Annotated in this window: 111 protein-coding genes, 2 tRNA genes and 1 pseudogene; 47 read left to right on the top strand and 67 right to left on the bottom strand. The window is 67.8% G+C overall.

Annotation, left to right across the window (positions count from 1 at the left end; genetic code table 11):
• Positions 1-168 precede the first annotated feature (168 nt).
• On the bottom strand, positions 169-582 hold the full coding sequence (locus EPN51_RS09550; protein ID WP_293041061.1) for a VOC family protein: 414 nt from the start codon (positions 580-582) through the stop codon (positions 169-171).
• Between the two features lie 112 nt (positions 583-694).
• On the opposite strand from EPN51_RS09550, the gene EPN51_RS09545 reads away from it, so the two are divergent.
• From EPN51_RS09545 to EPN51_RS09525, 5 genes and pseudogenes are all read left to right on the top strand, one after another.
• Positions 695-1660: an alpha/beta hydrolase gene (locus EPN51_RS09545; protein WP_293041058.1), complete on the top strand. Its 966-nt coding sequence runs from the start codon at positions 695-697 to the stop codon at positions 1658-1660.
• On the top strand, positions 1657-2844 hold the full coding sequence (locus EPN51_RS09540) for an LLM class flavin-dependent oxidoreductase (RefSeq protein ID WP_293041055.1): 1188 nt from the start codon (positions 1657-1659) through the stop codon (positions 2842-2844). The genes EPN51_RS09545 and EPN51_RS09540 overlap by 4 nt, the downstream gene beginning before the upstream one ends.
• Positions 2844-3857 carry a zinc-binding dehydrogenase gene (locus tag EPN51_RS09535; protein ID WP_293041052.1) on the top strand — a complete coding sequence of 338 codons (1014 nt, stop codon included), beginning with the start codon at positions 2844-2846 and terminating at the stop codon, positions 3855-3857. Before EPN51_RS09540 ends, EPN51_RS09535 begins: the two co-directional genes overlap by 1 nt.
• 40 nt (positions 3858-3897) lie before the next feature.
• Positions 3898-5480 (top strand): annotated as a pseudogene (locus EPN51_RS09530) (DUF222 domain-containing protein).
• Between the two features lie 227 nt (positions 5481-5707).
• Complete coding sequence (locus EPN51_RS09525) at positions 5708-6445, top strand: SIMPL domain-containing protein (RefSeq protein WP_293041049.1); 738 nt, start codon at positions 5708-5710, stop codon at positions 6443-6445.
• A gap of 22 nt (positions 6446-6467) precedes the next feature.
• Here the strand turns inward: EPN51_RS09525 and hpt are convergent, their stop codons facing one another.
• From hpt to dacB, 4 genes are read right to left on the bottom strand one after another with little or no spacing between them, the layout of a single operon-like run.
• Positions 6468-7079, bottom strand: a complete 612-nt coding sequence (gene hpt / locus EPN51_RS09520; protein WP_293041046.1) for a hypoxanthine phosphoribosyltransferase — start codon at positions 7077-7079, stop codon at positions 6468-6470.
• Between the two features lie 50 nt (positions 7080-7129).
• Positions 7130-8104, bottom strand: coding sequence for a tRNA lysidine(34) synthetase TilS (gene tilS / locus EPN51_RS09515; RefSeq protein WP_293041043.1), 975 nt, complete (start codon positions 8102-8104; stop codon positions 7130-7132).
• Positions 8083-9144, bottom strand: coding sequence for a zinc-dependent metalloprotease (locus EPN51_RS09510; protein ID WP_293041040.1), 1062 nt, complete (start codon positions 9142-9144; stop codon positions 8083-8085). The genes tilS and EPN51_RS09510 overlap by 22 nt, the downstream gene beginning before the upstream one ends.
• Entirely contained in the window at positions 9141-10526 is a 1386-nt protein-coding gene (dacB, locus tag EPN51_RS09505) for a D-alanyl-D-alanine carboxypeptidase/D-alanyl-D-alanine-endopeptidase (protein ID WP_293041037.1), read from the bottom strand. The genes EPN51_RS09510 and dacB overlap by 4 nt, the downstream gene beginning before the upstream one ends.
• Positions 10527-10699: 173 nt before the next feature.
• Between dacB and EPN51_RS09500 the strand changes: the two genes are divergently transcribed.
• Complete coding sequence (locus tag EPN51_RS09500; protein WP_293041034.1) at positions 10700-11188, top strand: inorganic diphosphatase; 489 nt, start codon at positions 10700-10702, stop codon at positions 11186-11188.
• Between the two features lie 51 nt (positions 11189-11239).
• Here the strand turns inward: EPN51_RS09500 and EPN51_RS09495 are convergent, their stop codons facing one another.
• Positions 11240-12310 carry a DUF475 domain-containing protein gene (locus tag EPN51_RS09495; protein WP_293041031.1) on the bottom strand — a complete coding sequence of 357 codons (1071 nt, stop codon included), beginning with the start codon at positions 12308-12310 and terminating at the stop codon, positions 11240-11242.
• A gap of 124 nt (positions 12311-12434) precedes the next feature.
• Between EPN51_RS09495 and EPN51_RS09490 the strand changes: the two genes are divergently transcribed.
• The 3 genes from EPN51_RS09490 to EPN51_RS09480 are packed head-to-tail and all read left to right on the top strand — an operon-like array spanning position 12435 to position 14792.
• A complete protein-coding gene (locus tag EPN51_RS09490) occupies positions 12435-13697 on the top strand; it encodes a hypothetical protein (RefSeq protein WP_293041028.1) in 1263 nt (420 codons plus the stop codon).
• Between the two features lie 35 nt (positions 13698-13732).
• Positions 13733-14434 carry a glycosyltransferase family 2 protein gene (locus tag EPN51_RS09485; RefSeq protein WP_293041025.1) on the top strand — a complete coding sequence of 234 codons (702 nt, stop codon included), beginning with the start codon at positions 13733-13735 and terminating at the stop codon, positions 14432-14434.
• 22 nt (positions 14435-14456) lie between these two features.
• Positions 14457-14792: a DUF2304 domain-containing protein gene (locus EPN51_RS09480; protein WP_293041022.1), complete on the top strand. Its 336-nt coding sequence runs from the start codon at positions 14457-14459 to the stop codon at positions 14790-14792.
• Between the two features lie 24 nt (positions 14793-14816).
• Here EPN51_RS09480 and EPN51_RS09475 read toward each other — a convergent pair whose 3' ends face one another.
• On the bottom strand, positions 14817-15755 hold the full coding sequence (locus EPN51_RS09475) for an NAD-dependent epimerase/dehydratase family protein (protein ID WP_293041019.1): 939 nt from the start codon (positions 15753-15755) through the stop codon (positions 14817-14819).
• Here EPN51_RS09475 and EPN51_RS09470 point away from each other — a divergent pair.
• Entirely contained in the window at positions 15721-17538 is a 1818-nt protein-coding gene (locus EPN51_RS09470; RefSeq protein WP_293041016.1) for a hypothetical protein, read from the top strand. The two genes, EPN51_RS09475 and EPN51_RS09470, sit on opposite strands and share 35 nt — an antisense overlap.
• Positions 17539-17564: 26 nt before the next feature.
• Here EPN51_RS09470 and EPN51_RS09465 read toward each other — a convergent pair.
• Both EPN51_RS09465 and EPN51_RS09460 read right to left on the bottom strand, forming a co-directional pair.
• Positions 17565-17640 (bottom strand) — tRNA-Thr (locus tag EPN51_RS09465).
• A 54-nt stretch (positions 17641-17694) separates the two neighbouring features.
• Positions 17695-18936 (bottom strand): DNA polymerase III subunit delta', encoded by a 1242-nt coding sequence (locus EPN51_RS09460; protein WP_293041014.1) that lies wholly within the window; start codon positions 18934-18936, stop codon positions 17695-17697.
• Between the two features lie 143 nt (positions 18937-19079).
• On the opposite strand from EPN51_RS09460, the gene EPN51_RS09455 reads away from it, so the two are divergent.
• Complete coding sequence (locus EPN51_RS09455; protein ID WP_293041011.1) at positions 19080-20684, top strand: adenylate/guanylate cyclase domain-containing protein; 1605 nt, start codon at positions 19080-19082, stop codon at positions 20682-20684.
• On the opposite strand, the gene topA is transcribed toward EPN51_RS09455, so the two are convergent.
• The 3 genes from topA to cspA all read right to left on the bottom strand — a co-directional run bounded on the left by topA (position 20681) and on the right by cspA (position 24670).
• A complete protein-coding gene (gene topA, locus EPN51_RS09450) occupies positions 20681-23506 on the bottom strand; it encodes a type I DNA topoisomerase (RefSeq protein ID WP_293041008.1) in 2826 nt (941 codons plus the stop codon). The genes EPN51_RS09455 and topA overlap by 4 nt on opposite strands.
• A 203-nt stretch (positions 23507-23709) precedes the next feature.
• Entirely contained in the window at positions 23710-24300 is a 591-nt protein-coding gene (locus tag EPN51_RS09445) for a hypothetical protein (protein WP_293041005.1), read from the bottom strand.
• Positions 24301-24466: 166 nt separating this feature from the next.
• Complete coding sequence (gene cspA / locus EPN51_RS09440) at positions 24467-24670, bottom strand: cold shock protein CspA (RefSeq protein WP_007772268.1); 204 nt, start codon at positions 24668-24670, stop codon at positions 24467-24469.
• A 271-nt stretch (positions 24671-24941) separates the two neighbouring features.
• Here cspA and EPN51_RS09435 point away from each other — a divergent pair, with 271 nt between their 5' ends.
• Entirely contained in the window at positions 24942-27263 is a 2322-nt protein-coding gene (locus EPN51_RS09435; RefSeq protein WP_293041097.1) for a DEAD/DEAH box helicase, read from the top strand.
• A gap of 81 nt (positions 27264-27344) precedes the next feature.
• Positions 27345-28370 (top strand): PAS domain-containing protein, encoded by a 1026-nt coding sequence (locus tag EPN51_RS09430; RefSeq protein WP_293040887.1) that lies wholly within the window; start codon positions 27345-27347, stop codon positions 28368-28370.
• Here the strand turns inward: EPN51_RS09430 and EPN51_RS09425 are convergent.
• The 7 genes from EPN51_RS09425 to ssd all read right to left on the bottom strand — a co-directional run bounded on the left by EPN51_RS09425 (position 28367) and on the right by ssd (position 33019).
• Positions 28367-28669: an Rv3654c family TadE-like protein gene (locus EPN51_RS09425; protein ID WP_366509413.1), complete on the bottom strand. Its 303-nt coding sequence runs from the start codon at positions 28667-28669 to the stop codon at positions 28367-28369. The genes EPN51_RS09430 and EPN51_RS09425 overlap by 4 nt on opposite strands.
• Positions 28670-28703: 34 nt before the next feature.
• The gene (locus tag EPN51_RS09420) at positions 28704-28991 is read right to left on the bottom strand and encodes a TadE family type IV pilus minor pilin (RefSeq protein ID WP_293041091.1); all 288 of its coding nucleotides are present in this window, start codon (positions 28989-28991) and stop codon (positions 28704-28706) included.
• A 35-nt stretch (positions 28992-29026) separates the two neighbouring features.
• Positions 29027-29227, bottom strand: coding sequence for a DUF4244 domain-containing protein (locus tag EPN51_RS09415; RefSeq protein WP_293040885.1), 201 nt, complete (start codon positions 29225-29227; stop codon positions 29027-29029).
• Between the two features lie 18 nt (positions 29228-29245).
• Positions 29246-29845, bottom strand: a complete 600-nt coding sequence (locus EPN51_RS09410; RefSeq protein ID WP_293041088.1) for a type II secretion system F family protein — start codon at positions 29843-29845, stop codon at positions 29246-29248.
• Positions 29846-29994: 149 nt separating this feature from the next.
• Positions 29995-30798, bottom strand: coding sequence for a type II secretion system F family protein (locus EPN51_RS09405; protein ID WP_293040882.1), 804 nt, complete (start codon positions 30796-30798; stop codon positions 29995-29997).
• Positions 30795-31958 (bottom strand): TadA family conjugal transfer-associated ATPase, encoded by a 1164-nt coding sequence (locus tag EPN51_RS09400; protein ID WP_293040879.1) that lies wholly within the window; start codon positions 31956-31958, stop codon positions 30795-30797. Before EPN51_RS09400 ends, EPN51_RS09405 begins: the two co-directional genes overlap by 4 nt.
• The gene (gene ssd, locus EPN51_RS09395) at positions 31955-33019 is read right to left on the bottom strand and encodes a septum site-determining protein Ssd (RefSeq protein ID WP_293041085.1); all 1065 of its coding nucleotides are present in this window, start codon (positions 33017-33019) and stop codon (positions 31955-31957) included. The genes EPN51_RS09400 and ssd overlap by 4 nt, the downstream gene beginning before the upstream one ends.
• A gap of 511 nt (positions 33020-33530) precedes the next feature.
• Between ssd and EPN51_RS09390 the strand changes: the two genes are divergently transcribed.
• Complete coding sequence (locus tag EPN51_RS09390) at positions 33531-34388, top strand: HAD-IB family hydrolase (RefSeq protein WP_293040876.1); 858 nt, start codon at positions 33531-33533, stop codon at positions 34386-34388.
• A gap of 468 nt (positions 34389-34856) precedes the next feature.
• Here EPN51_RS09390 and EPN51_RS09385 read toward each other — a convergent pair whose 3' ends face one another.
• From EPN51_RS09385 to EPN51_RS09360, 6 genes are all read right to left on the bottom strand, one after another.
• Positions 34857-35615: an oxidoreductase gene (locus tag EPN51_RS09385; RefSeq protein WP_293040873.1), complete on the bottom strand. Its 759-nt coding sequence runs from the start codon at positions 35613-35615 to the stop codon at positions 34857-34859.
• A complete protein-coding gene (locus EPN51_RS09380; protein ID WP_293040870.1) occupies positions 35605-37269 on the bottom strand; it encodes an ABC transporter ATP-binding protein in 1665 nt (554 codons plus the stop codon). Before EPN51_RS09380 ends, EPN51_RS09385 begins: the two co-directional genes overlap by 11 nt.
• On the bottom strand, positions 37266-38141 hold the full coding sequence (locus tag EPN51_RS09375; RefSeq protein WP_293040867.1) for an ABC transporter permease: 876 nt from the start codon (positions 38139-38141) through the stop codon (positions 37266-37268). The genes EPN51_RS09380 and EPN51_RS09375 overlap by 4 nt, the downstream gene beginning before the upstream one ends.
• Positions 38134-39060, bottom strand: coding sequence for an ABC transporter permease (locus EPN51_RS09370; RefSeq protein ID WP_293040864.1), 927 nt, complete (start codon positions 39058-39060; stop codon positions 38134-38136). Before EPN51_RS09370 ends, EPN51_RS09375 begins: the two co-directional genes overlap by 8 nt.
• Before the next feature lies 1 nt (position 39061).
• Entirely contained in the window at positions 39062-40690 is a 1629-nt protein-coding gene (locus EPN51_RS09365; RefSeq protein ID WP_293040861.1) for an ABC transporter substrate-binding protein, read from the bottom strand.
• Positions 40691-40802: 112 nt separating this feature from the next.
• Positions 40803-41345, bottom strand: coding sequence for a DUF4232 domain-containing protein (locus EPN51_RS09360; RefSeq protein ID WP_293041082.1), 543 nt, complete (start codon positions 41343-41345; stop codon positions 40803-40805).
• A 156-nt stretch (positions 41346-41501) separates the two neighbouring features.
• Here EPN51_RS09360 and acs point away from each other — a divergent pair, with 156 nt between their 5' ends.
• The gene (gene acs / locus EPN51_RS09355; protein ID WP_293041079.1) at positions 41502-43454 is read left to right on the top strand and encodes an acetate--CoA ligase; all 1953 of its coding nucleotides are present in this window, start codon (positions 41502-41504) and stop codon (positions 43452-43454) included.
• 10 nt (positions 43455-43464) lie between these two features.
• On the opposite strand, the gene EPN51_RS09350 is transcribed toward acs, so the two are convergent.
• Positions 43465-44163 (bottom strand): serine protease, encoded by a 699-nt coding sequence (locus EPN51_RS09350; protein ID WP_293040858.1) that lies wholly within the window; start codon positions 44161-44163, stop codon positions 43465-43467.
• A gap of 239 nt (positions 44164-44402) precedes the next feature.
• Here EPN51_RS09350 and EPN51_RS09345 point away from each other — a divergent pair, with 239 nt between their 5' ends.
• Positions 44403-44954, top strand: a complete 552-nt coding sequence (locus tag EPN51_RS09345; protein ID WP_293040855.1) for a phage holin family protein — start codon at positions 44403-44405, stop codon at positions 44952-44954.
• Positions 44955-45926, top strand: a complete 972-nt coding sequence (locus EPN51_RS09340; RefSeq protein ID WP_293040852.1) for an alpha/beta hydrolase — start codon at positions 44955-44957, stop codon at positions 45924-45926.
• Here EPN51_RS09340 and marP read toward each other — a convergent pair.
• From marP to nth, 4 genes are read right to left on the bottom strand one after another with little or no spacing between them, the layout of a single operon-like run.
• The gene (gene marP / locus EPN51_RS09335) at positions 45919-47112 is read right to left on the bottom strand and encodes an acid resistance serine protease MarP (protein WP_293040849.1); all 1194 of its coding nucleotides are present in this window, start codon (positions 47110-47112) and stop codon (positions 45919-45921) included. The genes EPN51_RS09340 and marP overlap by 8 nt on opposite strands.
• A gap of 11 nt (positions 47113-47123) precedes the next feature.
• On the bottom strand, positions 47124-47930 hold the full coding sequence (locus tag EPN51_RS09330) for a CoA pyrophosphatase (RefSeq protein ID WP_293040846.1): 807 nt from the start codon (positions 47928-47930) through the stop codon (positions 47124-47126).
• Between the two features lie 29 nt (positions 47931-47959).
• The gene (locus EPN51_RS09325; protein ID WP_293040843.1) at positions 47960-48628 is read right to left on the bottom strand and encodes a TlpA disulfide reductase family protein; all 669 of its coding nucleotides are present in this window, start codon (positions 48626-48628) and stop codon (positions 47960-47962) included.
• 33 nt (positions 48629-48661) lie between these two features.
• Complete coding sequence (nth, locus tag EPN51_RS09320) at positions 48662-49342, bottom strand: endonuclease III (RefSeq protein WP_293041077.1); 681 nt, start codon at positions 49340-49342, stop codon at positions 48662-48664.
• 173 nt (positions 49343-49515) lie between these two features.
• On the opposite strand from nth, the gene EPN51_RS09315 reads away from it, so the two are divergent.
• Both EPN51_RS09315 and crp read left to right on the top strand, forming a co-directional pair.
• Positions 49516-49911 carry a hypothetical protein gene (locus EPN51_RS09315; RefSeq protein ID WP_293040819.1) on the top strand — a complete coding sequence of 132 codons (396 nt, stop codon included), beginning with the start codon at positions 49516-49518 and terminating at the stop codon, positions 49909-49911.
• Positions 49912-50015: 104 nt separating this feature from the next.
• The gene (gene crp, locus EPN51_RS09310; RefSeq protein ID WP_007772229.1) at positions 50016-50690 is read left to right on the top strand and encodes a cAMP-activated global transcriptional regulator CRP; all 675 of its coding nucleotides are present in this window, start codon (positions 50016-50018) and stop codon (positions 50688-50690) included.
• A 111-nt stretch (positions 50691-50801) separates the two neighbouring features.
• On the opposite strand, the gene EPN51_RS09305 is transcribed toward crp, so the two are convergent.
• The 3 genes from EPN51_RS09305 to EPN51_RS09295 are packed head-to-tail and all read right to left on the bottom strand — an operon-like array spanning position 50802 to position 52239.
• Entirely contained in the window at positions 50802-51590 is a 789-nt protein-coding gene (locus EPN51_RS09305) for an MBL fold metallo-hydrolase (RefSeq protein ID WP_293040758.1), read from the bottom strand.
• 5 nt (positions 51591-51595) lie between these two features.
• Positions 51596-52063 (bottom strand): RidA family protein, encoded by a 468-nt coding sequence (locus tag EPN51_RS09300; RefSeq protein WP_293040755.1) that lies wholly within the window; start codon positions 52061-52063, stop codon positions 51596-51598.
• Between the two features lie 14 nt (positions 52064-52077).
• On the bottom strand, positions 52078-52239 hold the full coding sequence (locus EPN51_RS09295) for a DUF4177 domain-containing protein (protein WP_293040752.1): 162 nt from the start codon (positions 52237-52239) through the stop codon (positions 52078-52080).
• A 63-nt stretch (positions 52240-52302) separates the two neighbouring features.
• Here EPN51_RS09295 and EPN51_RS09290 point away from each other — a divergent pair, with 63 nt between their 5' ends.
• Positions 52303-53322 carry an ArsA family ATPase gene (locus tag EPN51_RS09290; protein WP_293040749.1) on the top strand — a complete coding sequence of 340 codons (1020 nt, stop codon included), beginning with the start codon at positions 52303-52305 and terminating at the stop codon, positions 53320-53322.
• On the top strand, positions 53319-54449 hold the full coding sequence (locus EPN51_RS09285) for an ArsA family ATPase (protein WP_293040746.1): 1131 nt from the start codon (positions 53319-53321) through the stop codon (positions 54447-54449). The genes EPN51_RS09290 and EPN51_RS09285 overlap by 4 nt, the downstream gene beginning before the upstream one ends.
• A gap of 45 nt (positions 54450-54494) precedes the next feature.
• Here the strand turns inward: EPN51_RS09285 and EPN51_RS09280 are convergent, their stop codons facing one another.
• Positions 54495-54845: a WhiB family transcriptional regulator gene (locus EPN51_RS09280; protein WP_293040743.1), complete on the bottom strand. Its 351-nt coding sequence runs from the start codon at positions 54843-54845 to the stop codon at positions 54495-54497.
• A gap of 348 nt (positions 54846-55193) precedes the next feature.
• Between EPN51_RS09280 and ponA2 the strand changes: the two genes are divergently transcribed.
• From ponA2 to EPN51_RS09260, 4 genes are all read left to right on the top strand, one after another.
• Positions 55194-57623 carry a transglycosylase/D,D-transpeptidase PonA2 gene (gene ponA2 / locus EPN51_RS09275; protein ID WP_293040740.1) on the top strand — a complete coding sequence of 810 codons (2430 nt, stop codon included), beginning with the start codon at positions 55194-55196 and terminating at the stop codon, positions 57621-57623.
• A 232-nt stretch (positions 57624-57855) separates the two neighbouring features.
• Positions 57856-58875, top strand: a complete 1020-nt coding sequence (locus EPN51_RS09270) for a metallophosphoesterase (protein ID WP_293040737.1) — start codon at positions 57856-57858, stop codon at positions 58873-58875.
• The gene (locus tag EPN51_RS09265) at positions 58872-59993 is read left to right on the top strand and encodes a PLP-dependent cysteine synthase family protein (RefSeq protein ID WP_293040735.1); all 1122 of its coding nucleotides are present in this window, start codon (positions 58872-58874) and stop codon (positions 59991-59993) included. Before EPN51_RS09270 ends, EPN51_RS09265 begins: the two co-directional genes overlap by 4 nt.
• 58 nt (positions 59994-60051) lie before the next feature.
• Positions 60052-60125, top strand: a tRNA-Pro gene (locus EPN51_RS09260).
• 17 nt (positions 60126-60142) lie between these two features.
• Here the strand turns inward: EPN51_RS09260 and EPN51_RS09255 are convergent.
• The 5 genes from EPN51_RS09255 to EPN51_RS09235 all read right to left on the bottom strand — a co-directional run bounded on the left by EPN51_RS09255 (position 60143) and on the right by EPN51_RS09235 (position 64384).
• The gene (locus EPN51_RS09255; protein WP_293040732.1) at positions 60143-61159 is read right to left on the bottom strand and encodes a hypothetical protein; all 1017 of its coding nucleotides are present in this window, start codon (positions 61157-61159) and stop codon (positions 60143-60145) included.
• A gap of 13 nt (positions 61160-61172) precedes the next feature.
• Entirely contained in the window at positions 61173-62492 is a 1320-nt protein-coding gene (locus tag EPN51_RS09250) for a peroxidase (RefSeq protein WP_293040730.1), read from the bottom strand.
• Positions 62493-62511: 19 nt separating this feature from the next.
• The gene (locus tag EPN51_RS09245) at positions 62512-63072 is read right to left on the bottom strand and encodes a hypothetical protein (RefSeq protein ID WP_293040727.1); all 561 of its coding nucleotides are present in this window, start codon (positions 63070-63072) and stop codon (positions 62512-62514) included.
• A 227-nt stretch (positions 63073-63299) separates the two neighbouring features.
• Positions 63300-63947: a restriction endonuclease gene (locus EPN51_RS09240; RefSeq protein WP_293040724.1), complete on the bottom strand. Its 648-nt coding sequence runs from the start codon at positions 63945-63947 to the stop codon at positions 63300-63302.
• Positions 63948-64081: 134 nt separating this feature from the next.
• Positions 64082-64384: a DUF4193 domain-containing protein gene (locus EPN51_RS09235; protein ID WP_293040721.1), complete on the bottom strand. Its 303-nt coding sequence runs from the start codon at positions 64382-64384 to the stop codon at positions 64082-64084.
• A gap of 404 nt (positions 64385-64788) precedes the next feature.
• Between EPN51_RS09235 and EPN51_RS09230 the strand changes: the two genes are divergently transcribed.
• The gene (locus EPN51_RS09230) at positions 64789-65475 is read left to right on the top strand and encodes an HAD family hydrolase (RefSeq protein ID WP_293041075.1); all 687 of its coding nucleotides are present in this window, start codon (positions 64789-64791) and stop codon (positions 65473-65475) included.
• Positions 65476-65488: 13 nt separating this feature from the next.
• Here the strand turns inward: EPN51_RS09230 and EPN51_RS09225 are convergent, their stop codons facing one another.
• Both EPN51_RS09225 and EPN51_RS09220 read right to left on the bottom strand, forming a co-directional pair.
• Positions 65489-65989, bottom strand: coding sequence for a DUF6328 family protein (locus EPN51_RS09225; RefSeq protein ID WP_293040718.1), 501 nt, complete (start codon positions 65987-65989; stop codon positions 65489-65491).
• A 37-nt stretch (positions 65990-66026) separates the two neighbouring features.
• Positions 66027-66395: an STAS domain-containing protein gene (locus EPN51_RS09220; RefSeq protein ID WP_293040715.1), complete on the bottom strand. Its 369-nt coding sequence runs from the start codon at positions 66393-66395 to the stop codon at positions 66027-66029.
• 169 nt (positions 66396-66564) lie between these two features.
• Here EPN51_RS09220 and EPN51_RS09215 point away from each other — a divergent pair, with 169 nt between their 5' ends.
• The 6 genes from EPN51_RS09215 (at position 66565) to EPN51_RS09190 (ending at position 72203) form a co-directional block, all read left to right on the top strand.
• Positions 66565-67467, top strand: a complete 903-nt coding sequence (locus EPN51_RS09215; protein WP_293040712.1) for an STAS domain-containing protein — start codon at positions 66565-66567, stop codon at positions 67465-67467.
• A 22-nt stretch (positions 67468-67489) separates the two neighbouring features.
• Positions 67490-67879: an STAS domain-containing protein gene (locus tag EPN51_RS09210; protein ID WP_293040709.1), complete on the top strand. Its 390-nt coding sequence runs from the start codon at positions 67490-67492 to the stop codon at positions 67877-67879.
• Entirely contained in the window at positions 67869-68279 is a 411-nt protein-coding gene (locus tag EPN51_RS09205; protein ID WP_293041072.1) for an anti-sigma regulatory factor, read from the top strand. Before EPN51_RS09210 ends, EPN51_RS09205 begins: the two co-directional genes overlap by 11 nt.
• A complete protein-coding gene (locus tag EPN51_RS09200; RefSeq protein WP_293040706.1) occupies positions 68272-68898 on the top strand; it encodes a SpoIIE family protein phosphatase in 627 nt (208 codons plus the stop codon). Before EPN51_RS09205 ends, EPN51_RS09200 begins: the two co-directional genes overlap by 8 nt.
• Positions 68895-71123, top strand: coding sequence for a SpoIIE family protein phosphatase (locus tag EPN51_RS09195; RefSeq protein ID WP_293040703.1), 2229 nt, complete (start codon positions 68895-68897; stop codon positions 71121-71123). Before EPN51_RS09200 ends, EPN51_RS09195 begins: the two co-directional genes overlap by 4 nt.
• A 78-nt stretch (positions 71124-71201) precedes the next feature.
• The gene (locus tag EPN51_RS09190; RefSeq protein ID WP_293040700.1) at positions 71202-72203 is read left to right on the top strand and encodes an iron-containing redox enzyme family protein; all 1002 of its coding nucleotides are present in this window, start codon (positions 71202-71204) and stop codon (positions 72201-72203) included.
• On the opposite strand, the gene EPN51_RS09185 is transcribed toward EPN51_RS09190, so the two are convergent.
• From EPN51_RS09185 to EPN51_RS09165, 5 genes are all read right to left on the bottom strand, one after another.
• On the bottom strand, positions 72151-72399 hold the full coding sequence (locus EPN51_RS09185; protein WP_293040697.1) for a CDGSH iron-sulfur domain-containing protein: 249 nt from the start codon (positions 72397-72399) through the stop codon (positions 72151-72153). The two genes, EPN51_RS09190 and EPN51_RS09185, sit on opposite strands and share 53 nt — an antisense overlap.
• Positions 72396-73085 carry a HemK2/MTQ2 family protein methyltransferase gene (locus EPN51_RS09180; RefSeq protein WP_293040694.1) on the bottom strand — a complete coding sequence of 230 codons (690 nt, stop codon included), beginning with the start codon at positions 73083-73085 and terminating at the stop codon, positions 72396-72398. The genes EPN51_RS09185 and EPN51_RS09180 overlap by 4 nt, the downstream gene beginning before the upstream one ends.
• Before the next feature lie 108 nt (positions 73086-73193).
• Positions 73194-73748 carry a type 1 glutamine amidotransferase domain-containing protein gene (locus tag EPN51_RS09175; protein ID WP_293040692.1) on the bottom strand — a complete coding sequence of 185 codons (555 nt, stop codon included), beginning with the start codon at positions 73746-73748 and terminating at the stop codon, positions 73194-73196.
• A gap of 184 nt (positions 73749-73932) precedes the next feature.
• A complete protein-coding gene (locus EPN51_RS09170; RefSeq protein ID WP_293040689.1) occupies positions 73933-74919 on the bottom strand; it encodes an LLM class F420-dependent oxidoreductase in 987 nt (328 codons plus the stop codon).
• A gap of 76 nt (positions 74920-74995) precedes the next feature.
• Positions 74996-75460: a GatB/YqeY domain-containing protein gene (locus EPN51_RS09165; RefSeq protein ID WP_293040686.1), complete on the bottom strand. Its 465-nt coding sequence runs from the start codon at positions 75458-75460 to the stop codon at positions 74996-74998.
• Here EPN51_RS09165 and EPN51_RS09160 point away from each other — a divergent pair.
• The 5 genes from EPN51_RS09160 to EPN51_RS09140 are packed head-to-tail and all read left to right on the top strand — an operon-like array spanning position 75459 to position 80918.
• The gene (locus EPN51_RS09160; RefSeq protein WP_293040683.1) at positions 75459-76787 is read left to right on the top strand and encodes a hypothetical protein; all 1329 of its coding nucleotides are present in this window, start codon (positions 75459-75461) and stop codon (positions 76785-76787) included. The genes EPN51_RS09165 and EPN51_RS09160 overlap by 2 nt on opposite strands.
• 24 nt (positions 76788-76811) lie before the next feature.
• Complete coding sequence (locus EPN51_RS09155; RefSeq protein ID WP_293040680.1) at positions 76812-77465, top strand: DUF4129 domain-containing protein; 654 nt, start codon at positions 76812-76814, stop codon at positions 77463-77465.
• Positions 77465-78604, top strand: coding sequence for a DUF4350 domain-containing protein (locus EPN51_RS09150; RefSeq protein WP_293040677.1), 1140 nt, complete (start codon positions 77465-77467; stop codon positions 78602-78604). The genes EPN51_RS09155 and EPN51_RS09150 overlap by 1 nt, the downstream gene beginning before the upstream one ends.
• A complete protein-coding gene (locus EPN51_RS09145) occupies positions 78601-79596 on the top strand; it encodes a MoxR family ATPase (RefSeq protein ID WP_293040674.1) in 996 nt (331 codons plus the stop codon). The genes EPN51_RS09150 and EPN51_RS09145 overlap by 4 nt, the downstream gene beginning before the upstream one ends.
• On the top strand, positions 79596-80918 hold the full coding sequence (locus tag EPN51_RS09140) for a DUF58 domain-containing protein (RefSeq protein ID WP_293040671.1): 1323 nt from the start codon (positions 79596-79598) through the stop codon (positions 80916-80918). Before EPN51_RS09145 ends, EPN51_RS09140 begins: the two co-directional genes overlap by 1 nt.
• A gap of 72 nt (positions 80919-80990) precedes the next feature.
• Here EPN51_RS09140 and EPN51_RS09135 read toward each other — a convergent pair whose 3' ends face one another.
• On the bottom strand, positions 80991-81983 hold the full coding sequence (locus EPN51_RS09135) for a stage II sporulation protein M (protein ID WP_293040668.1): 993 nt from the start codon (positions 81981-81983) through the stop codon (positions 80991-80993).
• Between the two features lie 46 nt (positions 81984-82029).
• Here EPN51_RS09135 and EPN51_RS09130 point away from each other — a divergent pair, with 46 nt between their 5' ends.
• Positions 82030-82905, top strand: a complete 876-nt coding sequence (locus EPN51_RS09130) for an RDD family protein (RefSeq protein WP_293040665.1) — start codon at positions 82030-82032, stop codon at positions 82903-82905.
• 9 nt (positions 82906-82914) lie between these two features.
• On the opposite strand, the gene EPN51_RS09125 is transcribed toward EPN51_RS09130, so the two are convergent.
• Complete coding sequence (locus EPN51_RS09125; RefSeq protein ID WP_293040662.1) at positions 82915-83295, bottom strand: hypothetical protein; 381 nt, start codon at positions 83293-83295, stop codon at positions 82915-82917.
• A 198-nt stretch (positions 83296-83493) separates the two neighbouring features.
• On the opposite strand from EPN51_RS09125, the gene EPN51_RS09120 reads away from it, so the two are divergent.
• Positions 83494-84234 carry a PadR family transcriptional regulator gene (locus EPN51_RS09120; protein ID WP_293040659.1) on the top strand — a complete coding sequence of 247 codons (741 nt, stop codon included), beginning with the start codon at positions 83494-83496 and terminating at the stop codon, positions 84232-84234.
• A gap of 24 nt (positions 84235-84258) precedes the next feature.
• On the opposite strand, the gene glpK is transcribed toward EPN51_RS09120, so the two are convergent.
• Positions 84259-85725 (bottom strand): glycerol kinase GlpK, encoded by a 1467-nt coding sequence (gene glpK / locus EPN51_RS09115; protein ID WP_293041069.1) that lies wholly within the window; start codon positions 85723-85725, stop codon positions 84259-84261.
• Positions 85726-85929: 204 nt separating this feature from the next.
• On the opposite strand from glpK, the gene EPN51_RS09110 reads away from it, so the two are divergent.
• The gene (locus tag EPN51_RS09110; protein WP_293040656.1) at positions 85930-87417 is read left to right on the top strand and encodes a glutamate--cysteine ligase; all 1488 of its coding nucleotides are present in this window, start codon (positions 85930-85932) and stop codon (positions 87415-87417) included.
• Positions 87418-87437: 20 nt separating this feature from the next.
• A complete protein-coding gene (locus EPN51_RS09105) occupies positions 87438-88106 on the top strand; it encodes a class I SAM-dependent methyltransferase (RefSeq protein ID WP_293040653.1) in 669 nt (222 codons plus the stop codon).
• On the opposite strand, the gene egtE is transcribed toward EPN51_RS09105, so the two are convergent.
• From egtE to EPN51_RS09050, 11 genes are all read right to left on the bottom strand, one after another.
• Positions 88103-89263, bottom strand: a complete 1161-nt coding sequence (gene egtE, locus EPN51_RS09100; protein ID WP_293040650.1) for an ergothioneine biosynthesis PLP-dependent enzyme EgtE — start codon at positions 89261-89263, stop codon at positions 88103-88105. The genes EPN51_RS09105 and egtE overlap by 4 nt on opposite strands.
• A complete protein-coding gene (egtD, locus tag EPN51_RS09095) occupies positions 89260-90225 on the bottom strand; it encodes an L-histidine N(alpha)-methyltransferase (protein WP_293040647.1) in 966 nt (321 codons plus the stop codon). The genes egtE and egtD overlap by 4 nt, the downstream gene beginning before the upstream one ends.
• Positions 90225-90935, bottom strand: coding sequence for an ergothioneine biosynthesis protein EgtC (egtC, locus tag EPN51_RS09090; RefSeq protein ID WP_293040644.1), 711 nt, complete (start codon positions 90933-90935; stop codon positions 90225-90227). The genes egtD and egtC overlap by 1 nt, the downstream gene beginning before the upstream one ends.
• Complete coding sequence (gene egtB, locus EPN51_RS09085; protein ID WP_293041066.1) at positions 90935-92227, bottom strand: ergothioneine biosynthesis protein EgtB; 1293 nt, start codon at positions 92225-92227, stop codon at positions 90935-90937. The genes egtC and egtB overlap by 1 nt, the downstream gene beginning before the upstream one ends.
• A gap of 68 nt (positions 92228-92295) precedes the next feature.
• Positions 92296-93606, bottom strand: a complete 1311-nt coding sequence (gene egtA, locus EPN51_RS09080) for an ergothioneine biosynthesis glutamate--cysteine ligase EgtA (protein ID WP_293040641.1) — start codon at positions 93604-93606, stop codon at positions 92296-92298.
• A 181-nt stretch (positions 93607-93787) separates the two neighbouring features.
• The gene (locus EPN51_RS09075) at positions 93788-94450 is read right to left on the bottom strand and encodes a sensor domain-containing protein (protein WP_293040638.1); all 663 of its coding nucleotides are present in this window, start codon (positions 94448-94450) and stop codon (positions 93788-93790) included.
• A gap of 31 nt (positions 94451-94481) precedes the next feature.
• The gene (locus EPN51_RS09070) at positions 94482-95012 is read right to left on the bottom strand and encodes a hypothetical protein (protein ID WP_293040635.1); all 531 of its coding nucleotides are present in this window, start codon (positions 95010-95012) and stop codon (positions 94482-94484) included.
• A gap of 142 nt (positions 95013-95154) precedes the next feature.
• Positions 95155-95598 carry a hypothetical protein gene (locus tag EPN51_RS09065; protein ID WP_293040633.1) on the bottom strand — a complete coding sequence of 148 codons (444 nt, stop codon included), beginning with the start codon at positions 95596-95598 and terminating at the stop codon, positions 95155-95157.
• Positions 95599-95792: 194 nt separating this feature from the next.
• Positions 95793-96959, bottom strand: a complete 1167-nt coding sequence (locus tag EPN51_RS09060; RefSeq protein WP_293040630.1) for a DUF4185 domain-containing protein — start codon at positions 96957-96959, stop codon at positions 95793-95795.
• Between the two features lie 7 nt (positions 96960-96966).
• Positions 96967-98013, bottom strand: a complete 1047-nt coding sequence (locus EPN51_RS09055) for an aspartate-semialdehyde dehydrogenase (RefSeq protein WP_293040628.1) — start codon at positions 98011-98013, stop codon at positions 96967-96969.
• Complete coding sequence (locus EPN51_RS09050; protein ID WP_293040625.1) at positions 98014-99279, bottom strand: aspartate kinase; 1266 nt, start codon at positions 99277-99279, stop codon at positions 98014-98016.
• A gap of 288 nt (positions 99280-99567) precedes the next feature.
• Here EPN51_RS09050 and leuA point away from each other — a divergent pair, with 288 nt between their 5' ends.
• Positions 99568-101373: a 2-isopropylmalate synthase gene (gene leuA, locus EPN51_RS09045; RefSeq protein WP_293041064.1), complete on the top strand. Its 1806-nt coding sequence runs from the start codon at positions 99568-99570 to the stop codon at positions 101371-101373.
• Here the strand turns inward: leuA and EPN51_RS09040 are convergent, their stop codons facing one another.
• Positions 101374-102366, bottom strand: coding sequence for a DEDDh family exonuclease (locus EPN51_RS09040; RefSeq protein WP_293040622.1), 993 nt, complete (start codon positions 102364-102366; stop codon positions 101374-101376).
• Between the two features lie 159 nt (positions 102367-102525).
• Between EPN51_RS09040 and EPN51_RS09035 the strand changes: the two genes are divergently transcribed.
• Genes EPN51_RS09035 through EPN51_RS09025 form a run of 3 tightly spaced genes read left to right on the top strand, consistent with a single transcriptional unit; the run spans position 102526 to position 105140 of the window.
• On the top strand, positions 102526-103755 hold the full coding sequence (locus EPN51_RS09035; RefSeq protein ID WP_293040620.1) for a Mur ligase family protein: 1230 nt from the start codon (positions 102526-102528) through the stop codon (positions 103753-103755).
• Positions 103748-104467 (top strand): type 1 glutamine amidotransferase, encoded by a 720-nt coding sequence (locus EPN51_RS09030; RefSeq protein ID WP_293040617.1) that lies wholly within the window; start codon positions 103748-103750, stop codon positions 104465-104467. Before EPN51_RS09035 ends, EPN51_RS09030 begins: the two co-directional genes overlap by 8 nt.
• 58 nt (positions 104468-104525) lie before the next feature.
• Entirely contained in the window at positions 104526-105140 is a 615-nt protein-coding gene (locus EPN51_RS09025) for a hypothetical protein (RefSeq protein ID WP_293040615.1), read from the top strand.
• Between the two features lie 8 nt (positions 105141-105148).
• Here EPN51_RS09025 and recR read toward each other — a convergent pair whose 3' ends face one another.
• Both recR and EPN51_RS09015 read right to left on the bottom strand, forming a co-directional pair.
• Positions 105149-105760 (bottom strand): recombination mediator RecR, encoded by a 612-nt coding sequence (gene recR / locus EPN51_RS09020; protein WP_293040612.1) that lies wholly within the window; start codon positions 105758-105760, stop codon positions 105149-105151.
• A 14-nt stretch (positions 105761-105774) separates the two neighbouring features.
• Positions 105775-106119, bottom strand: a complete 345-nt coding sequence (locus EPN51_RS09015) for a YbaB/EbfC family nucleoid-associated protein (RefSeq protein ID WP_293040610.1) — start codon at positions 106117-106119, stop codon at positions 105775-105777.
• Positions 106120-106217: 98 nt separating this feature from the next.
• On the opposite strand from EPN51_RS09015, the gene EPN51_RS09010 reads away from it, so the two are divergent.
• Entirely contained in the window at positions 106218-106979 is a 762-nt protein-coding gene (locus tag EPN51_RS09010) for an Rv3717 family N-acetylmuramoyl-L-alanine amidase (RefSeq protein WP_293040607.1), read from the top strand.
• 37 nt (positions 106980-107016) lie between these two features.
• Here EPN51_RS09010 and EPN51_RS09005 read toward each other — a convergent pair whose 3' ends face one another.
• The 4 genes from EPN51_RS09005 to EPN51_RS08990 all read right to left on the bottom strand — a co-directional run bounded on the left by EPN51_RS09005 (position 107017) and on the right by EPN51_RS08990 (position 111877).
• Positions 107017-108267 (bottom strand): cytochrome P450, encoded by a 1251-nt coding sequence (locus EPN51_RS09005; RefSeq protein WP_293040605.1) that lies wholly within the window; start codon positions 108265-108267, stop codon positions 107017-107019.
• Positions 108268-108563: 296 nt separating this feature from the next.
• Positions 108564-108749: a hypothetical protein gene (locus EPN51_RS09000; protein ID WP_293040602.1), complete on the bottom strand. Its 186-nt coding sequence runs from the start codon at positions 108747-108749 to the stop codon at positions 108564-108566.
• A gap of 588 nt (positions 108750-109337) precedes the next feature.
• On the bottom strand, positions 109338-110969 hold the full coding sequence (locus EPN51_RS08995; protein WP_293040600.1) for an ABC transporter: 1632 nt from the start codon (positions 110967-110969) through the stop codon (positions 109338-109340).
• Positions 110966-111877, bottom strand: coding sequence for an ABC transporter ATP-binding protein (locus tag EPN51_RS08990; protein WP_293040597.1), 912 nt, complete (start codon positions 111875-111877; stop codon positions 110966-110968). Before EPN51_RS08990 ends, EPN51_RS08995 begins: the two co-directional genes overlap by 4 nt.
• Before the next feature lie 799 nt (positions 111878-112676).
• Here EPN51_RS08990 and EPN51_RS08985 point away from each other — a divergent pair.
• The coding region (locus EPN51_RS08985; RefSeq protein WP_293040595.1) for a condensation domain-containing protein at positions 112677-114169 on the top strand (1493 nt) is incomplete at its 3' end.

Here is a 114169-nt window from a genome sequence, read left to right as displayed (position 1 = left end):
CCACCATCGAGCCCTGTGGTGATCGCCAGCTCCGGCAGAGCCGGGGCGCAGCGGGTCACCACCATCGAGCCCTGTGGTGATCGCCAGCTCCGGCAGAGCCGGGGCGCAGCGGGTCACCACGTCCTGCCCAGTTAACGACCGGCGGTTCCCGACTCGGCACCCTGCGGCCTAGTCGTAGTAGCGCGCCTCGACCACGTTGCCGTCGGGATCGGCGAAATAGAATCCCTGCGGCGCCCAACCCCGCGCGCCGAAGCTCCGGTTCAATCGCGCGCTGGTATCCACGCCTTCGGCTTGCAGGCGCCGGTCCAGCGCGTCGTACTCGGCCTTGGACAGTGCGAGGCAGACATGGTTGACCCGGTGGCCGGCGCTGCCTTCGACCCGGGTCAAGGTTTCGGTACCCGAAACGTTTTCCGATGGCACCAAATCGATGATCGAGTCCGCACAGATCCGCACGCTCGGGAAAGGCGCGTCGCCGGCCTCGAATTCGGCAAACCGGACCGGCTCCAGCCCGACCACGCGCGTGTAGAAATCCATCGAGAGCCGCGAATTGTTCGTCCAGAGCACGACATGGTCCAACCGCATGAACTCGAGTATTCCGGGGTTCGGGCCTTTTGGTGCCCAAGCGGATGCTATTCGTACAAGCCGTCGGGCCCAGGCCCTTCTCAGTCCGCAACCGTTGTGCTTTGGTGAGACGGTGCCCCCAACCCAACGGTTAGTAGATACCAACGGTGTGCGGCTACGGGTTAGCGAAGCGGGCGATCGCGGCGCACCCGTCGTGATCTTGGCCCACGGCTTTCCCGAACTGGCCTACTCCTGGCGCCACCAGATAGACGTCCTCGCCGAAGCCGGCTATCACGTGCTGGCGCCCGATCAGCGCGGCTACGGCGGTTCGGATCGTCCGGATGCCGTCGAGGCGTACGACATTCACCAGTTGACGGCCGACCTGGTCGGTCTGCTCGACGACGTCGGTGCCGAGCGGGCCGTGTGGATCGGGCACGACTGGGGCGCCGCCGTGGTGTGGAATGCTCCGCTGCTGCACCCGGACCGGGTCGCGGCCGTCGCCGCGCTCAGCGTGCCGGTGACGCCCCGCCCACACCTGGCACCCACCCAGGCGTGGCGCAAGATGTTCGGCGAGAATTTTTTCTACATCCTGTACTTCCAGGAGCCCGGCGTCGCCGACGCCGAATTGAATGCCGATCCCGCACAGGTGATGCGACGCATGATGGGCGGTTTACGGACATCCGGCGACAAGACCGCGGACCTGCGGATGGTGGCCCCGGGACCGGAGGGTTTCCTCGAACGCCTTCCCGAACCCGACGGGCTGCCGGAGTGGATAAGCCAGGACGAGCTCGACCACTACATCGCCGAGTTCTCGCGGACCGGCTTCACCGGCGGCCTGAACTGGTATCGCAACTTCGACCGCAACTGGGAGACCACCCCCGAACTCGACGGCGCCAAGATCCCGGTGCCGTGTCTGTTCATCGGCGGGACGGCCGATCCCGTCCTGTCTTTCACCCGCGCCGACCGCGCTTCAGAGGCGATCTCCGGACCGTACCGGCAGGTGATGATCGACGGCGCCGGGCATTGGCTGCAGCAGGAGCGCCCCGGCGAGGTGAATGCGGCCCTACTGGAATTCGTCAACGGATTGGAGCTTCGATGAGCGTGCCCCTGCGTTTCGGTGTCTTTATCACACCGTTTCACCCTGTCGGTCAATCACCGACGGTGGCACTGGAATACGACATGGAACGCGTCGTGGCACTGGATCGGCTCGGGTTCGACGAAGCGTGGTTCGGCGAGCACCACTCCGGCGGCTACGAGCTGATCGCCTGCCCGGAGGTTTTCATCGCCGCGGCGGCCGAGCGGACCAAACACATCCGGCTGGGCACGGGAGTGGTGTCACTGCCCTATCACCATCCGCTGATGGTGGCCGATCGATGGGTACTGCTGGATCACCTGACCCGCGGCCGGGTCATGTTCGGCGCCGGGCCCGGCGCACTGCCCTCTGATGCCTACATGATGGGCATCGACCCCGTCGAGCAGCGACGGATGATGCAGGAATCCCTCGATGCCATCCTGGCGCTGTTCCGCGCCGCACCCACCGAACGAATCGACCGTCACTCCGATTGGTTCACGCTGCGCGACGCGCAATTGCATATCCGGCCCTACACTTGGCCTTACCCCGAAATCTCCACCGCGGCAATGATTTCACCGTCGGGTCCGCGGTTGGCCGGTGCGCTTGGCACCTCACTGCTATCGCTGTCGATGTCGGTGCCCGGCGGCTACGCGGCGCTGGAGACCACCTGGGACGTGGTCCGCGAACAGGCCGCCAAAGCCGGCCGCGACGAGCCGGACCGCGGCGACTGGCGCGTCCTGAGCATCATGCACATCGCCGACAGCCGTGAGCAGGCCATCGACGATTGCACCTACGGGCTACAGGATTTCGCGAATTACTTCGGCGCCGCCGGGTTCGTCCCGCTGGCCAACACCGTTGAAGGCACCCAGACGCCGCACGAGTTCGTCGCGGACTATGCGGCCAAGGGGAATTGCTGCATCGGCACGCCCGAGGACGCCATCGCCCATATCGAAGACTTGCTCGACCGCTCCGGTGGCTTCGGAACCCTGCTGATGCTCGGCCATGACTGGGCCTCCCCGGAGGCGACGTATCACTGCTATGACCTGATGGCGCGCAAGGTGATTCCGCACTTCAAGCGGCAACTCGAAGCGTCTCGCGCATCCCACGACTGGGCCAGAGGCAAGCGTGACCAATTGATCGGCCGGGCGGGCGAGGCCGTGGTCAAAGCCATCACCGAGCACGTGGATGAACAGAAAGATGCGGTGCACTGATGCGCGCCTCGGTGTTGCGAGACGGTCGCATGGTCTACCGAGACGACGTGCCCGACCCGATACCCGAAGCCGGCCAGGTGCTTGTCGGCGTGCGGGCGTGCGGGATTTGCGGCTCCGATTTGCATTTCGCCGCCCACGGCGCCCAGGTGCTCGAGATGAGCGATCGGGCGGCGGGTGGCACGGGGGGCATGCACATCGACCTGAACCACGACGTCTTCATGGGTCACGAATTCAGCGCCGAGGTACTCGAAGCCGGTCCCGACACCGAGACCCATCCACCGGGCACCCTGGTCACCTCGCTGCCGGTGCTGCTGTCCACCAAGGGCGTCGAGCCGATCGTATACAGCAACAGCACAATTGGCGGCTACTCCGAACGGATGCTGCTGTCGGCGGCGCTGTTGCTGCCCATCCCCAACGGCCTGGACTTCAAACACGCCGCCCTGACCGAACCCATGGCGGTGGGATTGCACGCCGTCAACAAGTCCAACATCTTCCCCGGCGAGACGGCCCTGGTGCTGGGCTGTGGCCCGATCGGGATCGCCATCATCGCCGCCCTTCGGTCGAAGGGGGTCGAAACCATTGTGGCATCGGACTTTTCACCCAAGCGGCGCGAGCTGGCCACCGCGATGGGAGCCCACCAGACGTTGGATCCGGCGCAAGGGTCGCCCTTCGACAGCGTCAAGCCCGCCGTGGTGTTCGAGGCCGTCGGCGTGCCCGGCATCATCGACGACGTGCTGCTTCGGGCGCGCCCCGGCACCCGCCTGGTGGTCGCGGGGGTGTGCATGCAACCCGACACCGTGCACCCCTTTTTCGCGATCGCCAAAGAGATCAACGTGCAATTCGTGCTCGCCTACACCCCCGAGGAGTTCGGCGACTCGTTGCGCGCGCTGGCGGAGGGCGACATCGGCGTCAGCCCGCTGATCACCGGCGAGGTGGGCCTGGATGCCGTCGGCGCGGCGTTCGACGACCTCGCCGACCCGGAGCGGCACTGCAAGGTTCTCGTCACGCCCTGAAAAAGTTGTCGTGTCGTAGGGCTCAGCTATGATCGAACATATGTTCGAGACGCTGTCGGATCCCACCGCCCTGGTGGGGGTGATCGAGTCCACGCATCGGGAGGAATCGGTGCTGGTGGCTCGCCGCCTGGCGGCGGTAGCGGCCTTGCTCCGGCATCGTGTGGCCACCGCGCAGCGGCGCGACCAGGAGTACGCGGCGATCGACGGCTTCGAGCAGACCGCCGCCGAGGTCGCCGCCGCGATGAATCTGTCCCCGATGGGCGCGAGCTTTTGGTGTCGCATGCGGAAGCGCTCGATACCCGGCTGCCCAGGATTGCGGCCCTGCTGGCCGAGGGGAGAACGGACTGGCGCACCGTGCGCCTGATCATCACCCGCACCGACCCGGTCACCAATGCGGAGCTGATCGCCAAGATCGACCAGTCGCTCGCCGCGCGCATCGGTAACTGGCACGGCTGGTCGAGGCAGCGGATCGTCAATGCGGTCGATGCCTCCGTACGGGCCAGCGACCCCGACGCCGCCCGCGAACGCCGGCTTGAGGCCGAAAACGAACGCCACATCGCGATCACCGCCTCAGACAACGGGATGGCCGAGATCAATGGCTCGGTCGCCGCGACGGCCGCGACCGCCTTCGACCGCCGACTCTCCCAGCTCGCCAAGCAGGTGTGCCCCGCCGACCCGCGGACGATGGACCAGCGCCGCGCCGACGCGTTGGCCGCGCTGGCGGAGAACCGCGGTTTGGCGTGCGCCTGTGGGCAACCCGAATGCCCCGCCCGAACGGGCGACCACAACCCCGATCGTGATCGAGCCGGGGCGCAGGTGATCATCAACGTGGTGGCCGGCGAGCAAAGCGTCTATGCCGATGGCGCTGGACCGGGCTATCTGGAGGGCTACGGCGTCATCGACGCCGAACAGGTGCGCCAATTGGCCGCCGCCGCATCGTTACTCGTCGCCAATCCGGTGACGAGTCCGGTCGAGGCGCTGCGCTACCAACCGTCGGCGGCGCTGGAGCGGGCCGTCCGGTGCCGCGATCTCACCTGCCGCTTCCCCGGGTGCAGCCGGCCGGCGGTGGTCTGCGATCTCGACCACACCGTTCCGTTCAACCACCAGGATCCGGCGGCCGGTGGACGGACCATAGCGGAGAATCTCAAATACCTGTGCCGCCAACATCATCGGCTGAAGACATTCGGCGGATGGCACGATGAACAATTGGCTGACGGCACCGTGATCTGGACTTCGCCGACCGGCAGGACGTATCGAACCTCCCCCGCGGGCGCCGATCTGTTTCCCCAGCCGTGCGGTCCGGCGTGCGAGGCGCCGGTGCCCAAACGACGAAGCCGATCGCAACAACGTAGCGCACGAATCACACAGGCGCGCAAACACAATCGCGAGCTACGGCCGATCAACGAAGCCCGGCGCCAGCTGGAACAGGACCGCAAAGACGAGATTGCGGCACGCAAATTCCGAAACCACACGCGCGACATGCTTTTCCTGTTCAAGGGAACACCGAGCACCAGCCCGTACTGCACCTGGGTGAACGATCCCCGGGAACCGGAGGAATTGCCGCCGGATTGGGTGCCCGACGTACCGGCCCTGCAGCCCTTGCCCGACGATCCACCCTTTTGACGCGCCCCCGAGCCGGCTCGATCTTCGCATCACCCTCCCGCCGGGGGTTGATGACCACCGTGCTCGTCATCATGGTGCCTGGTGTCAAACAGTCTGTTACACAGCAGCATTCGCATTGCCAACAGGGCCAACGCCGGCGTCACCGCCCCACAGCGTCGATCCCGCCGCGGCGCACCGGCACAGAAATCCACAACACAGACGGTGTCTCAGCGGTTAGGGTGCCACCCATGCCGGTCGCAACGAACGCCTCAAGCTTTGTCCGCCGATCTACTGCGGTGGCCGCGGCGGGCCTCACCATCGCCACGGCGTCGGCGTGCGACGAGCACAGTCCGTCGCAGCCCGGGGCAAACCCCCGGCAGGTAACGGTTTTGGGTACCGGTCAGGTTCAGGGCGTCCCGGACACCCTGACCGCCGACGTCGGTATCGAATTCACGGCACCCGACGTCACCGCCGCGATGAACCAGACCAACGACCGTCAACAGGCGGTCATCAATGCGCTGGTGGGCGCCGGCATCGACCACAAGGACATCAGCACCACCGAGGTCACCGTGGCGCCGCAATACAACAACCCCGAGCCCAACGGCACGGCCGCCATCACCGGGTACCGCGCCACCAACGCCGTCGCCGTCAAGATCCACCCGCCCGATGCCGCGTCGCGGCTGCTGGCCCTCATCGTCGGCACGGGCGGAGACGCCACCCGGATCAAGTCGGTCCGCTATTCCATCGCCGACGATTCGCAGCTGGTCAAGGATGCCCGGTCGCGGGCGTTCAACGACGCCAAGAGCCGCGCCGAGCAGTACGCCCAGTTGTCCGGGCTCCGGCTGGGCAGGGTGTTGTCCATCTCGGAGGCCACCGGCAACGCGCCACCGGTCGGGGCGCCGCGGGCCATGCCTTCCATGGTCCCGCTGGAACCCGGCCAGCAGACCGTGAACTTCTCGGTCACCGCGGTGTGGGAGCTGGACTGAGCCCGACGAATCGGGGCCCGAACTATTGCTGGTAGACCCGGGGGTCCAGGGTGCCGATGTAGGACAGGTCGCGGTAGCGCTCGTCGTAATCGAGGCCGTAACCCACGACGAAGTCATTGGGAATGTCGAAGCCCACGTAGGCGATGTCGACGTGGGCACCCTTCGCGTCGGGCTTGCGCAACAGCGTGCACACCCGCAGCGACCGCGGATGCCGCGTGGTGAGGTTGCGCAGCAGCCAGGACAGCGTCAGACCCGAGTCGACGACGTCCTCGACGATCAGCACATCGCGGCCCTGGATATCGCGGTCCAGGTCCTTGAGGATCCGCACCACACCTGACGAGGACGTCGACGACCCGTACGAGCTGACGGCCATGAATTCGAATTGGGTTGGCACCGGGATCGCACGGGCCAGGTCGGTGACAAAGATCACAGCGCCCTTCAGCACGGTGATCAGCAGCAGGTCCTGGCCGGTCTCGGCGGCGGCGGCGCGGTAGCTCTCCCCGACTTCCCGGCCGAGTTCGGCGATTCGCGCCTGAATTTGCTCCGCCGTCAGCAGGACAGACTTGATATCCCCGGGGTAGAGCTCCGCGGGCTGAGCGGGGGTGATCGCCGAGGAGATCTGGGCCACGACCACAGAGTGCCACGCCGGCGGGCGAATAACCAACGGCGGCCCGGGTATTGCGTCTAAAGGACCGGCTTTCCGACCGGTTCGCGCCACAGCGTCAAAACGCCGTCGCGACGACCCGCGAATAACCGCTCATCAGGCTGGGCCGAGCCCACCGCCACCCCGCCCTGGCCACGCCAGGCGGTGACAAGGGTGTCCACGCCCCGAATCTGCTTGTCGGTCAGCCCCGTTGCGCCGCCCGCCAGCAGCCAGGCCCGGATCACGCGGCGCCGAACGGGGGCGTCCAGCGTCGCCAGCGCCGGGGCCCGCAGCCCCGACCCCGCCTTGGCCTCGGGCAACGCCCGTGCGGCCAGCGTGTCGATCAACTCGGAGTCCTCCCGTAACGCGGTCGCGGTGCGGGCCAGCGCCTCGGCGACGCCCCCGCCGAGCACGTCCTCCAGCAACGGCAACACCTCGGTACGCAGCCGGGTCCGGGTGAAGCGGCGGTCGCTGTTGTGCGGATCCTGCCACGCCGTCAGTCCCAGCTCCCGGCATGCGTCGTGCGTCACGGCGCGCCTCACCTGCAACAACGGCCGGCACCAGGGCGGATCGTAGGGCCGCATCCCGGCAATCGAGCGCACGCCGGAACCCCGGCCCAGCCCCAACAGCACCGTCTCTGCCTGGTCGTCGAGCGTGTGGCCCAACAGCACCGGGCCGTCGTGGTAGGCGGCCAGCGCGGCGTAGCGGGCAGTGCGCGCCGCCGCTTCGGGACCGCCTTCCGTGCCCACCTGCACCCGAACCACTTGCGCCCCTACACATCCCAGCGCGACGGCGCGCGCCCGGGCGGTTTCGGCGACGTCGGCCGAGTCGGGTTGCAGGCCGTGGTCCACCACCACCGCCGTCGTCGGCCGCAGCTGGGCCGCCACCGCCGTGAGCGCCAACGAATCCGGGCCACCGGAGAGCGCCACGCACCATTGGTCGACGGCGGTCAGATGCGCCTTGATGAACGCCTCGACCGCCGCGCGCAGCCGGCCTACAGCACCCTGTCGATCCATCGCTGGGGTTCTTCGATTTCGATGGGTAGCGGAAGGGTTTCGGGGCCCGCCCAGATGGTGTTGAATCGCGCCATTCCCACCTGGCCCACCACGTGGTCGACGAACGCCTTGCCGCGGGTGTACTGGCTGAGCTTGGCGTCGAGTCCCAGCAGTGCGCGCAGCAAGCGCTGCAGGGGCGGTTGCTTGCGGTGGCGGCGCTCGTCGAAGCGGCGGCGGATGGTGGCCACCGACGGCACCACCATCGGGCCGACGGCATCCATGACGTGGTCGGCGTGGCCCTCCAGCAGCGTGCCCAGCACGAGCAACTGATCCAGGGCCCGCCGCTGGGGCTCGGACTGCACCGCACGCACCAGACCGAGAATCCCCGCCGAGTTGGCGTCGGCTTCCGACGCCGGATTGCCGCGATTGCGCGCGTAGTCGGCGAGCCGGCCCACCATCTCCCCCAGGTCGTCGCCGGTATCGCGGGTGAGCAGGCCCAGCGCCTGCGACATGTAATCGGGCAGCCACGGGTTGGCGGTGAACTGAACCCGGTGGGTGACCTCGTGCACGCAGACCCACAGCCGGAAATCGGACGGCTCGATCCGAAGCTGCCGCTCGACGGCGATGACGTTCGGATACACCAGCAGCAGGCAGCCGGTCCGGGCCCCCTGGTCGGTGGCGAACGGGTCGTATTGGCCGAGAATCCCCGAGGAGACATACGCCAGCACGGCGCCGGTCTGCGCGCCGGTGACCCGGCCCGTGACAAATCCGCGCGGCTTCTCGGCGCCGTTCATCATCACCCGCATCGACTCGGTCGCGGCGGCGATCCACTCCGGGCGGTCGACGATGCGGGCGGCGGGCACGGCGCCATTGGTGACCAGGCCGGTGACGTCACGGACCAGGGGTTCGGCCTTGGCTGCCGCGCCCACGAGTTCGTCGATCACCTGGCGCCGGGTGTAGTCGCTGGACGGCGGGCCCGGCCGGGCAAGCCGCCGGCCGACCGTGGCCGCGAATTGCCAGTCGACCGCGGTGCCCAGAGTCAGCTCCGGCGCCGGCGTCATGAGCACCCGCAGAACCAGAGCCGGGTCGCCAGCGCGTCCATCGCGTTGCGGCCGTTCGGGCCCGCGTCGTTGGAGACGAACGCGAAGGTGAGCACCCGGCCGCTGCGGTCGGTGAGCACCCCGGCCAGTGCGTTGATGTTGGTCAGTGAGCCGGTCTTGGCCCGCAACCAGCCGGCGGGGCCCTGGCTGGTCGAGGCGTCGATGAACCGGTCGCCCAGCGTCCCGCTACCGGCGGCGATCGGAAGCAGATCCAGCAGCGCCCGCAGCGAGGGCTGGTCCGGCCCGGCGGCGGCCTGCAGCACCCCGTCGAGCGTCTTGGCCGTCAGCCGGTCGTCGATCGAAAGCCCACTGGAATCCAGCAGCGCTGCGCCCGCGGTGTCGACGTGTGCGGTGCTCAACCGGTTGGTCACCGCGTCGGCCGCGCCGGCGAAGCTGCGCGGCCGGTTGATCGCGGCCGCCACCTCGCGGGCGATGCATTCGGCCAGCACGTTGTCGGAGTGGTCCATCATCTCGGACAGGCGCTGGACCAACGGCGCTGACTGCACGACGGCCAGCTGGCGCGCTCCGGACGGCGCCGCCGTGATCGTCACGGCGGCGGGATCCAGGCCCAGCGCCTTGGCCAGTTCGCGGCCGGCATCCAGCGCCGGCGTCCGGGACCGTCTGGAGTTGACCGTGGTGGGCTGGATGCGTCCGGCGTCGATCATCACCGACTCGATCGGCGCGATGTCGCCATTGTCGACGTCGGCGGGATCCCAGCCCTGCGCCATCGTCGGCCCGCTGAACGCCGAGGTGTCCACCTGCACCGCGGTCGGGGTCACCCCGCTGCGCCGGATCTGTTCGACGAGGTCGCTGATGCGGGCCGCGCCCCGGTACCAGGTGTCCTGCCCGGGCGGCACCGCGGACAGCACCGGATCGCCGGCGCCCACCAGCACGACGGGACCCTGGGCGTTCTGGCTGCCGGCCACCACCCGTGTGCTGATCCGGGCCTGCCGGTCCAACGTCAGCAGGGCGGCGGCCGCGGTCAACACCTTGTTGGTCGACGCCGGCACCAACGGCATGGCGTCCGCCACCTGCCACAGCTCTTTTCCGGTGATGGCATCGGTGATCCGGCCACCCAACCGGCCCAGGTTGGGGTCACCTACCACCGGCGCCAGCGCGGCGCTCACGCCGGGTCCGCTGGGTAACTCGGCGGTGTCGCTCACCGGGACCATGCCGGGCTTGACCGTGGGCGCGTGCGGAGGCGGGATCGGGGCGCGCGCACTACCCGCGCCGTGCCCGGTCGTGGTGAAAAACGTTGCCGCCACCACCACGGCAGCGACGAACGCCAGCACGCCCAACCCGATGAACACTGGGATGGATTTTTGCCAGCGAGTACGGGCCATCACTCTCCTGACTGTCTCCAACCATTCTGCCGAATCGGCGGCGACGGACTCGACTAGGGTGTAGCAGAGCAAAATTGGCCTGCCCAAAGCAGACACCTTCCCCAAGCAGACACCGTCCCCAACAGATGCCTTCCTGAACAGACGCCTTCCCAAACAGACAAGGAGCCGACGCGGTGGAATTCGACGTAACCATCGAGATCCTGAAGGGCCAGCGGAACAAATACGAGGTCGATCACGAGACCGGACGCTTACGTCTGGACCGCTACCTGTACACCGCGATGGGCTACCCGACCGACTACGGCTTCATCGAGGACACCCTCGGCGAGGACGGCGACCCGCTGGACGCGATGGTGCTGTTGCCGCAATCGGTGTTTCCCGGGGTGATCGTCGAGGCCCGTCCGGTGGGCATGTTCCGGATGACCGACGAAAAAGGCGGCGACGACAAGGTTTTGTGCGTGCCGGCCGGCGACCACCGCTGGGATCACATCCAGGACATCGGCGACGTGCAGGAATTCGAGCTGGACGTGATCAAGCACTTCTTCGTCCACTACAAGGACCTGGAGCCGGGCAAATTCGTCAAGGCGGCGGACTGGGTGGGCCGCGCGGAAGCCGAGGCCGAGATTCAGCGCTCGGTGGAGCGGTTCAAGGCCGAGGGGCACTAGCCCGATGGTGGCGACCCGCTGCGCCCGGCTACGCCGCCCTTGCGATCACCACTAGCCCGAGCGGGTGTTGCGCCGGTTGCGCAGCAGGCTCCAGCCCAGCGCCGCCCCGATGAAGATCATCCCCACCGAGGCGGTGAGCGCCTCGGGGACCTGCAACCGCGGGTCGATGGATCCCAGCATGATCACGGCCAGCGCACCGATCGCCCAGTGCGCGCCGTGCTCCAGGTACACGTACCGGTCCAGGGTTTCCTGCTCGACCAGATAGATGGTGATCGACCGGACGAACATCGAGCCCACCAGGCCCAGCCCCAGCGCGATGATGATCGGGTCCGACGTGATCGCGAAGGCCCCGGTGACCCCGTCGAACGAGAACGCGGCATCGAGAACCTCGAGATAAAGGAACAGGGTGAAACCGGCCCTGCCGACCGCCTCACCGGCCGTCATGTCCTCGACGCCGGCCGGCCGAAACGCGCGGCTCAAACCGTTGACCACCAGGTACGTCACCATGCCCAGCATTCCGGCGGTCAGCACGGTGGCGCGCTCGTCGACCGAATGCGTCAAGCGCGAGCCGACCAGCACCAGCGCGCCGCCGGCCACCACCACCGGCACCTGACCAAGCCGCCCGATGCGGGCGAAGGGGACCTCAATCCACTCGAGCCACTTGATATCTCGGTCGTGGAAGATGAAATCCAGGAACAGCATCAGCAGAAACATCCCGCCGAACGCCGCAATCTGCGGATGGGCGGAGGCGATCATTTTCTCGTAACTCGGCGAGCCGTCCGGAAACTCCAGCGCGCCGTGCGGCGGCGGATGCAGCGCCAGTTCCATCGCGTGAACGGGCCCTATCCCCGCGGTCACCCACACGATGAGCAACGGGAACAACAGGCGCATCCCGAACACCGCGATGACGATCCCGACGGTCAAAAACATCTGCCGCCAAAAGGGGCTCATCCGCTTCAGGATCGTGGCGTTGATGATGGCGTTGTCGAACGACAGCGACACCTCGAGGACGGCCAACACCAGCAGCAGAAAAAGGCCCTCGAGCCCGCCGTGCGCATACCCCAGCGCAAGGGCCGCCACCGAGAGCAACAGGGAGATGCCGAAGACGCGGTAGGCGGCCATGGGTCCTTTCCGACAGCCGCTCACATTAGCGAACCTGATCGCGACGCCGGGCGAGCGGTACGGACACTTACTATTTTCAAGTTGTGGCGATACATCGGCGCGGTCCGCTGAAAGCGCTGCCCCGATGACCGAAATCAGTGCCTCACAGGGGCCGGTGGCGCGCGGCAGCATGGCCCGGGTCGGCACCGCCACCGCCGTCACCGCAGTGTGTGGCTACGGGGTGATCTATCTGGCGGCCCGCGACCTGGCGCCGAGTGGCTTCTCGGTGTTCGGGGTGTTCTGGGGCGCCTTCGGACTGGTCAGCGGGGCCGCATTCGGCCTGCTCCAAGAAACCACCCGCGAGGTCCGCGCTTGCTCCGTTGGGGGGCCCTACCTCGACGTCGCCCCGGCCAAGCGCACCCACCCGCTGCGGGTCGCCATTCTGATCGGCGTGACCGCGGCCGTCGTGATCGCCGCGACCGCACCGTTGTGGAGCGCACGGGTATTCGTCGAGGCGCGCTGGCTGTCGGTGGCACTGCTCAGCGTGGGGCTGGCCGGCTTCTGTGTGCACACCACCCTGCTGGGCATGCTCGCCGGCATCAACCAGTGGACTCAATACGGGGCGCTGATGGTGACCGACGCGGTCATCCGGGTCACGATCGCCGCGGCCACCGTGGTGCTCGGCTGGCATCTGACCGGCTTCCTATGGGCGACGGTCGGGGGCGCGGTCGCCTGGCTGATCTTGCTGTTCGCCTCGCCCGCCACCCGGGCCGCCGCCCGCCTGCTCACCCCGGGCGGCACCGCGACCTTCCTGCGGGGCGCCGCGCATTCGATCACCGCGGCCGGCGCCAGCGCCATCCTGGTGATGGGTTTTCCGGTGCTGCTGAAGCTGACCAGCGCCGAGCTCGGCGCCGAGGGCGGGGTGATCATCCTGGCCGTCACGTTGACCCGTGCGCCACTGCTGGTGCCGCTGACGGCCATGCAGGGCAACCTGATCGCGCATTTCGTCGACGAACGTAGCGACCGGGTTCGTGCGCTGATCGCCCCGGCCGGGATCGTCGCGGCGATCGGTGCGGTCGGGGTGCTGGCCGCGGGCGCGGTGGGCCCCTGGCTGTTGCGGGTCGCCTTCGGGCCGCAGTACCACGCCAGCAGCGCCCTGCTGGCGTGGCTGACCGGGGCCGCGATCGCGATCGCCATGCTGACGCTGACCGGCGCCGCCACGGTGGCCGCCGCGCTGCACCGTGCCTACTCGCTGGGTTGGGTGGGCGCCACGGTCGCGTCGGGTTTGCTGCTGTTGCTGCCGCTGTCCCTGCAGACCCGAACCGTGGTCGGCTTGTTGTGCGGACCGCTGGTGGGAATCGGTGTCCATCTGGTGGCGCTGTCGCGTGCCGGACGCGCAACGCGCTGATCTGGCCTGCACCAGCGTGTACCTTGTGGGCTTAGATGGGTACGGAAACGCAATATTCGGGCGTCTGGGTCGTCATTCCCGCCTTCAACGAAGCAGCTGTCATCGCCGAGGTGATAGCCGATGTGCGCTCGGTATTCGACCACGTCGTCTGCGTGGACGACGGCAGCGCCGACGGCACCGGTGAGATCGCCCGGCGGGCTGGAGCCCACCTGGTTCGGCATCCCATCAACCTCGGGCAGGGCGCGGCCATCCAGACCGGCGTCGAGTACGCCCGCAAGCAGCCCGGGGCCGAAATCTTCGCCACGTTCGACGCCGACGGCCAGCATCGTGTCAAAGACCTGGCCGCGATGGTCGACAGGCTGCTCGCCGGGGACGTCGACGTGGTCATCGGGACCCGGTTCGGCGCCCAGCGGGTCGCCCGGCCTCCGCTGGTGAAACGGATCGTGCTGCAGACCGCCGCGCGGTTGAGCCGGCGCGGTCGCCGGCTCGGCCTGACCGACACCAACAATGGGCTGCGGGTGTTCAACAAGAAGGTCGCCGACGGGCTGGACATCACGATGAGCGGCATGAGCCACGCCAACGAGTTCGTCATGTTGATCGACGAAAACCATTGGCGCGTCGCCGAGGAACCGGTCGAGGTGCTCTACACCGAATACTCGAGATCGAAGGGGCAGCCCTTGCTCAACGGCGTCAACATCATTTTCGACGGGTTCCTGCGCGGTCGGGTTCCAAAATGAGCCGAGATGAAAGGGCCGGACGATGAACTGGATCCAGGTGCTGCTGATCGGATCGATCATCGCGTTGCTGGTCTATCTGCTGCGGTCGCGCCGCAACGCGCGGTCGCGGGCCTGGGTCAAGGTCGGCTATGTGGTGTTCGTGCTGGCCGGCGTCTACGCCGTACTGCGCCCCGACGACACCACCGTCGTGGCGCAGTGGTTCGGGGTACGCCGCGGCACCGACCTGATGCTCTACGCACTGGTCATGGCGTTCTGTTTCACCACGCTCAGTACGTACATGCGGTTCAAGGACTTAGAGCTGCGCTACGCGCGCCTGGCACGGGCGGTCGCGATGGATTCCGCGCAGGCGCCCGAGTAGCGTCCGCTCACGCGCCGAACGGCATCAGCTCAGATGCCGGAAGTAGTCCACCGTGCGGCGCACACCATCGACCAGCTCGACCTTCGGGCGCCAGCCCAAAACCTTTGCGGCTGAACCGATGTCGAGGCAGGACCGCTTGAGGTCACCGAGACGCGGTGGCGCAAACTCCGGGTCGTCGGGCCCCCCGACGGCGGCCGCCACCGCCGAATGCAGTTGCCGGTCCGAGGTTTCGACCCCGGTGCCGATGTTGAAGCGCTGCCCGCCGCCGGCATCCCCGGACGCCTTGACGAACGCGTCCACCACGTCGTCGACGAAAACGTAGTCGCGGGTGTTGCTGCCGTCGCCGAAAACCTTGGTGGGCTTACCCGATAGCAGCGCCTGGGCGAAGATCGCCACCACACCGGCTTCACCGTGCGGATCCTGACGGGGCCCGTAGACGTTGGCCGGCGCAATGTGCGAGCAGTCCAGGCCGTACAGGTGGCGGAAGGTGTTCAGGTAGATCTCGCCGGCCACCTTCCCGGCGGCATAGGGCGAAGCAGGATCGGTGGGGGCGTCCTCACTGGTCGGGTACCGCGGCGGGATGCCGTAAATGGATCCGCCCGAGGAGGTGTGCACGACCTTGCGCACCCCCGCCCTGCGCGAGGCTTCCGCCAGGCGCACCGTGCCGATGACGTTGACCGAGGCGTCGAACTGCGGGTCGGCCACCGAATGCCGCACGTCGATCTGGGCGGCGAGGTGAAACACCACCTCCGGACGATGCTCGTCGAGGATGGCCTCCAGATCGGCGGTCACGATGTCGGCCTCGACGAAGACATGCGCCGGGTTACCCGCCAGGTGCTCGAGGTTGCTCGCGCGGCCGGACGCGAAGTTGTCCAGCCCCACCACCGCATGGCCGTCGGCCAACAGACGGTCGACTAGCGTCGAGCCGATGAATCCGGCCGCCCCGGTAACCAGTGCACGCACCGGCCCACCATACATAGCGTCCGTGGCCGCCGCGCTCATCGCGGTACAGCTGGCGGTGCGCGCGGCGCTGGCGTTCGGTGGCTACTTCTATTGGGACGACCTGATTCTGATCGGCAAGGCCGGCACGCACAATCTGCTGGCGCCGTCGTATCTGTTCCACGATCACGACGGGCACGTCATGCCGGGGGCATTCCTGCTGGCGGGCACCATCATCCGGCTGGCGCCGCTGGATTGGACCTGGCCGGCGATCAGCCTGGTAGTGCTGCAACTGCTGGCGTCGTTGGCGTTGTTGCGCGCGCTGTACGTCATCCTCGGCTGGCGACCGGTGCTGCTGATCCCGCTCACGTTCGCGTTGTTCACCCCGCTGGCCGTGCCCGGATTCGCCTGGTGGGCGGCGGCGCTCAACTCGCTGCCGATGCTGGCGGCGCTGGCGTGGGTGTGCGCCGACGCCATTCTGCTGGTGCGCACGGGCAATCGGCGCTACGCGGTGACCGGGGTGCTGGTCTACTTCGGTGGGCTGCTGTTCTTCGAGAAGGCCGCGGTGATCCCGTTCGTCGCGTTCGCGGTGGCAGCGCTGCTGTGCCACGCGCGCGGTGACGGGAGCCTGCGGTCGGCGCTGGCGACGGTGTGGCGGGCCGGGGCGCGGTTGTGGATCGCGGCGCTGGCGCTCACCGCCGCCTGGGTGGCGCTCTATCTGGCCGTGGTCAATCAGCAGCGGTGGAGTTCCGACCTGTCGATGACGGGGCGTCTGCTGGTGCGATCGATCACGCACGGCATCGTGCCGGGGCTGGCCGGCGGGCCGTGGCACTGGGACCGCTGGGCGCCGGCCTCACCGTGGGCGATACCCCCGCCGTCGGTGCTGGCGCTGGGCGCTCTGGCGCTGGCCGGCGCGCTGGCGGTGTCGCTGGTTCGCAAGGAACGCATCGGGCCGATCTGGCTGACCGCCGCCGGCTACGCCGTGGCCTGCCAGGTGCCGATCTATCTGATGCGCTCGTCGAAGCAGACCGCGCTGGAACTCGCGCAGACGCTGCGCTATTTCCCGGATCTCGTCGTCGTGCTGACGCTGCTGGCCGCGGTGGCGCTGAGCGCCCCGAACCGGCAAACCGCGCCGCGCTGGCTCGGCCCTTCGCCGAAACGCACCGCGGCGACCGTCGGTTTGGCGGTGTTGTTCGTCGCCAGCAGCCTGTACTCGACGGCGACGTTTTTGACCAGCTGGCGCGACAACCCGGCCCAGCCCTATCTGCGAAACGCCCGGGCCTCTCTGGCCGCGGCCCATGCGGCCTCGGATGCACCGCTGCTGGATCAGGAGGCCGATCCGCTGGTGCTGCAACGGGTGGCCGCGCCGGAGAACCTGGCCAGCCACATGTTCGCACTGCTGCGGGATAGACCCGAATTCGCGCCCGCGACAACGCAATTGCGCATGCTGGACAGCTCCGGCCAGTTAGTCAAGGCGCGGGTGACCTGGGTTCGTACCATCGCGCCGGGACCGACGCCGCGGTGCGGCTATTTCGCGCAACCGGACAAACCGGCGCGCCTGGTCCTCGACGGGCCCCTGCTGCCCGCCGACTGGACCGTCGAACTGAACTACCTGGCCAACAGCGACGGATCGATGACGTTGTCGATGACGCAGGGGCCCGAGGTCAAAGTGCCGGTGCATCCGGGACTCAACCGGGTGTTCGCGCGCCTGCCCGGCGCCGGGGACGCGATCACCGTGCGGGCCAACACCGCCGCGCTGGCGTTGTGCATCGCGTCGGGTCCGGTGGGGTTTCTGGCCCCGGCCTGAGCCGGAAGATGTGCTGACCAAAAATATGGAGCCGCCTGGGGGAATCGAACCCCCGACCTATTCATTACGAGTGAATCGCTCTACCGACTGAGCTAAGGCGGCATACCCTCGCGCCGGGCGGCACGAGTCTACGGCAGGCGGGCGGGCACCACGAAATCAGTCGCGCGGTTCCTGGACGCGCAGTTCCTGACCGATCGTGGCGACCATGGCGTCGACGGCGAACTTGGGCTTGACGTTGATCGCCAGCGCCTCTCGGCACTCGAGGACCGCCTCGATACAGCGCAGCAGCCGATCGGGCGGCGCATGGGCGGCCAGCGCGGCGACCCGGTCGGCCATATCCGGATGGTTGGCCCGCACCGCCCCGGGTGACCCGCCCGAGGCGGAGGCCATGAGCGCATCCCGGAAATAGGTCGCCAAGTCGATCAGCGCCCGGTCCAGCGCATCACGCGAGGCCCGGGTCTGACGCGACTTCTGCCGCCGCTCAAGGTCTTTGATCGCCCCGGCCGCGCCGCGCATCGCTCCCGCGGTGCCCTTGCCGGTGCCGCCGGCGCCGAGGGCCGTGCGCAGCTCCTCGGTCTCGGCCACGGCGCGGTCCGCGGTCAGCACCACGGCCTCGGCTTCGGCGGCGGCCACCAACTCTTCGGCGGCGGCGTAGGCCCGCGCCGGGGTCGCGGCGTCGCGCACCAGCGTGAGCGACCGCTCCCGGCGAGCCCGGGCCTCCGGGTCGGTGGCCAGCCGGCGCGCCCGGCCCACGTGGCCACCGCTGACCGACGCCGCCCAGGCCGCGGTTTCGGGAGTCAAGCCGTCGCTGTCGACCAGAACGCGCGCGATCGCCTCGGTCGGCGGGGTCACCAGCGCGACGTGCCGGCACCGGGACCGCAACGTGATGGCGATGTCCTCGGGGTCCACCGACGGCGCGCACAGCAGGAACACCGTCGACGGCGGCGGTTCCTCGACGACCTTCAGCAGCGCGTTGGCGGCCCCTTCGGTCAGCCGGTCGGCGTCTTCGATCACCACGATCTGCCGGTGGCCGGTGGCCGGGCGCCGCGATGCGATCTGCACGATCGCGCGCATCTCGTCCACGCCGATGGACAGGCCTTCCGGAATCACCCGGCGCACGTCGGCGTGGGTGCCGGCCATGGTCGTCGTGCACGCGTGGCAGCGCCCGCATCCCGGGCCCCCGCCGTCAACGGCAGAGGTGCATTGCAGCGCGGCCGCGAAGCACAGCGCCGCCACCGAACGCCCCGAACCCGGCGGACCGGTGATCAGCCAGGCGTGTGTCATAGTCCCGGCGCCCGCATCGCTGTGGGCTGGGTCACCACGGGAGGCCATCGCGGCGGCAAGCAGCTCCGCCGTCACCGTGTCTTGGCCCACCAGCCGCGCGAACACCCCGGACATCATCGGTAACAGTAGACAGCGGGGCCGACAGATACCGATCGGCTACCGTACCGGGACCATTCCGTGATCTTCGCGGTCGTCAGCGCCGCCCGAGATCGGTATTAAGTTTCCGGGAGGTCACCGCCGCCCGATACGGTGGGTTGGTGACAACGGCGACGGCACTACCGGGGCGGATCAGCGCATTCGTCCGCTGGGTGGTGCGTACGCCGTGGCCGCTGTTCACGCTGAGCATGGTGCAGGCCGACATCATCGGCGCGCTGTTCGTGCTCGGCTTCCTGCGTTACGCCCTGCCGCCCGAGGACCGCATCCAACTACAGGACCTGCCGGTGCTGAACCTGGCGATTTTCGCCAGCGCCCTGGTCGTGCTCTTCCTGGCCGCCTCGGCGGTGAGCCTGAAGCTGCTGGTGCCGGTCTTCCGGTGGCAGCGCCGCGACAATCTGCTGGCCGAGACCGACCCGGCCGCCACCGAACTGGCCCGCAGCCGCGCGCTGCGGATGCCGTTCTACCGCACGCTGATCAGCATGGTGATCTGGTGCATCGGGGGCGTGGTGTTCATCATCGCCAGCTGGTCGGTGGCCCGGTTCGCCGCGCCCGTGGTGGCCGTCGCCACCGGCCTGGGCGCGGCGGCCACCGCGATCATCGGCTACCTGCAGTCCGAGCGGGTGCTGCGGCCGGTGGCCGTCGCCGCCCTGCGCAGCGGGGTACCCGAGAACGTCAAGGCGCCGGGCGTCATCCTGCGGCAGATCCTGACCTGGATGCTGTCCACCGCCGTGCCGGTGCTGGCGATCGTGCTGGCGGTGGTGGCCGACAAAACCTCCCTGCTGCACGCCACGCCGGAGAAGCTGTTCACCCCGATCCTGTTGCTGGCGGTGGCGGCACTGGGCATCGGCCTGGTGAGCACGCTGCTGGTGGCGATGTCGATCGCCGACCCGCTGCGCCAGCTGCGCTGGGCGCTCTCTGAGGTGCAGCGCGGAAACTACAACGCGCACATGCAGATCTACGACGCCAGCGAGCTGGGCCTGCTGCAGGCCGGGTTCAACGACATGGTGCGTGACCTGTCCGAGCGGCAGCGGCTGCGTGACCTGTTCGGTCGCTACGTCGGGGAAGACGTGGCCCGCCGGGCGTTGGAGCGCGGCACCGAGCTGGGCGGCCAGGAGCGCGACGTCGCGGTGCTGTTCGTGGACCTGGTCGGCTCCACCCAGCTGGCCTCGACCCGGCCGCCCGCCGAGGTGGTCCACCTGCTCAACGAGTTCTTCCGGGTGGTGGTGGAAACCGTTGGCCGCCATGGTGGTTTCGTCAACAAATTCCAGGGTGACGCCGCGCTGGCCATCTTCGGCGCGCCGATCGAACACCCCGACTCACCCGGCGGTGCGCTGGCCGCCGCGCGGGAATTGCACGACGAGTTGCTCCCGGTGATCGGTTCGGCGGAGTTCGGCATCGGGGTGTCGTCCGGTCGGGCCATCGCGGGCCACATCGGCGCGCAGGCCCGCTTCGAGTACACGGTGATCGGCGACCCGGTCAACGAGGCCGCCCGGCTGACCGAGCTGGCCAAACTCGAGCCCGGCCACGTGCTCGCGTCGGCGATCGCGGTCAGCGGCGCGCTGGACGCCGAAGCACTGTGCTGGGATGTCGGCGAGGTGGTCGAGCTGCGCGGCCGCAGGGCGCCGACCCAGCTGGCCCGGCCGGTGACGCTGGCCGCCCCGGAAGACGTTGAATCCCAAGAGGTTTCCAGCGAGGTACGCAGCTAGCTGCGTTTGGCGGTCCTTTTTGCCGCCGACTTCTTGGCCGGGGCCTTGCGGGCGGCCTTCTTGGCGGGACGCTTCGCCGGACCGCGAGCCCGGCGGTCGGCCAGCAGTTCGGCGGCACGCTCGTCGGTGATCGATAGCACGTCGTCGCCCTTGCGCAGGCTCGCGTTCGTCTCGCCGTCGGTGACGTACGGACCGAAGCGGCCGTCCTTGATCACCATCGGCTTGCCCGTCGCCGGATCGGCGCCCAGCTCACGCAGCGGCGGCGCGGCAGCGCCTTGACGGCCGCGGCGTTTGGGCTCGGCGTAGACCTTCAACGCCTCCTCGAGGGTGATGTCGAACATCTGCTCCTCGGTCGCCAGCGAGCGAGAATCGGTGCCGCGCTTCAGGTATGGGCCGTAGCGGCCGTTCTGCGCGGTGATCTCCTCGCCGGAGCCGGGGTCGACACCGACCACCCGGGGCAGGGAGAGCAGCCGCAGCGCATCCTCGAGTGTGACTGTCTGCAAGTCCATGGTGCGCAACAGCGAACCGGTGCGGGGCTTGGGACCGGTGGGCTTCTTGCCCTTCTTCGCCGGGGCGGCGCTGCCGCCGTCGTCCCCGGGCGGCGGCTCCGGCAGGACCTCGGAAACGTATGGCCCGTACCGGCCGTCCTTGGCGACGATCTCGTGGCCCGTTGCCGGGTCCACCCCCAGCGTGCGTCCCTCTTGCGGCGTAGCGAACAGCTGCTCGGCCAGCTCCAGGGTCAGCTCGTCGGGGGTCAGCGAGTCGTTGAGGTTGGCCCGTTGCGGCGTGCGCTCGCCGTCGTCGCCGGTCACCATGCGCTCCAGGTACGGCCCGTTCTTGCCCACCCGGACGTAGACGGGACGCCCCTGCTCGTCGTCAAAGAGCCTGATGGAGTTGACTTCTCGAGCGTCAATGCCTTCCAGGTTGACGCCGACGAGCTTCTTCAGGCCACCGGAGCGGGCCACCGAGTCGGCCACCCCGTGCTCGCCGCCGAAGTAGAAGTTGTTGAGCCAGTCGGTGCGCCGCTCCTGACCCGAGGCGATCGCATCGAGCTCGTCTTCCATCGCGGCGGTGAAGTCGTAGTCGACGAGCCGGCCGAAATGCTGTTCCAGCAAACCGGTTACGGCGAACGCGACCCAGGAGGGCACCAGGGCGCTGCCCTTCTTGTGCACGTAGCCACGGTCCTGGATGGTCTTGATGATCGACGAATACGTCGACGGGCGGCCGATGCCCAGCTCCTCGAGCGCCTTGACCAACGACGCCTCGGTGTAGCGCGCCGGCGGGTTGGTGGCGTGGCCGTCGGGCCTGAGTTCGATGGCGTCCAGCCGCTGGCCCTGGGTCAGCTGCGGCAGCCGGCTCTCGGCGTCGTCGGCCTCGCCGCCGGCCAACTCGTCCACCGTCTCCACGTAGGCCTTCAGGAAGCCCGCGAACGTGATGGTGCGGCCGCTGGCCGAGAACAGCACTTGCCGTTCTCCGGCCGGCCCGCCGGCCGTGCCGCCGATCCGCAGGCTCAGCGTGGTGCCGCGCGCGTCGGCCATCTGCGAGGCCACCGTGCGCTGCCAGATCAGCTCATAGAGCCGGAATTCGTCGCCGTCGAGCTCGCGGCGCACCGCGTCCGGCGTGGCGAACGTCTCGCCGGCGGGCCGGATCGCCTCGTGCGCCTCCTGGGCGTTCTTCACCTTGCGGGTGTACTGACGCGGGGACGGCGAGACGTACTCCTCGCCGTAGAGCTGACGCGCCTGGGTGCGCGCGGCGCTGATCGCCGACTGCGACAGCGTGGTCGAGTCGGTGCGCATATAGGTGATGTAGCCGTTTTCGTAGAGCCGCTGGGCGATGCTCATGGTGCGCTCCGACGAGAACCGCAACTTGCGGCCGGCTTCCTGCTGCAGCGTCGACGTCATGAACGGCGCGTACGGCCGCCGCGTGTACGGCTTTTCCTCCACCGACGCGACGGACAGGTGGGCGCCGCGCAGCCCGGCGGCCAACTGCGTCGCGCTTGCTTCGTCGAGGATGGTGACCTCGTCGGCCTTGCGCAGCTGCCCCAGCGAGTCGAAATCGCGGCCCGCGGCCACCCGCAGGCCGTCGACGTTGGTCAAGCGGGCGGTGAAGGTGGGCGGCGACGCCTGCGGGTCCGACACGCTGGCGTCCAGCTGCGCCACGATGTCCCAGTAGGACGCGCTACGGAACGCCATACGGTCGCGTTCGCGCTGCACGATGATCCGGGTGGCCACCGACTGGACCCGGCCCGCCGACAGCTTGGGCGCGACCTTCTTCCACAGCACCGGGCTGACCTCGTACCCGTACAGGCGGTCCAGGATGCGGCGGGTCTCCTGCGCGTCGACCAGATCGATGTCGAGGTCGCGCGGATTTTCGGCCGCCTCCAGGATCGCCGGCTCGGTGATCTCGTGGAACACCATCCGCTTGACCGGAATGTTGGGCTTGAGCGTTTCCAGCAGGTGCCAGGCGATGGCTTCACCCTCGCGGTCACCATCCGTGGCCAGATAGAGCTCGTCGACGTCTTTGAGCAGGCCCTTGAGCTCGCTGACGGTGCTCTTCTTCTCCGGGCTGATGATGTAGAGCGGTTCGAAGTCCGCGTCGACGTTGACACCGAGCCGGGCCCACGGCTCGGACTTGAATTTCGCCGGCACGTCGGCCGCCGCCCGGGGCAGGTCGCGGATATGGCCGCGCGACGACTCGACGATGTAGCTGGAGCCCAGGTAGCCGGCCAGTTTGCGCGCCTTGGTAGGCGACTCGACAATCACGAGTCGCCGGCGGCTACCGTGGCCGCCGCCGGCGCTGTCCTTCAGTTTCGGGTCAGCCAACTGCCCTTACGCTCCATCCCTGATTGGTCCCCCCTGCGAGACCACCTGCAGGAAGAATGACAGGTCGACTTCGAAAATTCCGGTGAAATTCAGGTACGCGACTGTTCCTTCGCCCTGCGGCACCTGACAATTTCGCACCCTCGGGCGGGCCTACGCAAACCGACGCTCGAGAACGCGGGGCAAATTCGTCCGTTGCCCCCCGGCTAAACCCGCGGCCACCGGGACAGCGCCTCGGCGCTGTCGGGCGCCTCTCCCACGTTCTCTACCAGGCGCGATAGCCTCCGGCGGCCGCTGATCCGAAGCGCCGGCCGACCGCCGCGGGTGCCGATCAAGGTCGGGGCGATCCCGACGCGCATCAAAGCCGACGCCAGCGGCGAGTGAGTGTCCGGCGCGTGCGGGTCCAGCGCCAGCAGGTAATGCTCGCCCTCCGGGTTGCCGGCCGCCAGCGTCCACGCCCGCAGCTCGCGCGGCCCGGGCAGCCAGCGCGGTGGCACGGTCTTGACCGCGCCGCGGGTCCATTCGGCCGCCAGCGTGCTCAGCGAGGCATCCACCGCGGTCCGCACCAGCGGGGTGTCTTCGTCGGTCCGGCTGATCTCAGCCACCAGCCCCGCCTCGCGCATCATGTCCGCCAGCGCGGCGGCCCGCCATACGTGGTCGACGACCACCGACAGACGGGCGCCGTGGGCCTCCGGACCGCCAACGGTGACGATCTGCCCCGACGCCGCCAGCACCCCGGAAAGATCGGGGACCGCGGGCGGCACCGACTCCGCTGTAAAGAAGGAAAGCTGGCTCACGTCATCCGACAGTAGGCCCTCCCGCCCATCCACGCCTTGAGGCAACCGGCGCGGCGGCGGCGTGCACCCGGGTGGCGCAATGAAAGCCGATAAAAAGAGGAAACCCCCCGGCTGGGCCCGCTGGGCGGGACGGCACGGGGGGTATCCGTTTCAGGTCTGCTCTTCTCTACAGGGAGCGGACTCCGGTGGCCTGGGGGCCCTTAGGGCTGTGGCCGATTTCGAACTCGACCTTCTGGTTTTCTTCGAGGGTGCGGAAGCCCGAACCCTGGATCTCCGTGTAGTGGACAAACACATCCGCGGAACCGTCTTCCGGGGCAATGAACCCGAAGCCCTTCTCCGCGTTGAACCACTTCACAGTTCCCTGTGGCATTTCTCGATCTTTCCTTTTCTTCTGGGTGCGGGGCATCGCCTTTCGATGCCCCGGGCCTGGTACGACCGCCATACCTCGCTGAGTCGCCGGAACTTCACCCGACCGATTAACCTCGCAGGAACCGCGGCCGCAACGTCGATCCTGCGAAAGTTTGACACGAACACAGAAGCTGCGACCGCAAATAGTCAACCATGTTCATCGCGTCGGCGACAGACTTGTGTGTTTGCCCGATTCGAAGAGCGATTCGATGAGCGATGCCGAGCGGGGTGAGATGGCGAGTTTCGGCAGTGAGCTGCTCGCCGCCGCGCTCGCCGGAACCGCGACGGACGAGCACCCGCTCCGCCACGTCGCCGAGCTGCCGCCGCGTAGCGGCCGGCCGCACGATTGGCCGGCGTGGGCCGAACCCGACGTGGTCAAGGCGTTCGCCGACCGGGGGATCGACTCACCGTGGTCGCATCAGTTCGCGGCCGCGGACTTGGCCCACGCGGGCCGTCACGTGGTGGTGAGCACCGGCACCGCGTCGGGCAAGTCACTGGCCTATCAACTTCCCGTCCTCAACGCGTTGGCGACCGATCCGCGCGCCCGGGTGCTTTACCTGTCGCCGACCAAGGCCCTGGGCCACGACCAGTTGCGTGCCGCGCACGCACTGACCGCGGCGATTCCGCGGCTGCATGACATCGCACCCACCGCCTACGACGGCGACAGCCCCGCCGAAGTGCGCCGATTCGCCCGCGAACGCTCCCGCTGGTTGTTCTCCAACCCCGACATGATCCATTTGTCGATACTGCGCAACCATGCCCGCTGGGCCGTCCTGTTGCGTGGTCTTCGATTCGTGGTCGTCGACGAATGTCATTACTACCGTGGGGTGTTCGGCTCCAATGTGGCGATGGTGCTGCGGCGCTTGCTGCGGTTGTGCGCCCGCTATTCGAGTTCGCCGACGGTGATCTTCGCCAGCGCGACAACCGATTCCCCGGGTGCGACGGCCGCCGAGCTCATCGGGCTTCCGGTTCAGGAAGTCACCAAAGACGGTTCACCCCAAGGGGCGCGGACCGTGGCCTTGTGGGAGCCCGCGCTACGGGCCGACCTGCTCGGCGAGAACGGCGCACCGGTGCGCCGTTCGGCGGGTGCGGAGGCGGCGCGCGTCATGGCCGACCTGATCGCCGAGGGAGCCCAGACCCTGACCTTCGTACGGTCGCGCCGCGCAGCGGAATTGACCGCACTGGGCGCACAGGCAAGGTTGGACGACATCGCTCCGGAGCTTTCCCGAACGGTGGCCTCGTATCGGGCCGGCTATCTCGCCGAGGACCGCACCGCGCTGGAGCGCGCCCTGGCCGAGGGCCGGCTGCGAGGCCTGGCCACCACCAATGCGCTCGAGTTGGGGGTGGACATCGCCGGGCTGGACGCGGTGGTGCTCGCCGGCTTTCCCGGCACCGTCGCCTCGTTCTGGCAGCAGGCCGGCCGGTCCGGGCGGCGCGGCCAGGGGGCGCTGGTGGTGCTGATCGCCCGTGACGACCCGCTGGATACGTATCTGGTGCACAACCCCGCCGCGCTGCTGGACAAGCCGGTCGAGCGGGTCGTCATCGACCCGGGCAACCCCTACATTCTGGGCCCGCAACTGCTCTGCGCGGCAACCGAACTGCCGCTGGACGAGGCCGAGGTGCGCGAACTCGACGCCACCGAAGTGGCGGACGGCCTGGTCGATGACGGGTTGCTGCGGCGGCGAAGTGGAAAGTACTTCCCGGTGCCGGGCCTCGAACCGCATGCCGCGGTGGACATCCGGGGCTCGGCGGGCGGCCAGATCGTCATCGTCCAGGGCGATACCGGGCGGCTGCTGGGCAGCGTCGGCGTGGGCCAGGCGCCGGTTTCGGTGCACCCCGGAGCGGTGTATCTGCATCAGGGCGACAGCTACGTGGTGGACTCCCTGGACACCGAGGAGGGCATCGCCTTCGTCCACGCCGAGGATCCCGGTTATGCGACATTCGCACGTGAAATCACCGACATCGCGCTCACCGGCACCGGTGAGCGCTTGGCCTTCGGGCCGGTCACGCTGGGCCTGGTCCCCGTCCGGGTCACGCACCGGGTGGTGGGATATCTGCGCCGCCGGCTCTCCGGGGAGGTGATCGACTTCATCGAATTGGACATGGGAGAGCACACGCTGTCCACCACCGCGGTGATGTACACCGTCACCGAGGATGCGTTGCTGCACAAGGGGATTGACGGACCACGGATTCCCGGGTCCTTGCATGCAGCCGAGCATGCGGCGATCGGGCTGCTGCCGTTGGTCGCCAGCTGCGACCGCGGGGACATCGGCGGCTTGTCCACCGCGGTGGGTCCCGGTCCCGAAGGGCTGCCCAGTGTTTTCGTCTACGACGGATATCCGGGTGGCGCGGGATTCGCCGAACGGGGGTTTCGCCAGGCCCGCACCTGGCTCGCCGCGACGGCCGCCGCCATCGAGGCATGCGAATGCCCCCGGGGATGCCCGTCCTGCGTGCAGTCGCCCAAGTGCGGCAACGGCAACGACCCGCTCGACAAGGCGGGCGCGGTGCTGGTGCTGCGACTCGTGCTCGCAGAGCTGGCGCGAGAATCACGCTGAGCAAACCGGTGCGGGCCGGCGAAGCCGCCCGTCGGTTCACCCGCTCCCGCAGCCGGATCCCGTCGCCGTAAAATCAGCCGCATGGCCCACGACTGGTTGCTCGTGGAGACGCTCGGAGGTGATCCCACCGTTGTGGCGCAGGGGCGCCAACTCAAAAATCTCGTCCCGATCACCACCTTCCTGCGCCGCAGCCCCTATCTCGCGGCGGTTCGAACGGCGATCGCCGAGTCGGTGCAGACCGGCCAGGCCCTGACCAGCATCACGCCCAAGCGTGATCGCATCATTCGCACCGAACCGGTGGTGATGTCCGACGGTTTCATCCACGGCGTGCATGTCTGGACCGGACCCTCCGACGTCGACCCGCCCGAGCGCCCGATTCCGGGGCCACTGAAGTGGGACCTGACCCTGGGCGTGGCCACCGACACCCGCGAATCGCTGATCAACAGCGGCAAGAACCCCGAGGTGGAAGTCACCTTCGGCAGGGCCTTCGCCGAGGATCTTCCATCCCGTGAACTCAACCCGAACGAAGCCAAAGTGCTCGCCATGGCGGTCAAGGCCAAGCCGGACCAAACATTGTGCAGCACTTGGGATCTCACCGACTGGCGCGGAAAGTCCATCCGAATAGGTTTCGTCGCACGCACGATTCTGGAGCCGGGGCCCGACGGTCGGGAGCACCTGGTGGCGCGGGCGATCAATTGGCAGTCCGAGCTGAAGGGCCCGGCGGTGTCGACCGATGATCTGGCGCAACGGATCCTCAGCGGGCTCGCCCAGGCCGGGGTGCACCGCGCGCTGATCGACCTCAACAACTGGACCCTGCTGAAATGGCTCGACGAGCCCTGCACCTTTTACGACTGGCGCAGCAGTGAGACGGGAAAGCCGCGGGTCCATCCAGATGACAAGGACGTGATGTCCACCATGACACGGGAATTCGATGGGGGCGCCACCAGTCGGGTGCTGCGCATGCCCGGACACGACGGGGATTGGGTGCCGGTCCACATCACCGTGAACCGGCTGGAACTCGAGCCGGACACGTACGCCGGGCTGGTCTCCCTGCGACTGCCCACCGATGACGAACTGGTCGCCGCGGGACTGCCGCAAGCGCCTTAGTTGCCCGCTCCGACCGCCGGTCCCGCCCGCGCGGAGGCCCGCGCCGTGCCGGCGACGACGACCGCCACCCCCGCCGTGACGACGACATCGAGACCGTCGACCACACAGCGGATGTCGTTGACCCGCATCTCGCGGGCAAGGGCCGCAGCCCTATTGCAGGCCGCGTCGGAACCGGACGCCAGCCGGGCCGCCGCGGCCAAGGCGGCCAGGTCGGCCACCGCCTGTGCGCGGTGACGCGCCACCACCGCCGAGCCCAGGTAGGCAGCGAGACCGGTCGCCCAGAGCAGCACCACGACCATCCAGGCCGCGACCAGTGTGGCCGAGCCTCGATCATCATGACGGCTCGGCCGCAGCGACCGCTTTCGCGACAATATCCATGGCGGGCAATAACTTCGAATGCGCGACAACGGTGGCCACCAGGAATTCACCGTCGCGGTGCAGGTCGACTCGCGCACCCGCGGGCGCGAGTCGGACGGCGGCGGCCACGCCGGAGCGTTCGTCGCCGCGGGCAGCCAGCCTAGCGGCCTCGCGGGCGGCGTCGATGCAGCGCACCTGCATCGAAACCGCGCTGACACCGGCCAGGCACAGCACGAGCACCACCACGAGCGAGGCGATGCCCAGTGCCGCCTCAACGGTGCTCGCACCGGCACTGCCGGCTACACCTTGGTGTTGAGCGCACGGCCGATGATGTTGGTCAGTGCCGACACGATGGAATCGCCGGTGACCACGGCGTACAGCACCGCGCCGAAGGCCGCCGCCGCGATGGTGCCGATGGCGTACTCGACCGTCGACATGCCCGACTCGTCGAGGGCCAACACGGCCACTCGTGCGGCGAATTCGCGAAACATGTTGATCATCAAGGACTTCCTTTCGTTTCACAGCAGGCCCGACTGCAGCACATCACCGGCCAAACCGGCCACCACTGGGACGATGCCCAGGCACACGAACGCCGGCAAGAAGCACAGGCCCAGCGGCCCGGCGATCAGAACCCCCGCCCGCTCGGCGGCGGCGGTGGCCGTGTGCGCGGCGTCGTGGCGAGACTGGTCGGCCAACTCGGCGACGCCACCGGCGAGCGCCGCGCCCGAGGACGCCGAACGCCGGGCCAACCGCAGCAGCGCATCGATCGGCGCGTCGGCCGGGTTTGCGGGTGGGTCCGACGGAATCGCCCATGCGACAGCGGGGTCGGCGCCGAGCGCCAGCAGGTCGGCGGCCCGGCGCAGGACGCGGGCCAGGTGCGGCGGCGCGGACGGGGCGGCGGCGGCCGCCGCGGTCGACACCGCCATGCCCGCCCCCAGGCACACGGCCAGCACGTCGAGACACGACGCGACCGCCAGCGGATCCGGGCCATCCGTTCGCCCCGACGCCGGCCCCCGCGGCCGACCACCGCGCACCGACATCCCGGCACGTCTTCGCGGCAGCGACGGACCGGGACCGATCCACAGTGCCAAGGCCAGCAGCACCGCCACGACCGTCATGCGCCGCTCCTCCTCATCGCCACGCTCTGCATCGTCACCGGCGCGCATCATGCGCCGCTCCTCCTCATCGCCACGCTCTGCATCGTCACCGGCGCGCATCATGCGCCGCTCCTCCCCATCGCCACGCTCTGCATCGTCACCGGCGCGATTCACGACGCCACCCGATCGACGATGCGGTCCGACCACAACAGACCGCCGCACGCCAACGTTGCGCCGACGAGCAAGAGCACCCCGCCCGCCTGCCCGCCCAGCAAGAAGGCCAGCGGCCGGGCTCCGATCAGCTGGCCCAGCAGGATGCCGAGCATCGGCAAAGCGGAAAGTATCGTCGCGGTTGCGCGCGCACCGGCCAGGCTCGATGAGATGCGCGCCGAGAACCGTTGCCGCTCAGCGATATCGCGCTGGGCGGCGCGCATCAGGGTGGCTATCCCCAACCCATTGTCACTGGCCAACCGCCAGCACAGCGCAAGCCGCTGCCAATGCGCGGGTAGCGCCGAGGAGCGGGACGCGGCGGCCAGTCCGGCCGCGACATCGGCGCCCAACCGGGCCCGCGCCGCCACCGCCCGCAGCGACCCCGCGGCCGCGCCGTCGGTCTCGTCGGCGGCGACGCCGAATGCGCGCACCGGATGGGAACCGGCCCGCAGTTCACCGACGAGCACATCGAGCGCGGTTTCCAGCGCGCGGCCCTCTTGGGCGGCGCGCCGGATGCGGCGCCGACGGCGATAACGCAGACTCACGGTCGCGCCCACGACCACGATGCACAGAATGGTTGTCAGCGGCAGCAAGACCACGGCGGCGCAGCCGAGACCCGCAGCGATACATCCCGCCCCACGAAGCCCGTTCGCCGGGAGCCGCCGTCTTGGTGACACCACCGGACCGAGTCGGCGCCGGGGCGAGGGCAGACCGACGACAAGCGCGAGCGACAACAGCAGCGCGCCGACCAACGGGCCGTTCACGCCGGCATCCGGCTTTGCAGGACGCGCTGCAGTTGCGGGGCGTCGCCGGTCATCCCCCGATCCGCATGCCACACCGTGACCGCCCGGACCTGTCCTCGAACCGGTTGCAGCACGGCGATCTCACTGAGCCGCCGCCGACCGGTGCGGTCGCGCTCGACGTGCAGCAGCACCTGCACGGCCGCGGCGAGTTGGCTGTGCAGCGCGGCACGACCGAGACCGCCGAGTGCACCCAGTGCCTCGAGACGGGCGGGAACCTCGCCGGGGTTGTTGGCGTGCACGGTACCCGCACCCCCGTCGTGCCCGGTGTTCAGCGCGGCGAGCAGGTCCACCACTTCGGCGCCCCTGACCTCGCCCACGACGATGCGGTCAGGCCGCATCCGCAACGCCTGCCGGACCAGTTGGCGCACCGGGACTTCACCGACGCCCTCGATGTTGGCGCACCGGGCGACGAGCTTCACCAGATGCGGGTGCCGAGGCGCCAATTCAGCGGCATCCTCGACGCAGACGATCCGTTCGGCGGGCGGTACGGCGCCCAGCATCGCTGCGAGCAAAGTCGTCTTGCCCGCGCCGGTTCCACCGCTGACCAGGAACGCCAGCCGGGCGGCGATGATGTCGGCGACCAGGGCGGCGGCCGCCGGCCCGATCGCACCCGCGGCTATCAGGGCCGCCAGATCCTGGCTGGCCGGCCGCAGCACCCGCAGCGACAGGCAGGTGCCCGCGGCGGCCACCGGTGGCAGCACCGCGTGCAGCCGCACCGCAAACCCCCCGGCGCCGATTCCGGTCAGCTCGCCGTCTACCCAGGGTTGCGCGTCGTCCAGGCGCCGGCCGGCGGCCAGCGCCAGCCGCTGCGCCAACCGCCGCACCGCTGGCTCGTCGGGAAAGCGAATCTCTGTGCGCCGTAGTCCGTTGCCGTCGTCGACCCACACCGTGTCGGGTGCCGTGACCAAGACGTCGCTCGTGCCGGCCGCGCAGAGCAGCGGTTCGAGGATGCCGGCACCGGTGAGTTCGGTCTGCAGCACGCGGAGATTGGCCAGCACCTCGGTGTCACCGAGCATCCCGCCGGACTCGGCCCGGATCGCGGCGGCCACCACGGAAGCCCCCAGCGGTCCGGCTTCGCCGGCCAGACGCTCGCGGACGCGCTCGATCAGCGAACCGCTCATGCGGCCCGCCCGTTCCGCCCCGGCCGGGACCGTGCGCCGGTGGGCGGCAGCACACCCAGCACCTCGCGGGCCGCCACCGCGAGCGGGGACCGCCGCCCCAACCGCAGGCCGCCGCGTTCGACCTGCTCGCCGAGCCGCGGCTGCGCTTTGATCGCCGCCAGCAGTGGCAAACCGGCAATCTCGGCGATCTCTGCCGACCGCAATCCGCCCGGCGACGGACCCCGCACCACCAGCCCCACGTTGGGATTGATGGCGGCCAAGACCGGCGCCATCGCCCCGGTCGCCGCGCACGCGCGCACATCACAGCGGCTGACGACGACGACAAGGTCGGCGGCGTTCAGGGCGGCCTGGGTGGCATCGGTGAAACGACGGGGCAGGTCGCAGATCACGCTGACCGCCCCCCGGCGGCCGGCGTCGACGATGGCGTGCACCGGCCCGGCACCCACCTCGTAACCGCGGCGGGTTCCGGACAGGACGCTGATTCCGCGGTGTCGTGGCAGCGCATCGCGCACCGCCGACCAGGTGAGCCGTCCACCCTGCAGCGCAAGGTCCGGCCAGCGCAGCCCCGGGGTGTTTTCACCACCGAGCAACAACTCGATACCGCCGCCCCACGGGTCGAGGTCCACCAGCAGCGCATCGGTGGCGGCCCGCGCCAGGGCGACCGCGAGCAAAGAGGCGCCGGCGCCGCCGCAGCCTCCGATGACGGCGAGGGCGTGCCCGCGCGACCCGTCGTCGCGCGACGACTCGGCGGCTTCGGCGAGTTCACCGACCAGGTCGGCCGCTTGCCCCGGCAACCGCAGCACATGTTCGGCGCCGACGCTGATGGCAGCCGCCCACGTCGTCGTCTCGGGCTCGGCCACCGTCAGCACTGTCACGTGATCGCGGCGCGGCAGCGCCCACCGTTCGCACCGCGCCGCCGCCGACGCATCCAGTACGACGGCTGCGGCCGCCGCCCAGGTCTTGCGGCTCACCGGCGAGCCGTCGCCGGCATGCACCACTCGAACACCGGCCGCGGCCGCCACCCGGTCCAACTCGGCGCGCAGCTCGGTCTCCGCCAGAATGGCCAACACACCCGCGGAACCCACCGCACGATTGGGGGCGTCGGCTGCAGAGGTGCCAGTCATCAGCTCACTGTGCGGGGCCGCAACCTTGGCACACCAGTCCCAAACGCGGAATTGGGGATAGAGACGCGAGTGTGCACAAACCGCGCGCGGCGGCGTTGCGCCAGCGACGACGGACGAAGTCCCCGCAACGCATCGAGAGCCGGTCCGAGCGCCCGAAAGCGCGAAGAACCGACTCGAAAAGACCCCAGAAAAGGGACGACCCCCGCCAGGGGGGGAGGAGGCGAGGGTCGTCGTGTATCAGCCCCGGGGGGTCGGGCTGATACACCCTCGGCTCAGGCCGAGTAATGCTTACTATACACATGACAGTCCGCAATAACGCAATAGATCATTTACTGAAAAATGACCTTGAGCCGCGAAAACGCTGCTCGATTGACCCGCGGTACTCCCTGAGCGGCCATTTCCGGCGCGGGACCGCGGCCCGACGACACCGCCGACCTATGCTGGGTCCGTGACCGTCTTCGACCCGGCCGCGGAGCAGTCAGCCGCGGGGCAATCAGCGGCAAGCACCGCTTCCCATGCCCGCACGGCGGCCTTCTTCGATCTGGACAAGACGGTCATCGCCAAGTCCAGCACACTGGCGTTCAGCAAACCGTTTTTCGCTCAGGGCCTGCTCAATCGCCGCGCCGTGCTCAAGTCCAGCTACGCCCAGTTCATCTATTTGCTCTCCGGTGCCGATCATGACCAGATGGATCGGATGCGTGCCCACATGACCAACATGTGCACCGGCTGGGACGTGGAACAGGTCAAGTCGATCGTCAACGAGACACTCCACGACATCGTGACCCCGCTGGTGTTCGCCGAAGCCGCCGATCTGATCGCGGCCCACAAATTGTGCGGGCGTGACGTCGTGGTCGTGTCGGCCTCCGGCGAGGAAATCGTCGCGCCCATCGCCCGGGCCCTGGGCGCCACCCACGCGATGGCGACCCGCATGGTCGTCGAGGACGGCCGGTACACCGGCGAGATCGCGTTCTACTGCTACGGCGAGGGCAAGGTCCAAGCGATCCGCGAGCTGGCCGCTCGCGAGGGCTATCCGCTGGAACACTGCTACGCCTACTCCGACTCGATCACCGACCTGCCGATGCTCGAGTCGGTCGGCCACCCCAGCGTGGTCAATCCCGACCGCGGGTTGCGTAGGGAAGCCCTCGAACGCGGCTGGCCCCTGATGTCGTTCTCCCGCCCGGTGTCCTTGCGGGACCGCATCCCCGCGCCGTCCGGCGCTGCCATCGCCACGACCGCCGCGGTGAGCATCAGCGCGCTGGCCGCCGGCGCGGTCACCTACTCGTTGCTGCGCCGCTACGCCTTCTAGGCCAGATGGCGACGACCAGGTCATAGCCGCCGACAGCAAACGCATTAGGCGCGGGATCCAAGACGGCTTGGCAAAATTGGGCCTTGCTGTGCTAAGGGTCTAGTAGTACAAAGGAACCACGGAAGCCCGGTGAGGCCTAGGTCGATCCGGAAGAGAAGGTTCGATCTCCTGATCCGGGCGCCCAGCACGGTGCTCGGCACCCACGCGGAGTCATAGCCGCGAAAATGGCAGAAGTGTTGCGAGCCTGCGTAATTGCGAAGTGCGGAAGTGTCGACGGCCCTTTGGGTGGGGCTGCAACCAGAAGCGTCGCAAGATCGCCGAGGCCAACCCACGCAGCCCCGAAATGCACGCTTGGTAACCGAGTCCCGTGCTAGCGGGCGGCGGACCGAACATTCGGAACGTCGCCCGCTCTACACTTTTCCGGCCGATTTCCGGTGTCGATTCCCGGTCTTTCGACCACTGCTTCAGCTACCGATTCGACATCGAGTCGGCGATCGCCAACGCCTCTTTCGCGCCGGCCTGCATCGCTCCGCAACACAGCACCAGCCAGGCCCGCACACCCTCTTGGGTGCCGTCGGCGAAGCCCTGTGCCGCGTCGCGATACGCCGCGGGTTGACGCATCCAACTGACCTCGGGCACACCCAGCCCGTGCGGGTCCAGCCCGCCGGCGATGGTCACCAACCTCGACACCGCGCGCGCGACCACGCCGTCCGAGCTGCCGAACGGCTTGAGCGTCAACAACTCGCCGTGCAGGACCGCCGCGATCACCGGGGTGGGCGCCTGGGTGCGGCCGTTCACCAACTCCGCCAACAACTCCAGCCTGGGCCCCACGCCGGCATCGGCGCGCGGGCGACCCAGATGCTCGTCGTCGACCTGGCCAGCCGCGGCCAGCATGTGCAGACGGGCCAGCGCCTGCAGGGGCGCTCGCCGCCAGATGCCGACGATGGGGCCTTCGCCACCTTCGAGCGCCTGGGCCACCCGCAGTGCCCCCGCGAACACCGGATCGCTGATCGTGCCGGCGTCCGCGAGGTCCTCCAGTCGGACGGGACCGCCGTCGAGGACGGACGACGCGCGGGCCGCGCGCAGCGACGCCTCGGTGGCGGTCACGGGCCAGCCGCGCAAGTTGGCCCGGTGGCGGTGGGCGCGACCCAGCGCGTCGCGGGCGCTTTCGCTCGCCTCCGCGACGCCGGGCAGTTCTGTCAGGGGGGCAAGGGGGTCAGCCGTCACAGCTTGACAATCTATCTCCGTCGGATTCCGGCGCGTGCGGGATGGCGTCCAACAGCTGCCGGGTGTAGTCGTGCTCGGGATGAATGAACAGCTCCTCGGTGGGCGCGTGCTCCACCACGCGGCCCGCGCGCATGACCAAGACGTCGTCGGCGATCTGCCGGATCACCGCGAGGTCGTGGCTGATGAACAGGTACGCCAGGCCCAGTTCGGCCTGCAGATCGGCCAGCAGTTCCAGTATCTGCGCCTGAACCAGGACGTCGAGTGCCGACACCGCCTCGTCGCAGACCAGCACCTCGGGCCGCAACGCCAGCGCCCGGGCGATCGCCACCCGCTGTCGCTGCCCACCCGACAGTTCGCGGGGCAACCGGTCCAACACCGACGAGGGCAGCGCCACCTGGTCGACGAGGTCGTGCACCGCTTGTGCGCGCTGCCGGCGGTCACCGGCCCGGTGGATCCGCAACGGTTCCTCGATGGCACGGAACACCGAGTACATGGGGTCCAGGCTGCTGTACGGATTTTGAAACACGGGCTGCACCCGGCGACGGAAAGCCAGCTGCGTGGCCCGGGGCATCGCGTCGTCGATCCGGGTGCCGTCGAAAACCACGGTGCCCGAAGTGGGTGGTAAGAGACCGAGCACCATCCGCGCCAGGGTCGACTTCCCCGATCCCGACTCCCCGGCGATCGCCAGCGTGCGCGCGCGGCTCAGGCGAAAGGACACCGCGTCGACGGCGCGAAATTCGCCGCGCCGCCATGGCGCCCCATGGGACTCCCGGTAGACCTTGGTCAGTTCGGCGGCGACGAGAATCTCGGCGGAGCCCTCGGTCTGTTCGGCTCGCCCCCCGATCCGCGGGCGGGTCCGCGCGGCGCCCCGGACCGTCACCGCCGGCGCCGCGGCCACCAGCCGCCGGGTGTACTCGTGTTGCGGGCTTCGCAAGATCGAACGTGCCGCACCGGATTCCACGACGACCCCGCGATGGACGACGACGACCGACTCGGCCCGCTCGGCGGCCAGCGCCAGATCGTGGGTGATCAGCAGCAGCGCGGTGCCGAGGTCGGTAGTGAGCCGCTGCAGATGGTCGAGCACGTGGCGCTGCACAGTGACGTCCAGCGCGGACGTCGGCTCGTCGGCGATCAACAGCCGCGGCCGGCCCGCCAGCCCGATCGCGATCAGCGCACGTTGGCACATGCCGCCGGACAGCTGATGGGGGTAGCGGCGCGCTTGTTTCGCCGGGTCCGGCATCCCCGCCGCGGCGAGCAGCTCCACGGCACGCTGTCGGGTGCGGCGGTCGGAGGTGTTGGCCCGCAACGCTTCCCGGATCTGAAAGCCGACTTTCCACACTGGGTTCAGGTTGGTCATCGGGTCCTGCGGAATGTAGCCGATCTCGCGGCCGCGGATCGAGCGCATCGCTCGGTGGCCGGCGGCCGAGATGTCGACACCGTCGAACACGACGCGGCCGCCGGTAATTCGTCCGCCGGGGGGAAGAAGCCCGAGGATCGCGGCGGCGGTGGTGGATTTCCCCGATCCCGATTCGCCCACGACCGCGACGGTCTGCCCGGGCAGCACGGACAGGTCCAAACCACAAACCGCGGCCTGATCGCCGAAAGCGACCTCGAGGCCGTCCACCGACAGCAGTGGCGAGGCGGTTGCGCTCATGCCCGCCACGCCCTCGACGCCGGATCCAGGGCATCGCGGAGCGCGTCACCCATCATCATGAAGGCCAGCACGGTGATCGCCAGGGCGCCGGCCGGATAGAACAGAATGGGTGAGCCCGCCCGCAGCCGGGTCTGGGCGAGGTTGATATCGCCACCCCACGACACTACCGACGTCGGCAATCCGACACCGAGGTAGGACAGCGTCGCCTCGGTGACGATGAAAAGGCCGAGGGCAATGGTGGCCACCGCGATGACCGGGCCCAGGGCGTTGGGTAGCGCGTGCCGGAGCAGGATTTGAAACCTGCTCATCCCCAACGCTTTAGCGGCGAGCACGTAGTCACTGGCGCGCACCGCGAGCACGGCACCACGCGCGATCCTGGCCACCTGCGGCCAGCCGAACAACGCGAGGATCGCGATCACCGTCCAGACCGTGCGATGGCGCATGACCTGCATCAAGACGATGGCGGCAAGCAGCAACGGCAGCCCGAAGAACACGTCGGTGACACGGGAGACCACCGTGTCGATCCAGCCGCCGTAGAAGCCGGCCAACGCGCCCAACGCACCGCCGACGACGAACACGATCACGGCGGCTCCCAGGCCCACCGTGACCGACGCCCGCGCGCCGTACACCGTGCGGGCGTACACGTCGTGGCCCTGCAGGTCGGTGCCAAACCAGTGCGCGCGCGACGCGGGCAGCAGGCTCTGGCTGGGATCGGCGTAGGCCGGGTCCACCCCGGTGAACAGCCCCGGAAACATCGCGACGGCCACGACGAACGTGATCAACACCGCCGCACCGATGAACTTCGGGCGGCGATGCAACCGCCGCCACGTGTCGCGCCAGAATCCGCCCCGCGCGAAGATCCGGTCACCCATAGCGGATCCGGGGGTCCAGCGCGGCGTACAGCAGGTCCACCAGCAGATTGGTGAGCAGGTAGATCAGCACCAGCACGGTCACGATCGAGACCACGGTGGGCGCCTCTTGCCGGGTGACAGCTTGATAGAGCACGCCGCCGATACCGTGAATGTTGAAGATGCCTTCGGTCACGATGGCCCCGCCCATCAGCGCCCCCAGATCCGCTCCCAGAAACGTCACCACCGGGATCAGCGAGTTACGCAGGATGTGCACCGTCACCACGCGGGGCCGTGACAATCCTTTGGCGGTGGCGGTGCGCACATAGTCGGCGTGTGCGTTGGCGGCCACCGCGGATCGGGTCAACCGCACCACATAGGCGAATGACACCGAGCCCAGCACGATTCCGGGTAACAGCAGGCGCGCGAAGGTGGCTCGTTGCCCCACCGTCACCGGGGCGATGCCCAGCCGGACACCGAACACGAACTGCGCCAGGAAGCCCAGCACGAAGATGGGGATCGCGATGATGACCAGGCCGGTGATCAGCACCGTGGAATCGAAAAGGCCACCCGCACGCAGGCCCGCGATCACCCCGAATCCGATTCCCAGCACCGCCTCGACGGCCAGGGCGATCAACGACAGCCGCAGGGTGACCGGAAACGCATGTGCGAGAACGTCACTGACCGGCAGCCCGGAATAGGCGCGGCCCAGATCACCGTGCAGAACTCCGCCGAGGTAACGCAGGTACTGCACGATGAACGGATCGTCGAGGTGGTAGCGGGTGCGCAGCTGCGCGGCGACGGCCGGCGTCAGCGGGCGGTCGCCGGCGATCGCGGCCAACGGGTCGCCGGGCAACAGGAACACCATGCCGTAGATCAGCAACGTGGCGCCGACGAATACGGGCACCATGACGGCGATCCGGCGCGCGATATACCAACCCATGTCAAGCCTTGACGATGTTCTCGTAGTCGGGCAGCCCGTTCCAGGTGACCGTGACATTGCTGACCTCGGGCGACCATCCGACCACGCTGATGTAGTTCCACAGCGGAACAACGGGCATGTCGTGGAAGAGGATTCGTTGGGCGTCGTTGGCCAGCACGGTGGCCTGCGCCAAGTCGGGTGCGGCTTCGGCGGTCGCCAGTGCGGCGTCGAACTGCCGGCTGGAGTAGCCGACGTCGTTGGATCCCGCGCCGGTGGCGAACAGCGGGGCGAGAAATTCGATCATGGACGGGTAGTCGCCTTGCCATCCGGCGCGAAACGCGGTGGCGATGCTGCGGCTGGTGATCTGGGTGCGAAAGCCCGCGAAGGTGGGCTGCGGCGCGCCGACGGCGTCGATGCCCAGCACGTTCTTGATGCTGTTGGCCACGGCGTCCACCCAGTCCTGGTGTCCCGCATCGGCGTTGTAGGCGATCGCGTAGCGCCCGCTCCACGCCGAGATCGCATCGGCCTGCGCCCAGAGTTGCCGCGCCTGGTCGGGATTGAAGTCCAACGCGTCGCTGCCGGCGATGTTCGGGTCGAACCCCGGCAGCGATGAGGCGGTGAAATCGCGTGCGGGACTGCGGGTGTCGACGAAGATCTGTCGGGAGATCTGCGGCCGGTTGATGGCCGCCGACAGTGCCAGGCGGCGCAGCCGGCCTTCCTCGCCGCCGAAATGCGGCAGCCGCAGCGGGGTGTCGAGGCTTTGGTTGATCGCGGCCGCTCCGCTGGTGACCTTGTCGCCGAGGTCGCGCTTGTAGATCGGCAGGGCGCTGGGCGGGATGGTGTCCAGCACGTCGAGGTTGCCCGAGAGCAGGTCGGCGTAGGCGGTGTCCAGGTTGGCGTAGAACTCGAATCTCAACCCCTTGTTGTGTGGCCTGCGGTTGCCGCGGTAACCGGGGTTGGGCCGCAAGTCGATTCGGACGTTGTGCTCCCACGCCGGCCCGTCCGGTCCCTCGGCGAGTTGGTACGGGCCGTTGCCGATCGGGTGTTGGCCGAACGCGCTCATGTCGCGAAAGGCGGCCTCCGGCAACGGATAGAAGGCGCTGTGGCCCAACCGCAACCTGAAGTCGATGGTCGGTGCCTTCAACCGAACGGTGAATTCGTCGTCGTTGACCACCCGCAGCCCCGACATGGTGGTTGCCGTCGGCTTGCCGTCGCGGGTAAGGCCGGCGACCGCGTCGAATCCCGCTATCGGGCTGAAGAAGCTTTGCTGCAGTTGGGCATTGGTGCTCAAGGCCCCGTAGTTCCAGGCGTCGACGAACGAATGGGCCGTCACCGGGGACCCGTCGGTGAACGTCCAGCCGGGTTTGAGGATGACCCGATAGTTGACATTGTCGCCTGTGTCGATCGACCGGGCGACCTCGGGCGACGGATGGCCGGCGGCGTCGTAGGACATCAGCCCGGCGAAGAGCCGGTCGAGGATCCGGCCGCCCTGACTGTCGTTGGTGCCGGTCGGGATCAGCGGGTTCGGTGGTTCCCCGCCGTTGACCACCACCAGATCCGGGCTGAGGACACCGCCGCCACAACCCACCAGCGAAGCGATCGTGAGCATTGCGACGGCAAGCGGGGCCAGTATGGCCAACGGGGTCCGCATCCGGCGCATGACACCCGACCCTAGGGCCTGAAGTCGCGTCGGGAGCGCTCGCGCGGCCGTCGACGGGCTCCCCCGCCTCTACTGCTTGGGGAACGTCGACTCCTGACGTTTCTCAAACGGCGGTGACCGGGTGCACCTGCAACTCGCAGGCCTCAATGGTGGCCGACACCATCACCACGTTGGTGGTGTCGGGCGGATTGACGAGCAAGTCCGTATAGGTGGGGCACGGCCGACCTTCGGCGTCGACGGCGATGCCCTCCACGATCGCCTGGCCCTGGGTCGAGATGGACAGGATGACGGCGGGCGGGACGTTGACGCCGTCCGGTAGCCCACCCATGTATCCGCGCGGGGTGGGCCGCGCATGGATGAGGGCGCCGCCGGCGCCCGAGTCGACCCCGGCGTATCCGGCGAGTGTGCAGGGCTCCGCGCCGCCGGCGAGGGTGAAGATCAGGGTCACCGCGCGGTGCCCCACCGCGGCCTCGGTGCGTGAGGCGGTCACGGCGATCTGGTCCGACCAGCACGGTGTCGGCGCGTCGAGGGTGTCGGCCGGCATGGCCGACGCGGGCCACCCCAGCACTGTGGCGGCGGCGTAACTCGTTGCGGCCGCGGCAAAGCTGGGGACCAGTCGGTGGATGCTCCGCCCATGACCCGGCACATCGGTCATTATCCGCCATGAGGGCACGCTTGACCCCGGATTCGAGCGCACGGCTACCGCTCGCACAGCTACGGCGCACACGGTTAGGCTCACAGTCGGCCAATGAGCGCGACGACGGCCACCGATCGGCGCAGTCTCGACACAGGAGAGAAGCCAGTGACCGCCACCAACTCTGCGGGCCCCTCGTCGTACCCCCCGTCGGCGCAATTCGCCGAGCAGGCCAACGCGGGCGAGGAGCTGTACCGCGAAGCCGAGCAGGACCGGCTGGCCTTTTGGGCCAAGCAGGCCAATCGGCTGTCCTGGGCGAAGCCGTTCACCGAGGTGCTGGACTGGTCCGGCGCACCGTTCGCCAAGTGGTTCGCCGACGGCAAGCTCAACGTCGCTTACAACTGCGTGGACCGCCATGTGGAGGCCGGCCACGGGGATCGGGTCGCCATCCACTGGGAGGGCGAACCCGTCGGCGATCACCGCAGCCTGACCTATTCCGATCTGCAAGCGCAAGTGTGCAGGGCCGCCAACGCGCTGACCGGGCTCGGTCTGGTGGCCGGTGACCGGGTCGCGATCTACCTGCCGCTGATCCCCGAGGCGGTGATCGCGATGTTGGCCTGCGCGCGGCTCGGCATCATGCACAGCGTCGTATTCGCCGGCTTCACCGCCAAAGCGCTGCAAGCCCGCATCGCCGACGCGGACGCCAAGCTGTTGATCACCAGCGACGGGCAGTACCGCCGCGGCAAGCCCGCACCCCTCAAAGAAGCCGCCGACGAGGCGGTCTCGGACCCGAACAGCCCCATCGAGCACGTTCTGGTGGTGCGGCGCACCGGAATTGACGTTGCCTGGAATGACGACCGCGATCAGTGGTGGCACGACGTCGTCGACGCAGCCTCCCCCGAACACACCCCGCAGCCGTTCGACGCCGAGCAGCCGTTGTTCCTGCTGTACACGTCGGGAACCACCGGCCGGCCCAAGGGCATCGTGCACACCAGCGGCGGATATCTCACGCACGCCTCCTACACGCACTACTACGTGTTCGACACCAAGGCCGAAAGCGACGTGTTCTGGTGCACGGCCGACATCGGCTGGGTCACCGGACACACCTACGGTGTCTACGGCCCACTGTCCAACGGGGTCACCGAGGTGCTCTACGAAGGCACGCCCGACACCCCGACCCAGCATCGCCATTTCGAGATCATCGAAAAATACGGTGTGACAATCTATTACACCGCGCCCACGCTGATCCGCACGTTCATGAAGTGGGGCCGCGAGATTCCCGACGCGCACGACCTGTCCAGCCTGCGGCTGCTGGGTTCGGTGGGCGAGCCGATCAACCCCGAGGCGTGGCGCTGGTATCGAAAGGTGATCGGCGCCGAGCGCCTTCCGATCGTCGACACCTGGTGGCAGACCGAGACGGGCGCCACGATGATCTCCCCGTTGCCCGGAGTCGCTGCGGCCAAACCGGGTTCGGCGATGACGCCGCTGCCGGGTGTCTCGGCGAAGATCGTCGACGACCACGGCGACGAGCTGCCACCGGGCAACGACAAGGGCGAGCACGCCACCGGCTACCTGGTGTTGGACCAGCCGTGGCCGTCGATGCTGCGCGGCATTTGGGGCGATCCGCAACGTTACGTCGAGACCTACTGGTCCAGGTTCGCCGAGCAAGGCTGGTATTTCGCCGGTGACAGCGCCTATTACGACGCCGACGGCGCCATCTGGGTGGTGGGCCGCATCGACGACGTGATGAACGTGTCGGGGCATCGGCTCTCGACCGCCGAGGTGGAGTCGGCGTTGGTCGGCCACGTCGCGGTGGCCGAGGCGGCGGTGGTCGGCGCGACCGACGAGACAACCGGTCAGGCCATCTGCGCGTTCGTCGTCTTGTGCGCCGATTTCGAAGTGCACGACGGGATCGTCGACGACCTGCGCGTCGAGGTGGCCCGGGAAATCTCCCCTATCGCCCGTCCGCGCGAGGTGCACGTGGTGCCCGAGCTACCCAAGACCCGCAGCGGCAAAATCATGCGCAGGCTGTTGCGTGACATCGCCGAAAACCGGGAATTGGGCGACACTTCGACGCTGCTCGACCCCGGCGTGTTCGACGCGATCAGGGCGGCGGATTAGCCGGTGTGGTTCAGCCGGGCAACGGGGCGAACCCGGTACCGGACCGGTGCTTGGCGTTGATGTCGGCCAGAACCGCGTTGAACGACACCACCACCGCCGGGGTGTGCAACGGGATGTACTTGACGATGCAGGTCGGCAGGTTGTCGCTGAACGCTCCGTGGATCATCCCGACCAACTCGTTGTTCACGGTCACCGGTGCGCCGGAGTCGCCCGGTTGGCCACAGACCTGCATCACGATGGTGCCCGGGGTCTGACCCATTCCCCAGGTGACGCCGCACGAATTGCCCGTTGTGCGGCCCTGTTTGCAGGCGATCTCGCCGAAGGCCGGGTCCGGACCGATGCCGCTGATCACAAAACCGTTGAAGTTGGCCACCGGTGTCACTTTTGCCGGATCGAACTTGATCACCGCGTAGTCGAGGTTGTCGTTACCGGCGACCATGGTGCCCAATACACCCGCGTTTTCCGCGCCCTCGGCGGCAACTTGAGCGCCCGGGCCCCCGCAATGCGCGGAGGTGAAACCGATGAGCTCGCCGGCGGCATCGCCACCGATGGTGGTCAGGGTGCACATGGTGTCGCCGTTGATGACGATGCCCGCACCACCCCCCAGCGGGATCCTGACATCAGCGGCGGCGGCGTGGCCATGCGAACCCAGCGCGGCCACGAGCAGGGCAACCATCGCTACCAAGAAGCACCGGTGCGCCCTCCGCACAGCCCCACTCCCATCGGTCGGCCGGACATCGCGACCGGCTTGGCCGAGTGTAATCGGCCTGGAAGGCTTGGTCGCTGCGGCGGCGCGTCCCAGGCCCGACCGCTTTCTGTCCGAACCGAACTGGTCGGTGGATGGTCGCAATGTTCGGCTGGCCTCGTCTGGCTTCTCCTGTCCAGGCGCCACATGGCAACATAAAACGCGACGACAACGAGCCGGGCGATGACGAAAGAGGACGGTCTGTGAGCAAAGCCGATGGCAAGAACGGTGTGCCCAGCACACTGACCACGATTCCGTTGACCGACCCACATGCCAGCCCCGCCGAGCCGTCGATCGGTCACCTGATCAAGGACGCGACGGCTCAGGTCTCCACGTTGGTGCGCGCCGAAGTCGAACTCGCCCGCGCCGAAATTACCCGGGACGTCAAAAAGGGCCTCACCGGTAGCGTTTTCTTCATCGCCGCGCTGGTGGTGCTGTTTTACTCCACCTTCTTTTTCTTCTTCTTCGTCGCCGAACTGCTCGACACCTGGCTGTGGCGGTGGGTGGCATACCTGATCGTCTTCGGGATCATGGTGGCGGTCGGCGCCCTGCTGGGCCTGCTGGGCTACCTCAAGGTGCGCCGGATCCGAGGGCCGCGCGAGACCATCGAATCGGTCAAGGAGACCCGCACCGCGCTGACGCCGGGCCATGACAAAGCCGCCGGCCCGGAATTCGGGGCCAAGCAACTCACCGAGCACCACGGCAGGCACGCCAAGCCGGCAAACGGCGCCGCCCACGATCCCTCGGGCTGGTAGATGGCGCCGCCGGATCCGTCGGTAACCCGCATCGACGGGCCGTGGCGCCATCTGGATGTGCACGCCAACGGCATCCGCTTTCACGTCGTCGAGGCCCTTCCTCCCGGCGACGCCGGCGGCCTGCCGCCGACGGCGCGACCGTTGGTGATGCTGCTGCACGGATTCGGATCGTTTTGGTGGTCCTGGCGTCATCAGCTGCGCGGGCTGACCGGCGCGCGGGTGGTCGCGGTCGACCTGCGCGGCTACGGCGGCAGCGACAAGCCGCCCCGCGGCTACGACGGCTGGACACTGGCCGGCGACACGGCCGGGCTCATCCGTGCGCTCGGACACTCCTCGGCGACTCTGGTCGGTCACGCCGACGGCGGGTTGGCCTGCTGGGCCACCGCGCTGCTGCATTCGCGGCTGGTGTCGGCCATCGCGCTGATCAGCTCGCCGCACCCCGCGGCGTTGCGACGATCCACGTTGACGCGACGCGACCAGGGTTATGCGCTGTTGCAGACGTTGCTGCAATACCAAGTGCCGTTGTGGCCCGAACGCCTGTTGATCCGAGACAACGGGGCCGAGATCGAACGCCTGGTCCGCAGCCGTAGCTGCGCCAAATGGCTTGCATCCGAGGATTTTTCCGAGACCATCGGCCATCTGAGGACGGCGATTCAGATCCCTGGGGCCGCGCACTGCGCACTGGAATACCAGCGCTGGGCGGCGCGCAGCCAGCTGCGCGACGAGGGCCGTCGGTTCATGCGGTCGATGTGCCAGCAGCTCAGTGTGCCGCTGCTGCACCTACGCGGTGAGGCGGATCCCTACGTGCTCGCGGACCCGGTCGATCGGACGCAACGTTATGCCCCGCAGGGGCGCTACGTATCCATCTCGGGTGCAGGGCATTTCAGCCACGAAGAGGCACCTGAGGAAGTCAACGGGAATCTGACGAGATTCCTCGAGCAGGTGCACGGGTCCCGAGCCAGGCTCAACTGACGCAGGACCCGGTGCCCACCATTTGCGTGTCACCGATTTTAGCGAGCTGACCGGCCACCTCCTCGGCGGTCAGCACGAAGCCGGTGTCGGGGTCGTCGACGGCCGCGCCGAACACCACACCGAGCACGTTACCGTCGAGGTCGATCAACGGTCCGCCCGAATTACCTTGCTCCACACCGGCTCTGATGGTGTAGACGTCGCGGGTGACCGGCGCCGGGTCGCGGTAGATGTCGGGGCCGCTCAATTTGATCAGCTCCCGGATCCTGGCCGGGGTCGCGGTGAAGTTGCCCCCGCCGGGATAACCCAGCACGACGACACTGGCACCTGTTTTCGCCTCGGTCTGCGCGAAAGGCAAAGGGGGCGGCGGCAAGTTGGGGACCGCCAGGATCGCGATGTCGACCGATGGATCGTAGGACACCACGGTGGCGTCGAGGGGATTGCCGCTGGCGTAGATCTGAACGCTGTTGGAGCCGGCAACCACATGCGCATTGGTCATCACCCGGTCGGGTGCGATCACGAATCCACTGCCCTCCAACACCTTCTGGCAGCTGGGGGCCAGGCTGCGCACCTTGACGACGCTCGGAGCGGTGGCCTGCACCACGGGATTTCTGGCCAGCTCGGGGTCTGGTGAGGCGACCGGAATGACCGGGGTGCGGCTGAACGGCTCCAACACCGCGGGCAGCCCGGAGGTGTTCAGCAGCGCGGAAAGCCGCTTGGGCACCGTCTTGAGCCACGGCGGCGCTACCTCGTTGACCTGAGCCAAGATTCGCGAACCCCGGACCGCGGCGGCCAGCTCGGGCTGATCCTTCGACTGTGTCAGCGGCGTCGCCAACAACCACGCCGCCGTCAGCACGACGACAAGCTGAACTCCCACCCCGATGACCGAGTCGACCGTTCGGATGGAGCGGCTGCGGATCGCGCTCCGGACGGCGCGTCCCAACACCACGCCGGCGACCTCACCGATGACGACCAGCGCGAGGATCAAAAACAGTGCCGCAAACAACTTGGCGCGCGGCGCGGCGATGTGGCTGACGATGTGGGGCGCCAGCAACACCCCGGCGATCGCGCCGAGCAACACCCCCACGAACGAGAGCAGCGAACCCAGCGCGCCCGACCGCCAGCCCGAGACCGCCGCGATGAAGGCGACCGCCAGCACGGCGATGTCCAACCACTGCGACGGGGTCATCGAATTCATGTTCATCGGGTCGGCTCACCCCGTGCACCGACCAGGGCCATCGCCGCGTCCAACTCCCGCTCGTCGTCCGTGTCCCAGGGCTGTGCCCAGCCGGCGACGTCGAGCAACGCGGAGATCACCTGGCCGGTGAATCCCCAGACCAGCATCTCGTTCAGCAGAAAAGCCGGGCCGGCCCACCGGCGGCCGAGGTCGCCGCGGTACACCATCAACCGGTTTTCCGGGTTGATGAAGGCGCGCACCGGAACTCGCGCCACGATCGCCGTTTCGGCCTCGTTGACGACGGCGACCGAGCCGGGATCCGGTGAGTACGCCAGGACCGGGACGACGTGAAACTGCGAGGGCGCGATGAAAATCCGCTCCATGGTGGCCAGGGGATGAAGCCTGCTGACGTCGATTCCGGTTTCCTCGCGGGCCTCGCGCAGGGCGGTGGCCACCGGGCCGTCGTCGGTGGGATCGGCGGCGCCACCGGGAAACGCCGCCTGGCCGGCGTGGTGGCGCAAGGTCGACGCCCGCACGGTGACCAACAGGTCGGCATCGTCGGGGAGACCGCCGTCGGGTGGGCCCGATTGCGGGCCGGAGAACAGCACCAGGACAGCGGCTTCGCGCAGGGCGGTGACCGCCGACGCGGCCGTGGTGGTGATCATCGCCAGCACGTCGGCCGGCAGCCGGCGCCGGGCCGCGTCGGGAATGTCATCGACGTTGTCGACCAGCGGACGCAGCCAGGACGGGCAGGTGTCAGGCGTCAGCGGAACGGTCCCGCGCGCGGGGCCGGGGTCCCCATTCCGCAGGGGCGAACCCCCAGCACTCACGGCCCCTCCAGTCGGTTCAATTTTTCCGCTTATCCCCTGTCGGTTCCGATCGCGGCCGCGATCTCGTCGGCAGTGTTGAAAGCTCGCGGCAGCGTCTGGGCAACGCTACCGTCCGGCCGCAGAACCACCGTCGCGGGCATCACATTTACCACCCGCAGCGCGGCCGCGACGCGGCGACGACCGTCCTGCAAGGTCGGCAGCCGAACACCGAGCTCGGCCAGCCGCAGCAGGGCGGCGGTCTCGTTCTCGTCCTGATGGACCGTCACCACCGTCACGTCTGAACCGACCCGTCGTTGATACTCGGCCATCGCGGGCAGTTCGGCGGCGCACGGCGCGCACCAATATGCCCACAGGTTGAGGACCACCCGGCGTCCGGCAACCGCTCGGGCGACATCGACAACCGAACCGTCGGCGGCGCACTCCGCCGTCACACCGCGCAGCGCCTCGGGGCCGGGACCGCTTCCGGCGCCGGGACACGGCGGCAGGCCGGCGCGTTGCCGCGGACCCGCCAACGCGGCGGCGGTATCGGCGTCGCGGTGTTCCCGGTCGGCCATTGTCTGATCGGTCGCCTGTTCGGTCGACGGCGTCCCCGTCGTGGCGGAATGGTCACGCAGTTCGGCCACCAGCGCCACAATCAGCGCCACCACCACCGCCAGAATCGCGATGTGCCAGCGAACCTTCCGGGTCAGCATCGACATTGCGGCCCCTGTGCGAGTCGGTTCCGGCGCGGCTTACAGCCCGGCCAACGCGAGCAGGTGCTCGGTCTCCGGACCCCGCACCAGGGCCGCGGCCAACAACGGTTCGGTGGGACCGAGGCCGAAGGAAGGGCAGTCTTTGGCGATCAGGCAGACGCCGCACGCGGGTTTGCGCGCGTGGCACACCCGGCGGCCGTGGAAGATCACCCGGTGGCTCAACATGGTCCAGTCACTGCGCTCGATGAGCTCGCCGACGGAGTGCTCGATTTTGACCGGGTCCTTCTCCGTGGTCCAGTGCCACCTGTGCACGAGCCGGGCGAAATGGGTGTCGACGGTGATGCCGGGGATCCCGAAGGCGTTTCCCAGGATCACGTTGGCGGTCTTGCGGCCCACCCCGGGCAGCGTGACCAGCTCGGCCATGGTCGAGGGCACCTCCCCGTCGAACCGTTCGACCAGGGCTTGGCCCAGCCCGATCAGCGAGGACGCCTTATTACGGAAGAAGCCGGTCGGACGGATCAGGCTCTCCAGTTCGTCGCGGTCCGCCTGGGCGTAATCCAGCGCCGACGGGTACCGCTTGAACAAAGCCGGCGTCGTGAGATTGACCCGTTTATCGGTGCTCTGCGCCGACAGGATCGTGGCGACCGTCAGCTCCAGCGGCGTGGTGAAATCCAGCTCGCAGTGCGCATCCGGAAACGCCTGTGCCAGTGCGCGATTCATGCGCCGCGCCCGTCGCACCAAGCCGACTCGGGATTCCTGCGACCAGCGCCGGGCGTCGACGCCGCCGGGCTGGGCCGACGTTGATTTCGAGCGCCCGGACGACTTTGCCACTGTCACCTACGACAGAGTACTGATTTCGTGATCTCGCCGAGACCTCGTGTTGATTCAAGGCCATGTTTACTCTTCGTGTGTCATGGTTGCTGGTGGCCGGTGTTCCGGCGTTGCTGATGCTGGCGGCGCTGGGTCTGGGGTGGCTCGAATCCGAGCTCACCCGTGACCCGATGGCGGTGGCCGATGTCGACGACTTTCTCGAGCGTGCGGGCGGCGTCGATATGCGCACGCTGGCCTCCGAGGGCATGCCGGAGGCGCTCGAATACCTGCATCGGCGCGAGGCCCGGCAGCTGCCCGGTCCCGCGTTGACCGGGCGCGACGGCGGACCGCGGCACGCCGCGCCGTCATTCGTAATCGGCTTCGTTGACCGCGATGAGATGACGCTACCGACGCGAATCCACGGCCATTCGCACGTCGATCCGCAATTTAGGGCACCTCGACACGCCAATCCTGTGTAGCGTTGGCACGTTAGACACAATGGCGTTCCTTTAGACTCGTCACGCGAGCAAAGGATTAGCCTGCCCGTATCACATTAATTTTCTGGGAAAGTTGAAGAGGCAACGTGGACGAGATCCTGGCAAGGGCCGGAATCTTCCAAGGTGTTGAGCCCGGCGCGGTCACAGCACTGACCAAGCAGCTGCAACCCGTCGACTTCCCCCGCGGACACACAGTCTTCGCCGAGGGGGAACCGGGGGATCGGCTCTACATCATCGTCGCGGGGAAGGTGAAGATCGGTCGCCGCTCGCCCGATGGACGCGAGAACCTGCTGACGATCATGGGCCCGTCGGACATGTTCGGCGAGTTATCGATCTTCGACCCGGGTCCGCGAACTTCCAGCGCCACCACCATCACCGAGGTGCGTGCGGTGTCGATGGACCGAGACGCGCTGCGCGCGTGGATCGCCGATCGTCCCGAGATCGCCGAGCAGTTGTTGCGGGTGCTGGCCCGACGGCTCCGCCGCACCAACAACAACCTGGCCGACCTCATCTTCACCGACGTGCCGGGCCGGGTGGCCAAGCAGCTGCTGCAGCTCGCCCAGCGGTTCGGCACCCAAGAGGGTGGCGCCATGCGGGTCACCCACGACCTGACGCAAGAAGAGATCGCGCAGCTGGTCGGGGCTTCCCGGGAGACGGTGAACAAGGCGCTGGCCGATTTCGCCCACCGCGGCTGGATCCGCCTGGAGGGCAAGAGCGTGCTGATCTCGGACTCCGAAAGGCTCGCGCGCCGAGCGAGGTAAGCGCGCGCGAAGCGCGGGCGCGACCGAGCGAGAATCCAACCGCGCGCGAAGCGCGGGCGCGACCGAGCGAGAATCCAACCGCGAGCGCGGTAGCGTCCCCCGCCGGGGGCGCTAGCCGCGCAGGTGATTCAGCTGCACCTGAACCGACCATTCGGCGGCGTCCCACAGCTTCTCGTCGACGTCGACGTAGACGTGCTCGACGATCTGGCGAGCACCTACGTCCTCGCCGAGCTCCCGCAACGCGGATCGCACCTGCTCCAGCCGCTCATGCCGGTGCGCAAGGTATCCCCGCGCGATGGCGTCTAGGTCGGGCAGGTCCGGCCCGTGCCCGGGCAACACGGTGCGATGGCCAAGTCCACGCAGCCGGCGCAACGATTCCAGGTAGTCGGTCAGGCTGCCGTCTTCGGAGTCCATGACGGTGGTGCCGCGGCCCAGCACCGTATCGGCGGTCAGCACGGCATCGTCGAGCACGAAGGACAGCGAATCGGCGGTGTGGCCGGGGGTGGCCATGACCTTGATCTTGAGCCCGGCCGCGTCGATCACCTCGCCGTCGACCAGCTCACCGCCAAGACCGCGCAGAAAGCCACTGCCCGCCGACCGGACCGTCGCGCCGGTCCGCTCGACCAGCTTGTCGATGCCGTCGGTGTGATCGCCGTGCCGGTGGCTGATCAGCACCAAACTGATGCGGCCCAGCGCGGCGATCCGCGCGATGTGCTCGTCGTCGTCGGGCCCGGGATCCACGATGACCAGCTCGTCGCTCCGCGGGCCGCGCAGCACCCAGGTGTTGGTGCCTTCGAGCGTCAGCAGACCGGGGTTGTCGGCCAACAGGACCGAGACGGTGTCGGTGACCGCCCGCAACCTGCCGTAGGCGGGATGGGTCAGCCCAGCAACCTCGGTCACGGACGTCAGCCGACCTCCACGATCAGCTCCACCTCCACCGGCGCGTCCAATGGCAGCTCAGATACGCCGACCGCCGAACGCGCATGCGCGCCCCGGTCGCCGAACACCTCGGCGAGCAGGTCGGAGGCCCCGTTGATGACGCTCGGTTGGCCATTGAAACCGGGAGCGGATGCGACGAACCCGACAACCTTCACGACCCGGGTCACCGAGTCGATACCCACCAGCGAGTCGACCGCCGCCAGCGCATTGAGGGCGCAGATTCGCGCCAGCGCCTTGCCCTCGTCCGGGCTGACCTCGGCTCCGAGCTTGCCGGTGCCCGTCAGCTTCCCGGCCTGCATCGGCAGCTGGCCCGCGGTGTAGACCAGGTCGCCGGTGCGCACCGCCGGCACATAGGAGGCCAGCGGCGCGACCACCTCCGGCAGCGCGAGACCGAGCTCGGAGAGCCGGGCCTTCCAGGAGGGCTGGGCACTCATCGGACCGACCTCGGTTACTTAGGGCGTTTCAGGTAGGCGACGTGCTGCTCGCCGGTTGGCCCGTTCAGCACGGACACCAGCTCCCAGCCGTCGGCGCCCCACTGGTCGAGGATTTGTTTGGTGGCGTGCGTCAGCAGCGGGACGGTGACGTACTCCCATGTGGTCAGTTGGCTCATGCGCCGAGCTTATCGGTCGGAGGTGAACCGCTCCGGCCAGCCCGGCCGGGCTAGCATGCGAAGGTGGCAACCACATCGAGCGGCGGTAGCGCCGTCGGCTGGCCGGCGCGCTTGACGAAGGCCCGCTTGCATCTTGTGACCGGCAAAGGCGGTACGGGTAAGTCGACGGTTGCGGCCGCGCTGGCGCTGACGCTGGCGGCCGGCGGCCGCAAGGTCCTCCTCGTGGAAGTCGAGGGCCGCCAAGGGATTGCGCAACTCTTCGACGTACCGCCCCTGCCCTATCAAGAGGTGAAGATCGCGACCGCCGAACGCGGCGGTCAGGTCAACGCCCTGGCGATCGACATCGAGGCCGCGTTCCTGGAATACCTCGACATGTTTTACAACCTGGGCATCGCGGGCCGCGCGATGCGCCGCATCGGTGCGATCGAGTTCGCGACGACCATCGCGCCCGGTCTGCGTGACGTGCTGCTCACCGGCAAGATCAAAGAGACGGTGATACGCGTCGACAAGAATCGGCTCCCGGTTTACGACGCGATCGTCGTCGACGCCCCTCCGACGGGACGGATCGCGCGTTTTCTCGATGTCACCAAGGCCGTGTCCGATCTGGCCAAGGGCGGCCCGGTGCACTCGCAGGCCGACGGCGTGGTGAAGCTGCTGCACTCCGATCAGACCGCCATTCACCTGGTCACCCTGCTGGAGGCACTGCCCGTCCAGGAGACCCTGGAAGCCATCGAGGAGCTCGCCGAGATGCAGCTGCCGATCGGCAGTGTGATTGTGAACCGCAACATTCCCTCCCACCTGCAGCCGGCGGATCTGGCGAAGGCCGCCGAGGGGGATGTCGACGCGGATTCGGTACGAGCCGGGTTGGAAATGTCTGGAATCACGTTGAACGACAATGACTTCGCTGGTCTTCTGACAGAGACCATCGAGCACGCGACGGTGATCGCCACGCGCACCGAGATCGCGCAACAGCTCGATGCGTTGAGAGTCCCGCGGCTGGAACTTCCCGCCATTTCCGACGGCGTCGACCTCGGTAGCCTCTACGAGCTATCGGAATCACTTGCGCAGCAGGGAGTTCGATGAGCGTCACACCGAAACATCTTGATATGGGCGCTATCCTGGCCGACACAGCCAACCGGGTGGTGGTGTGCTGCGGCGCGGGTGGCGTGGGCAAGACCACTACCGCGGCCGCGATCGCCCTGCGCGCCGCCGAATACGGCCGCAACGTCTGCGTCTTGACGATCGACCCGGCCAAGCGGCTGGCCCAGGCGCTGGGGGTCAACGACCTCGGCAACACGCCGCAGCGAGTCCCACTGGCGCCGGAGGTCTCCGGCGAGCTGCACGCGATGATGCTCGACATGCGTCGCACCTTCGACGAGATGGTGGTCCAGTACTCCGGACCCGGTCGCGCACAAGCGATTCTGGACAACCAGTTCTATCAGACCGTCGCCAGTTCGCTCGCCGGCACGCAGGAGTACATGGCGATGGAGAAGTTGGGTCAGCTGCTGGCCGAGGATCGCTGGGACCTGGTGGTCGTCGACACCCCGCCGTCGCGCAATGCGCTGGACTTCCTGGACGCCCCCAAGCGACTGGGCAGCTTCATGGATAGCCGCCTGTGGCGGCTGCTGCTGGCGCCTGGCCGGGGTATCGGCCGGTTGGTCACCGGCGCAATGGGTTTGGCCATGAAGGCGCTGTCCACGATCCTGGGCTCACAGATGCTCGGCGACGCCGCGGCCTTCGTGCAGTCACTGGATGCCACATTCGGTGGCTTCCGGGAGAAGGCCGATCGCACTTATGCGCTGCTGAAAAGGCGTGGCACGCAATTCGTTGTCGTGTCGGCGGCCGAGCCCGATGCGCTGCGCGAGGCGTCCTTCTTCGTCGACCGGCTGTCGCAGGAAGGGATGCCGCTCGCCGGGCTGGTCTTGAACCGCACGCATCCGACGTTGTGCTCTCTGCCGGCCGAGCGCGCGATCGACGGAACCGAAATGCTGGAGCAAGAGACCGACTCCGAGGTCGCGTCGCTGGCCGCAGCCGTGTTGCGAATTCATGCTGACCGCGCGCAAACCGCCAAGCGGGAAGTCAGATTGCTTTCCCGATTCACCGGGGCCAACCCGCACGTGCCGGTCGTCGGCGTTCCGTCGCTGCCCTTTGACGTTTCAGATTTGGAAGCTTTGCGTGCCCTCGCCGACCAGATCACTTCGGTCGCTTAGGCCGCACCCTGACAGCGGGGTGAGCGCTTGCGCTCCGGCCAGGGATCAGCCGGCGGTGCGGGTTCTGCTCTTGTCGAAGAAGTCCGCCCAGGACACCACCTCGGGGTGCTGCTTGAGCAGCGCGCGGCGTTGCCGCTCCGTCATGCCGCCCCACACCCCGAACTCGACCTTGTTGTCCAGCGCGTCTGCCGCGCACTCCTGCATCACCGGGCAGTGCCGGCAGATCACTGCCGCCTTGCGCTGGGCCGCGCCGCGGACAAACAGTTCGTCGGGATCGGTCGTGCGACACAGAGCCCTCGAAACCCAAGCGATCCGTTCTTCAGCATCGACGCTGCGGAGTACCCCTTGTGCGGCTGCAATGTTTGTCCTGCGCGCCGCCGGCCGTATTGGTGACACGAACTGATCCCTTCCCTACCGGCCGCCCGTCACGGCCGCCCTCCTGGGTGCAGATCCCGCCTTGCGACCTACGCCTCATATGTACTTCGGTGTTATCTGAATCTCACCTTGTGTCTAAGTTAGGTGGTCAGGTGCCAATTGCGCAACAGTCCGATAACGCTTTTTTTGGGACGACCGTCCCGTCTCGTCCAAAAACATGGGCGAGGAAGTGATCTTGCACACTGTGTTACCCGTTTGACCTGTGACGCAACCGCAAATTCTCAAGGCAGGCCCCAGGCCGCGATTGCCGCAATTTCTGGGTGAACTTGCAGCGTGGCGGCGTGACTGGAGGCCGCTACTGTAGTAGCCATGTCAGATCGCCCCCCGGCCGCGCTCACGATTCTGAAGCTCGCGGGGTTCTGTGCGTTGGCCAGTGTCGTCGCCACGGCCCTCCTCTTTCCCGTCGCCGGTGGGATAGGCCTGGTGTCCAATCGGGCCTCGGAAGTGGTCGCCAACGGCTCCGCGCAGCTGCTCGAGGGCGAGGTACCGGCCGTGACGACGATGGTCGACACCAAGGGCAACACCATCGCGTGGCTGTATTCGCAGCGCCGGTTCGAGGTGCCCAGCGACAAGATCGCCAACACGATGAAGCTGGCGATCGTCTCCATCGAGGACAAGCGTTTCGCCGACCACAACGGGGTGGACTGGAAGGGCACGCTGACCGGCCTGGCGGGCTATGCCCGTGGTGACGTGGACACGCGGGGCGGTTCGACCATCGAGCAGCAGTACATCAAGAACTACCAGCTGCTGGTCACCGCGAAGACGGACGCGGAGAAGCGCGCGGCGGTGGAAACCACCCCGGCGCGCAAGCTGCGCGAGATCCGGATGGCGCTGACGCTGGACAAGACCTTCACCAAGCCCGAGATCTTGACCCGGTATCTGAACCTGGTCTCGTTCGGCAACAACTCGTTCGGCGTACAGGACGCGGCCCAGACCTACTTCGGCATCAACGCCTCCGACCTGAACTGGCAGCAGGCGGCGCTGCTGGCGGGCATGGTGCAGTCGACCAGCGCGCTCAACCCGTACACCAACCCCGAGGGTGCTCTGGCGCGACGGAACTTGGTGCTGGACACCATGATCCAGAACATCCCGCAGGAGGCCGACGCGCTGCAAACCGCCAAGGCCGCGCCGCTGGGTGTCCTGCCGCAGCCCAACGAGCTGCCCCGCGGCTGCATCGCGGCGGGCGATCGGGCGTTCTTCTGCGACTACGTGCAGGAGTACCTGTCGCGGGCCGGGATCAGTAAGGAACAGGTGGCCCGGGGCGGCTATCTGATCCGCACCACGCTGGACCCGGACGTGCAGATCCCGGTCAAGTCGGCCATCGACAAGTTCGCCAGCCCGACGCTGCCGGGCATCTCGAGCGTGATGAGCGTGATCCAGCCCGGCAAGACGTCGCACAAGGTGGTGGCGATGGCCAGCAACCGCACCTACGGGCTGGATGTCGACGCCGGTCAAACCATGCGCCCGCAACCCTTCTCGCTGGTCGGCGACGGCGCAGGATCCGTCTTCAAGATCTTCACCACGGCCGCGGCCCTGGACATGGGGATGGGCATCAACGCCACCCTCGAGGTGCCGGGGCGCTTCCAGGCGAAGGGCATGGGTAGCGGCGGGGCCAAGGGCTGCCCGAAGGACAACTGGTGCGTGATCAACGCCGGCAACTACCGCGGGTCGATGAACGTCACCGACGCGTTGGCCACCTCGCCCAACACCGCGTTCGCCAAGCTGATCCAGCAGGTCGGCGTGACGCGCACGGTGGACATGGCGATCAAACTCGGGCTGCGGTCCTACGCCGACCCCGGCACCGCCCGCGACTACAACCCCGACAGCAACGAAAGCCTGGCCGACTTCGTCAAACGGCAGAACATCGGCTCGTTCACCCTGGGCCCGATCGAGGTAAACGCGCTCGAGCTGTCCAACGTCGCGGCCACACTCGCCTCGGGCGGCACCTGGTGCCCGCCGAACCCGATCGACAAGCTGGTGGACCGCAAGGGCAACGAAGTCGCCGTGACCACCGAGACCTGCGACCGGGTCGTCCCCGAGGGTCTCGCCAACACCCTGGCCAACGCGATGAGCAAGGACGCCCTGGGCGGTGGCACGGCGGCCGGTTCGGCCGGCGCGGCCGGCTGGGACCTGCCGATGTCCGGTAAGACGGGCACCACCGAGGCCCACCGCTCCTCGGGCTTTGTGGGCTTCACCAACCACTACGCGGCGGCCAACTACATCTACGACGACTCCACCAACCCCACGGATTTGTGCTCATCCCCGTTGCGCCACTGCGGCGAGGGCGACCTGTACGGCGGTAACGAGCCCGCGCGCACGTGGTTCACCGCGATGAAGCCGATCGCCACCAGTTTCGGGCCGGTGCAACTGCCGCCCACCGACCCGCGCTACGTCGACGGCTCACCCGGGTCGCGGGTACCGAGCGTGGCGGGCCTGGATATCGAGGCGGCACGCCAGCGCATCAAGGAGGCGGGCTTCCAGGTCGCCGACCAAAACAATTTCGTCAACAGCAGCGCGAAGCAGGGCGAGGTGGTCGGAACGACGCCGAGCGGCGCGACGATTCCGGGGTCGATCATCACCATCCAGGTCAGCAACGGCATACCGCCCGCCCCGCCCCCGCCGCCCGAAGGTGCGCCGGTGCCGGTCGGCTCGCAGGTCGTCGAGATCCCGGGGCTGCCGCCGATCACCATTCCGCTGCTGGCGCCACCGCCGCCGGCGCCCGGCCAGCCGCCGCCCTAGGCCTGATTGCCGCACTCCTGCGCACCCCGGCTTCGCGGGCCGCATCGTCGTACGGCCAGGCGTGATTGCCGCACTCCTGCGCACCCCGGCTTCGCGGGCCGCATCGTCGTACGGCCAGGCGTGATTGCCGCACTCCTGCGCACCCCGGCTTCGCGGGCCGCATCGTCGTACGGCCAGGCGCCGTGACACACGAGATACGCTGCCGGTCCGCGACCGACAGTAAGCTGCCACCATGGCTGATGCTCAAGTCCCGATTGCCCGGCTCCTCCCCGGGGCGCCTCGCGGCCCGCATCGTCGCCGAGCTGTGCCCGTCCTGATACGTGCCGGTGCCGCGGCGCTCGGTTCGAGCGTCGCCGGCCTCGGTTATGCCGCGATCATCGAGCGCAACGCGTTCGTCCTGCGCGAGATCACCATGCCGGTGTTGAGCCCCGGCTCTACACCGCTGCGCGTGCTGCATATCAGTGATCTCCACATGACTCCCGGCCAGCGCCGCAAACAGGCGTGGCTGCGGGAGCTGGCCGGCTGGGAACCCGACCTGGTGGTCAACACCGGCGACAACCTGGCCCACCCGAAGGCCGTCCCCGCGGTCATCCAGGCCCTGGGGGACCTGCTGTCGCGGCCGGGCGTCTTCGTGTTCGGCAGCAACGACTACTTCGGGCCGCGGCTGAAAAACCCGCTGAACTACGTGACCAATCCGTCACACCGGGTCCGCGGTGAACCGCTGCCCTGGCAGGACCTGCGGGCGGTGTTCACCGAGCGCGGCTGGCTCGATCTCACCCACACTCGGCGCGAGTTCGAAGTGGCGGGTCTGCACATCGCCGCCGCGGGCGTGGACGACCCGCACATCGACCGGGACCGCTACGACACCATCGCCGGCCCGGCCAGCCCGGCCGCCAACCTGAGGCTGGGGCTGACCCATTCCCCGGAACCCAGGGTGTTGGACCGTTTCGCCGCCGACGGCTATCAACTGGTGATGGCCGGACACACCCACGGCGGGCAGGTGTGCTTGCCGTACTACGGCGCGCTGGTGACCAACTGCGGTCTGGATCGCTCACGCGCGAAGGGGCCGTCCCGTTGGGGCGCACACATGCGGTTGCACGTGTCCGCGGGGATGGGCACCTCACCGTTCGCGCCGGTGCGGTTCTGCTGCAGGCCCGAGGCAACCATGCTGACGTTGATCTCCTCCCCGATAGGCGACCGCGACGCGGCCAGTGACCTGAGCCGTTCGCAGCCAACAGTTTCGGCGCGTTGACCGACCGGACCCGGATCGCGGTCCGCAGCCGCTCACGTTGCTGGACCGACAACGCGATCCGGCTGATCCACGCCGACGCCCGCCGCAGCGCCGACACCCACCTGCTGCGCTATCCGCTGCCGTCGGCCTGGCCGGACGACCTCCAAGTCCAAATAGCGCTGTACCTCAAGGACGAGACCACCCACATCACCGGCAGCCTCAAGCACCGGTTGGCCCGCTCGTTGTTTCTCTATGCCCTGTGCAACGGCTGGATCGACGAGGGCACCACGGTGGTCGAGGCGTCCTCGGGTTCGACGGCGGTGTCCGAGGCCTATTTCGCGGCGCTGCTGGGGCTGCCGTTCGTCGCGGTGATGCCGGCAGCGACGAGCGCATCAAAAGTGGCACTCATCGAAGACCACGGCGGCCGTTGCCATTTCGTGCAGAGCTCCAGCGAGGTGTATGCCGAGGCCGAGCGTGTCGCCCGGGAAACCGGCGGGCATTACCTGGACCAGTTCACCAACGCCGAACGCGCCACGGACTGGCGGGGCAACAACAACATCGCCGAGTCGATCTTCGAGCAGATGCGCGAGGAGCGCTTCCCCGTCCCGGAATGGATCGTGGTCGGCGCCGGCACCGGCGGAACCAGCGCCACGATCGGGCGTTACATCCGCTATCGGCGCCACGTCACCCAGTTGTGCGTCGTCGACCCGGAGAACTCCGCTTTCTTCCCCGCCTACGCGCAAGGTCGGGACGACCCGAACGACTTAGTGATGCCGACCTCGTCGCGGATCGAGGGCATCGGCCGGCCGCGGGTCGAGCCGTCGTTTCTCCCCGGCGTGGTCGACCGCATGGTGGCCGTCCCGGACGCGGCGTCGATCGCGGCCGCTCGCCACGTCAGCGCCGTGTTGGGACGCCGGGTGGGGCCGTCGACGGGCACCAACCTGTGGGGTGCGTTCGGCCTGCTCGCCGAGATGGTCGCCGACGGCCGCAGCGGTTCGGTGGTGACGCTGCTCGCCGATAGCGGCGACCGCTACCGCGACACCTACTTCAGCGACGAGTGGGTGGCGGCGCAGGGACTTGATCCGACCGGCCCGGCCGAGGCGCTCGTCGAGTTCGAGCGTTCTTGCTCGTGGACATGACCGGGCGCACCGCGGTTTGGCCAGCCGGCCCGGTGCGATAGGCTGTCGGAGCTTCAAGCGGGGTGTGGCGCAGCTTGGTAGCGCGCTTCGTTCGGGACGAAGAGGCCGTGGGTTCGAATCCCGCCACCCCGACCCATGTCGTAGCAGCTCTACCGTTTCATCGTCGCCAGGTTGCGCCAAAAGCTTTTGAGGCTGTCAGTTCCGCCGAACAGCGTCGTGAAATTTGTGGAGTCGACGAGCACGATGTCACCGCCCCGGTCGGCGGCCGGCGGCATCCAGATCAACGCGTTGAATTCGCTGTTGCCCGCCTCGGTAAAGGGATGTGGCCGGTGCGGGTCGACACGTTGCCTGCCCAGCACGCGCAGCAGATCGCTTTCGGCAGCGGTGAGCTCGTAGTGCGGCAGATGTGGGTGAAAGTTCAGCGTGGTGACGTTGTTCAGCAGCCCCGGCGTATCCAGGTCGCGAAAGCCGGTGAGCGGTGCGATCTGGTTAGTTCCCTCCACCAGGGCGGGACGCAGTCCCCACGTGTTGTGCACGGGAATGTCGAGCGCCTTCATCAGCGAGCGCGTGTATGCGGTGAATCGTTGTTGTCGTGGCACCAGCGGATCTCCATGGTGCAGGTATTCGATCTGGCGCTGGGCCATGTCGTCGGTGAAGCCGACGTCGTGGTGGGGCGCCAGCAAGAGGCAGGTGCCTTCTCGTTTCAGCCATTCGCGAATGGCGGAGATTTCTGCGGTCTCTGCTTCGGCTTCGCCGACGAGATGGTCGAGCCCGAACACCATCAGGGTGTCGGTGTCGGCCAGTATCCGTTCGTCGATCGGCAGCCGGTAGCCGGCCTGGTCGATGCGCTGGAACACCGCGACCGGATGGCCCGTCAGTTCGGTCGCCAGCTGCTGGAACGCCAGCGTCGAACGGTGGAAAAGCTCCAAGGTGCCGGCGATGCCCTGCAAGAAGTGCGCCTGATCCCATTCCGGTCCCTCGTAGTGGGGCCAGGCCGCTCTGCGCACTTCGGTCATCGTCGAAAAACGGTTGTCCAACGCTTGAAGGGCGCGTTGGGATTCCCACGGATAGCTCCACGTCCAGTAGATGCTGATTCGTCGTCCGCCCGTGCGCGGGCGCGCCAGGTGGGTTTGGTTGTAGCTGCGTGCGGCAGGCAGTGCGGTCATGATCGTTCCCCGGTTATTTGTCGAGCGTGGCGAGGTATCGCATGGCGTTGATGCCTGGCAGGAAGAAGTACGCCCCACCGGTGAGCGTCGTGAACGCAGGGAGCCCCTTGAGGACTCGACGGATTGGCCGCTTCGGTATCTTGAATTCCATTGTGCCGTCCTGTGTTCCACAGATCGGGTCGTGCTCGTTGCCCAGCTCATGGAACGTGCGGTCATTGATCCATACGTTCTGGGCGAATTCGAACTGCCGGATCAGGCTGGCACAGATGATGAACGCGGCGATCCCGCGGTCTACCCCGTCCTCGGGCGCACCCTCAGGAAGCGCCGGCCCGTAGGTGGCGCCGCGGCGGATCATTCGTCGCCGGTTCATGTTGGGCGCGGTGTCGCGCGGGTTGAGCCGTCGGGCGTGCGCGCCCAGAGGACACGCGTATCCGTGTGGGTCCATCTCCTTGTAGTTGAAGTCGTTGTTGCGCATAGAGTCCTCGCCCAGCTCCGGGTCATCCCTGTCGGGCGCGAGGACCAAAGGAGCGCCGCTGCGCCATCGGCCCATGAACTTCGCCGCCAACAACTCCTCGTCGCCGGGCGCACGGGCCTGCGAACGGATGTAGTCGCGGAACAACGCCACGTGCTCGTGTAGTCGTCGGTACGCCGCATAGGTGCCGTTGCGCGCCAGTACGGCCGGCTGGGGCAGATGGGCCACCGGGCCGATCTCGTCGGGATAGCCGAGGATGAACTCCCCGGCCTTGAGCGGTTGGCCCGAGCCGGGTGTGGGTTCCTCGCCGGACCCTTCTATCACCGGCTGCGACAAGCGATCCCGAAAACCGAAATGGTCGTGGGCATAGTCGAACGGGGGTGTCGCGTTCAGATCCAGATGCGACAGCCTGCGCACGCCTGCGCACCTGCTCACCAGGTCATCGTGGGCCTGGGTGGCGCGGGCGTGCTCGGCGTCGTCACGAGCGAACAGGATCGCGATCGCGTGCAGGTCGTCGCCGGCCAACCCTCCGACCCAGTTATCGGGGTGGTTGTGCCCCGTGTCGCCGAGAATGTCCGCCCTGGCGGCCATGCCCTGCCGGAACTCCTCGGGAAAGCTTACGAGAGCCTCCTCGGGCACACCTAGCGCCCGAAGGCCGTTCCAGGTGAAACCCAGCGTGACCCAGCGGTTGGTATCGTCCATGGCGTCTCGCACCGACGCGGCGGACTCCACGACATCGACCATTTCGGACAGCCATGCCCGACCGACCACCGGACCGTCGAAAGAGAGAAACTCGTAACGTCCGGTCAGGGCCGGCGTACGCGTCAGCAGGATGTGCTGGATGTCGTCGAGCTCAAGCATCTGCACGCTCCGATGGGCGTCATTGCATCTGATCCAGCATGGTGCCGAACGCCGCCTTCAGCCGCAGCGCCTTCTTGATCTCGTCAGCCGTGACATAGGGGTATTCCCCGTACTCCAAAAAGCTCGGGCACTGGTGCTCGCGAACGAACTCGACGAAGGCGCCAGGGTTTTCGCGCCAGTCTTCGGGGAAACCCTCGAGGTTGGTGAAGACCGTGGTGATCCCGGTCTGGCTGAACAGCTGCACCGCGTCCTCGGTGTACTTGTCGAAGTCGGTGTCGAAGATGCCTTGGTACTGGAAGTGCAGCCCCGACCCGACGTCGAAGAGCTGCCAACGTAAGTAGTGCAGCCGCAGCGGGGCCAGCACTTCGGGATCGGCCTTGATGGCTTCTTCGATCTGCTTGCCGTAGGCGCGAACCGCTTCTTCCCGGCCTTCCTTGACCTTGGCGATGATCGAAAAGCCGTAGCAGGCTGGGGTGCGGGGATAAACCGGCCCGTAGCGACCGCGTTCAAGCTCGAAATAGCCCTCCTTGGGGATGGCCATGGCCGCCGGCCAGATCCACTTGTCTTCGGTTGCCGCCATTGTCGCTCCCAAGTCAGGCCGGTGCGCCGGACGCTACCACCTGACGTCGCCCGCGCAACCCTGGTAAAACTGCATCAGAGCATGGACACCCCGCTGCGGGGCATAGCGCGCAGGGTGATCGAAGGCGCAACTGCGCGGTGATGTAACCCGCGCGCAACGCTGTGGACGCCATGTGCCTGCCCGAACTTGCTGTGGCCCCGGGTATCTCGCGCCCCCACTGCCCACTCCTAGGCTTCCAACTCCGGTTCCAGCCGCTGCTGCCCGGCGTGAGGCGCGACCCCAGGCGTGCGCCGGGCACCACGCGCGGGAAGGGGCGCGACCCGGGTCCAGCTCCGCAATTGCGTGCGCCCCACCAGACGGCAATGGTGCGTGGTGGCCAATTGGCGGGCCGCCTTCGTGAACGTCTGGTTGGTCACCACGACCGTCCGCTTGCAGCCGTGGTGTAGCGCCCCGGAAACGACCTGTTGCACCGCGGCAACACCGACGGCCTTGGCCAGCCTCTTGCATTGCACCGCCATGCGCGCGCCGTCTTTCTTGGCGATGAGATCCACTCCGTAGTCGCCGGTGCTCGCCGTCGGCGTGACGCTGTATCCGGCGATGCGGAGCTGCGCTGCAACGAATTCCTCGAATTCGGCACCCGACATTCGATCGATGGCCCGCAGGCCGGATCTCGCGTATTTCAGGTCGCGCCGGCGATGTGCGTCGGCCTGATGGCGGTCCCGCTGCACCGAAAGCCACCACAGGACGGCGACCGCCACCACGAGGCCGCCGAGTCCGGCCAGAAATCCCGCCGGCGGGCTGCCGGTGGCCTTCTGCGTGAAATACCAAGGGAGAGCCAACCCCAGCAAGAGGAGCGACCCGAGAACCTTCTCCATGACTCCTCAACGTGCCGTTCGCGCCGACGCAGACTTGTCCGATGAATCTAGTTCAAGCCTGTGACATTTCGGCGCAGGCGCGAGGCAGCGCCACGGCACGACCGAGGGTCACCATCCGGTGAACCGTTGCGGTATCACGCGCAGTCGGCGCAGACCGGAAGGCCGGAACTGGTGCGGCACAACCGGCTCCGGTGCTGCACCAAAAAGCAACTCGAGCAGGTGAACTCGTCGGCCCGCTGGGGAATCACGGTCACCGTCAGCTCTTCCCCGGACAGGTCGGCGCCGGGCAGTTCGAAGAAGTGCACATCATTGGCGTCCTCGTCGACCACGACGGAGCCGGCCCCCTGCAGGGTCGGCGCCAGCTCGCGAAGCGAGGACTTGTCCTGGGTGTCGTTGTCGGATACACGGCGTGCGTCGTAGTCAGTGGTGGTCGCCATCGGGGTTTCCTTCCTGATCTGGAACGGGTTGACGCACTTTCCTGTACTCACCCGTGGCGCAGGCAATACCCCGTTCACGCACGCCCTACACGGATCCGAGAAAGAAATTTCGGCTGCCCTACGCGATCCGCTTACGTGTCGGGGGTCTCCCCCGCCGCCGGGCGTGACCGGCCGCGCGGCCCTTGCGGTAATCCGGCGCTATTTCTCGTGAGAACGATTGTGTGCCAGCGCTATTCACACGAAAGACGCTCACAAAAGACGACGCCGCTTTAGCGGATCACCACGACGCGCACCCGCCGACCGGGCCAAAGCGGTGTCAGCCGGACCCGGCGTGGGTATGCCCCGGACATGACTTCGCGATCGCACAGGGGCACCTGTCCCGGCACTCGCGCCGGGAGTCTCCGCTGACAGCGCGTGGCGGCACGCCCGCCGTCCTGTTCGACGTCGACGGAACCCTGGTGGATTCCAACTACCTGCACGTCCACGCATGGCGGCGCGCGTTCGACGCTGAGGGCATCGTGGTGCCGTCGTGGCAAATCCACCGCTGTATCGGCATGGACGGCTCGAAGCTGGTGCGAACGCTGTCCGATGACGCGCCGGCCGACGTGCAGGAGCGGCTCAGCGACCAGCACAGCCAGTACTACCGGGAGATCACCGCGCTGCTAAAACCGTTGCCCGGAGCGCGCGCATTGCTACACCGCGTCGCGGACCTGGGGCTGCAGGTCGTGCTCGCCAGCTCGGCACCCGAGGACGAATTGGAGGTCTTGCGCACGGTGCTCGATTGTGACGACGTCATCTCCGAGACGACGTCGTCCCGCGATGTCGACACCGCCAAACCCGAACCGGGCATCGTGCGGGTCGCGCTGGACCGGGCCGGGGTCGATGCCGAGCACGCAGTGTTCGTCGGGGACGCCGTATGGGACGCACACGCCGCGGCGGGTGCGGCGGTGCCGTGCATCGGGCTGCTAAGCGGCGGCATCGCCCGCGCGGAGTTGCAGGAGGCCGGGGCCGCCCCGATCTTCACCGATCCGCAAGGCCTGCTCGACCAGTTGGGATCAACCCGCATCGCGGCGCTCGCGCCCGGCCGCTGAGCGCAAGTGCGTGTCAGCGGCCGCGAGTGCGCAGCGTCAGGGGCAGCACGACCCAGAAGAACGCGAACAGCGGCAGCGCGCACGCTCCGGCGACCAGCCCCACATTGCGCCCGGCGACCGCGGCGAAAATGATGATGGTCATGCCGATCAGCGCCAGGCCGAGCAAGCCCAGGCCGGCATAGGCACAGCGGTGAGCGGCGGACACGAGAACTTGGAGCCGATGACGCCGGAAAAGTATCCGGTGCATGGCAACCGGGGCGATCAGCAACACCGTAGAGCACACTGAACACGCCACCGTGGCCAGATAGACATCGCGCATGTGGTGTCCGAGCACATCGAAACGCTGCTGAAACGGCAGCGTCAGCAGGAAACCGGTCAGCAGCTGCACCCCGGTCTGAACCACGCGCAGCTCCTGCAGCAGGCTGTTCCAATTGCGGTCCAGCCGTTGCACTTCGGTTTCGCCGCGCTCACGGCGATCCCACCGTTGGTCGTCTTGCGGATGATCGACGTCCATAGCGGTGATCATCGCGCCGGGCGTCGCGGGTGAATTGCTATCCGTTGAGTTTGCCGTCCCGCACCGCGGTCAACGCATCGTCGAGCGTCGGATACAGCGGGAACGTCTTGTCCAGACCGGTCAGGTGAATCGGCCGCCGGGTGGCCGGGCCGCGCGCGACCACGCCAAACCCGGTGTCTTTGCCCAATTTCTCATACGTGGCAGCCAGGATCTTCAGCCCGACCGAACCGAGGAACTCCACCGCCGAGAGATCGATGACCAGTGACGTGGGACTCTCCGCAACGACCGCACCGATGGCCTGTTCCAGGGCAGGAGCCGTGACCAAATCGATTTCGCCGCTGACACTGACCACGGAAACGCCATCGTGGTCCTCAACCAACGTGGTAATCGAATCAGGAGCTGACAATGGCAATCCTTTGTCCTGGGCCGTGGCGTGGTTCAACCCTAGCCTGCGTTACGAACTGCGAGAAGAATATGCCCTCCACACGTGCCCCGCGACAACCCAGGCTAGTCTCGCAAAAGGGAACTGCAGACCGCAGGGCGTGACGTGTACTCGGGAGGCCCGAGGAGGCCATATGTCAAATTCGCCGTCGGATTTCAACAGTACCGGCACCACAGCGCAAGTCGTCGGCATTTCCAGCGAGGGGCTGTTACCACAGCTAGTTCAGCATCTACGGCAGAATCGGACCATTTTGCGGGAGGAGTGGGCACGCCGCATCACCGATGCCGAGCTGCTCACCGCGATGACCCCCGAGGAGCTCTTTTCCGAAGCGACGGCCGTCTACGACAACTACGTCGAGGTGCTCGAGACCGGTAGCGTCGAGGCACTGCAGGCCTATGCGCGTGACCTCTCCGAACGCATCATTCCGCGAGGCGTGGAAACCGACGAGGTCATCGGCATCGTCCTGCTGCTCCGCGACGTGCTGGCGCGCTCGTTGTTCGAGAAGTATCAGACCGAATTCGAGATGCTCAACCGGGTGCTGGACGCCTACGAGCCGGCCGCCAACCGGATCGCCAACACCGTGGCGGTCAGCTTCGTGCAGGAACGCGAGCGCATCATCCGCCAGCAGCAGGAGGCGATCCGGGAGCTGTCGACGCCGGTGCTGCAGGTGCGTGAGCAGCTGCTGATCCTGCCGATCATCGGCGTGCTGGACAGTCAGCGGGCTCGGCAGGTCACCGAACAGCTGTTGCGGGCCATCCGCGCCAATCGCGCGAAAGTGGTGGTCATCGACATCACCGGTGTGCCGACCATCGACTCGACGGTGGCCAACCACCTGGTGCAGACCGTCGACGCGTCGGGGTTGATGGGTGCCAGCGTGATCATCACGGGCCTGTCCTCAGAGATTGCGCTGACGCTGGTGACGATCGGCCTGGACTTGTCGAAGATGAATGCCGTCGGTGACCTGCAGGGGGGCATCGAGGAAGCCGAGCGGCTGCTGGGTTACGAGGTAACTCGTACCGGCGAGCAGACCGGGTGACGATTAGGAACGCGAGCGCCGCATGCCAGTACCGATCCTGAAACAGGGTTCGATCCTCATCGCGTCGGTGCAGGCCGCGCTGTCCGACTCCGACGCCGAACGGCTGCGCTACGACCTCATGGAGCGCGTCAGCCGGTTCCGCGCCCAGGGCATCATCGTGGACGTCACCGCCATCGACGTGATGGATTCCTTTGCGGCCCGGTCGCTGCGCACCATCGCGCACATGACGCGGCTGCGCGGCGCGGACACGGTGATCGTCGGCCTGCAGCCGGAGGTGGCCTTCGCGATGGTCCAGCTTGGTCTGGCGTTCGACGACATGAACACCGCGCTGGACCTCGAGGAGGGCCTCTCCCTCCTGAATCGCCAACTGGCGCAGCGGAAACCGACGATCGGGCGCGATGGTGGCGACTGATATCGTCGTCGCCATCGACAATCCCGACGACATCGTCGACGCCCGCAAAGCCGGACACCACCTCGCCCTTGACCTGGGATTCTCCCTTACCGACGTCACGATGATCGCCACGGCGATCTCCGAAATCGCACGCAACATCACCAGCTACGCTGGTCGCGGCGCCGTCCGCGTCGGGGTGGCCGACCGGGAGGGCCGCAAGGCCCTGGTGGTGCGCGCCGAGGATCAGGGGCCCGGGATCGCCGACATCGAACGCGCGATGGAGGACGGATATTCGACCGGCCGCGGGTTGGGGATGGGCCTGCCGGGTGCCCGCCGTTTGATGGACCGGTTGGTCGTCGAGTCCACGGTCGGCCAGGGAACCGTCATCGAAATGTGGAAATGGGTCCCTCCCCGTGCATGAGGGTGGCCGCTTCGGACCCATCGAGTGGGCGAGGGCGGGCCGCCCGTTGCCCAGCGAGTACACCTCCGGCGATCGTGGCCTCGCCATCGACATCGACGGCGAGGCCGTGCTGTTCGGTGTCGTGGATGGCCTGGGTCACGGGCCCGCCGCCGCCGAAGCCGCGCTGCGTGCTATCGATGCGGTCACCCGCGCCTGTTCCGAGCGGGTGGAGGTTTTGGTTCAGCTCTGCCACCGCGTGTTGACCGGCACCAGAGGAGTCGCAATGACGTTGGCGCGGGTGGATTTTGCCGCCAACACGCTGACTTGGACCGGTGTCGGCAACGTCTCCGCCGATCTGGTGGCCAAGGCACCGACCGGGACCACCATCCGCTCCAGTGCACGTCTCACCGCAGGCATCGTCGGCTACCGCATACCGGAAATCAGGCCCGCGCAGGTAGTTTCGATTCGCCCCGGCGACCTACTGGTGATGAGAACCGATGGAATCGCCGAAGATTACCTGGACCACATCGACTTCTCGGCCCCCGCAATGGCTATCGCTGAGGAACTCCTCGAGAAGCACGCCAAGGAATCCGACGATGCGATGGTGTTGACCGCACGTCACAGGGGGGCGTTGACATGAGCGAGAACGACGGATTCCACGCGCAGTACGCCGCCGCGTTGCAGGCCTATCTGGACACCCGCGACGAGGCCAGCCTGGCGATCGGTTACGAGCTCGGTCGGACGGCTCTGCAGGAACGAATCAGCCTGCTCGAAATCGTGGAGAACCACGTCCGGCTGGTTTTTGAAATCGCGCAAGACGTGCGCGTCGATGCGCCGATCGCGCTGGAGTTCCTGCTGCAGCTGCTGGTCCCCCTTGACGTGGCCATGCGCGGCTTCATCGACGGCAACAAGCGCTACGCCGAACAGCGGGCTCGCGCCGAGGGGCTGGCCGACCGCGACAAATTCCGCAACGCGCTGGTGAATTCGCTGCAGGAAGGATTTTTCGTCGCCGATCACGAGGGCTCCGTGGTCGAAATCAACAGCGCCTTCATCGAGATCATCGGGTTTCCCAGTGAGGGTTTGCCCTACCGATGGCCGCACCCGTGGCTGGTCGACACGAAGACCGCGGCCGAACAAATCGGCCAAGTGACGAACCATGGCAGGGCCGACTACGAAGCGCCGATCCGCCACGGCGACGGCCATCTCGCCTGGGTGAAGGTGAGCATCAACGCGGTCAAGGAATCCGGCAGCGACCGCGACGCCTACGTCGGGACGATTCGAGACATCACCGCGGAACGCGCGTTTGCGGCGCGGGAGAGCGCGGTGCTGCGCCTGGCCACGGCGGTGGCGGTGGCCAGGAGCGTGGACGAGTTGCTGTCGATCACGCTCGACGAGTGCCGCACGGCGATCGATGTGCAACGCGTGGTGGCAGTCTCGTGGCCCAGCGGCGAGGGCGACCCGACGGTCCACGCGGCGGGCGAACCCTCGGCGGCGTCGTGGCGCAAGCTCGATTCGTGGTTGCGCCGTACCTTCTCCGACGCGCGTCAACAACTGCCGCTGACGGCGAAAACCGTTGAGTCGCCCGATCATCCCGGTAAGACACAGGGATTGGTCGCGGTGCTCTCCGGTACCGGGGACCTGGCGTTGTGGCTGGAGCTCCGCACACCTCGCTGGGTCAGCGCGGAAGACCGCCTGCTGGTCACCGTGCTGATCAGCCATCTCAGCCTGGCAATGCAGCACGTCCGTCAGTTCGAGAACGCACGCGAGACGTCGCTCACGTTGCAGCGTGCCATGCTGCCATCGGTCCAGCCCCCACGGGGCTTCACGGTGCGCTACGAACCCGCGGTGCTGCCCTTGGAGATCGGCGGTGACTGGTATGACGTGCTGCCGATCGGCGATCACCGCATCGGCATCGTCGTCGGCGACTGCGTGGGTCGGGGCCTGCCGGCGGCCGCGATCATGGGGCAGCTACGCAGCTCCGCGCGAGCACTGTTGATCAACGGCGTGATCAATGGCGCCGAGCCCGCGGCGCTGCTCGATCAGCTCGACTCGGTGGCATCGCTCATCCCAAATGCCTATTGCACCACAGTGTTTCTCGCGATCCTGGACACTGAAACCGGGGTCCTGCAGTACAGCAATGCCGGCCACATGCCGGCCGTGCTCACCGGACCCGAGCCCGGGACGACGACGCTGTTGACCGATGCCGCATCGGTACCGCTGGCGGTCCGCCGGGATGAACCGCGCCCGCAGACCACCCGGATACTGGCACCCGGCTCGACCCTCATGCTGTTCACCGACGGGCTGGTGGAACGCAAACATGAGTCGATCGACGATGGAATCGCCCGCGCGGCAGACGTTCTGGCGCAGACGATGACATTGCCGTTGGACACCGTCGCCGACGCGATGCTTCGTGAGCTGGCGCCGGAAGCGGGGTATGACGACGATGTGGCGATGGTGATCTACCGCCACCACCAGACACCGCTACGTATCGAAAGCGACGCCACCGCAGAGCAATTGGTGCGCATCCGGCACCGGCTGGCGGCCTGGCTGCACGCCGCCCACATAACGGATGAGTTGGCCGCCGGCATCGTGCTGGTCGTCAACGAAGCCTGCACCAATTGCGTCGAGCACGCGTACCGGGGATTCGTCGCCGGGACCATGGTGGTCGAAATCGGCCTTGGCGACGGCGAAGTACACGCCCGGATCACTGATTTCGGTTCGTGGAAAACGCCGGACCCCAACCCGGTCAACGGTGGTCGCGGCCTACCGCTGATCAGGGCGCTCAGCCATTCGACGGAGCTCGAGACCGCCGCCACCGGCACCACCGTCGACATCACCTTCCGATTGCCGACAGAATCCGATTAGTGGACGCCGGAAAGTGTTGCGGCACCGTTTACCCGGCCCCGGTTACGGGTAGTCACCGGCGTGACCCGCACCTCGACCATGACTGAACCCGCGCTACCCGCCGCGCACGGGCCGCTGTCGGCCGCCGTTCGTTGCGCGCTGGCGGGGCCGCCGTCGGTCGACCACTTCGCGCGCATCGGCACATCCGTGCGTGATTCCGATCCGTACGGCCTGGATCTGCAGCTGGCGCTGTCCATGTGCTACGAGCTGCACTACCGCGGCTTCGCCGACGTGGACCCCGCGTGGGAGTGGGATCCCGCCCTGCTGGCGCTGCGCGCCGAACTGGAACGCGTGTTTTTGGCCGGCGTGCGCCGCGATGTCGGGCCCATCGATCCCGATCAGACGGCGGCCGCCGAAATGGAAGCGATTTCGGTCGAACCCGTCGACGGCACCGGCCCGTCATATTATCTGCGTGACACCGGAACATGGCAGCAGATGCGCGAATATTTCGTACATCGCTCGCTGTATCACCTCAAGGAGGGTGATCCGCACGCGTGGGCCATTCCGCGCCTGATGGGCACCGCCAAAGCGGCCTTCGTGGCTGTCGAGTTCGACGAGTACGGGGCCGGGCAGGGCCCGCGACTGCACCAGCAACTGTTCGCCGACCTACTGGTGGCGGCCGGGCTGGATGCGACGTATTGGGGTTACGTCGATGCGGTACCCGCCGAATCGCTGGCGGTGGTCAATCTCATGTCGCTGTTCGGACTGCACCGCTCGTTGCGCGGCGCCGCGATTGGACACTTTGCGTCGACCGAGATCACTTCACCACCGGGATCCCAACGTATGGTGCAGGCCCTGCAGCGGATGCAGGCGCCGGCGGCCTGCATCGGTTTCTACAGCGAGCACGTCGAGGCCGACGCTGTCCACGAGCACGTCGTGCGCGGCGATGTGGTCGGCGATCTCGTGGCGCGAGAGCCGCAGCTCGAGCGGGACGTCGTTTTCGGGATCCGCGCACATGCCGCGGTCGAAAACCGCTTGGCGGAAACGATTATGGCGTCGTGGAAGCAGGATCAGCCGTCGTTGCGGCAGCCTCCGCAGTAGCGGTCGTCGTGTTGAGGCGCCGGCACCTGCGATGGCTGGTATCGCACAAGGGGTATCTGCCGCTGCGCCGGCAGGTGCAGATCGCCACCATGAATCGGTCGGACTCGACGACCTCGCCGCCGGGCATCTCGATCCGCACCGGACCCGACACCAGCACCGGCCCGTTGGGAACCACCTGAACCCGGGTGGGGCTCATCGCTTTTCCGCCCGAATCACAATCAACTCCTCTTCCCGGCGCCCGCGCGGTATCAGGCCGACACCTTCCAACCAGCTCGCCCGTGATGACATCACCGGACCAAACGGAATCCATTTCGAGGCAATCACTTCCGCATCCATACCCGCCCACTTGAGGGAATCCAGCGACTGCTGAACACCGGCGAGTGCCGAGTGCACCAGCAGCAGGGATCCACCGTCGCGCAACAGCTTCGGTGCCGACTCGCACAGCGGGTCGAGGATCAGGCGGCCGTCTGGGCCGGCGTTCCAGGCCCACGGCGGTCCGACCGTCGGGCAGATCTGTTCCACCTCGGCGCAGGGCGGCGTCGGCACGTAGGGCGGATTCGACACCACAACGTCGAACGGCGCGCGCTCCACTGCGGCTATCCACGAGCCCTCGCGAACGTCGACCCGTACGCCGGCAGCCGCGGCGTTCTCCCGGGCGCAGCGTACGGCCTGCGGGCAGATGTCGAAGGCCGTCGCATCGGCGCAGCCCATCTCCGCAGCCGCGATCGCGACGAAGCCGCTGCCGGTGCAGAGGTCCAGAACCCGCCGTCCCGGGATCAGACCGGTATCGTGCATCACGTCCACCAGCAGTCTGGAATCCTGTTGTGGCTGATACACGTTGTGGGTGGGCAAGACTGCGGGCTCGGGATACGCGGTCGTCACTGGTGGCCTTTCGAGAACCCTCACACGGATCGCCGCTGATCACGGCTTGGCGTGGATAATGCCCGCAAACCCGCCCATTCAAACCGGCCGGCCGAAAAATCGTCGCGGCTAACCGGCCGTCACATGAGCGAACTGCCTGAGGATCGCCGCACAGAATGCCGGGAGGTCCGATGGCGACCGGCTGGAGATCAAATTGCCGTCGACGACGACCTCCTCGTCTACCACGTGGGCGCCCGCATTGCGCAGATCGGTGCGGATGCTGGGATAGGACGTCAGCGTCCGGCCCACTGCCACACCGGCTTCCGCCAGTGTCCAGGGCCCATGACAAATGGCGGCCACCGGTTTCCCCGACCTGACGAAATCACGGACGAAGGAAACGGCGGAGCTGTCCATGCGCAGCTTGTCCGGGTTCACGGTGCCACCGGGGAGCACCAGGGCGTCGAATTCGTCCACCGACGCCTCGGATACTTTCCGGTCGACGGCGAAGGTCCCGGCCGGCTCGAGATCGTGGTTACGCGCCTGAATTTCGCCGTCCTTCAGCGACAGCACCTCGACGTGGGCGCCGGCGTCCCGCAGCGCCGCGCGCGGCTGTTCGAGCTCCACCTTTTCCACACCGTCGGCCGCTAGAAACGCTATTTTCTTTCCTTGCAATTCTTTTGACATCGTCGTCTTCCTTCCTGCGAACAACCGGTCTTCTCGGGTCCAAGGGCTCGCAGTCGTCGAGTGCCTCCCCGGGCCGCGTCGCCGTAACGCAGGCCCACGCGAAACGGCTGTGCGGCAACAGTTTGCGAGGCCATCGCTCTCCGCAACGTTGCACGTGCTCCACCGCCCTCGCTGCGCGCGGAGGTCAGTTTGCCGCCTCGCGCAGCGCCCCAAGCAAAGGCTCGGCGGCCTCTTTGAGGAACCGCTCCTGGGTTTCTCCGCCGATCTGGACGAGCGCGATGTCGGTGAACCCGGCTTCCCAGTAAGCCCGGACGCCCTCGACAATCGCATCGAGGTCAGGACCACAGGGAATGGTGTCCGCCACGTCTTCGGGACGTACGAATTGGGTCGCACCGGCGAAGCCGGCCGGGGTCGGTAGGTCGGCGTTCACCTTCCAGCCGCCGGCGAACCAGCGGAACTGGTCGTGCGCGCGCTTGACGGCGGTGTCCCGGTCCGGATCCCAGGACACCGGTATCTGGCCGATCACCCGCCCGCCGCCGGCGAGGTTGGCGGCTTGGCGGGCGCCGTGCCAGCCGTGGACGAGTTCCGCCTCGGGCTCCGTTGCGATCAGATGGTCGGCGAGCTTGGCGAATTTCTCGATCGCCTTGGTGCCGCCGATGGCCACCCCGATGCCGACCGGGATGTCGGGCACGTCCCACAACCGCGCGGAGTCGACCCGGAAATAGTCGCCGGTGAAGTCCACCAGCTGCCCGCCGAACAGTTCCCGGATGATCTTGATCGCCTCACGCAGCATGTCTTGCCGACGGGAAATGGTAGGCCAGCCCTTGCCGACGACGTGCTCGTTGAGGTTCTCGCCGCTGCCCAGGCCCAGGGTGAACCGGCCGTCGGACAGGATCTGCACGGTGGCTGCCTGCTGGGCGACGACGGCCGGGTGATACCGCATCGTCGGGCACGTCACATAGGAAAAGAGGTCTACCCGTTCGGTGGCCTGTGCCACCGCACCCAGAACCGCCCACGCGTTGGGCGCGTGTCCCTGCGAGGTGAGCCACGGCGAAAAGTGGTCACTGCACACGTGAAAGTCGAAACCACGCTGCTCGGCCGAAATGGCGTACTGCACAAGCTCTTTGGGTCCACTCTGTTCGGTCATCAAAGTGTAGCCAAAATTGGTCATGCGCAGTCGGGTACCCGGCTGCACCGGTGGCAAACGACACCGCCGAACCGGTCAGGGAACATCAACCGGACAGCGGTCAAAGGCGCTCTTTGACGGCGGCCGACAAGCGGGCGCCGTCGACCTTGCCTGCCGCGATCGCGGTCGCGGCCTTCATCACCATGCCCATCTGCCTCATGCCCGGCCGCTCGCCGATTTCCTCGGCGACCTGCGCGATCGCGGTGTCGGCGACGTCGGCCACCTCCGCCTCGGTGAGCGGGGTGGGCAGGTACTCGTCGATGATCCGCGCCTCGGCGTGCTCGTTGGCGGCGAGTTCTCCGCGCCCGTTCTGCGTGTAGATCTCCGCGGCTTCGCCGCGTTTGCGGGATTCCTTGGCCAGCACCTTGATGACTTCCTCGTTGGTGAGGTCTTTGGCCTGCTTACCGGAGACTTCCTCGGTTTGGATCGCGGCCAGCAGCATGCGCAGGGTGGCCGTTCGCAGCTTGTCCCGGGCCTTCATCGCCGCGGTCAGGTCCGCCCGAAGCCGGGATTTGAGTTCCGCCATGCCTGAGACGCTACGCGCCGGGTGCGGGGTCAACGTTGTGAAATGCCACGACCGCCGACAGGATGGAGCCCATGACGCACGACGCGCCCGGCTGCAAAGGCCCCGGGGTTCGGTGAGCGCGCCGCCGCCTGGTTATCCGGTCGGGCCCCCATCGGCGTACGGCCCCCCACCTGAATACGGTCCGCCCCAGGCCTACGGGCCGCCCCCGGCGCACGGCCCCCCACCGCCCGGCTACGGGGCCCCGCCGGGTTACCCGCCCCCACCGGGCTACGGGGTCCCGCCCGGCTACGGGCCGCCACCCCGCTACGGGCCGCCCGGCTACGGGCCGCCACCCGCCTTCGGCCCTCCGCCGGGATACGGAACGGTCAAACCCGGGATCATCCCGCTGCGGCCGCTGACCCTCGGCGACATCTTCAACGGCGCGGTCGGCTACGTCCGCGCCAATCCGAAAGCGACCTTGGGTCTGACTGCGATCGTCGTAGTGGCCATGCAGATCATCACCAAGGCCGCCTTCTTGGGACCGTGGGCCGCCCGCGACAGGTTCACCACCGATCAATCCGACGGGCTGACCGTGGGGGTCCTGGGCGCGTGGTCGGCGTCGGTGGGGACCGGCATCCTGGTGGGCTGGCTGGGCGGCATGCTGTTGTCCGGAATGCTCACCGTCATCGTCGGGCGGGCGGTCTTCGGATCGCCGATCACCATCGGTGAAACCTGGGCCAAGATCCGCGGGCGGCTACTGGCCTTGCTCGGCCTGGCCCTGCTGGAGGCCGTCGTGGTGGCCGCGCTGGCCGGCCTGGTCGCGGTGATCGTCGGGGTGCTGGCGGCGATCGGTAATGGCGCGGCGGCCGTGGTGCTGGGCGTCCCGCTGGTGCTGGTCGTCGTCGCGCTGCTGGTGTACCTGTACACGGTGGTGCTGTTCGCCCCGGTGCTGATCGTGCTGGAGCGGCTGCCCGTCCTCGACGCGATCGCCCGATCGTTCAAGCTTGTCCACAACGGATTCTGGCGGGTGCTGGGCATCCGGACGCTCACCTTCCTGGTGGCCGCCATCGTCGCGAACGCCGTCGCGGTGCCGTTCAGCATCGTCGGCCAGCTTTTCCAGATCACCTCCTCCGGCACGGCTTTCCTGGCCAGCACCGCGGTCCTGTCCGTCGGGGTGGCGATCGGCGAGATCATCACCGCGCCGTTCAACGCCGGCGTCATCGTCCTGCTGTACACCGACCGCCGGATGCGCGCCGAGGCGTTCGACCTGGTACTACAGACCGGAGCCGCCCAGGGGCCCTACGCGGCCGCGTCCACCGACCACCTCTGGCTGACGCGGCCCCTGTAACGGCTGAGCGAGGACTAGCTGAGCATGCCTTCCATCGACATCGACCGCGATGCCGCGCACCGCGCCGCGCAGGACGAACTCAACAAGCCGATCTATTCGAAGGGATCGGCGGGGGACCAATTCCTCGACTGGCTCAACGACCTGATTTACCGGCTGCTGCAGAAGACGTCCTCGGTGCCGGGTGGATGGTTCACCGCGACAGTGCTTTTCATTCTGCTGGCGACCGCCGTGGTAGTTGCCGTCCACATCGCGCGGCGCACCATGCGCACCCGCCGCGGCGCTGACCATCTGTTATTCGAAACCGCACAACTGACCGCCGCCCAGCACCGCGCCACGGCGGAAAACTGCGCGGCCGACGGTGATTGGGCGGCCGCGATACGACACCGGCTGCGCGCCGTCGCCCGCCAGCTCGAGGAGACCGGCGTGCTGGCGGCGGCTCCCGGCCGTACGGCCAACGAGCTGGCCCGCGACGCCGGCGCCGCGTTGCCTCACCTGGCCGGCGAATTGATCGAAGCGGCAACGGCTTTCAACGACGTCACCTACGGTGAGCTGCCCGGAACCCAGGCCGCCTACCGGATGATCGCCGACCTGGACGACCACCTGCGATCCCGCTGGGAGGGCGTCCCGGCGGAGCCCGGCCGGCCCGCCGTACCCGACTCGTGGGCGCAGGTGCGCTGATGGCGACGATCGCCGCCGCCCGCCCGGAAACCGCGCCACGAAATCGGCGCTCCTGGCGCTGGGTGCTCGTCACGCTGCTGGTGCTCGCCGTCATCGCCGGGATCGATGCCTACCTGAGTGCACCGCGGCCCGGTGCGCGGATGGATCCGGCGTCGACCGGGCCCGACGGTGCCCACGCGCTGGTGGAGTTGCTACGCGACGCTGGAGTCGACGTCGTCGTGGCCAACAGCATCGGTGACGTCGAGCATGCGGCGCGCCCCGACGCGCTGATCCTGGTGGTACAAAGCCAGTACCTCACCGACACGGCGGCCGACCGGCTGGCGAAGATCCCATCGGATCTGCTGCTGGTGGAACCGACGATGCGGGCCCGCGAGGCGCTGCTGCCGGGCGTGGGCGTATCGGGTACCAGCGGCTTTGACACCGACCCGAATTGCACTCTGCGCGAGGCGGTCCGGTCCGGTTCGGTTCGGTTCGGTTCGAGCAGCGCCTATGCGGCCAAGGATGGCCGGGCGATGTCCCGCTGCTACGACGGCGTGCTGATCCGCTTCCGTGCTGGCGGGCGGACCATCACCGCGGTCGGCAGCACCGATTTCATGACCAACGGCGGCCTGCTGCAAGCGGGCAACGCCGCGCTGGCGATGAACCTGGCCGGGGACCGGCCCCGGCTCGTCTGGTACGCACCTCATTACGTCGAGGGTGAATCCGCCTCCAAGGCTTCGCTTTTCGAGCTGATTCCGCAGAACGTGATCTGGGCCGTGTGGCAGCTGGCGCTGGTGGTGCTGCTGGTCGCCGCGTGGAAGGGCCGCAGGCCCGGGCCGTTGGTGGCCGAGGAGTTACCCGTGGTGGTGCGCGCCTCGGAGACCGTCGAGGGGCGCGGCCGGCTGTATCGGTCCCGTCGGGCACGCGATCGCGCCGCCGACGCGCTGCGCACGGCCACGGTGACGCGGCTGCTACCGCGGCTCGGCCTGGGCGCCGGCGCCGCACCGGCGGTGGTGGTTTCCACGGTGGCCCAGCGCATCGGGTCCGACGCCGGGTTCGTCTCCTACCATCTGTTCGGTCCGCCTCCGACGACCGACAACGACCTCTTACAACTTGCCCGTGCGCTCGACGAAATCGAAAGGCTGGTCGCACACCCGTGACACGACCCACGCAACCTTCCCCGCCGGCGGCAGCCGAATCCCCCACCACTGAATCGGCACGTGACGCGCTGTTGGCGTTGCGCGCCGAGCTCGCCAAGGCCGTCGTCGGACAGGAGGGCGTGATCAGCGGCCTGGTGATCGCGCTGCTGTGCCGCGGCCATGTGCTGCTGGAAGGCGTTCCGGGAGTGGCGAAGACACTGCTGGTCCGGGCGCTGTCCGCGGCGCTACAGCTGGAGTTCAAGCGGGTGCAGTTCACCCCCGACCTGATGCCCGGCGACGTGACGGGTTCCCTGGTGTACGACGCGCGCACCGCCGCGTTCATGTTCCGGCCCGGTCCGGTGTTCACCAACCTGCTGCTGGCCGACGAGATCAACCGGACCCCACCCAAGACCCAGGCCGCACTGCTCGAGGCGATGGAAGAGCGCCAGGTCAGCGTGGAGGGTGAACCCCAGCCGCTGCCGGACCCCTTCATCGTTGCCGCGACCCAGAATCCGGTCGAATACGAGGGCACCTACCAGTTGCCCGAGGCCCAACTGGATCGCTTTTTACTCAAGCTGAACGTGGCGCTGCCGCCGCGGGACGCCGAGATCGCCATCCTGCATCGGCACGCGCACGGCTTCGACCCCCGCGATCTGTCGGCGATCAAGCCGGTAGCCGGGCCGGCCGACCTGGCCGCCGGCCGCGACGCCGTCCAACACGTGCTGGTCGCCGACGAGATTCTGGGCTACATCGTCGACATCGTCGGGGCCACCCGCTCCTCGCCCGCGCTGCAGCTCGGTGTGTCCCCCCGCGGCGCGACCGCCCTGTTGGCCACGGCGCGCTCCTGGTCCTGGCTGTCGGGCCGCAACTACGTCACACCAGACGACGTGAAGGCCATGGCCCGCCCGACGCTGCGGCACCGGGTGATGCTTCGACCCGAAGCCGAACTCGAAGGGGCCACGCCCGACGGTGTGCTCGACGGGATTCTGGCGTCGGTTCCGGTGCCCCGCTAGTGGTCCTGACCGGACGCACCGGGTTGGTCGCGCTGATCTGCACCCTGCCCATCGCGGTGTCGCCCTGGCCGGCAACGGCTTTCGTGGCCCTGCTGGCGGCGCTGGCCGTCGCGGTCGCCGTCGATGCCGGATTGGCGGCCGCCACCTCCGGCCTGCGCTACGTCCGTTCTCCGGATCGCTCCGCCCGGCTCGGGGAGCAGGTGGATTCTGCGCTGTTGATCCACAACGACGGCCGTCGGCGGTTCCGCGGCCAGATCCGCGACGCCTGGCCGCCCAGCGCCCGCGCGCAGCCGCGCATCCACCCGGTGAACATCCCCGCCGGCCAGGATCAGCACGTCGCGACTCGGCTGGAACCGGTGCGCCGCGGCGACCAGCGGGCCACGGTGGTCACCGCCCGATCGATCGGCCCGCTGGGTTTGGCGGGACGGCAGGGTTCGCAATCGGTACCGGGGCAGCTGCGGGTGCTGCCGCCATTCCTGTCGCGCAAGCATCTGCCGTCGCGGCTCGCCAAGCTGCGCGAGATCGGCGGCCTGCTGCCCACGCTGGTGCGCGGGCAGGGGACCGAATTCGATTCGCTGCGAGAATATGTCGTCGGTGACGACGTGCGCTCGATCGATTGGCGCGCCACCGCGCGTCGCGCCGATGTGGTGGTGCGAACCTGGCGCCCGGAACGCGACCGGCGCGTGGTGATCGTGCTCGACACGGGTCGCACCGCGGCGGGCCGGGTCGGGGTCGATCCGGCCGCCTCCGATCCCGCGGGCTGGCCGCGGCTGGATTGGTCGATGGATGCCGCGCTGCTGCTGGCCGCACTCGCCTCGCGGGCGGGAGACAATGTCGACTTCCTCGCCCACGACCGGGTGAGCCGGGCCGGCGTCTTCGGCGCCGCGCGCACCGAACTACTTGCGCAGCTGGTCGACGCGATGGCTCCCCTGCAGCCCACGCTCGTCGAATCTGACTGGCGGGCAATGGCTTCCGCCATCACGCTGCGTGCCCACCGGCGCTCACTGGTGGTGCTGCTGACAGACCTCAATCCGACCGCCCTCGACGAGGGTCTGCTGCCGGTGCTGCCGCAGCTGGCGACCAAACATCACCTGCTGCTGGCCGCGGTCTCCGACCCTCGGGTCGACCAGATGGCCGCCGGGCGCTCGGATGCCGCGGCGGTGTACGACGCGGCGGCAGCCGAACGATCCCGCAACGACCGCGGTGCCATCGCCACGCGGCTGCGCCGCGCCGGGGTGGAAGTCGTCGACGCCGCGCCCGCCGAGCTGGCGCCCGCCCTCGCCGACCACTATCTGGCGATGAAAGCGACCGGACGCCTGTAATCTGCACCGCGAAACTGCAACTACGTACGCATTTCCCGAATAAGGCCGTCGGCAGTTGGAGTCTCGCGGAACTCAGCCGGTGGGTATCACATCCGGCGCGTCTTCGATGTCGCCGCTTTCCCCGGCTTTGACGCCCCGGCGGCCGAAGTAGGCGATGTAGGACAGGAACGCCACCTCGGCGACGATACCGATGGCGACCCGTACGAAGGTCGGCAACGGCGACGGCGTCACCACCGCTTCGATCAACCCGGAGATCAGGAGCACGGCCACCAGGCCCACGGCCACCGATACGACGGCGCGGCCCTGTTCGGCCAGCACCTGCCCCCGGGGGCGGTCTCCGGGCGAGATCACCGACCACCCCAACCGCATTCCCGTTGCCCCCGCGAGGAATACGGCCGTGAGCTCCAGGAGTCCATGGGGGGCAAGCAATCCCAGCAGCACGCCGCCCTTGCCGGCCGAGAACATCAGGCCGGCGATCACACCCAGATTGGCGGCGTTATGAAACAGCACAAAGGGAATGGGCAGCCCCAGCAGCACGGACATTGCGATGCACTGAGCGGAAACCCAGGAATTGTTCACCCAGATCTGCAGCGCGAACGCGGCGGCGGGATGCTCGCTGTAGTACGACTCGACATCGTGATTGACCAATTGCTCGATGCCACTGGGCGTTCCGAGGGCTGACTGCACCTCCGGACTGCCGGCGACCCACAGCGCGATGACCACGACCACGGCGAAGAACGCCGCCGCCGTGGCCACCCACCACCGCCAGGTGCGGTACGCAACGACCGGGAAAGACACCGTCCAGAACCGGACGAACGTACTGCTCAGCGGGGCGTGAGCGCCGGTCACCGCGGAACGCGCCCGCGCGACCAGACTCGAGAGCCGGCCGACCAGCATCGAATCCGACGACGCCGAACGCAGTATCGACAGGTGAGTGGACGCCCGCTGGTAAAGCTCGACAAGCTCGTCGATTTCCGCGCCGCTCAGCGACCGGCGCCGCCCGATCAATCGGTCGAGGCGGTCCCACGTACCGCGATGGGCCAGCACGAATGCATCGACGTCCACCCTGGGCAGCCTAATCGCCCCGCGGGCACCTGTACCGTTCGAAGTTATGTCGAAGGTGGTGACCGGGGACGCAGTGGTGCTGGACGTGCAGATCGCCCAGCTGCCGGTGCGGGCGTTGAGCGCGCTGATCGATATCGCCGTCATGGTTGTCTTCTTATTTCTCGGATCGCTGTTGTGGGCCGCCACCCAGACTCAGTTCGACAGCGCGCTGAGTAACGCCATCCTGCTTATATTTACGGTGCTGGCAATTGTCGGCTACCCGTTGATCCTCGAAACGGCGACGCGGGGACGCTCGGTCGGCAAGATCGCGTTGGGCCTGCGCGTCGTGTCCGACGACGGCGGCCCAGAACGCTTCCGCCAGGCGTTATTTCGCGCCCTGGCCTCGCTGGTGGAGATCTGGATGCTCTTCGGGAGCCCCGCCGTCATCTGCAGCATATTGTCGCCCAAGGCCAAACGGATCGGCGACATCTTCGCCGGCACGGTGGTGGTCAACGAACGCGGACCCCGGCTGGGGCCACCCCCTGCGATGCCTCCGGCGCTGGCCTGGTGGGCATCGTCGTTGCAGCTGTCGGGACTGTCCGCCGGTCAAGCCGAGGTCGCGCGTCAATTCCTTTCCAGGGCACCGCAGCTCGACCGCCAGCTGCGCGTGCAGATGGCTTACCGAATCGCCGGTGACGTGGTGTCCCGCATTGCGCCGCCACCGCCGCCCGGCGCCCCGCCGGAACTGGTACTGGCCGCCGTCCTAGCCGAACGGCACCGCCGCGAGCTGGCCCGGCTGCGCCCGCCTGTGCCCGCCCCGCGCTGGCCCACCATGCCACCGGGGGCGGTGCCGCAACACCCCGTCCCGTGGCCGGAATCGGGGCGGCCCGGTCCGGGGTCGGGATACGGCGGTTCACCGGGCGGTTTCGCACCGCCTCACTGAGGGCTGCTGCTAGCCGGCGACGCTCGCGGCCATGAGGACGACGTCGGCAATCAGCAGCGCCCATCCGAAAAGCGGGACCGCGATGCCGGCGCGGTATTTGGCGGTGAAAAACGAGATGACGATGACGACGACCGCGACCGCGGGTGCCCCGTAGAACGCGACGCCGAAATCGATCCCGCCGTGGCCCAGGTTGGGACAGCTGCGGTCACTGCAGCCGGCGGTGCCCATCACGGCACCGAGCGCGAAAAGCATGACGATCGCGGCGGCGGGCACCGTCGCCAGCGCCAACCCCCAGTTGACCCACGGCCGCGTGTTCCGGCGCGGGCCACCATCGGGGCTCCCGAACGGGGCGGCACCCCTATCGACCGTCACGTCGTTGTCAGGGTCCATCCCTCAGTTCCTACCCGCCGTCTGCCCTACGCAAACCGCCGCACCGCGCCGAGCGGTTGGGTGGGGTCAGAGTTTCCGCAGGTCAGCGATCTATGCGATATTTCTCAACATATCTCGTTGCATCGCGTTAGTTCACGATATATCGTGATATTCCGGAGCGTACGAACGGTGCGCATCCCACGAACGTAAGGACAGAAAATGAGCAACCCATTCACTCCCCCCGAGGGACCATTCGCCGGCCGGCCCGGTTTCGGATTCGGCCTTGGCCCCGGCCCCGTTGACCGGCGCGCCCTGCACGAGGCACGACGCCAGGCCCGCCGGGATTTCCGCGAACATCTGCGCGACCACGCCGGTGGCGGCCACGAAGGCCCGTCGGGCTTCGGTCCCGGGTTCGGGCCGGGCTTCGGGCCTGGCTTCGGCTTCGGCCCCGGGTTCGGCCCGGGCTTCGGCTTCGGTCCCGGTGGTCGGCGCGGCGGCTGGCGCCGCGGTGGAGGCCCGGGCCGCGGCAGGCGCGGTGACGTGCGAGCGGCCATCCTGACGCTGCTGGCCGAGCGGCCGATGCACGGCTACGAGATGATTCAGCAGATCGCCGAACGCAGCGACGGGCTGTGGAAGCCGAGCCCCGGCTCGGTGTACCCGACCCTGCAGCTGCTCGACGACGAAGGCCTGATCACCGCGAGCGAAACCTCCGGCAGCAAGAAGCTTTTCGAGCTGACCGACGAGGGCCGCGGGGCGGCCGAGAAGATCGAGACCCCGCCGTGGGACGAGATCACCGAAGGCGCCGATCCGGGCCACCTGAACCTCAGGGCGGCCGTGGGCCAGTTGTTCGGTGCCGTCGGGCAGTCCGCCCATACCGTTTCCGCCGAGCAGCAGCAGCGCATCATCGACATTCTCAACAACGCGCGCCGCGAGATCTACGGCATTCTCGGCGAAGACTGATTTCGCCATTAGCCGCAGGTCACTTCAGGTTATGGGGACCCAATCCAAGGTCCGCTGCACGGCTTTGCGCCAGCCCGCATAACCCGCGGCGCGCTGCTCGTCGTTCCAGACCGGTGTCCAACGCTTGCCCTCTTGCCAGTTGGCACGCAGGTCAGCGGGATCGGCCCAGAACCCCGCGGCCAGACCCGCCGCGTACGCGGCGCCCAGCGCGGTCGTCTCGGCGACCACCGGCCGGACCACGTCCACGCCCAGCACGTCAGCCTGGATCTGCATGCACAGGTCGTTGCCGGTGATACCGCCGTCGACCTTCAAAACATCAAGGCGCACACCGGAATCCGCTGCCATCGCGTCCACCACGTCGCGACTCTGGTAGCAGATCGCCTCCAGGGTGGCCCGCGCCAGGTGCGCGTTGGTGTTGAACCGGGACAGCCCGACGATCGCGCCGCGCGCATCGGCTCGCCAGTAGGGCGCGAACAACCCGGAGAACGCCGGGACGAAATAGACCCCGCCGTTGTCGTCGACCTGGCGCGCCAGCGATTCGCTTTGCGCGGCCCCGCTGATGATGCCCAGCTGATCGCGCAGCCACTGCACGGCCGCACCGGTCACCGCGATCGAACCCTCAAGCGCGTAAACGGGTTTGGCGTCCCCGAACTGGTAGCAGACGGTGGTCAGCAGCCCGTTCTCGGAGCGCACGATCGTCTCACCGGTGTTGAGCAGCAGGAAGTTTCCGGTGCCGTAGGTGTTTTTGGCCTCCCCCTCGGCCAGACACACCTGGCCCACCATCGCCGCATGCTGGTCACCGAGCACGCCGGTGATCGCTATCTCTCCCCCCGCAGGGCCGGTGGGGACCGTCACACCGTAGGGCTGCCGCGACGACGACGGCCCGATCTTGGGCAGCATCGCGCGGGGGATGGAGAAGAACGACAGCAGCTCGTCGTCCCAGTCGAGGGTCTGCAGGTTCATCAGCATGGTCCGGCTGGCGTTGGTCACGTCGGTAACGTGCACGCCACCCCGCGGTCCTCCGGTCAGATTCCACAACACCCAGGTGTCGGCGGTGCCGAACAGCGCGTCGCCACGCTCGGCGGCGGCGCGCACCCCGTCGACGTTCTCCAAAATCCATTGCAGTTTTGCGCCGGAGAAGTACGTCGCCGGGGGCAGCCCCGCCTTGCGGCGGATCACCTGGCCCCGGCCGTCGTGTTCGGCCGCCGACGCGATCCGGTCGGTACGGGTGTCCTGCCAGACGATCGCATTGTAATAGGGCCGCCCGGTTTTGCGGTTCCAGACCAGTGTCGTCTCGCGCTGATTTGTGATGCCAAGCGCGGCAATGTTTTTCGACGTCAGATTGGCGCGGTTGAGCACCGACGTGAGCACCGAGGAGGTCCGCTCCCAGATCTCGACCGGGTCGTGCTCGACCCAGCCCGGCCGGGGCAGGATCTGTTCGTGCTCGAGTTGGTGGCGGGCCACTTCGGCACCCTCGTGATCGAAGATCATGCAGCGGGTGCTGGTGGTTCCCTGGTCGATGGCGGCGATAAATTCGGCGCACTCCGCGAACTCGGCCAACTGCTCTCCTCCACCCGTGAGCTCTGACACTTTTACGGCAAAAGTCCATCATGGTCTACCCGCCCCGCGCGCGCGGCCGCAACCGTGACGCTGGAGAGCTTGCGTTACGGGCGGTAACCCTGTTGCATCTGCGTTGTGGGCGAAGAGGTCAAGCGCACCACGTACGACGGCGCACATCGCCGGGAATACCGGCGCAAGGTTCAGCTGTGTCTGAACGTGTTCGAGACGATGCTCGCCCAGTCGTGCTTCGATTCGGAACAGTCGCTCACCGGCATGGAGATCGAGTGCAACCTGGTCGACGCCGACTACCAGCCGGCCATGACCAACCGCCACGTCCTGGACGCCATCGGAGATCCGGCATACCAGACCGAATTAGGCGCCTACAACATTGAATTCAATGTTCCGCCGCACGCACTGCCCGGACACACCGGCCTGGATCTCGAGGCCGAGGTGCGGGCCAGCCTGAACGACGCCGAGATCAAGGCCGGCGCCGCCGACGGTGCGCACATCGTCATGATCGGCATCCTGCCCACGCTGATGCCCGAACACCTGGACCACGACTGGATGAGCGAGTCGACGCGCTACGCCGCCCTCAACGACTCGATCTTCACCGCCCGTGGCGAAGACCTTCCCATCGACATTTCCGGGCCCGAACCGCTGACCTGGCACGCCGCGACGATCGCACCCGAATCCGCCTGCACCAGCATGCAATTGCACCTGCAGCTGGCCCCGGAGACGTTCGCCGCCAACTGGAACGCCGCGCAAATCATGGCCGGCCCGCAGCTGGCACTGGGCGCCAACTCGCCCTACTTCTTCTCCCACCAGCTCTGGGCGGAAACCCGCATCGAGCTGTTCACGCAGTCCACCGATACCAGGCCGGAGGAGCTGAAAACCCAAGGCGTGCGGCCGCGAGTGTGGTTCGGCGAACGGTGGATCACTTCGGTCCTCGACTTGTATCACGAGAACATCCGCTACTTCGGATCCCTGTTACCCGAGGTGTCCGAGGAAGACCCGGTCGCCGAGCTGGCCGCCGGACGCACCCCACAACTGTCCGAACTGCGTCTGCACAACGGCACCGTGTACCGCTGGAACCGTCCGGTGTACGACGTGGTCGACGGGCGCCCACATCTGCGGCTGGAGAACCGGGTGTTACCGGCCGGTCCGACAGTCGTTGACATGCTGGCGAATTCGTCCTTCTTCTACGGCACGCTGCGCAGCTTGTCCGAAGCGGACAAGCCGTTGTGGGCCGGCATGGATTTCTCGGTGGCCGAGGCCAACTTTTTGGCCGCGGCCCGCTACGGCATCGACGCCCGGCTGCACTGGCCCGGCGTGGGCTCCGGGATGAGGGAGGTGACGGCGCGCGAACTGGTGCTGGACACGTTGCTGCCGATCGCCGACGAGGGATTGCGGCGCTGGGGCGTCGATGCCGAGGTGCGCGACCGCTTCCTGGGGGTCATCGAGGGCCGCGCCCGCGCGGGCCGCAACGGCGCCAGCTGGCAGGTTTCCACCGTGCGGGCTCTGCAAGACGGCGGCATGAGCCGGCCCGCAGCGCTGGCCGAGATGCTGCGCCGCTACTGCGAGCACATGCATGCCAACGAGCCGGTGCACACCTGGGAGTCCTGACGGCGGGTACGTTGGAAACCATGACGCCTGATCAAATTGTGGACTGGGACAGCGCATATCGCGAGCAGGGCGAGTTCGAGGGTCCGCCGCCATGGAATATCGGTGAGCCACAGCCGGAGCTGGCCGCACTGATCGCGGCCGGCAGGTTCCGCAGCGACGTGCTGGATGCGGGCTGCGGTGTCGCCGAGCTGTCACTGACGCTGGCCGCCCAGGGTTACACCGTGGTCGGTATCGACCTCACCCCCACCGCGATCGCGACGGCCACCGCAGCGGCGGCCGATCGCGGCCTGACCACGGCCAGCTTCGTGCAGGGCGACATCACGTCGCTGCGCGGCTATGACGGGCGGTTCTCCACCGTTGTCGACAGCACGCTGTTTCATTCGCTGCCGGTGGAGGGCCGCGACGGCTACCTGAGCGCGATACATCGCGCGGCGGCCCCGGGTGCCGGGTACTTCGTGTTGGTCTTCGCCAAGGGCGCCTTCCCCGGGGAGTGGGAAACCAAGCCCAACGAAGTCGACGAGGACGAGCTGCGCGCCGCGGTGGGCAAGTACTGGGAGATCGACGAGGTCCGGCCGGCCTACATCCACGCGAACATCCCGCCCATCCCCGACGGTCCGCAACACGATCGCGACGAGAAGGGCAGGATGAAGATGCCGGCCTACCTGCTGACCGCGCACAAGGCGAGCTAGCCGGTCGCGGTCGCCGCCGTCGCGGCGATGAGCGCCTCGGCGAAGGTCTCCAGGTCGTCGGCTGTGGTGTCCAGGTGCGGTGAGATCCGCAGCAGTGGCTGCGACAGCTCCAGCGGCGCCCGCTGCACGCCGACGAACGTGGTCAGGATCCGTCGTTCGGCGAGCAGCCAGGCCCGCACCGCCTGCGCGTCGGCGCCGTCGGTCGGGGCCAAAGTCGTGATGGCGCTGGGTTCTTCGACTTCCTCGATCACCACCCACCCGGCCACGTCGGCCAGTACCGTTCGGCTCAGGCCGCCGAGCTCGGCCAGACGTGCACAGACGGCCGCCGGCCCGTACGCCAGGTGCTCCCCCAGCGCCAGCGAAAACCCCACGCGCGCAGCGACATTGGCTTCGCCGAATTCAAGCTGCTGGGCCACCGTCGACGCCCCCGATGCCCACGGTGGCGCCGGCAGCCTCGGGTGCAGGCCTTCCATCAGGTCCCGGCGCACCGCGAGCGCCCCGACACCGCGCGGCCCGGCGATCCACTTGCGCGACGAGGAATAGGTGGCATCGGCCCCGGCCGCGCAGTCCACCTGGCCCAGCGCCTGCGCCGCGTCGACGACCAGCGGCAGCCCGAGCTCGCGGCAGAGTTGGGCGATCATCGAAACCGGTTGCACCACACCGCTATGGCTGGCCACCGCGGTCAGGTGCACCAGGTCCGGCGGGTCGGTGTCGAGGGCCAGCGCGGCGTCGTCAAGCGCGACCCGGCCGTCGTCCAGGGTCGGCAGCAGCCGGCGGTCGAATCCGTGGGCGGCCAGCATGGCCAGGTTGGGGCCGTATTCGCCGGGCAGGCACGCCACCGTCCTTCGGTCCGCCGCTGCGGCCGGCCAACTGCCCAGCAACAGGTCCAGGGCATTGAGCGAGCCGGTGGTGAAGACCACCTCGGCGTCGGTCATCCCGGTCAGCGCGGCGAACGCGGCACGTCCGGCGTCGAGCACCGGGGTGGCCGCCTCGGCCGCGACATACCCGCCGAGTTCGGACTCGTTGCGAGCATGCTGCGCGGTGGCCTCGATCACCGCGAGGCTCTGCCGCGAACAGGCGGCGCTGTCCAGGTGCAGGCCGGCCGCCGGGGGCCGGGCCGACCGCCACTGGTCGGCCAGCGATCCGCCGACGGTCACTTCACGGCCAACGACAACCCGAAGTCACCTGCGCCGTCGGTCCACCATCGCGTGCGGCGCAATCCGACAGCGGCCAATTCGGCAGTCACCTTCTGTGCGTGGAACTTGCACGACACCTCGGTGAGCATCTCCTCACCGGCCTCGAAGTCCGCGGTCAGCCCGAGCGCACCGACGTGCACCCGCTGGCGACGGTCGGCCCGCAACCACATCTCGATGCGTTCCTCCGACGCGTTCCACCGCGCCACGTGCTCGAAGGAATCGACGTCGAAATCCGCGTCCAATTCCCGGTTTACCACGGCGAGCACGTTGCGGTTGAACGCCGCCGTCACCCCGGCGGTGTCGTCGTAGGCGCGCACCAGCCGCTCGGTATCCTTAACCAAGTCGGTACCCAGCAGCAGGCTGTCGCCGGGTCTCATCTGGGCGGACAGCGCGGTGAGGAAGTCCGTCCGCGGTCCGGGCGTGAGGTTGCCGATCGTCGAGCCCAAGAACACGAACAGCCGTCGCCCGCCCACCGGGATCTCGGTCAGGTGTTCTTCGAAATCGCCACAGACGGCTTTAATCTCGACCCCCGAGTATTCCTGCTGAATGGCCGTGGCCGCCGTCGACAGGATGCTGGCGTCGACGTCGAACGGGACGAACCGGCGCAGCGAACCCCGTTGACGCAGGGCGTCGAGCAGCACCCGCGTCTTCTCCGATGTCCCGCTGCCCAATTCCACCAGGGTGTCGGCGTCGCTGGTCGACGCGATTTCGGCCGCCCGCGCACGCAGGATCTCCGCCTCGGCGCGGGTCGGGTAGTACTCGGGCAACCGGGTGATCTGGTCGAACAGGTCGCTGCCCACGGCATCATAGAACCACTTGGGCGGCAACGACTTCGGCGTCCTTTGTAGACCGTCGAACACGTCGCGGCGTAACGCGTGGTACGCAGAGTCGGCGGCGAGGTGGTTGGACAGCGACAGCGTCATCAAGGCCCTTTCGGATGATCCAGCGGCGTCAGCGTGACACCGTCGGCGGTCACTTCGACGAGGTGGCGGTCCGGCACGTCCTCCCAGTCGGAGTCGTTGTCATAGGGTTCACTGGCCAACACCACGCCGTCGGCACGACGCAAGATGGACAGCGTGTCACCCCAGGCCGTCGCCAGCATACGAGATCCGTTGGCGGCCAATATGTTCAGCCGGGCACCAGGGTCGGCTGCCGCGATCTCGGCGATCGTGTCGCCCAGCGCGTCGAGGCCGCGCTCGAAGATGGTGGCCGCCAGTACGGCGCTGTCGCAGACCGATTCGGCCCGTGACGTCGCCGGCAACACGGCCCGCTCCACAACTCCGTTGTGCGACAACAACCACTGCCCGTCGGTGAACGGCGCCGTCGCACTGATTTCGATCGGCATGCCCACGGTCGCCGAGCGCACCGCGGCGACCACGCAGTGGCTGCGCAGCGCCGGCGCGACGGACTCGAACGATACGTCACCCCAGAGCGGCGCCCGGCTCCGCCACCGGCGCGGTACCGCGCCATCGGGGGAGGCATCGAAAAACCCGACGCCCCAACCGTCCGCGTTGAGCAGGCAGTGTTTTTGTCGGCGCGGCGCATAGGACTGCACCCGCAGGCCGAACGGCGGGTCGAGCACCAGCGAGGAGACCGTGACGTCGACCCCGAGCCACCCCAGGTGCCGGCACATCAGGCGCGGTCCCCGGCATCGGAAACGTCCCACGCCAACCGGACACCGGAGAAGATCTGGCGCCGGTAGGGGTGATCCCAATTGCGGAAACTCGGCCGCAGGATGCCCGGCTCCACGGCCCACGATCCGCCGCGCAACACCCGGTAATCACCATCGAAGAACGGTTGCGAATAGCGCTCGTAGAGCATCGGGACGAAGCCCGGCCAGGGCCGCAGCGGGGAGGCCGTCCACTCCCAGACATCGCCGAGCATCTGCTCGGCCCCGCACGCCGAAGCGCCGGCGGGGTAGGCGCCGACGGGCGCCGGCCGCAACGCGGTGCCGCCCAGGTTGGCCAGCGCCTCGCACGGCTCCTGAGCGCCCCAGGGATATGCGCGCCGGGTGCCGGCGGACGGGTCCCACGCGCAGGCCTTCTCCCACTCCATCTCCGTGGGCAGTCTCGCGCCGGCCCAGGCCGCGTACGCCTCGGCCTCGAAATAGCTGACGTGCTGGACGGGTTCGTCGGCGGGGATGTCTTCGACATGGCCGAATCGGGTGCGGGTGGCGCCGTCGGAATTCCAGAACTTTGGCGCGGTCAGGCCGGCGGCGTGGCGATGCTGCCAGCCGCGCTCCGACCACCACCGCGGCTGGTCGTAGCCGCCGTCGTCGACGAAGTGCTGCCATTCGCCGTTGGTGACCGGAACCCGGCCGATCCGGAACGCGGGCAGATCGACGACGTGACCCGGGCGTTCATTGTCCAGCGAGAAGGGTTCGCTCGCGGGGTCCACGCCGAGCGTAAATTCACCGCCGGGCACCAGCACCGAGGTGCCGGCCAGCCCCGGCCGGGCGGGTGGCAGCACCGAAACGTCCCGCAGTAGCGGTGCGCCGCTGCGCAGATTCAACGCCTGCAGCATGGTTTCGTCGTGCTGGTTTTCGTGGCTGACCACCATCGCGTACGCGAAGGCCGCCTCGTCTCCGGCGGGGTCGTCGGGCAACGCGTCCAGGGCATCGAGCGTGGCGGACCGCACGGTCCGGCAGTAGACCCGCGCTTCGTCCGGTGACAGCAGCGGCAGGTCGACGCGGCTGGCGCGGGAGTGCACGAAGGCGTCGTAGAGCCCCTCGACGGCCGGCGACAACATCGAAGGCCGGGCGGGATCGCCGCCCCGCAACAGCCAGAGCTCTTCCTGCTGGCCGATATGCGCCAGATCCCACACCAACGGGCTCATCAGCGGGTCGTACTGCCGGCATAGTTCGGCATCGTCGAAGTCGACCAGCCGCAACGTCCGCGTCCGCGTCCGCGCCAACTGGTCGGCAATCCCCTCCCGGCATAACGACCGCAAGCGCGGCGCAGCCGGGCGCAGCGGGTCGGAATCATCAGGAGTAGTCACAGTCCCCCTTGCGCCGATCGCGCCAGCCTCGAAACCTCAGCGGCGACGCCATGCTCGATCACCTGGTCGGCGAAATCGTCGCCCGGACACCGGCCCTGTTCGACGAGGCGGACCAATCGCTGCATCGCGTCGCCGAGTTCGGCCGGCGCCTTCTCGGCGGCGATGGCGACGCACGCATTGGCGGCCGCGTGAAGCCGCCGGTCACGCAGCCCCAGCCGCGCCGCGACGTCCCAGGCGGTGGCCACCGGTTCGACCGCCTCGGCCGCGGTGTCGGCGGCGACCGGGTCATCGAGCAGGGCCACCAGGGTGAACACGACGGCGGGCCACAACGCGTCCGGGACGGTGTCCAGATAACGGATCTCCAGCCACTGCCGGGGCCGGACCGGCGGGAACAAGGTGGTCAGGTGGTATTCCAGGTCGGCGACACTGGGGCGGCGATCACCGAGCAACACCCGGCCGTCGACCCAGTCGGCAAACGGCACCCAATGCGTGACCGCCTCGGCGTCCGGGGTGTGCACCAGCATCACCGGAGCCTTGAGCGCGTAGCGCGCCCAGTCGGTGCCCGGGTCGTCGCCGCTGGCACCCAGGATGGGGCCGCAGCGCGCCGAATCCATCTGCCCCCACACCCGCTGCCGGCTGGACACCCAGCCGGTGAAGTCGCCGTGCAGCATCGGCGAGTTGGCTGTGATCGCAATCATGGTGGGCCCCAAGGCATGCGCCAGCCGCACCCGCGCCGCCCAGTCTTCGCGCGGCCCGGCGTCCACGTTGACCTGAATCGACGCGGTGGACGTCATCATCGCCGCGCCCGCCTCCCCGGAGTGGCTGGTGGCGAAGAACTGTTCCATGGCGCGGTACCGGGAGCCGGGGTTGATGCGCTTGGGCGGTCGCAGCGGGTCAGCGCCGAGGAAGACCAGGCCCAGCCCGGCCTCGGCGAACGCCGGCTGCAGCACGGCCTGGTCCCGCCGCATCGCGTCGATCGCGGGTAGCACGCCGTCGGCCGGCGGGCCGGAAAGTTCGACGGCGCCCCCCGGTTCCACGGTGATCCTGCTGCCGCCCGGTAGGGCGGGCAGCGCGTCGAGCACCGCGGCGATTTCGTCCCAGCCGGGTCTGCGCTGCGGGTCGGCCGGGTCGTGGCAATGGGCCTCAAGTTCCAGACCCACCCGCCGCAGCGGGGCGCCCACCAGACAGCCGTCGGCGATGTATTGCGCGACGGCCGCCGAGTCGGTCAGTTCGGCGATCTTCAGCTCCGGGGCAGGGCCGGCACCGGTCAACCGCGAGTCCGCCGCAGTGCTCGGCGCGAACGTCATATCACGATCCCTTCGGGCCCGACCCAGGCTCAACATGCACCTGCGGACCGCTTCCCTGCGCAGCTAATCGAACGATATCCAGCACTACTTCGTCTGAGTGCTTCATCTATCAGACGCCCCCGACATATTCCCTTTCCCCGGGTAGTGGGCGGACGGCAAAGACGGATACCCAATCGCTCGACTATTGACCCAGCGCGTTCTGCATCGCCCCGGCCAGCACATTCACGGCGGGCCCGGCGTTGCCGGACTGACACACTTTCGCCTGCAGCAACACGTTTTCACGCAGCCTGGTTTGATCGAAGCAACGCCGATCGGAGCCCGCCTCCTGCTTCGCCCAACTCTCGTCGGCCGGACCGGCCGGCCCGCCGTCGAACGACCACACCTGCGTGCTGCCGTTGTCCAGGTGTATCGCGGTCGTCTGCCCCGAACATCCGACCGTTCGATCCACCACCCGATGAAATGCCCCCGCCGCGGCGTCGTTGGTGGCGAACACCCCGACCGCCTGCTTGACCAGATGCGTCTGATCGGTCGCCGACGTCTGGGTGACGGCTCCGTTGAACGACGCCAGGTCGGGGTCGTCGTACACCTCGGGCAGGCCGATGTCCGCCCAGTTGTTGCACTCCGGGAGTTCCACCCAGCCGCCTTGCACCGGCCGGGTGAACACCGCCTCCCACCCCATGGGTCCGCCGACGATGTTGCCGACCGACCCCTTGCCGAGGACGGCGTAGTTCACCACGCCCGGCTCCGACGGGTGCGCGGCCGCGACCGGGGGCGCGATCGTGCCCGCCCACGCGAAGCCGATGGTCAGGACGGCGCGGTAAACCTGCGTGACCCGCATGGTCATGCAGCGATCATGCCAGGCGCCCCGGCGTGACCTAAGGGCGCGGCGCGGGCGTGCTGGGGGCGGGGCTGACGGCTGTCGGCTGACCGGGGCCGCTGACACCGGGGCCAGAGACCGGACCGCCGGGGCCGCCCGGACCACCGGGGGGCATCGGAACGATCAATCCGGGACCACCGGGCGCGGGTCCCCACGGCCCATTGTCGGGTCCAGGACCACCGGGACCGCCGTACCACGGGCCGGGACCGCCGGGGCCGCCGTATTGCCAGGGTCCGTAGCCCGGGCCGGGGCCGCCGTACTGCCAGGGTCCGTTGCCGGGTCCGGGGCCGCCGGGTCCGCCCGGGCGGAACATGCCGTGGTGATGGTGGCAGTAGTAGTGGTGCTTCCACACGAAGGCGCTGACGAAGAACACCGACGAAATGATGAACACGATGCCCGCGACGATCACCACCCAGGCCGCCGCCATGTAGAGCCGCGGCGGCTTCGCCCGCTGTGGGGGTGGCGGCGGTGGCGGAGTGACTGGGGCGGCTGGCGTCGGCTCGGCTTGCGGTTCGGGTGTGTCGCTCATGCCATGCCATATTGCCCCGCACGCCATGTCCTTAACAGGCCCCGGCGACAAAATTGCTGTGAATCGAGACGCGGCGGTTATCGGGAAAGACAGGTGGCCCGGCGCTCCAGGAGTGCGCCGGGCCACTCGTGGGTAGTGGGTTCTAGTTGGTCAGCACGATGATGCTCGGGGCCTGCCCGGGCGCTGCGTGCGAGGCCGCCGCCGAGTGGACGACCGACGCGGGGAGTTGGCCCGGGGCCATGCCGCTGGGCCGCGCGGGCGACGGAGTCGCAGGCGCGGTGGTGGCGCCCGGGGCGTTCGGTCCGCCCGGGGCGACGTCACCCGTTCCGCCGGGCCCACCGGGGCCGCGGTGATGCATCATCGCGGGGTGGTGGTGCTTGTGGTGGTGGCCGTGATGGCCGCCGCGGTGGCCAAGGATGAAGCCGGTGAAGAAGATGACCGCGACGATGAACACGATCCCCGCGACGATCGCGACCCATGCGGCGACTTGGAAGACCCGTGGGGCCCGGTAGGCCGCTGCCGTTGCCGCGGCCGGAGCAGTTGCGGTGGAAGTGCGCGCAGTGGGGGTTTCAGATGTTTCACTCATGAGACAAATGATGAAGGCGTTAACAATGGTTGGCGCTATGCGCTGCGTATGTAGCAGCTGTGAACTAAAGCCGCCGCTCAGCGGGTGAAAAGCCCGCGGCGATACCGGTCCGGCCGCGCCCCGTTATCAGCCGCTCGGGTTTGAACGGGGGTGGCCGTCTCGGATCCATTGCGGACGGAGGACGCACAGCGAAATTAAGGCTCCGAGTCGGGCTTGAACGGGTTGACCGCGAACTGGATGACCCGATACGGTGCGGCCACCCGCGCGCGAGTGTCCCACTGGCTCACGAAGATTCGCAGCTCGTCAATCGTGGAGCCGGGCGAGATGTAGCCGCCATACGGTTGCGCGAGCCGGTTGTCGTAGGGCGGCGGAAGGCTTTCCGCGGGGTCCGGCCACTCGTCGTGCTGCACGACGGTGGTGACCGGCGCGTCACCCAGCGACGTCGGGTCGTCGGCCACCCGGACCTCCATGTTGCCCGTGACGGCATTGAAGTAGGACAGCACGGCTTTGCCGTCGATCTGCCGGACGCACATCTCGCCCACTGCGTCCGGCCACAGCGGCGTCGGAGGCTTGCCCCAGCCCCCTTGCGGGCCGGCCGCCCAGCCCTGCCACCGGGACCGGTCGGTGAACGTTTGCGGTGTGGCGCGGTACAGGACGACCGGGTCTCGACGGGTGAAACTGTCGGCCGCGATGTACACCCACCCGCTGGGCGAATCCGGGGTCGGGATCGGGTCGTAATATCCGCTGATCTGCGTCTGCGAGCCGCCTTGATACGAGGCCGGCCGCTTGGAGCCCGGAATCGTCGGCCAGCCCCCGCGTGCCGGTTCGGCGGTCACCAGCCGGGAGCTCTGCGGCTCCAGGTCCTTCGTCGTCGTCACCATCAGGTAGTTGCGCCGGTTGATCTGCACCACTCCGGCGGGCAGCTGCGAGGCGTCCGGCGGGGTGGGGTCGGCCAGCAGCGGATTGCTGATCCCGGTGACACCGGTGTAGCGCACCCCGGCGGGGTCATCGATGGACGCGGTGTCGACGTGCAGCGCCACCGGTGCATACCAGCCGCCGAAGCCGACGCCTTGACCGGCGAAGCTGTCGCCGCAGACCTGCAGCAGTTCGGTGGGGAATTCCACGAATTCACAGAGATCGGTCGCGCCGATGCCGTAATCCCCTGTCGGAGTGCCGGTTCCGGCGGTCGGACCGATCCGCAACACCTCACCGGGCGCCAGCGGCTGCAGGATCGGCTCGGGAGCCGGGGCCGGCGGATCGGCGCGCGCGATGCTCCAAACCCATTGTGGCACAACCAGACACACTGCCGACACGGCGAACAGAGAGCACCGTATGACCAGGCGAGTGTGGGTGGTGCTCACCCGCGGGTCACAGCTGGGCGGCCAGCAGCTCGGCGATCTGGATGGTGTTCAGCGCCGCCCCCTTGCGCAGATTGTCTCCCGAGACGAACAGGGCCAGGCCGCGCCCGTCGGGCACCCCCGGGTCGTGCCGGATCCGGCCGACCAGGGATTCGTCGGCGCCGGCGGCCGCCAACGGGGTCGGCACGTCGACCACCTTGACGCCCGGCGCGCCGGCGAGCAGCTCGCGGGCACGCTCGGGCGACAGCGGCCGGGCGAATTCGGCGTTGATCGACAGCGAGTGCCCGGTGAACACCGGCACCCGCACGCACGTGCCGCTCACCGCCAGGTCGGGGATGCCGAGGATCTTGCGGCTCTCATGGCGCAGCTTCTGGTCCTCGTCGGTCTCGCCGGAGCCGTCGTCCACCAGCGATCCGGCCAGCGGCACCACGTTGAAGGCGATCGGCGCCACATAGGTCTTGGGCGCCGGGAACTGCGCCGCGCTGCCGTCCTGTACCAGCTGCTCCACACCGTCGATGACGGCGCGCGCCTGCGTGGACAACTCCTCCACCCCGGCGACCCCGCTGCCCGATACCGCCTGATAGCTCGACACCACCAGGCGGACCAGACCGGCCTCCTCGTGCAGCACCTTGAGCACCGGCATCGCGGCCATGGTGGTGCAGTTCGGGTTGGCGATGATGCCCTTGGGACGCTGGTGCGCGTCCCGCTCGAAGTTCACCTCGGACACCACCAGCGGCACGTCGGGGTCCTTGCGCCAGGCCGACGAGTTGTCGATCACCGTCACCCCGGCGGCGGCGAAGCGCGGCGCCTGCACCAGCGACATCGTCTTACCGGCCGAGAACAACGCGATGTCGAGGCCCGCCGGGTCGGCCGTCGCGGCGTCTTCGACTTCGATCTCCTGGCCGCGGAAGGTCAGCTTGCGGCCCTGCGAGCGCGACGACGCGAAGAACCGCACCGAGGTCGCCGGGAAATCCCGCTCGTCGAGCAACCTGCGCATCACCTGGCCGACCTGGCCGGTAGCGCCTACCACCCCTATTGACACCCGATGGGCAACCATTTATCTACCCGTCCCCGCATACACCGTCGCCGACTCCTCGCCGCCGAGCCCGAACGCCTCGTGCAACGCCACGACGGCCTTATCTAGTTCGGTGTCGCGGCACAGCACCGAGATGCGGATCTCGGAGGTGGAGATCAGCTCGATGTTGACGCCCACCTCGGCCAGGGACTCACAGAAGGTGGCGGTGACCCCGGGATGGCTGCGCATGCCGGCCCCGATCAGCGACACCTTGCCGATGTGGTCGTCGTAGAGCAATTGGCTGAACCCGATCTCGTCCTTGAGCGCGTCGAGCTTGGCCACCGCGGTGGGGCCGCTGTCACGCGAGCAGGTGAAGGTGATGTCGGTCTTGCCGTCCTCGACCTTGGAGACGTTCTGCAACACCATGTCGATGTTCACGTCGGCATCGGCGAGCGCCCGGAAGACGCGAGCCGCATATCCGGGGATGTCGGGGATGCCGACGACGGTCACCTTGGCCTCGCTGCGGTCGTGCGCGACTCCGGTCAGGATGGGGTCTTCCATGGCTATGTCCTTGATCGATCCGACGACGAGGGTGCCTGGGTTTTCCGAATACGAGGATCGGACATGCACCGGAATGTTGTAGCGGCGTGCGTATTCCACGCAGCGCAGCATCAAAACCTTGGCGCCGCAAGCCGCCATCTCGAGCATTTCTTCGAAGGTCACCGTGTCCAGCTTGCGGGCGTTGTGCACGATCCTCGGGTCGGCGCTGAAGATGCCGTCGACGTCGGTGTAGATCTCGCACACGTCGGCGCGCAGCGCCGAGGCCAGCGCCACCGCGGTGGTGTCCGAGCCGCCGCGCCCCAGGGTGGTGACGTCCCGGGTGTCCTGGCTGACGCCTTGGAAGCCGGCCACCAACACGATGCGTCCCTCGTCGAGCGCGGTCTGCAGCCGTCCGGGCGTGACCTCGATGATTTTGGCGTTGCCGTGGGTGCCGGTGGTGATGACGCCGGCCTGCGAACCGGTGAACGAGCGCGCCTGCGCACCCAGCGATTCGATCGCCATCGCCACCAACGCGTTGGAGATGCGCTCACCGGCGGTCAACAGCATGTCGAGTTCGCGCGGCGGCGGGGCCGGACACACCTGTTGGGCCAGATCCATCAGGTCGTCGGTGGTGTCGCCCATGGCGGAAACGACCACGACGACGTCGTTCCCTTGCTTCTTGGTCGCGACGATGCGCTCGGCCACGCGCCGGATCCGATCGGCGTTGGCCACCGAGGATCCGCCGTACTTCTGCACGACGAGCGCCACGTTTCTTCCTGCCTCTCCGGCCCTGGGCATTGAAATTTCGGGGATAAAGTCCACAACAGAATACGTGCCGGCCCATGGTGATTTACGTCGCGATACTCGGCACCCCGGCCTGCGGTTTCAACGGGATCCCGGCGCAATTTTCACCACGGCACTAATCGCGGTAAAGTTCAGGGCGTGCAGCGGGTGCTCCTCCTCGGACGCCGCGACGGGGTCTGATCCAGACCGGCTTCCCGTCGCGGGTGTTCGCGATGCGCCGGTCTGAGGTTCCTTCTGAATATCCCCGGAGCAATTACCGTGACTTCCAATCCCGACGCATTCAGCTCGACACGCAGCATCGTCAAACCTGCGGGCCCACCGGGTCCCGGGCAGCCCGCGTGGAACCCCCAGCGAGGCTCGTCGATGCCGGTCAACCGATACCGGCCCTTCGCCGACGAGGTCCAGCCGATCCGGCTCGCCGATCGCAGTTGGCCCGACCGGGTCATCACCAGCGCGCCGCTGTGGTGCGCGGTGGATCTGCGCGACGGCAACCAGGCGCTGATCGACCCGATGAGCCCCACCCGTAAGCGCCGCATGTTCGATCTGCTGGTTCGCATGGGCTACAAGGAGATCGAGGTCGGGTTCCCGTCGGCCAGCCAGACCGACTTCGACTTCGTTCGCGAGATCATCACCGACGGCGCCATCCCCGACGACGTCACCATCCAGGTGCTGACCCAGTGCCGGCCGGAGCTGATCGAGCGCACGTTCGAGGCGTGCCAAGGCGCACCGCAGGCCATCGTGCACTTCTACAACTCGACGTCAATCCTGCAGCGCCGCGTCGTGTTTCGCGCCGAGGAGGCCGCGGTGCGGGACATCGCGACCGAAGGCGCCCGCAAGTGCGTCGACGAGGCCGCCAAGTACCCGGGCACGCGGTGGCGCTTCGAGTATTCGCCGGAGTCCTACACCGGAACCGAGCTGGAGTACGCCAAGCAGGTGTGCGACGCCGTCGGCGAAATCATCGGGCCCACACCGGAAAACCCGATCATCTTCAACCTGCCCGCCACCGTGGAGATGGCCACGCCCAACGTCTACGCCGATTCGATCGAGTGGATGAGCCGCAACCTGGCCAACCGGGAATCCGTCATCCTGAGCCTGCACCCGCACAACGACCGCGGAACCGCCGTCGCCGCAGCGGAATTGGGCTACCAGGCGGGCGCTGACCGCATCGAGGGCTGCCTGTTCGGCAACGGCGAGCGCACCGGCAACGTCTGCCTGGTGACGCTGGGGCTGAACCTGTTCTCGCGCGGCGTGGACCCGCAGATCGACTTCTCCAATATCGACGAGATCCGCCGCACGGTGGAGTACTGCAACCAGCTGCCTGTCCCCGAGCGTCACCCCTACGGCGGGGACCTGGTTTACACCGCGTTCTCCGGTAGCCATCAGGACGCCATCAACAAGGGCCTGGACCAGATGAAGGTCGACGCTGACGCCGCGGACACCGACGTCGAGGACATGCTCTGGCAGGTGCCGTATCTGCCGATCGACCCCAAGGACGTCGGGCGCACCTATGAGGCCGTGATCCGGGTCAACTCGCAGTCCGGCAAGGGCGGAGTGGCCTACATCATGAAGGCCGATCACGGCCTAGCCCTGCCGCGACGGCTGCAGATCGAGTTCTCCCAGGTGGTGCAGAAGATCACCGACGGCGAGGGCGGCGAGGTCTCTCCGAAGGAGATGTGGGATGCCTTCTCCGAGGAGTATCTGGCCCCGGCGTGGCCGCTGGAGCGGGTGAAACAGCGCGTCGACGCCTCGGAGGAAGACAGCGGCGTCACCCGCATCGCCGCGACGGTCAAGATCAACGGGGTGGAGACCGAGATCAGCGGGGCCGGCAACGGCCCGCTGGCCGCGTTCGTCCACGCGCTGGGCGGTGTGGGCTTCGACGTGGCCGTCCTGGATTACTCCGAGCACGCGATGAGTTCCGGTGACGACGCGCAGGCCGCCGCCTATGTGGAGGCGTCGGTGTCCGGGCAGACGGTGTGGGGCGTCGGCATCGCGCCGTCCATCACCGCCGCGTCGCTGCGTGCCGTCGTGTCGGCGGTCAACCGCGCCGCTCGCGCCTGATCAGAAGAGCGCGAGCTGCGGGTCCACGTTGGTGGTGTCGGTGAATTCGTCCATGCTGGTGCCGCCGATGACGGCGCCGACGCAGTCCATGAACTGGTCATCGGAGATCACCGGCACCCCCAACTGCCGGGCCAGATAGCCCTTGCCCTGCTCGGGGGCGGGGTCGTTGCAGACCACCAGCGAGGTCTCCCGGTCGACGGCGTCACTGTAGGCCAGCCCGGCATGCAGGATCCGCTCGACGAGTTCCTCATGGGTGCGGCCGACCTCGGCGGCCAGCGCCACCCGCATGCCCTGGACAAGTGGCCGGCCGCCCACGTAGGGGCCCGGGTTGAGATACGGGCAGGGCATCCGGGACGCCAGCACCTTCAACGGGCGTAGCTCGTCGTGGGTGACCCGGCCGTTCGGCCAGCGGCGCCGGGTCACCGGATGTACCGGCAGCCAGATGTCGCCTTCGCGGGCGAGCTTGAGCGCCGAGGCCAGAACGCCGGTCAGCACCATTGCGTCGTCGAAGGCGTCGTGGGGGCGCTCCTGGGTCACGCTCCAATGCGCCGCCAGTGTCTCCAACCGCAGGTTGTCGATGCCGAGGTCCAACCGCCGCGCCAGCTCGACCGTGCACATCACGCTGTCGACGGGAAGTTCGATCTCGGCGAGTTCGGCCTCGGCGGCGAGAAAGGCGTAGTCGAACGCCACGTTGTGGGCCACCAGCGTGCGGCCGCGCAGCACTTCCATCACGTCTCCGACGATGTCGGCGAACTGCGGTTGGTCTTCCAGCATGGCGGCGGTCAGGCCGTGCACGTGGGTGGGACCGGGATCGACCCCGGGGTTGAGCAGGCTCACCACCGATTGCTCGACCCCGCCGTCGGCGTCCAGCCCGAGCACCGCAAGGCTGATGATTCGTGCCTGACCCGGCCGGAAGCCCGAGGTCTCGACGTCGACGACGGCCCAACCCGCGTCCGGCTCGCTGGCCGGCCGACCCCAGCACACCGCGCTCATAAAGTGAGGATGGCACGGCCGACCGACATCCTCGGGTCGTTGCGCGCCGTGTCGGCGCTTGAATCGATGCGGGCGACCCGCTGCGCCCGGCGCACGGCGCCGCGCTTGCGATCGCCCGTGAATCGATGCGGGCGACCCGCTCCCCTTAAACTCACCCGCGTGATCACCACCCGTGCCCGTCTGGCCCTCGCCGCGGGAGCGAGCGCGCGCTGGGCATCCCGGGTGACCGGCCGCGGGGCCGGGGCCATGATCGGCGGCCTGATCGCGATGACACTGGACCGCTCGGTTCTCCGGCAGCTCGCCGCCGGCCGGCGCACCGTCATCGTCACCGGCACCAATGGCAAATCGACCACCACCCGGATGACGTCGGCCGCGCTCGAAACGCTGGGCCCGGTCGCCACCAACGCCGAGGGCGCCAACATGGACGCCGGCCTGGTGGCCGCGCTGGCCGGCGAACGTCAAGCGTCCCTGGCCGCCCTCGAAGTCGACGAAATGCACGTCCCGCACGTTTCCGACGCCGTCGAGCCCAGCGTCGTCGTGCTTCTCAACCTGTCGCGCGACCAGCTGGACCGGGTCGGCGAGATCAACGTCATCGAACGAACCCTGCGCGCGGGCCTGGCCCGGCACCCGAATGCGATCGTCGTGGCCAACTGCGACGACGTGCTGATGACGTCGGCGGCCTACGACAGCCCCCACGTGGTGTGGGTGGCCGCCGGGGGTTCGTGGGCGAACGACTCGGTCAGCTGCCCGCGCAGCGGTGAGATCATCGTGCGCGAGCACGGACACTGGTACTCCACGGGTGCCGACTTCAAGCGGCCCAGCCCGCAATGGTGGTTCGACAACGAGACGCTGTACGGGCCCGACGGGCTGTCCCTGCCGATGCGGTTGAAGCTGCCGGGCGCGGTGAATCGCGGCAACGCCGCCCAGGCCGTGGCCGCTGCGGCCGCGCTGGGCGCGGATCCGGCGTCGGCGGTCGCGGCCGTCTCGGCGGTCGACGAGGTCGCGGGGCGCTATCGGACCGTCCGTCTCGGCGAGCACGAGGTGCGGATGCTGCTGGCCAAGAATCCTGCCGGCTGGCAGGAGGCGCTGTCGATGGTGGACAAGCGCGCGGCCGGGGTGGTCATCTCGGTCAACGGGCAGGTGCCCGACGGGGAGGACCTGTCGTGGTTGTGGGACGTGCGATTCGAGCACTTCGAACACACGGCCGTCGTGGCCGCCGGGGAGCGGGGCACCGACCTGGCGGTGCGCCTCGGCTACGCGGGCGTCGAACACACCTTGGTGCACGACACCGTCGCCGCGATCGCGTCCTGCCCGCCGGGGCGGGTCGAGGTCGTCGCCAACTACACCGCGTTCCTCCAGCTGCAACGGGCACTGGCGCGCCATGGCTGACGCTGGATCTTTGTCCAAGGTGCGGATCGGGCTGGTCCTGCCCGACGTGATGGGCACCTACGGCGACGGCGGCAACGCGCTGGTGTTGCGCCAACGGCTGCGGTTGCGCGGCATCGCCGCCGAGATCGTCGAGATCACCCTGGCCGACCCGGTGCCCGAGTCGCTGGACCTCTACACGCTGGGCGGGGCCGAGGACTACGCGCAGCGGCTGGCCACGCGACATTTGATCAAGTACCCGGGCCTGCAGCGCGCCGCGGAACGGGGCACCCCGGTGCTGGCGATCTGCGCGGCCGTTCAGGTGCTCGGGCACTGGTATGAGACGTCGGCCGGGGAACGCGTCGACGGCGTGGGCATGCTGGACGCGACGACGTCACCGCAGGATGCGCGCACCATCGGCGAGCTGGCGACCAAGCCGCTGCTGGCCGGCTTGACCGAGCGTCTCACCGGCTTTGAGAACCACCGCGGCGGCACGGTGCTGGGCCCGTCGGCGTCGCCGCTGGGCGCGGTGGTCAAGGGCGCCGGCAACCGGTCCGGGGACGGTTTCGACGGCGTGGTCCAGGGCAGCGTGATCGCGACCTACATGCACGGGCCATGCCTGGCCCGCAACCCGCAACTGGCCGACCTGCTGCTGAGCACGGTGGTCGGTGAGCTGTCCCCGCTGCCGATGCCGGAAGTGGACTTGTTGCGCCGCGAGCGGCTGGCGGCGCGCTAGAGGGCAGCTGCGCCCGGATTCCAAGGATCCTTCTAGGGCGATCGCTCAGCCTTCCTCCATGCCACACACCCGTACCAAACTCGCGGCGATACTGGGCGCCGCCGCCGCGGTGGCGATCACCTTCGCCGGCGCGGCCCACGCCATCCGCGACGGCATGCACGGCGACCCGGCCGCCGCCGCCGGCTACTGGCGCTACCAGCAACAGGACTACGACTGCGCGGAGATGGCGGTGGCCGACGTGGTCGGGCAGATCACCGGCCGGCTGCCCGGCGAGGACGACGTCACCACCGCGGCGGCAAGCATCCCCAGCGTGAGCCACCCGGGACCGATCTACCGGCCGGCGGGCAAGACCCGCAACCAGGACGTGCCGGTGTTGCTGGCGCACTACGGCATCCGCGCCGACGCGGTGCGCTCCACCACCGATGCGCTGGCGCAGGATCTGGATCGCGGTCAGAAGGTGATCGTCGGCCTCAACGACCACACCATCTGGAACGACTCCGGCGACCGGAGCCGGGAAAACCACTTCGTCGTCGTCACCGGCATCGACACCGGGGCCCACATGGCGCACCTCAACGACAGCGGCATCGAGGCCGGCCGCGACGAGCAGGTTCCGTTGGCGACGTTCGAGGCGGCGTGGAAGACCAGCGACAACTTCGCCGTGGTGACCAGGTGACCGGTGCCTCAGACCATGGCCCGGCGGCCGGTGAGCGCGCGGCCGAGCGTCAGCTCGTCGGCGAATTCCAGGTCACCACCCATGGGCAGCCCGGAGGCGATCCGTGTCACGGTCAGCCCGGGGATGTCGCGCAACATCCGAACCAGGTAGGTGGCCGTCGCCTCGCCTTCGGTGTTCGGGTCGGTGGCGATGATCACCTCGGTGATGTCGACGTCGTCGACCCGCTCCCCGATCCGGCTCAGCAGCTCGCGGATCCGCAGCTGATCGGGCCCCACCCCGGACAGCGGATCGAGCGCACCGCCCAGCACGTGATAGCGGCCGCGGAATTCGCGGGTGCGCTCGACGGCCTGCACGTCCTTCGGCTCCTCGACGACGCACACCTGCGAGCCGTCCCGTCGGGGATCCGCGCAGATCCGGCAGCGCTCGTTGTCGGAGACGTTGCCGCACACCGCACAGAACCGCACACCGTCGCGGACCTTCGCCAGCACCGCGGTCAGCCGGTCGATATCCGGCGGTTCAACCGACAACAGGTGAAAGGCGATGCGCTGGGCGCTTTTGGGCCCGATGCCCGGTAGCTTGCCCAGCTCGTCGATCAAATCCTGGACGGGTCCTTCGAACATGTCGGGGGCGGAGTCTAAAGGCCCGGCGCCGGCGCGGGCGGTTGCCCCGGCGGCGGGCCGAACCCGCCGGCCAGCGACCCCAGCCGCTCCTGCGCCATCCGGGTGACCTGCTTGGACGCGTCGGCCATAGCGCCGACGATCAAGTCCTGCAGGGTCTCGACGTCCGACGGGTCGACGACGGAGGGATCGATTTTCACGGCGACCACCTCGCCGCTGCCCTTGACGACAACCTTGACCAAACCCCCACCGGCTTGACCATGCACCTCAGCGTTCGCCAGTTGCTGCTGGGCTTCCATGAGCTTTTGCTGCATCTGCTGCGCCTGGGCCAGCAGCGCCGACATATCGCCTCCGGGTTGCATGACAATCCCCTCGCATCTTGGTCTCGACTTGATTTCGCTCGTGAGTCTCCGGCGATTCGGAACACCCAGCGTAAACCGCGCGACGTTACCTTTGCGCCGTGGACCTACGACTGAGCGGACGTGTCGGGATCAAATTGGCGGTTGGTGTGCTCGTTGCCGCGTCGACGGCGATCACCCCGGCCGCGTGGGGGGCCCCCTCCAACATCGCCGGCATGGTGGTTTTCATCGATCCGGGCCACAACGGCTCCAATGACGCGTCCATCAACCGGCAGGTGCCCACCGGCCGCGGCGGCACCAAGGACTGCCAGGCCAGCGGGACGGCCACCACCGCCGGCTATCCGGAGCACACCTTCACCTGGGACACGGCGCTGCGGGTGCGCGCCGAGTTGACCGCGCTGGGAGTCCGGACCGCCCTGGCCCGCGCCAACGACACCGGTCTGGGGCCATGCGTCGATGAGCGCGCCGGCACGGCCAACGCGCTGCATCCCAACGCGATCCTGTCCATCCACGCCGACGGCGGCCCGCCGTCCGGCCGCGGGTTCCACGTCAACTACTCGGCGCCACCGCTCAACCAGGCGCAGGCCGGACCCTCGGTGCAGTACGCCCGCATCATGCGCGACCAGATGCAGGCCTCGGGGATCCCGCCGGCCAACTACATCGGGCAGAACGGCCTGTATGGGCGCTCGGATCTGGCCGGCCTGAACCTGGCGCAGTACCCGTCGGTTCTCGTCGAGTGCGGCAACATGAAGAATCCCGCGGACTCGGCGCTGATGCAGTCCGCGGAGGGCCGGCAGAAATACGCCGACGCGATGGTCCGCGGCGTCGCGGGTTTCCTTGCGTCGCAAGGCCAGGCGCGCTGAGGCCGCGGCTTACCCGGCGGCTTTGTCGATCGAACGGCTACTGAACGGGCGTGAATTCGAGGTGTAATTCCTTGAGGCGCCTGAACAGGAATGTGCGGTCCCATTTGAGCCGACGAGCGCCCGCCAGACCGTGCTCGGTGTCCGACAGCCGAATGTCGGCCATCCGGTTGAGGATTCGTTCTAGACTCACCCGTACCTCGGCGCGGGCGATCGGGGCACCCGGACAGGTGTGAATGCCACGGCCGAATGCGATGTGCTGCAATATGTTCGGGCGTCCGAGGCGGAATTTGTTGGGCTCGTCGAACCGTCGTGGATCGCGGTTGGCAGCACCGTTCATCACGAGCAAGCTGGTGCCGGCCGGCACATCGACGTCGCCGATCCTGGTGGTACGCCGCGCCATCCGGAAGTTCGATTTGATCGGGCTTTCAAAGCGCAGCATCTCCTCGATGAAGGCGGGAATCATCGAATTGTCCTCGCGCAGTTGCTCTTGCAAATCCGGTCGCTCGGCCAGCATCAACATCGCGAGGCTCAACAGGTCGATCGTGGTGCCGTGGCCTGCGGCGAACATGAAGGTGGCGACGCGGGCGACGTCAAGAGGGTCGGGCGTCGTCCCGTCGGGGAACTTCGCCAGCGCAAGCTCGGTGAGGATGTCGTCGCGCGGCTCGCGCCGCCGTTCCTCGATGTACTCGACGAACCACTCCTCTTTCACGCCGACGAAGCCGCTGCGTTCTCCTTCGAGCCTGCTGGCGATCGCCGCGCGGCGGAATCGCTCACGGTCGGCCTCCGGTACGTCCAGCAGGTTGGTGATCGCGTCGAGCGTGAACGGAAAATTGTAGTCAATGACGATCTCGCACTTGCCATCCGCGACGAAGCGGTTGAGTTGTTCATCGGCAAGACGCCACAGGAATTCCTCGTTGTTCTTCAGCTGCTTCGGCGTGAACAACCGGCTCAGCAACGAGCGGTGTGCGGTGTGCTTCGGAGGATCGAACGTGATGAAGTATTCGCCGAACGTCATCCTCTGGCGGTGTCGCTCGATCAGATCCGCGATGTCATCGCTGCCGGCTTCGATGGGAAGCCCCGACCACGGCCCGCTGACGATATTGCACACCGAGAGGGCCTCGTCGGCGCCGCGTTGCACGACGACGGCTTCGTCATACCCCGACACCATCACGACGCCATGTGCTGGCTCACGTCGTATCGGACAATGCCGGAGCGCATCGTAGTAATCGTAAGGGTCATCGACGAGCGACTCGTCGGTGAAGAAGTCGAGGTTCTCGAGTCCGCTCACTTCACCTCCCGAGCGTTGCTACACGAATTATCAGGGGCGAGGTAGACATACCCAAACGTCCGCCGCGAAATCGCGTAGGACGCGATGGTACCTCCGACTTCAAGCTACACATTCGAGTAGCAGCCGGCGCCGATCGCGCGGCGGCGCACGAAGTCGCGAGGGCGCGCATTTCGAAGGAGTTGTTCTCCGCTAGCAGGTGCCGCGCGTCCCGGCGCGACGGGCCGCCGAATCCGACGAACTCGCGACCTCGGCCCTGCCGTTATTCTCGGCGCCGCACAGGAATGCGCCCGGAAGGATCATCGCGACAGCTTGGTCACGTTCTGAGCTCGCGCGGGGCCGACCTGATTCGCTTCGGCGTACAGATCATTGGCGCGCTCCTGTTCTGCCGCAAGCTTTTCCAGTGCCGCGATGGCACGCCTGAGGAGGTCGATAGATTCCTCGACAGACTCCTTCATTTCGTTGAAACCGGGTATGAATCCCATCTGGGTTTCCCTCCTATCGGGATTTCCCTCGCTTGCGAGCCGGAAGCTTGAGCCGCCTTCTGATTGGGGTTTACCCGCCCCGGGTCATCGTAGGCCAGCAAGTCAACGCGCGCCTCGGTCAAAGGTTCTCGATCGACGTCATCCGTAGGACGGACCGTGTGGACGCCGGGTTCGCTGCACGGCTGCCCGGCACCGAGTGCAATAACCGCCCGACAAGCCGTCGCTCACGCGACGGAGCACCCTCACCCCACATTCGAAGGGCCCGACCAGCCTGCCCGGCGTGACCGCGTTTCCCCGTCGGGCGGAAAGGCACTGCCGGGTATTGAGTGGGCGATTTCCAACGAATGGTCGTTCGACGGACGAATTACCGGTCCATCGACTGGCCGCCGTGCGTCGGTAAGAAAAGGCACCTCCGCAATGGAGCGGTGTGGCCGCGATCCGTCTTTCCATCAGGTTTTGGACAAAATCGGTTACTCATTCCAGGGTGGTTGAGCGATTCCCCGGCAGCTCAACGAGGCCCGCAACATGCGTTCTTATTTCGACAGATCAGACGATGCCCAGATAGGAAACTGACCCTGATCGGATTGATCAGGCTGCCAAATCGCGCTGGACGTATCCATACACTCCGAGCGCGGTCAGGATGGCGCCGACGAGCAGGAGAATGGCGGTGGCCGCAAAATTGGGCGGTGCGTCGGGTACGGCGGCGAGGTGCGTCCACGGCGACACGTCGGCAACCCAGCTGGGCGCGTTCGTGGACTTCGTGATCACGTTCACCAGGAACCCGCCCACAACCGGCAGTGCGCCGATTGCGGCGGGAGCGGATGGCAACCACCCGACCCCCACCGCGGCCGCCCCGGCTGCGAGTAACGCCACCGGAACGGAATTCAGCGCGCCCGCAACCGAATCGCTCAACTGCATTGGGGCGCCGGCGATTTCGGCGCCGCCCCAAATGCCGAATGCAGCCGAGCAATGCAGGATTACGACCCCACCGGCGGTGACCATGATCTCGGCCGAAATCAGACGTCCGCGTGAAATAGTCTGGGCGAACAACAAGGTCAATCGACCGGCCTTCTCGTCGGTGACCATCACGGCGAGACGCACTGCCGCGTACAGCCCTGTGGCAACCGCGAGCATGCCGAAGAGAACCGCAGCGCCGACGTTCACCAATTCATGACCGCTCATCCCGGTGGGCGCGGCAGGTTTAGCGATGCGCGGGTTCGCCTGAAACAACTCGAGAATGGAGGGGAGCAACAGGCCGACCAGAAAGAAGTACGCGGCGATACCCGTGGCCCAACCTAGCGTGGTCCGGACGCTCCGGCGAAAGGCAAACCCGCCGATCGACCGCAACAATCGAGTCCGTGGAGGACGGCTGACCGGCACCGTCACCACCCCGGCACCCAAATCGCGGCGGCTTGCCGCGAAGAGGGTCGCTCCGGCCAGCACTACCGGAAACGCACCCAGCACGATCAGCGGGACAAGGCGGTTTTCGGCGTATGGCGCCGAGCGGGCGGCAAGCCCGAACGGCGTCATCCAAGCCCACCATGCCAATTGATGCGAGCCGTCGGAGATCATGCGCAGCATCAGGCTGGCGCCCAGAGTGGCAACCGTAAGGCTCGTGGCCCCGGACCGGCTCGGCATGATTTGTCCGGCGAGCAGAGCTGTCGTTGCGAAGGTTGCGGCGATACCGGCGATTCCGATTGCATAGAGCACTGCGCCAGTCGGTTGGGTGTGCGCCGCCAGCAGTCCCGCCGCGACCGCCACACCGATCAGCGTCGAGTAACCAACAAGCGCGGCTAGGCATCGGGCAACCACGTCGAGCATCCGTAGGCGTCCCGCGAGGAGCAGATCCCACCGCCGGTCATCCTCCTCGCCGCGGGTGATACGTGTGGCGGCAAGCGTGATCCATCCGCTCGCGAGCACCGAAATGGCTGTGCCGGTGCGCCACACGGCGAAACCGCCGGGATTGTCCAGAGCCACCGGTGGGCCCGACAAGATCCTGATGGCGGGATTCTCGGCAAGTACGCGCAGCCCTGATTCATCCAGCAAGGCGCCGATCGGCTGGTACTGGAAGGCGACCAACGCCGACATGATTCCGCAGATCAAGGCGACCACCGCAGCGCTTCGGCGGAGCTGGCGCACGGCAAGCCGGCTCACGGCCTGCCCCGGCGCGAGTTGCGCGCCGGCGGATCCCGGTGAACCCGGCACCGTGGCCGCTGTCATCGCGCAGCTTCTCCGTAGTAGTCGAGAAAGATCTCCTCGAGAGTCGGTTCGTGCATCGTGAGCGCGGTGATGTCGGCCGCGGCGAGCGCTCGAATCGCGGCCGCCGGCGGTCCAGTCAGATTGAAGCGCAAGCGTTCACCGTCCAGCTGTTCGACGCTGGACACGGTGCCAACATCACCCAGGGCAGGTCGAGTGCCGCGATAGGACACCTCGACTACGGTCCGACGCAATCGGCGTAGATCGCCGATGCTGTTGACTTCGACGAGTCGCCCAGCACGCAGAATCGCTACCCGATCGCACACGGCTTCTACCTCGGCCAGCTGATGCGAGCTGAGGAACACCGTCTGGCCCCGCTCGCGGGCTTCGGCGACACAGCCGCGAAATGCCCTTTCCATCAAGGGATCCACACCGCTTGTCGGCTCGTCGAGCACGAGAAGCGGCGCCCGTGTCGCGAATGCGGCGACAAGTGCCACCTTCTGCCGGTTGCCCGTCGAATAGGTTCTGGCCGGCTTGTCCAGCTCGAGATCGAAACGCTCGACCAATTCGTTGCGATAGGCCGCGTCTACACCGGGGCCGACAGAGCCAAGCAGCTCAAGGATTTCCGCGCCCGTCAGGCGCGGCCACAGCGCAACATCGGCAGGCACGTATGCGATGTGACGATGGGACCGACGGACGTCATCCGCGGGGCAACCGAATATCCTCGCAGTCCCCGCGGTCGGGCGAATCAATCCGAGCAGCAGGCGAATCGTCGTCGACTTGCCGGCACCGTTGGGCCCCAGGAAGCCGAAGATCTCGCCGGGCGCGACGCTCATAGTCAGACCCTCGACCGCCGCGACGCGGCCAAACCGTTTGGTCAGTCCGTCGACCCGGATAGCAGGGGTGACGGCAGTGTGCGCCGAGGGCTTCATGCCCGAAGGGTAAGTCCAACGCGCGCAAAGATCATTCAGTTCGACCCGGAGGCCGCTGCCTTCGGCTGACTCGCGCAGTTACAGGTGCCGCCGATGGAATGAGCATTGCCGGCTGCTCTGCATTTTGTTGCCGGCGGACCCGTGGCTCCTGCTTTTCTCACCGCGTCGCGCGAGTTAGCTGATTCGGTTTGCAATTCGCAGACGTCCGGCCATTGTTCGCAAATAACGAGTGCGCACAGCATCGGGCGCATCTTTACGGGGCGCCGAGTAATGACAACGGCGCTGAGCACCCAGGGAATCGTTCGGCATTTACGTTCGCCTTTGCTGGCTAACGCCGGATAAGTCGAGGCGGTGTTCGCTAGCGTGGCTAACGAGCACCGGATGCTTCATCATTTCAGGGTGGCCCGCACCTGGCCGGCGCGGTAAGCTACGAGCGCAAACATCACTGCGGGTCACATCGGGAGCAGCCTTGGCCAGCGGGTTTCTGCGAAGCGCACATCAGTTACTGAACCGCGCTGGCAGTCCCGCCCAGAACTTTGCCGATGCCCACGCCCGTCATGCCGGCCTGCGGGGGGTGGACGGCGGATCCTGCAGTTCCGCGGCGCGCTACTCTATCTGCCCGCGCTCACCACTCGACTTGGGCGTGAATTCCGACGACGCCTGCTTAAGGGGCCATACGCTCCGCGGCATGGTAGCCAGTCGAAGGTTCCGAACGGTTTCACTGGTCGAAAAGTTTGGGCGTGAGGCTGGTAGCGACCCGCCCAGCTGATAAGTAGGCACTTAGCAGGTGGGTAGTCGGATGGAACTCGATGACCGGGCCTTCCCGCTGACGCGGGGACAGCTGGACATCTGGCTTGCACAGAAAACGGGCAACTTCGGCGCGACGTGGCAGCTGGGCGAGCTGATCCGAATCGACGGCGCGATCGAGCCTGCTTTGCTTCAGCGGTCGATCATCCAGGCGGTGCGCGAAGCCGAACCGCTCAGAGCCGGGTTTTTCGAGCTGGACGGCAGGGTCTTCCAGAAGCCGGTTGATTACCCGGACGTCGAGCTTGCTCGCTATGACCTGACCGGCTCGCAGGATCCCGCACAGGGTGCCTACCGGCTGGCATCGTCGATCCAACGCACCCTGATGCCCCTTTCCGGCCCGCTGTTCAAATTCGCGTTGATGCAGACACGGGTGGATGAATTCTATTTGTTCGCATGCTGCCACCACATAGTGGTGGACGGAATCGGGATTACTCTTGTTTGTCACCGAATAGCGTATATTTATAACGCAATTGCTTCCGGCGCGTCGGCCTCGCCCGCTTTTTTCGGATCGCTGAAGGATCTGATCGATTGCGAATATGAATACGAAGCGTCAACTGATTATCTCGATGACCGGGCTTACTGGATCAAGAACATTCCACCGGAAAGCCAGGCGCGTTATCGGTTGGCGCCCATCGCCGACGACGGCGGCGGTGATCCAGGTGAACCTTCTGAACCCGTTCAATTGGACCGTTCAGCAGTGGCCGGCGTCCAGGCGCTGTCCCATACCTTCGGGGTGCGTCGATCGTCGGTGATCACCGCAGCGTGTGCGCTTCTGGTGCGCGCGTTCGACACCGAGAGTTTGGAGGTCGTACTCGACTTTCCGGTGAGCAGGCGAGTACGCGCAGAGACCCAGATGGTAGCCGGAATGATTTCCGGCTTTGTGCCACTGACGTTGAAAACTTCGCCTGACCTCACAGTCGCCGAGTTTTGCAAAAATGTCGACACATGTATGCGGGAAGCGCTGCAGCATCAGCGGTTCCCCGTGCATTCGATTGATTATAAAGCGCGTCTTCGTGGCTCTGGACAGGCGTCGAACAGGGTGGTCGTCAATTTCATTCCGGCCACCCATATGGCGGATCTCGCCGGTGCTCCGGTATCAGGAACACTGACCCACGCCGGCCCCGTCGAATTCGGCCTGGTCTTTTTCAGAGACGGCGAGCAGCTTTTCCTCAGCACGGTGGGTTCTAGGCAGTTTTTTTCAAACTCCGATGTCCGCGATCTCGCGCAGCGTCTGGGGCGGGTGTTGGTGGCCATGACCGCCGACGCCAACCGCACGTTGTCGTCGATCGATGTGCTTGATGAGTCCGAGCGTGTCCGGTTGGCGGTGCTGGGTAATCGGGCGGTGTTGATGCGGCCGGTCGTCTCGGCGCCGTCGATTCCGGTGTTGTTCGCCGAACAGGTGGCCCGGATCCCGGAGGCGGTGGCGGTCAGCGTCGAGGGCCGGTCGATGACCTACCGCGAGCTTGATCAGGCCGCTAACCGGTG

This window comes from Mycobacterium sp., from assembly GCF_004298145.1.
GTDB lineage: Bacteria > Actinomycetota > Actinomycetes > Mycobacteriales > Mycobacteriaceae > Mycobacterium.
Note: the sequence above shows the minus strand (reverse complement) of the source record. Positions and strands in the feature narration are given on the sequence as shown.

What these genes read in the sequence shown, in the direction of transcription:
- EPN51_RS09550 (WP_293041061.1), bottom strand. Translation starts at nt 582, where the DNA reads ATGCGGTTGGACCATGTCGTGCTCTGGACGAACAATTCGCGGCTCTCG.
- EPN51_RS09415 (WP_293040885.1), bottom strand. Translation starts at nt 29,227, where the DNA reads ATGATCAACATGTTTCGCGAATTCGCCGCACGAGTGGCCGTGTTGGCC.
- EPN51_RS09240 (WP_293040724.1), bottom strand. Translation starts at nt 63,947, where the DNA reads ATGGAGAAGGTTCTCGGGTCGCTCCTCTTGCTGGGGTTGGCTCTCCCT.
- EPN51_RS09315 (WP_293040819.1), top strand. Translation starts at nt 49,516, where the DNA reads ATGTTTACTCTTCGTGTGTCATGGTTGCTGGTGGCCGGTGTTCCGGCG.
- ponA2 (WP_293040740.1), top strand. Translation starts at nt 55,194, where the DNA reads ATGTCAGATCGCCCCCCGGCCGCGCTCACGATTCTGAAGCTCGCGGGG.
- EPN51_RS08990 (WP_293040597.1), bottom strand. Translation starts at nt 111,877, where the DNA reads ATGAAGCCCTCGGCGCACACTGCCGTCACCCCTGCTATCCGGGTCGAC.
- EPN51_RS09175 (WP_293040692.1), bottom strand. Translation starts at nt 73,748, where the DNA reads ATGTCAAAAGAATTGCAAGGAAAGAAAATAGCGTTTCTAGCGGCCGAC.
- tilS (WP_293041043.1), bottom strand. Translation starts at nt 8,104, where the DNA reads ATGGATCGACAGGGTGCTGTAGGCCGGCTGCGCGCGGCGGTCGAGGCG.
- EPN51_RS09510 (WP_293041040.1), bottom strand. Translation starts at nt 9,144, where the DNA reads ATGACGCCGGCGCCGGAGCTGACTCTGGGCACCGCGGTCGACTGGCAA.
- EPN51_RS09535 (WP_293041052.1), top strand. Translation starts at nt 2,844, where the DNA reads ATGCGCGCCTCGGTGTTGCGAGACGGTCGCATGGTCTACCGAGACGAC.
- EPN51_RS09235 (WP_293040721.1), bottom strand. Translation starts at nt 64,384, where the DNA reads ATGGCGACCACCACTGACTACGACGCACGCCGTGTATCCGACAACGAC.
- EPN51_RS09370 (WP_293040864.1), bottom strand. Translation starts at nt 39,060, where the DNA reads ATGGGTTGGTATATCGCGCGCCGGATCGCCGTCATGGTGCCCGTATTC.
- EPN51_RS09470 (WP_293041016.1), top strand. Translation starts at nt 15,721, where the DNA reads ATGAATCCGGCCGCCCCGGTAACCAGTGCACGCACCGGCCCACCATAC.
- EPN51_RS09325 (WP_293040843.1), bottom strand. Translation starts at nt 48,628, where the DNA reads ATGTCGATGCTGACCCGGAAGGTTCGCTGGCACATCGCGATTCTGGCG.
- EPN51_RS08995 (WP_293040600.1), bottom strand. Translation starts at nt 110,969, where the DNA reads ATGACAGCGGCCACGGTGCCGGGTTCACCGGGATCCGCCGGCGCGCAA.
- EPN51_RS09075 (WP_293040638.1), bottom strand. Translation starts at nt 94,450, where the DNA reads ATGACCATGCGGGTCACGCAGGTTTACCGCGCCGTCCTGACCATCGGC.
- nth (WP_293041077.1), bottom strand. Translation starts at nt 49,342, where the DNA reads ATGAATCGCGCACTGGCACAGGCGTTTCCGGATGCGCACTGCGAGCTG.
- EPN51_RS09015 (WP_293040610.1), bottom strand. Translation starts at nt 106,119, where the DNA reads ATGCAACCCGGAGGCGATATGTCGGCGCTGCTGGCCCAGGCGCAGCAG.
- egtD (WP_293040647.1), bottom strand. Translation starts at nt 90,225, where the DNA reads ATGACGCTGTCGCTGTCCAACCACCTCGCCGCCGACTCTGCGTACCAC.
- EPN51_RS09485 (WP_293041025.1), top strand. Translation starts at nt 13,733, where the DNA reads ATGGGTACGGAAACGCAATATTCGGGCGTCTGGGTCGTCATTCCCGCC.
- EPN51_RS09285 (WP_293040746.1), top strand. Translation starts at nt 53,319, where the DNA reads ATGAGCGTCACACCGAAACATCTTGATATGGGCGCTATCCTGGCCGAC.
- EPN51_RS09055 (WP_293040628.1), bottom strand. Translation starts at nt 98,013, where the DNA reads ATGGTTGCCCATCGGGTGTCAATAGGGGTGGTAGGCGCTACCGGCCAG.
- recR (WP_293040612.1), bottom strand. Translation starts at nt 105,760, where the DNA reads ATGTTCGAAGGACCCGTCCAGGATTTGATCGACGAGCTGGGCAAGCTA.
- EPN51_RS09190 (WP_293040700.1), top strand. Translation starts at nt 71,202, where the DNA reads ATGACTGAACCCGCGCTACCCGCCGCGCACGGGCCGCTGTCGGCCGCC.
- EPN51_RS09170 (WP_293040689.1), bottom strand. Translation starts at nt 74,919, where the DNA reads ATGACCAATTTTGGCTACACTTTGATGACCGAACAGAGTGGACCCAAA.
- dacB (WP_293041037.1), bottom strand. Translation starts at nt 10,526, where the DNA reads ATGGCCCGTACTCGCTGGCAAAAATCCATCCCAGTGTTCATCGGGTTG.
- EPN51_RS09300 (WP_293040755.1), bottom strand. Translation starts at nt 52,063, where the DNA reads ATGAGTGCCCAGCCCTCCTGGAAGGCCCGGCTCTCCGAGCTCGGTCTC.
- EPN51_RS09030 (WP_293040617.1), top strand. Translation starts at nt 103,748, where the DNA reads ATGGCTGACGCTGGATCTTTGTCCAAGGTGCGGATCGGGCTGGTCCTG.
- EPN51_RS09040 (WP_293040622.1), bottom strand. Translation starts at nt 102,366, where the DNA reads ATGAGCGCGGTGTGCTGGGGTCGGCCGGCCAGCGAGCCGGACGCGGGT.
- EPN51_RS09255 (WP_293040732.1), bottom strand. Translation starts at nt 61,159, where the DNA reads ATGACCGCACTGCCTGCCGCACGCAGCTACAACCAAACCCACCTGGCG.
- EPN51_RS09435 (WP_293041097.1), top strand. Translation starts at nt 24,942, where the DNA reads ATGGCGAGTTTCGGCAGTGAGCTGCTCGCCGCCGCGCTCGCCGGAACC.
- EPN51_RS09540 (WP_293041055.1), top strand. Translation starts at nt 1,657, where the DNA reads ATGAGCGTGCCCCTGCGTTTCGGTGTCTTTATCACACCGTTTCACCCT.
- EPN51_RS09165 (WP_293040686.1), bottom strand. Translation starts at nt 75,460, where the DNA reads ATGGCGGAACTCAAATCCCGGCTTCGGGCGGACCTGACCGCGGCGATG.
- EPN51_RS09025 (WP_293040615.1), top strand. Translation starts at nt 104,526, where the DNA reads ATGCCACACACCCGTACCAAACTCGCGGCGATACTGGGCGCCGCCGCC.
- EPN51_RS09430 (WP_293040887.1), top strand. Translation starts at nt 27,345, where the DNA reads ATGGCCCACGACTGGTTGCTCGTGGAGACGCTCGGAGGTGATCCCACC.
- EPN51_RS09400 (WP_293040879.1), bottom strand. Translation starts at nt 31,958, where the DNA reads ATGAGCGGTTCGCTGATCGAGCGCGTCCGCGAGCGTCTGGCCGGCGAA.
- EPN51_RS09000 (WP_293040602.1), bottom strand. Translation starts at nt 108,749, where the DNA reads ATGGGATTCATACCCGGTTTCAACGAAATGAAGGAGTCTGTCGAGGAA.
- EPN51_RS09215 (WP_293040712.1), top strand. Translation starts at nt 66,565, where the DNA reads ATGTCAAATTCGCCGTCGGATTTCAACAGTACCGGCACCACAGCGCAA.
- EPN51_RS09185 (WP_293040697.1), bottom strand. Translation starts at nt 72,399, where the DNA reads ATGAGCCCCACCCGGGTTCAGGTGGTTCCCAACGGGCCGGTGCTGGTG.
- EPN51_RS09210 (WP_293040709.1), top strand. Translation starts at nt 67,490, where the DNA reads ATGCCAGTACCGATCCTGAAACAGGGTTCGATCCTCATCGCGTCGGTG.
- EPN51_RS09245 (WP_293040727.1), bottom strand. Translation starts at nt 63,072, where the DNA reads ATGGCGGCAACCGAAGACAAGTGGATCTGGCCGGCGGCCATGGCCATC.
- EPN51_RS09490 (WP_293041028.1), top strand. Translation starts at nt 12,435, where the DNA reads ATGACCGAAATCAGTGCCTCACAGGGGCCGGTGGCGCGCGGCAGCATG.
- EPN51_RS09365 (WP_293040861.1), bottom strand. Translation starts at nt 40,690, where the DNA reads ATGCGGACCCCGTTGGCCATACTGGCCCCGCTTGCCGTCGCAATGCTC.
- EPN51_RS09425 (WP_366509413.1), bottom strand. Translation starts at nt 28,669, where the DNA reads ATGGTCGTGGTGCTGCTCTGGGCGACCGGTCTCGCTGCCTACCTGGGC.
- EPN51_RS09120 (WP_293040659.1), top strand. Translation starts at nt 83,494, where the DNA reads ATGAGCAACCCATTCACTCCCCCCGAGGGACCATTCGCCGGCCGGCCC.
- marP (WP_293040849.1), bottom strand. Translation starts at nt 47,112, where the DNA reads ATGACCCCGTCGCAGTGGTTGGACATCGCCGTGCTGGCGGTCGCCTTC.
- EPN51_RS09410 (WP_293041088.1), bottom strand. Translation starts at nt 29,845, where the DNA reads ATGACGGTCGTGGCGGTGCTGCTGGCCTTGGCACTGTGGATCGGTCCC.
- EPN51_RS09160 (WP_293040683.1), top strand. Translation starts at nt 75,459, where the DNA reads ATGCCTGAGACGCTACGCGCCGGGTGCGGGGTCAACGTTGTGAAATGC.
- EPN51_RS09375 (WP_293040867.1), bottom strand. Translation starts at nt 38,141, where the DNA reads ATGGGTGACCGGATCTTCGCGCGGGGCGGATTCTGGCGCGACACGTGG.
- cspA (WP_007772268.1), bottom strand. Translation starts at nt 24,670, where the DNA reads ATGCCACAGGGAACTGTGAAGTGGTTCAACGCGGAGAAGGGCTTCGGG.
- EPN51_RS09480 (WP_293041022.1), top strand. Translation starts at nt 14,457, where the DNA reads ATGAACTGGATCCAGGTGCTGCTGATCGGATCGATCATCGCGTTGCTG.
- EPN51_RS09150 (WP_293040677.1), top strand. Translation starts at nt 77,465, where the DNA reads ATGGCGACGATCGCCGCCGCCCGCCCGGAAACCGCGCCACGAAATCGG.
- EPN51_RS09460 (WP_293041014.1), bottom strand. Translation starts at nt 18,936, where the DNA reads ATGTCCGGGGTGTTCGCGCGGCTGGTGGGCCAAGACACGGTGACGGCG.
- EPN51_RS09295 (WP_293040752.1), bottom strand. Translation starts at nt 52,239, where the DNA reads ATGAGCCAACTGACCACATGGGAGTACGTCACCGTCCCGCTGCTGACG.
- EPN51_RS09250 (WP_293040730.1), bottom strand. Translation starts at nt 62,492, where the DNA reads ATGCTTGAGCTCGACGACATCCAGCACATCCTGCTGACGCGTACGCCG.
- glpK (WP_293041069.1), bottom strand. Translation starts at nt 85,725, where the DNA reads ATGATCTTCGATCACGAGGGTGCCGAAGTGGCCCGCCACCAACTCGAG.
- egtC (WP_293040644.1), bottom strand. Translation starts at nt 90,935, where the DNA reads ATGTGCCGGCACCTGGGGTGGCTCGGGGTCGACGTCACGGTCTCCTCG.
- EPN51_RS09270 (WP_293040737.1), top strand. Translation starts at nt 57,856, where the DNA reads ATGGCTGATGCTCAAGTCCCGATTGCCCGGCTCCTCCCCGGGGCGCCT.
- EPN51_RS09495 (WP_293041031.1), bottom strand. Translation starts at nt 12,310, where the DNA reads ATGGCCGCCTACCGCGTCTTCGGCATCTCCCTGTTGCTCTCGGTGGCG.
- EPN51_RS09065 (WP_293040633.1), bottom strand. Translation starts at nt 95,598, where the DNA reads ATGAGTGAAACATCTGAAACCCCCACTGCGCGCACTTCCACCGCAACT.
- EPN51_RS09195 (WP_293040703.1), top strand. Translation starts at nt 68,895, where the DNA reads ATGAGCGAGAACGACGGATTCCACGCGCAGTACGCCGCCGCGTTGCAG.
- EPN51_RS09105 (WP_293040653.1), top strand. Translation starts at nt 87,438, where the DNA reads ATGACGCCTGATCAAATTGTGGACTGGGACAGCGCATATCGCGAGCAG.
- EPN51_RS09225 (WP_293040718.1), bottom strand. Translation starts at nt 65,989, where the DNA reads ATGGACGTCGATCATCCGCAAGACGACCAACGGTGGGATCGCCGTGAG.
- egtA (WP_293040641.1), bottom strand. Translation starts at nt 93,606, where the DNA reads ATGACGTTCGCGCCGAGCACTGCGGCGGACTCGCGGTTGACCGGTGCC.
- EPN51_RS09155 (WP_293040680.1), top strand. Translation starts at nt 76,812, where the DNA reads ATGCCTTCCATCGACATCGACCGCGATGCCGCGCACCGCGCCGCGCAG.
- EPN51_RS09125 (WP_293040662.1), bottom strand. Translation starts at nt 83,295, where the DNA reads ATGGACCCTGACAACGACGTGACGGTCGATAGGGGTGCCGCCCCGTTC.
- EPN51_RS09340 (WP_293040852.1), top strand. Translation starts at nt 44,955, where the DNA reads ATGGCGCCGCCGGATCCGTCGGTAACCCGCATCGACGGGCCGTGGCGC.
- EPN51_RS09130 (WP_293040665.1), top strand. Translation starts at nt 82,030, where the DNA reads ATGTCGAAGGTGGTGACCGGGGACGCAGTGGTGCTGGACGTGCAGATC.
- EPN51_RS09380 (WP_293040870.1), bottom strand. Translation starts at nt 37,269, where the DNA reads ATGAGCGCAACCGCCTCGCCACTGCTGTCGGTGGACGGCCTCGAGGTC.
- EPN51_RS09070 (WP_293040635.1), bottom strand. Translation starts at nt 95,012, where the DNA reads ATGAGCGACACACCCGAACCGCAAGCCGAGCCGACGCCAGCCGCCCCA.
- EPN51_RS09525 (WP_293041049.1), top strand. Translation starts at nt 5,708, where the DNA reads ATGCCGGTCGCAACGAACGCCTCAAGCTTTGTCCGCCGATCTACTGCG.